At 67.3% G+C, this 91856-nt stretch carries 83 protein-coding genes and 2 tRNA genes (1 of these 85 only partly in view); 48 read left to right on the forward strand and 37 right to left on the reverse strand.

Features of this window, described 5'->3' with window-relative positions; genetic code table 11:
- A protein-coding gene (locus tag AU198_RS03380) for an MFS transporter (protein WP_064346087.1) crosses the window boundary here: on the forward strand, nt 1–162 show its 3' portion. The gene continues 1092 nt to the left of window position 1, outside the view; 162 of the gene's 1254 nt are visible here — the last part of the coding sequence; the start codon falls outside the window, past its left edge; it ends in the stop codon at nt 160–162.
- Here AU198_RS03380 and AU198_RS03385 read toward each other — a convergent pair.
- From AU198_RS03385 to AU198_RS03395, 3 genes are read right to left on the reverse strand one after another with little or no spacing between them, the layout of a single operon-like run.
- The gene (locus AU198_RS03385) at nt 131–619 is read right to left on the reverse strand and encodes an SRPBCC family protein (RefSeq protein WP_064346088.1); all 489 of its coding nucleotides are present in this window, start codon (nt 617–619) and stop codon (nt 131–133) included. The two genes, AU198_RS03380 and AU198_RS03385, sit on opposite strands and share 32 nt — an antisense overlap.
- 2 nt (nt 620–621) lie before the next feature.
- Nucleotides 622–948 carry an ArsR/SmtB family transcription factor gene (locus AU198_RS03390; RefSeq protein WP_064346161.1) on the reverse strand — a complete coding sequence of 109 codons (327 nt, stop codon included), beginning with the start codon at nt 946–948 and terminating at the stop codon, nt 622–624.
- 52 nt (nt 949–1000) lie between these two features.
- A complete protein-coding gene (locus AU198_RS03395) occupies nt 1001–2389 on the reverse strand; it encodes an oxygenase MpaB family protein (protein ID WP_064346089.1) in 1389 nt (462 codons plus the stop codon).
- A 368-nt stretch (nt 2390–2757) separates the two neighbouring features.
- Here AU198_RS03395 and AU198_RS03400 point away from each other — a divergent pair, with 368 nt between their 5' ends.
- Together AU198_RS03400 and AU198_RS03405 are read left to right on the forward strand one after the other, a co-directional pair.
- Entirely contained in the window at nt 2758–4791 is a 2034-nt protein-coding gene (locus tag AU198_RS03400) for a toprim domain-containing protein (RefSeq protein WP_064346090.1), read from the forward strand.
- A 9-nt stretch (nt 4792–4800) separates the two neighbouring features.
- Nucleotides 4801–6939, forward strand: coding sequence for a DNA gyrase subunit A (locus tag AU198_RS03405; protein ID WP_064346091.1), 2139 nt, complete (start codon nt 4801–4803; stop codon nt 6937–6939).
- A 35-nt stretch (nt 6940–6974) separates the two neighbouring features.
- On the opposite strand, the gene AU198_RS03410 is transcribed toward AU198_RS03405, so the two are convergent.
- Nucleotides 6975–7508, reverse strand: coding sequence for a TetR/AcrR family transcriptional regulator (locus tag AU198_RS03410; RefSeq protein ID WP_064346092.1), 534 nt, complete (start codon nt 7506–7508; stop codon nt 6975–6977).
- Between the two features lie 346 nt (nt 7509–7854).
- On the opposite strand from AU198_RS03410, the gene AU198_RS03415 reads away from it, so the two are divergent.
- Together AU198_RS03415 and AU198_RS03420 are read left to right on the forward strand one after the other, a co-directional pair.
- Complete coding sequence (locus tag AU198_RS03415; RefSeq protein WP_156431474.1) at nt 7855–8775, forward strand: LLM class flavin-dependent oxidoreductase; 921 nt, start codon at nt 7855–7857, stop codon at nt 8773–8775.
- 130 nt (nt 8776–8905) lie between these two features.
- Nucleotides 8906–9676, forward strand: a complete 771-nt coding sequence (locus AU198_RS03420) for a DUF1906 domain-containing protein (RefSeq protein WP_064346094.1) — start codon at nt 8906–8908, stop codon at nt 9674–9676.
- Between the two features lie 12 nt (nt 9677–9688).
- On the opposite strand, the gene AU198_RS03425 is transcribed toward AU198_RS03420, so the two are convergent.
- The gene (locus AU198_RS03425; protein WP_064346095.1) at nt 9689–10816 is read right to left on the reverse strand and encodes a coiled-coil domain-containing protein; all 1128 of its coding nucleotides are present in this window, start codon (nt 10814–10816) and stop codon (nt 9689–9691) included.
- A gap of 296 nt (nt 10817–11112) precedes the next feature.
- Between AU198_RS03425 and AU198_RS03430 the strand changes: the two genes are divergently transcribed.
- Nucleotides 11113–11580: a DUF4262 domain-containing protein gene (locus AU198_RS03430; protein WP_064346096.1), complete on the forward strand. Its 468-nt coding sequence runs from the start codon at nt 11113–11115 to the stop codon at nt 11578–11580.
- Nucleotides 11581–11717: 137 nt separating this feature from the next.
- Here AU198_RS03430 and arr read toward each other — a convergent pair whose 3' ends face one another.
- On the reverse strand, nt 11718–12179 hold the full coding sequence (gene arr / locus AU198_RS03435; RefSeq protein WP_502689263.1) for an NAD(+)--rifampin ADP-ribosyltransferase: 462 nt from the start codon (nt 12177–12179) through the stop codon (nt 11718–11720).
- A 287-nt stretch (nt 12180–12466) separates the two neighbouring features.
- Between arr and AU198_RS03440 the strand changes: the two genes are divergently transcribed.
- Complete coding sequence (locus AU198_RS03440) at nt 12467–13555, forward strand: methyltransferase (protein WP_082690846.1); 1089 nt, start codon at nt 12467–12469, stop codon at nt 13553–13555.
- A 79-nt stretch (nt 13556–13634) separates the two neighbouring features.
- Nucleotides 13635–14462 carry an SDR family NAD(P)-dependent oxidoreductase gene (locus AU198_RS03445; protein WP_064346098.1) on the forward strand — a complete coding sequence of 276 codons (828 nt, stop codon included), beginning with the start codon at nt 13635–13637 and terminating at the stop codon, nt 14460–14462.
- Nucleotides 14463–14795: 333 nt separating this feature from the next.
- Here the strand turns inward: AU198_RS03445 and AU198_RS03450 are convergent, their stop codons facing one another.
- From AU198_RS03450 to rpsF, 6 genes are all read right to left on the reverse strand, one after another.
- Complete coding sequence (locus AU198_RS03450; RefSeq protein WP_064346099.1) at nt 14796–15053, reverse strand: DUF3297 family protein; 258 nt, start codon at nt 15051–15053, stop codon at nt 14796–14798.
- Nucleotides 15054–15277: 224 nt separating this feature from the next.
- Nucleotides 15278–17935 carry a replicative DNA helicase gene (locus AU198_RS03455; RefSeq protein WP_082690856.1) on the reverse strand — a complete coding sequence of 886 codons (2658 nt, stop codon included), beginning with the start codon at nt 17933–17935 and terminating at the stop codon, nt 15278–15280.
- A gap of 480 nt (nt 17936–18415) precedes the next feature.
- Nucleotides 18416–18874: a 50S ribosomal protein L9 gene (gene rplI, locus AU198_RS03460; RefSeq protein ID WP_064346100.1), complete on the reverse strand. Its 459-nt coding sequence runs from the start codon at nt 18872–18874 to the stop codon at nt 18416–18418.
- Between the two features lie 13 nt (nt 18875–18887).
- On the reverse strand, nt 18888–19142 hold the full coding sequence (rpsR, locus tag AU198_RS03465) for a 30S ribosomal protein S18 (RefSeq protein ID WP_064346101.1): 255 nt from the start codon (nt 19140–19142) through the stop codon (nt 18888–18890).
- Nucleotides 19143–19182: 40 nt separating this feature from the next.
- Nucleotides 19183–19686 (reverse strand): single-stranded DNA-binding protein, encoded by a 504-nt coding sequence (locus AU198_RS03470; RefSeq protein WP_064346102.1) that lies wholly within the window; start codon nt 19684–19686, stop codon nt 19183–19185.
- 91 nt (nt 19687–19777) lie between these two features.
- The gene (rpsF, locus tag AU198_RS03475; protein WP_014818429.1) at nt 19778–20068 is read right to left on the reverse strand and encodes a 30S ribosomal protein S6; all 291 of its coding nucleotides are present in this window, start codon (nt 20066–20068) and stop codon (nt 19778–19780) included.
- Nucleotides 20069–20209: 141 nt separating this feature from the next.
- On the opposite strand from rpsF, the gene AU198_RS03480 reads away from it, so the two are divergent.
- Nucleotides 20210–21526 carry an adenylate/guanylate cyclase domain-containing protein gene (locus AU198_RS03480; RefSeq protein WP_064346103.1) on the forward strand — a complete coding sequence of 439 codons (1317 nt, stop codon included), beginning with the start codon at nt 20210–20212 and terminating at the stop codon, nt 21524–21526.
- A 93-nt stretch (nt 21527–21619) separates the two neighbouring features.
- Here the strand turns inward: AU198_RS03480 and AU198_RS03485 are convergent, their stop codons facing one another.
- The 3 genes from AU198_RS03485 to AU198_RS03495 all read right to left on the reverse strand — a co-directional run bounded on the left by AU198_RS03485 (nt 21620) and on the right by AU198_RS03495 (nt 26371).
- On the reverse strand, nt 21620–23239 hold the full coding sequence (locus AU198_RS03485; RefSeq protein WP_064346164.1) for a glycosyltransferase family 87 protein: 1620 nt from the start codon (nt 23237–23239) through the stop codon (nt 21620–21622).
- Between the two features lie 77 nt (nt 23240–23316).
- On the reverse strand, nt 23317–25734 hold the full coding sequence (locus AU198_RS03490; protein WP_064346104.1) for a transglycosylase domain-containing protein: 2418 nt from the start codon (nt 25732–25734) through the stop codon (nt 23317–23319).
- 211 nt (nt 25735–25945) lie between these two features.
- Nucleotides 25946–26371 carry a DUF5318 domain-containing protein gene (locus AU198_RS03495; RefSeq protein ID WP_064346105.1) on the reverse strand — a complete coding sequence of 142 codons (426 nt, stop codon included), beginning with the start codon at nt 26369–26371 and terminating at the stop codon, nt 25946–25948.
- Between the two features lie 128 nt (nt 26372–26499).
- Between AU198_RS03495 and AU198_RS03500 the strand changes: the two genes are divergently transcribed.
- The 10 genes from AU198_RS03500 to AU198_RS03545 all read left to right on the forward strand — a co-directional run bounded on the left by AU198_RS03500 (nt 26500) and on the right by AU198_RS03545 (nt 35752).
- Nucleotides 26500–27333, forward strand: coding sequence for a thioesterase family protein (locus AU198_RS03500; RefSeq protein ID WP_064346106.1), 834 nt, complete (start codon nt 26500–26502; stop codon nt 27331–27333).
- 20 nt (nt 27334–27353) lie between these two features.
- Nucleotides 27354–28208: a DUF1707 SHOCT-like domain-containing protein gene (locus AU198_RS03505; protein WP_082690847.1), complete on the forward strand. Its 855-nt coding sequence runs from the start codon at nt 27354–27356 to the stop codon at nt 28206–28208.
- Between the two features lie 123 nt (nt 28209–28331).
- Nucleotides 28332–28886 carry a PadR family transcriptional regulator gene (locus AU198_RS03510; protein WP_064346166.1) on the forward strand — a complete coding sequence of 185 codons (555 nt, stop codon included), beginning with the start codon at nt 28332–28334 and terminating at the stop codon, nt 28884–28886.
- A gap of 47 nt (nt 28887–28933) precedes the next feature.
- On the forward strand, nt 28934–30010 hold the full coding sequence (locus tag AU198_RS03515; RefSeq protein ID WP_064346107.1) for an inositol-3-phosphate synthase: 1077 nt from the start codon (nt 28934–28936) through the stop codon (nt 30008–30010).
- A gap of 92 nt (nt 30011–30102) precedes the next feature.
- Complete coding sequence (locus AU198_RS03520) at nt 30103–31002, forward strand: Rv0045c family esterase (RefSeq protein ID WP_064346108.1); 900 nt, start codon at nt 30103–30105, stop codon at nt 31000–31002.
- 122 nt (nt 31003–31124) lie between these two features.
- Nucleotides 31125–31925, forward strand: coding sequence for an LLM class F420-dependent oxidoreductase (locus AU198_RS03525; RefSeq protein ID WP_064346109.1), 801 nt, complete (start codon nt 31125–31127; stop codon nt 31923–31925).
- A gap of 52 nt (nt 31926–31977) precedes the next feature.
- Nucleotides 31978–32655 carry a GntR family transcriptional regulator gene (locus tag AU198_RS03530; protein WP_064346110.1) on the forward strand — a complete coding sequence of 226 codons (678 nt, stop codon included), beginning with the start codon at nt 31978–31980 and terminating at the stop codon, nt 32653–32655.
- A 48-nt stretch (nt 32656–32703) separates the two neighbouring features.
- Nucleotides 32704–34485, forward strand: coding sequence for an ABC transporter substrate-binding protein/permease (locus tag AU198_RS03535; RefSeq protein ID WP_064346111.1), 1782 nt, complete (start codon nt 32704–32706; stop codon nt 34483–34485).
- A complete protein-coding gene (locus tag AU198_RS03540; RefSeq protein ID WP_064346112.1) occupies nt 34485–35228 on the forward strand; it encodes an amino acid ABC transporter ATP-binding protein in 744 nt (247 codons plus the stop codon). Before AU198_RS03535 ends, AU198_RS03540 begins: the two co-directional genes overlap by 1 nt.
- Before the next feature lie 77 nt (nt 35229–35305).
- Nucleotides 35306–35752 carry a MarR family winged helix-turn-helix transcriptional regulator gene (locus AU198_RS03545; protein WP_064346113.1) on the forward strand — a complete coding sequence of 149 codons (447 nt, stop codon included), beginning with the start codon at nt 35306–35308 and terminating at the stop codon, nt 35750–35752.
- Nucleotides 35753–35756: 4 nt separating this feature from the next.
- Here AU198_RS03545 and ggh read toward each other — a convergent pair whose 3' ends face one another.
- A complete protein-coding gene (gene ggh / locus AU198_RS03550) occupies nt 35757–37097 on the reverse strand; it encodes a glucosylglycerate hydrolase (protein ID WP_064346167.1) in 1341 nt (446 codons plus the stop codon).
- 53 nt (nt 37098–37150) lie between these two features.
- Between ggh and AU198_RS03555 the strand changes: the two genes are divergently transcribed.
- Nucleotides 37151–37819: an SDR family oxidoreductase gene (locus tag AU198_RS03555; protein ID WP_064346114.1), complete on the forward strand. Its 669-nt coding sequence runs from the start codon at nt 37151–37153 to the stop codon at nt 37817–37819.
- Between the two features lie 79 nt (nt 37820–37898).
- Here AU198_RS03555 and leuS read toward each other — a convergent pair whose 3' ends face one another.
- On the reverse strand, nt 37899–40742 hold the full coding sequence (gene leuS, locus AU198_RS03560) for a leucine--tRNA ligase (protein ID WP_064346115.1): 2844 nt from the start codon (nt 40740–40742) through the stop codon (nt 37899–37901).
- A 177-nt stretch (nt 40743–40919) separates the two neighbouring features.
- Here leuS and AU198_RS03565 point away from each other — a divergent pair, with 177 nt between their 5' ends.
- A complete protein-coding gene (locus tag AU198_RS03565; RefSeq protein WP_064346116.1) occupies nt 40920–41963 on the forward strand; it encodes an LpqN/LpqT family lipoprotein in 1044 nt (347 codons plus the stop codon).
- Nucleotides 41964–42043: 80 nt separating this feature from the next.
- Nucleotides 42044–42397 (forward strand): hypothetical protein, encoded by a 354-nt coding sequence (locus AU198_RS03570; RefSeq protein WP_064346117.1) that lies wholly within the window; start codon nt 42044–42046, stop codon nt 42395–42397.
- Here AU198_RS03570 and AU198_RS03575 read toward each other — a convergent pair whose 3' ends face one another.
- Entirely contained in the window at nt 42398–43003 is a 606-nt protein-coding gene (locus tag AU198_RS03575) for a YqgE/AlgH family protein (protein ID WP_064346118.1), read from the reverse strand.
- A gap of 111 nt (nt 43004–43114) precedes the next feature.
- Between AU198_RS03575 and AU198_RS03580 the strand changes: the two genes are divergently transcribed.
- Together AU198_RS03580 and AU198_RS03585 are read left to right on the forward strand one after the other, a co-directional pair.
- Nucleotides 43115–44398, forward strand: a complete 1284-nt coding sequence (locus tag AU198_RS03580; protein WP_064346168.1) for an MFS transporter — start codon at nt 43115–43117, stop codon at nt 44396–44398.
- 10 nt (nt 44399–44408) lie between these two features.
- Nucleotides 44409–45185: a TIGR03084 family metal-binding protein gene (locus tag AU198_RS03585; protein ID WP_064346169.1), complete on the forward strand. Its 777-nt coding sequence runs from the start codon at nt 44409–44411 to the stop codon at nt 45183–45185.
- Here the strand turns inward: AU198_RS03585 and AU198_RS03590 are convergent.
- Both AU198_RS03590 and AU198_RS03595 read right to left on the reverse strand, forming a co-directional pair.
- Nucleotides 45182–45664, reverse strand: a complete 483-nt coding sequence (locus AU198_RS03590; RefSeq protein ID WP_064346119.1) for a hypothetical protein — start codon at nt 45662–45664, stop codon at nt 45182–45184. The two genes, AU198_RS03585 and AU198_RS03590, sit on opposite strands and share 4 nt — an antisense overlap.
- A gap of 141 nt (nt 45665–45805) precedes the next feature.
- Complete coding sequence (locus AU198_RS03595; protein ID WP_064346120.1) at nt 45806–47248, reverse strand: CCA tRNA nucleotidyltransferase; 1443 nt, start codon at nt 47246–47248, stop codon at nt 45806–45808.
- A gap of 129 nt (nt 47249–47377) precedes the next feature.
- Here AU198_RS03595 and AU198_RS03600 point away from each other — a divergent pair, with 129 nt between their 5' ends.
- From AU198_RS03600 to AU198_RS03635, 8 genes are all read left to right on the forward strand, one after another.
- Nucleotides 47378–48274, forward strand: coding sequence for an NUDIX hydrolase (locus AU198_RS03600; protein WP_082690848.1), 897 nt, complete (start codon nt 47378–47380; stop codon nt 48272–48274).
- Nucleotides 48271–50679 carry a hypothetical protein gene (locus AU198_RS03605; RefSeq protein WP_197416013.1) on the forward strand — a complete coding sequence of 803 codons (2409 nt, stop codon included), beginning with the start codon at nt 48271–48273 and terminating at the stop codon, nt 50677–50679. Before AU198_RS03600 ends, AU198_RS03605 begins: the two co-directional genes overlap by 4 nt.
- Nucleotides 50680–50855: 176 nt before the next feature.
- On the forward strand, nt 50856–54374 hold the full coding sequence (murJ, locus tag AU198_RS03610) for a murein biosynthesis integral membrane protein MurJ (protein WP_502689264.1): 3519 nt from the start codon (nt 50856–50858) through the stop codon (nt 54372–54374).
- A gap of 67 nt (nt 54375–54441) precedes the next feature.
- Nucleotides 54442–55014, forward strand: coding sequence for an RNA polymerase sigma factor SigM (gene sigM / locus AU198_RS03615; protein ID WP_064346122.1), 573 nt, complete (start codon nt 54442–54444; stop codon nt 55012–55014).
- Nucleotides 55015–55071: 57 nt separating this feature from the next.
- Nucleotides 55072–55689 carry an RsmA family anti-sigma factor gene (locus AU198_RS03620; protein ID WP_064346123.1) on the forward strand — a complete coding sequence of 206 codons (618 nt, stop codon included), beginning with the start codon at nt 55072–55074 and terminating at the stop codon, nt 55687–55689.
- 93 nt (nt 55690–55782) lie between these two features.
- Nucleotides 55783–56754, forward strand: coding sequence for a thioredoxin-disulfide reductase (gene trxB, locus AU198_RS03625; RefSeq protein ID WP_064346171.1), 972 nt, complete (start codon nt 55783–55785; stop codon nt 56752–56754).
- A gap of 13 nt (nt 56755–56767) precedes the next feature.
- Nucleotides 56768–57103 carry a thioredoxin gene (gene trxA / locus AU198_RS03630; RefSeq protein WP_064346124.1) on the forward strand — a complete coding sequence of 112 codons (336 nt, stop codon included), beginning with the start codon at nt 56768–56770 and terminating at the stop codon, nt 57101–57103.
- Between the two features lie 154 nt (nt 57104–57257).
- Nucleotides 57258–58454 (forward strand): N-acetylmuramoyl-L-alanine amidase, encoded by a 1197-nt coding sequence (locus AU198_RS03635; RefSeq protein WP_064346125.1) that lies wholly within the window; start codon nt 57258–57260, stop codon nt 58452–58454.
- Here the strand turns inward: AU198_RS03635 and AU198_RS03640 are convergent.
- From AU198_RS03640 to rpmH, 9 genes are all read right to left on the reverse strand, one after another.
- Entirely contained in the window at nt 58441–59247 is an 807-nt protein-coding gene (locus AU198_RS03640) for a hypothetical protein (protein ID WP_064346126.1), read from the reverse strand. The two genes, AU198_RS03635 and AU198_RS03640, sit on opposite strands and share 14 nt — an antisense overlap.
- 207 nt (nt 59248–59454) lie before the next feature.
- Nucleotides 59455–60441, reverse strand: a complete 987-nt coding sequence (locus tag AU198_RS03645) for a ParB/RepB/Spo0J family partition protein (protein ID WP_064346172.1) — start codon at nt 60439–60441, stop codon at nt 59455–59457.
- Nucleotides 60442–60547: 106 nt separating this feature from the next.
- Complete coding sequence (locus AU198_RS03650) at nt 60548–61600, reverse strand: ParA family protein (protein WP_082690850.1); 1053 nt, start codon at nt 61598–61600, stop codon at nt 60548–60550.
- Nucleotides 61597–62286: a 16S rRNA (guanine(527)-N(7))-methyltransferase RsmG gene (rsmG, locus tag AU198_RS03655; RefSeq protein WP_064346127.1), complete on the reverse strand. Its 690-nt coding sequence runs from the start codon at nt 62284–62286 to the stop codon at nt 61597–61599. Before rsmG ends, AU198_RS03650 begins: the two co-directional genes overlap by 4 nt.
- Before the next feature lie 58 nt (nt 62287–62344).
- Nucleotides 62345–62890, reverse strand: a complete 546-nt coding sequence (locus AU198_RS03660) for a Jag family protein (RefSeq protein WP_064346128.1) — start codon at nt 62888–62890, stop codon at nt 62345–62347.
- A 33-nt stretch (nt 62891–62923) separates the two neighbouring features.
- A complete protein-coding gene (gene yidC, locus AU198_RS03665; RefSeq protein WP_231744562.1) occupies nt 62924–63994 on the reverse strand; it encodes a membrane protein insertase YidC in 1071 nt (356 codons plus the stop codon).
- A 43-nt stretch (nt 63995–64037) separates the two neighbouring features.
- Complete coding sequence (yidD, locus tag AU198_RS25660) at nt 64038–64406, reverse strand: membrane protein insertion efficiency factor YidD (protein ID WP_156431475.1); 369 nt, start codon at nt 64404–64406, stop codon at nt 64038–64040.
- Nucleotides 64403–64762 carry a ribonuclease P protein component gene (rnpA, locus tag AU198_RS03670; protein WP_064346174.1) on the reverse strand — a complete coding sequence of 120 codons (360 nt, stop codon included), beginning with the start codon at nt 64760–64762 and terminating at the stop codon, nt 64403–64405. Before rnpA ends, yidD begins: the two co-directional genes overlap by 4 nt.
- Before the next feature lie 33 nt (nt 64763–64795).
- Nucleotides 64796–64939, reverse strand: coding sequence for a 50S ribosomal protein L34 (rpmH, locus tag AU198_RS03675; RefSeq protein WP_064346175.1), 144 nt, complete (start codon nt 64937–64939; stop codon nt 64796–64798).
- Nucleotides 64940–65484: 545 nt separating this feature from the next.
- Between rpmH and dnaA the strand changes: the two genes are divergently transcribed.
- From dnaA to AU198_RS03725, 11 genes are all read left to right on the forward strand, one after another.
- Nucleotides 65485–66969: a chromosomal replication initiator protein DnaA gene (dnaA, locus tag AU198_RS03680; RefSeq protein WP_064346130.1), complete on the forward strand. Its 1485-nt coding sequence runs from the start codon at nt 65485–65487 to the stop codon at nt 66967–66969.
- Nucleotides 66970–67519: 550 nt separating this feature from the next.
- Nucleotides 67520–68719, forward strand: coding sequence for a DNA polymerase III subunit beta (gene dnaN, locus AU198_RS03685; RefSeq protein ID WP_064346131.1), 1200 nt, complete (start codon nt 67520–67522; stop codon nt 68717–68719).
- 29 nt (nt 68720–68748) lie between these two features.
- Nucleotides 68749–69642: a phosphogluconate dehydrogenase (NAD(+)-dependent, decarboxylating) gene (gnd, locus tag AU198_RS03690; RefSeq protein ID WP_064346132.1), complete on the forward strand. Its 894-nt coding sequence runs from the start codon at nt 68749–68751 to the stop codon at nt 69640–69642.
- An 11-nt stretch (nt 69643–69653) separates the two neighbouring features.
- Entirely contained in the window at nt 69654–70814 is a 1161-nt protein-coding gene (gene recF, locus AU198_RS03695; protein WP_064346133.1) for a DNA replication/repair protein RecF, read from the forward strand.
- Complete coding sequence (locus AU198_RS03700; RefSeq protein ID WP_064346134.1) at nt 70811–71362, forward strand: DUF721 family protein; 552 nt, start codon at nt 70811–70813, stop codon at nt 71360–71362. Before recF ends, AU198_RS03700 begins: the two co-directional genes overlap by 4 nt.
- Before the next feature lie 233 nt (nt 71363–71595).
- Entirely contained in the window at nt 71596–73632 is a 2037-nt protein-coding gene (gene gyrB / locus AU198_RS03705; protein WP_064346135.1) for a DNA topoisomerase (ATP-hydrolyzing) subunit B, read from the forward strand.
- A gap of 46 nt (nt 73633–73678) precedes the next feature.
- Nucleotides 73679–76681, forward strand: coding sequence for an intein-containing DNA gyrase subunit A (gene gyrA, locus AU198_RS03710; RefSeq protein WP_064346136.1), 3003 nt, complete (start codon nt 73679–73681; stop codon nt 76679–76681).
- 30 nt (nt 76682–76711) lie between these two features.
- Nucleotides 76712–77611, forward strand: a complete 900-nt coding sequence (locus AU198_RS03715; RefSeq protein WP_064346137.1) for a DUF3566 domain-containing protein — start codon at nt 76712–76714, stop codon at nt 77609–77611.
- Between the two features lie 117 nt (nt 77612–77728).
- Nucleotides 77729–77802, forward strand: a tRNA-Ile gene (locus AU198_RS03720).
- Nucleotides 77803–77818: 16 nt separating this feature from the next.
- Nucleotides 77819–77947: a hypothetical protein gene (locus tag AU198_RS26780; protein WP_286141429.1), complete on the forward strand. Its 129-nt coding sequence runs from the start codon at nt 77819–77821 to the stop codon at nt 77945–77947.
- Nucleotides 77938–78010: transfer RNA gene (locus tag AU198_RS03725), tRNA-Ala, on the forward strand. The genes AU198_RS26780 and AU198_RS03725 overlap by 10 nt, the downstream gene beginning before the upstream one ends.
- 78 nt (nt 78011–78088) lie before the next feature.
- Here AU198_RS03725 and AU198_RS03730 read toward each other — a convergent pair.
- Nucleotides 78089–79324 (reverse strand): PucR family transcriptional regulator, encoded by a 1236-nt coding sequence (locus tag AU198_RS03730; RefSeq protein ID WP_064346138.1) that lies wholly within the window; start codon nt 79322–79324, stop codon nt 78089–78091.
- Nucleotides 79325–79447: 123 nt separating this feature from the next.
- On the opposite strand from AU198_RS03730, the gene AU198_RS03735 reads away from it, so the two are divergent.
- Together AU198_RS03735 and AU198_RS03740 are read left to right on the forward strand one after the other, a co-directional pair.
- Nucleotides 79448–81001, forward strand: a complete 1554-nt coding sequence (locus tag AU198_RS03735) for a flavin-containing monooxygenase (protein WP_197416014.1) — start codon at nt 79448–79450, stop codon at nt 80999–81001.
- On the forward strand, nt 80998–81945 hold the full coding sequence (locus tag AU198_RS03740) for an alpha/beta hydrolase (protein ID WP_064346140.1): 948 nt from the start codon (nt 80998–81000) through the stop codon (nt 81943–81945). Before AU198_RS03735 ends, AU198_RS03740 begins: the two co-directional genes overlap by 4 nt.
- Nucleotides 81946–81951: 6 nt before the next feature.
- Here the strand turns inward: AU198_RS03740 and cwsA are convergent, their stop codons facing one another.
- Nucleotides 81952–82392: a cell wall synthesis protein CwsA gene (gene cwsA / locus AU198_RS03745; protein WP_064346141.1), complete on the reverse strand. Its 441-nt coding sequence runs from the start codon at nt 82390–82392 to the stop codon at nt 81952–81954.
- A gap of 108 nt (nt 82393–82500) precedes the next feature.
- Between cwsA and AU198_RS03750 the strand changes: the two genes are divergently transcribed.
- A complete protein-coding gene (locus AU198_RS03750; protein WP_064346142.1) occupies nt 82501–83028 on the forward strand; it encodes a peptidylprolyl isomerase in 528 nt (175 codons plus the stop codon).
- A gap of 106 nt (nt 83029–83134) precedes the next feature.
- Here AU198_RS03750 and AU198_RS03755 read toward each other — a convergent pair whose 3' ends face one another.
- Entirely contained in the window at nt 83135–83560 is a 426-nt protein-coding gene (locus tag AU198_RS03755) for a PH domain-containing protein (protein WP_064346143.1), read from the reverse strand.
- A gap of 155 nt (nt 83561–83715) precedes the next feature.
- Nucleotides 83716–83979: a cell division protein CrgA gene (gene crgA, locus AU198_RS03760; protein WP_064346144.1), complete on the reverse strand. Its 264-nt coding sequence runs from the start codon at nt 83977–83979 to the stop codon at nt 83716–83718.
- An 81-nt stretch (nt 83980–84060) separates the two neighbouring features.
- Between crgA and AU198_RS03765 the strand changes: the two genes are divergently transcribed.
- Both AU198_RS03765 and AU198_RS03770 read left to right on the forward strand, forming a co-directional pair.
- Nucleotides 84061–84846, forward strand: a complete 786-nt coding sequence (locus AU198_RS03765; RefSeq protein ID WP_502689265.1) for a DUF881 domain-containing protein — start codon at nt 84061–84063, stop codon at nt 84844–84846.
- 78 nt (nt 84847–84924) lie between these two features.
- Entirely contained in the window at nt 84925–85611 is a 687-nt protein-coding gene (locus AU198_RS03770; protein ID WP_064346146.1) for an aminodeoxychorismate/anthranilate synthase component II, read from the forward strand.
- Here AU198_RS03770 and pknB read toward each other — a convergent pair.
- Genes pknB through AU198_RS03790 form a run of 4 tightly spaced genes read right to left on the reverse strand, consistent with a single transcriptional unit; the run spans nt 85589 to nt 91737 of the window.
- Nucleotides 85589–87466 (reverse strand): Stk1 family PASTA domain-containing Ser/Thr kinase, encoded by a 1878-nt coding sequence (pknB, locus tag AU198_RS03775; protein WP_064346147.1) that lies wholly within the window; start codon nt 87464–87466, stop codon nt 85589–85591. The two genes, AU198_RS03770 and pknB, sit on opposite strands and share 23 nt — an antisense overlap.
- A complete protein-coding gene (locus AU198_RS03780) occupies nt 87463–88806 on the reverse strand; it encodes a protein kinase domain-containing protein (protein ID WP_064346148.1) in 1344 nt (447 codons plus the stop codon). Before AU198_RS03780 ends, pknB begins: the two co-directional genes overlap by 4 nt.
- 46 nt (nt 88807–88852) lie before the next feature.
- Nucleotides 88853–90328: a D,D-transpeptidase PbpA gene (pbpA, locus tag AU198_RS03785; protein ID WP_064346149.1), complete on the reverse strand. Its 1476-nt coding sequence runs from the start codon at nt 90326–90328 to the stop codon at nt 88853–88855.
- Nucleotides 90325–91737 (reverse strand): FtsW/RodA/SpoVE family cell cycle protein, encoded by a 1413-nt coding sequence (locus AU198_RS03790; protein WP_064346150.1) that lies wholly within the window; start codon nt 91735–91737, stop codon nt 90325–90327. The genes pbpA and AU198_RS03790 overlap by 4 nt, the downstream gene beginning before the upstream one ends.
- Nucleotides 91738–91856 lie beyond the last annotated feature (119 nt).

Here is a 91856-nt window from a genome sequence, read left to right on the forward strand (position 1 = left end):
CATGTCGGATGGGCCGGCGGGTGGGCCGTTGTGGTCGGCGGACTCACCGCCGCTGCCGGCACATTCGCGACACTCCAGCCGAAGATCGGCGGGACGACAGAGGGTTCCGACACCGTGACCGTGCCCGACGTCAGCTCGCGAGCAACTCGTCGATCTGATTGATCGCCTGCGCCGTGCCCTCTTCGACGCCCATCTCGAGCACCTTCTGCAGGCCCTCGGCCGACTCGTACGTGCTGACGTAGGTGGCCCTGGTGGCAGCGTCGCCGATCGCCTCGAAGGTGTAGACGCTGTGCGCGACCGGCATATCGGTTGCGGGTTTGAGATTTTCGTCGGCGAAGCCGTCTTCGAAACTGAAGCTGTGCGGCTCGTCGACGGCCGTGACCTTCCAGTAGCCTCCGTACTTCTCGCCGTCGGGGCCGGTCATGTAGTAGGTGACGGTGCCACCCGGGGTGAGCGCATGCTCGACCACGGTGGCCGGGTAACCCGGTGGGCCCCAGATCTTTTCGAGCTGCCGCGGGTCGGCGTAGATCTGCCAAATGCGCTCGACGGGTGCCGCGAATTCTGCGGTGATCGTCAGGGTGCGCTCGTCGATGTTCTTGCTGATGTTGGTGACAGGCATGGTCATTCCTCGCTGAGTAGGTCGTCAATGCGAGCGATGCGAGCGCGCCAGACGTCCTCGAGCTCGGCGAGCATCGAGGCGACTGACCGCACCGCCTCCACCTCGCCACTCGCCAGCTGCTCTCGCCCCTGACGACGCTTGGAGATCAGGCGCGCCTTCTCCAGCACGGCGACGTGCTTTTGCACCGCGGCGAAGCTCATGTCGTACTGCGCCGCGAGCGCCGTGACCGAGTGCTCGCCGGCCAGCACCCGACGAAGGATGTCTCGCCGAGTCCGGTCGGCCAGGGCGTGGAAGAACGCGTCCGCTCTGTCCTCGTCCTGGTCGGGCACCACCACAATATACAACCAATCGGTTGTATGTTGTCAAGCGTTGGAACTGGGCCTAGCCGGTGAAGCCCTCTCCCTTGGTCGATCGGTCGTGGTGGGTGTACGTCAGCGGAATCTGCCGGCCCTTGGCGATTTTGTTCAGCATCGCGATCCGATCACGCGCGGCTGCACCGGTCTTTTTTCTCTGCTCGCGGAGGGGGTTGGACCACGGCAGCTTGTCGGCCACGATCGCGATGCCGACGTTGAGCCTGGCGACCTTCTTGAAGATCCGGACCCGGCGTTCGTAGTTGTAGCCAAGCGGCTCGAAGAAGCTGCCGGCCACCATCGCCTCGATCTGCTGGTATCCGAACACCGCGCCCGCCGGGACGAGCGCGAGGGTTGCGGTGAGCTGGTTGGCGTGCCGTGCCACCAACTTCTTGACGACGCCGGGAAGCGTTTCGGTCAGCGTCGTCAGGTGCGCGGGACCCGCGATCGCATCGACGAGTTCGGCTCGCCACGGCGACGGGTTGCCGCCCCTGGCCAGGACATAGTTCAGCGACTTGATCAGCTCCAGGCCGGTCGGGGAATAGAGCCGCTCCGGCGCACCCCACAGCCGCCCGGAGTACGACGAGTACTCGGCGAGGTCCTCGAGCTGTTGGCTGGTCAGCTTGCGCCCGAACGCGTGGTCGACGAGCCGTCCGAGCAGCATCCCGCTGCCGAACCCGAGCAGGGACGTCACCGGAATGGGCTCGCCGAACTTGAGGTAGACGTCGTCCCCCCATTTGCGGCGCAAACCACGACTGGCCAGCCCGTGCATCAACCGCACCCGCACCACATCCTGAAAGGCCTCCGAGTGCCGGTCGAAGATGTCGGGCAGCGTGAACTCCGCGAACACCCGTGCGGTCTCGATGAAGCGCCGCGGGCCGTCATCGGCGAAACGACCGGTGGCGCCGGTGGAGGCGGAGATGTCTCCGGTCATCGCGGTCTCGTAGAACGCCCACCCCTGGATGATCATGGTGGCGGTCCTGGTGGCCGACATCGCCAGCATGCGGCCGCGTTCGGCGGCCTCGAGGTCGAACTGGCTCGGAAGCTGATCCAGGTGCTCGAAGAATTCGACGAACTCCCGGGGCGGGTCCTCGAGCGTGTCGATGCCCTGGGTCAGCGCCTGTTCATACAGTGCGCGGCCCTTCTCGTAGCCGAGGCGCTCGAACGCGTCGACCACGCCGACGATGTATTCGTCGCCCTGCCAGAAGTAGTCGTCGCGTAGCCGCGTGAGTTCGTTGGGTTGGACCTCTTTGTCGATGTCGATCCACTCGCCGAACATGAACTCGCGCATCTGCCGCCACTGGTCCGCGAAGTGGTCGCGGCCGGGCGGGATGGGCCGCAGCGGCCGATCGGGATGATCCCGCCGGTTGAACTCGACGTCTTCGAGCAGGATCTCTTGCTGTTCGCCGGTCACGGTCATCGGGCAGATCCAATCTGATAAATACAGGACACTGATTTCGACGTTATCGCACGGCCCCGCTTATGTGAATGCCGGTTCCGCCCTTGCTACCCCGCTATCGACTCGTGGGTGTCGAGCATTGCCATGTCGGCCGCGGCACGTCCGGCGCCCCAGCCGGCACCGTTGGACCCTGAGACCGCGCGAGGCACCGTCGACGGAAACAGGAGGTCCGACACACTGCGGCAGGCGCGTCGAATCGTTCGAGGCAGTCTTCACCTCGCTGTGTCGACACCGTGATCACGGCAGGCCCTCAGGTTCCGCGGAGATGTCGATCCCCGCGTCTACGATTCCTGCGGCCCCCAATTCGGCATCGACACAAAGGACCCGCAGTGAGTTACACCGCCGCCGACATCACCGAACTCGATGATGTCCAGCACACGCGCCTGCGGCCGGCGGTGAACCTCGGGCTCGACGTGCTCAACACCGCGTTGCGTGAGTTGATCGACAACGCGATCGAGGAGGTCGCCGACTCCGGCAACGGTGGATCGACCGTGACGATCACCCTGCACGCCGACGGCTCGGTCAGCGTCGCCGACGACGGCCGCGGCCTGCCCGTCGACACCGATCCGGCGACAGGAAAGAACGGCATCGTCAAGACGCTCGGCACCGCGCGGGCCGGCGGGAAGTTCGACGCCCATATCGATGCGACGAGCACCGGCGCCGGTCTCAACGGAATCGGCGCGGCCGCAGCGGTGTTCATCTCCGCGCGCACCGACGTGACCGTGCACCGGGCCGGTAAGACCTATGTGCAGAGCTTCGGGCGCGGCTATCCGGGAACCTTCGAGGGCAAGGAGTTCGATCCCGACGCCCCGTTCACTCGATCCGACGCGCAGAAATTGCGGGGCACCGGCAATCGCAAGCCCGCCATGCATGGCACCACCGTCCGTATCCTGTTCGACCCGGCGGTGGTCCCGGACACCAGCATCGACATCGGCGAAGTGCTGCTGCGGGCGCATGCCGCGGCCCGGATGTCTCCCGGTGTTCACCTGGTCGTGGTCGACGAGGGCTGGCCCGGCGAGCAGGTGCCGCCGGCGTTGCTTGAACCATTCGGCGGCCCGTGGGGCACCAACACGCTGCTGGACCTCATGTGCACCGCCGCGGGCACCCCGGCGCCCGACATCCGCGCCGTGGTCGAGGGTCGCGGCGAGTACACCACCGGGCGCGGCCCTACACCGTTCCGCTGGTCCCTGACCGCGGGCCCGGCCGAACCGGCGACGGTGGCCGCGTTCTGCAACACGGTGCGAACCCCCGGCGGTGGATCGCATCTGACCGCCGCGATGAAGGGGCTGTCCGAAGCCCTGGCCGATCGTGCGTCGCGGATGCGGGATCTCGGCCTGGCCAAGGGCGAAGAAGGCCCCGAGCCACAGGATTTCGCCGCCGTCACCGCACTCGCCGTCGACACCCGTGCCCCCGATGTCTCCTGGGACTCACAAGCCAAGACCGCGGTGTCGTCGCGGTCGCTGAACGTGGCGATGGCCCCGGATGTGGCGCGCAGCGTCACGGTGTGGGCGGCCAATCCGGCCAACGGCGACGCGGTGACCCTGTGGACCAAGCTGGCGCTGGAGTCCGCGCGGGCACGGCGCAGCGCGGAAGGGGCAAAGGCACGGTCGCGTGCGGCTTCGAAGGCCAAGGGCTTGGGCACCAACCTGTCTCTGCCGCCCAAGCTGCTGCCCAGCCGCGAGACCGGTCGCGGGTCGGGCGCCGAGTTGTTCCTCTGCGAGGGCGATTCGGCGCTGGGCACCATCAAGGCCGCCCGCGACGCCACCTTCCAGGCGGCATTCCCACTGAAAGGCAAGCCGCCCAACGTATATGGGTTTGCCTTGAGCAAGGCGCGGTCCAAAGACGAGTTCGACTCCATCGAGCGCATCCTGGGCTGCGGTGTGCGGGACAACTGCGACCCCGAGTTGTGCCGATACGACCGGATCCTGTTCGCCTCCGACGCCGATCCCGACGGCGGCAACATCAACTCCAGCCTGATCTCGATGTTTCTCGACTTCTACCGTCCGCTCGTCGAGGCCGGGATGGTCTATGTGACCCTGCCGCCGCTGTTCGTCGTCAAGACCGCCAGCGAGCGGATCTACTGTCAGGACGAGTCCGAGCGCGACGCGGCGGTCGCCAAGATGAAGGCCACCTCGAAGGGCAGGGTCGAGGTGCAGCGCAACAAGGGCCTCGGCGAGATGGACGCCGACGACTTCTGGAACACCGTGCTCGATCCCCAGCGGCGCACCGTGATTCGTGTCCTGCCCGATGACGGGGAGAAGAAGTTGCACCACACGTTGTTCGGCGGACCGCCCGAGGGTCGTCGCACGTGGATGGCCGAGATCGCCGCCCGCGTCGACACCAATTCCCTCGATCTCGACTAGGAGAGCCACGTGACCGCCACCCTGGACGTTCCAGAGCAGAATCCGGACCTGGTCCTCGACCAGAGCGCCGACGATTACTGGAACCGCTACCAACTCACCTTCGCGCTCTACAGCGTCAGCGACCGCGCGATCCCCTCGGCCTACGACGGACTCAAGCCGGGTCAGCGTCGCCTCCTGTACCAGATGCACGATTCGAAGCTGACGCCCGGCAACAAGCCGCAGAAGTCCTCCAAGGTCTGCTCGGCCGTCACCGGCAACCTGCACCCGCACGGCGGTACGTCGATGTACGGTGCGGCCGCGCTGATGGCCGCCGAGTTCCAGCGCGTGAAAGTCATTGACGGGCAAGGCGCGTTCCCGCGTATCCAGGGCGACATCCCCGCCGCCGACCGCTACACCGAGATGCGGTTGTCGGCTCCCGGCGCCGCGCTGACCGCCGAGCTGGACAGTCACGCCGTGCCGATGGTCTCGACCTTCGACGGCGAATGGGTCGAGCCGACGGTGCTGCCTGCCCAGTGGCCGGTGTTGCTGTGCAACGGTGCCGTCGGCATCGCCGAGGGGTGGGCCACCAAGGTGCCCGCCCACAATCCGCGCGAGATCATGGCCGCCTGCCGGGCGCTGTTGAAGACGCCGAACATGACCGACGACCGCCTGGTCAAGTTGATCCCCGGCCCGGACTGGGGTTGCGGTGCCACGGTGGTCGGTACCGCCGGCCTGCGGGAGTACATCACCACCGGTCGGGGCCAGTTCACCGTGCGCGGCACGCTGTCGGTGGACGGGAAGAATGTCGTCATCACCGAGTTGCCGCCGGGCGTCGCGAGTAACACGGTGCAGGAACGGATTCGGGCCCTGGTGGAGTCCGGTGAGCTGCCCGGTGTGGCGGACATGTCCGATCTGACCGACCGCCGCAACGGGCTGCGGATCGTCGTCACCGCCAAACGTGGCCACAGCGCCGAGCAGATCCGCGATCAGCTGCTGGCTCTGACGCCTTTGGAAGGGACCTTCGCCGCCAGCCTCGTCGCGCTCGACGAGAACCGGGTGCCGCGGTGGTGGTCGGTGCGCGAGTTTATCAAAGCATTTCTCTCCCTGCGTGATTCGGTGGTGCTGCACCGCAGTGAGTACCGGCTGGAGAAGGTCGCCGCCCGCCGTCATCTGGTGGCCGGCCTGATGACCATCCACCTCGACATCGACGCCGCGGTGGCGGTGATCCGCGGCTCCGACACCGTCGACGAAGCCCGACAGGGTCTGCAGGACCGGTTCAAGATCGGCGCCGTTCAGGCCGACTACGTGTTGGCGTTACAACTGCGCCGCCTGACCAAACTCGACGTCATCGAACTGCAGGCCGAGGCCGAACGACTGGACGCCGAATTCGCCCAACTCACCGAGCTGGTGTCGGATCCGGAGGCGCGGAAGTCGGTGATCGACAAGGAATTGGTGGAGACCGCAAAACTGTTCAAGGGCCCCGAATTCGACCGCCGCACCGTGCTCGACTTCGACGCCACGCCGGTCACGTCCGGGGGCGCAGACGACGGACCTCGGGAGCGCAAGGTGAACGCGTCCTGGCGGCTCGACGACCGCGGCGTCTTCTCCGACCGCCACGGCGAGCTGCTCACCTCCGGGCTGGGGTGGGCGGTGTGGACCGACGGCCGGGTGAAGTTCACCTCCGGTGGAGGGCTGCCGTACAAGGTCCGCGAGATTCCCGTCGCGCCGGACATCACCGGCCTCGTGTGCTCGGGTGTGCTGGCCGAGGGGTACCACCTGGCGTTGGTGACCCGGCGCGGCAAGGTTCTACGGATCGACCCGGTGGCGGTGAATCCGCAGGGCGTCGCCGGCAACGGCGTGGCCGGGGTGAAGTTGGCGGGCGGCGACGACGAGGTCATCGCCGCGCTGCCCGTCTCGTGCGCCAACGGCGAGGCCATTCTGTCGCTGGCGGAAAAGAGCTGGAAGGTCACCGAAGTCGCCGACATCCCGGTGAAGGGCCGCGGAGGCGCCGGCGTCGGGTTTCATCCGTTCGTCAAGGGTGAGAGCGCGCTGCTTGCGGCGTCGATCTCGGCGACGGGCTTCGTGCGCGGGAAGAGGTTGGTCCGGGCCGAGAACCGTGCCAAGGCGTCGATCAAGGGCTCTGGCCTGGATGTGACGCCGGCCGGCTAGCCGAAGTTCACTTCGCTTTACGGTTGACCGGATCCCTACCGCGCTGCCGTAGCTCGACACACCAACGTCACCAGGGAATCGATCTCGTCGGGTGTCATCGCTCGTCCTTCGAAGAGGGAGACCGACACCGCGGGTGCCAGCATCATGCGCAACACGACCGCCGAATCCACGTCAGCGCTCACCTCGCCGCGATCAATACCTCGCTCGACCATCCCGAACCATTGCGAGAGGTCGTTTCGAAACCAGCCCATCATGGAGTCGTTCAACGACGGGTACCGCCCCGAGATCATCGTGGCCATGATTGCCCGCTCCACGGGATCGGCTGCGAGCGAGGCCAACTCGGTGATCAGGGTCCGGACATCGCTCTCCCACGCGCCGGTGTCCGGGGTGTCGGTGCGATGACGCGCGTGAAATACGAGAGCTTCGTCCAGCAGTGCCGCCGAGGTGGGCCACCACCGATAGATCGTGCCCCTGTTCACCCCCGACCGTACCGCCACCTCCGCGATCGGAAGCTCCACCTTGCCTTCGGTCAACAACTCCAGACATACGCGCATCACCGATTCACGCACACGCTCGCTGCGTCCGCCAGGGCGAACGCGTTGTCTGACTGCATGATTCGCCGCACTGCGGTGCGTTGACGAGCTCACGGTCCTTGGTCCCTTGCAGTTGGACCGACGCTGGCGTTGCGCGCTGTCGCTTTCATCGGGCCTCCTCGTCGTCGGTGTCCCATTAGACCGCGCCAGCGCGGGGCGGCCTTTCGATCCCCGAGATACGCGAGCTTAATTGAACAGACTGTTGCTATTATGCCTGCTGTCGATCGCCGGTTCAGTAAAGGAATGCTGCATATGTCACGGATAGCGCTGCGCCGCTTAGTAGTCGGATTCCGCTCTGCCCCACGCCTCCCGGGGAGCCACGTTGAGCTCTGATCTCGGGTTGAAGATCTCCATGGGTCTTCCGACACTGTTCCCGCACGGACGCGAGACGGAGCTTGCGTGGTATCGGAAGATAGACGAGGGCCCGTGGGACGGGCTCGTCACCTACGAACGAATCGTTTACCCCTACAGCTGGTCGGTCGTCCCGCAGCTTGCCGCCGCGGCTGCGATGACGGAGCGCGTCCGACTCTGGACCGACGTCGTCGCACTCCCCATGCGAAACCCCGTCCTGTTCGCCAAGGACTTGGCGACGATCGACGTCCTATCGGACGGGCGCTTGACGCTCGGGATCGGCATCGGCGCCTGGGACGAGGATTACCTCGCAGCCGACTGCCCGCTCGACCGAAAGCGGCAACGAATGGACGAGGCCGTCGCGGCGATGCGCCGCGTGTGGGCCCAGGAGCCGCCCATCGACGGACGCTTTCCCGTAGGGCCCGTGCCCGTGCAGAGCGACGGCATTCCGCTTGTCGCCGGCGTGATCGGCCCGAAGGCACTTGCTCGAGCGGCACGATGGGCTGCTGGAGTGAGCGACCCGGCCCATTCGCTGCACTTCGACCCTGAGGCGCTGGCGGCTCAGCGCGAGCGTGTCATCGAGGCGTGGCGGGCTGCAGGCAGGACGGATCGGCCACACTTCTCCGCGCCGGTTTGGTTCGCGCTCGGGCCTGAGCCGGAACGTCAACTTCGGGAGCACGTGAAGGACTTCTGGGAAGAAGAAGTCGGCACCGTCGGAGAAGACGTCTCCTACTTGACCACTCCGGGCACGGGGACGATGAACTGCGGAGCGGCCGGCCTTCTTGCCGCCGTCAACGGTGCACGAGAGGCGGGCCTCGACGAACTCCGGCTCATCCCGTCGACCACCGACCCCGACGAAATCGACCGCGCACGCGAGGTGCTTGGTATCTGATCCGGCGTTCGGTATCGGTGACGGAGGCGCATCCTGGCGCCGCACCGGCCCGTACCGGTGCGGCATCAAAAATTGATATCGACCCCGCGTGGCTCCCTAATCACAGGCGTCTCATAGATAACATCGCGCGGTGCAGTTATCCCGGCGTGACGCACTGCGCTACGCCGCCACGGTGTCGGCACTGGCCGGACTCGGTGCGGCATCGGCGGTTACGCACGCGCCGAGCGCCGATGCCGCGCGCCCCACGCTGATCGACTATGCGATGCGCCAGATTCCGGCGCGGGACATCCGGGCCGCCGGCCACTCGGGCGTCATCAACTACGTGTCGACCTCACGGCCCGGCTCGAACTTCGGCGCCAAACCGATCACCTTGCCCTACGCCAAGTCCCTGGCCGCCGCCGGTCTGGTGATCGTCAGCAACTACCAGTACGGCAAGCCGGGCGGTACGGCACCGTCGGACTTCACCCGCGGATACCCCGGTGGCGTCGCAGATGCTCGCACCGGCTGGCACCTCCACACCGCCGCGGGTGGCGGTCGCAGCGCACCGATCTTCTTCAGCGTCGACGACGACATCGACCGCCAGACATGGATCAACACGGTGCTGCCGTGGTTCCGCGGAATCAACTCGGTGATCGGTGTACAGCGAACCGGGATCTACGGCGGCATCAGGCCGTGCCAGTGGGCCGCCGCCGACGGTGTCATCGGCAAGTCGGGCACCCCCGGCCACGTGTGGGCCTGGCAGACGCGGTCCTGGTCCAACGGGCAGATCTACCCGGCCGCGGTGCTCTACCAGCGCATCATCGACACCGCGTCGAACCCGGGCCCGGTGGTCGGTGGCATCCGCGTCGACGTCAACGACGTGCTGGCGCAGGACTGCGGCCAGTGGAATCTGCATCCGTGACCGTTGTCGCGGTCAGCGGCGCGGTGTCGTGGTGACGTGCACGTGGTCGTAGTGGCCGTAACCTGAGCCCGCCGGACCGCTCGGCGTGTAGTAGGTGCCGCGCCAGATCACGTCTTGGAGCCCGAATCGGCTCGCGTTGCTCAGCATGAAGTCACGGATCGCGTCACCGAGGGCGATGCCCTCGGCGCTCTCGGGATTGGGGATCATCACGTCGATCGCCAGGCCGCTCGGATGCCACGGCTTCGAGTCGGGTCGGACGCCGTCGATGTCGGCGATCTGAGGATATTTCGCGCTGATCGCCCGGGCGGCAAGGACGGTGTTGACCTGTAGCCCGGCCTCGTTCGCGACACCGACGGGCAGTGCCTCCGGGACATCGACACGGGCGGCCGCCAGGGCTTGAGCGGGGTCGACGGGCGGCTGGCCGGGCATCGCGAGAATCGCCGGGTCCGGCGGTGCGGGCGCAGCGGGGGGCGGGGGCGGCGCTGCTGGTGGCGGGACCGCGTTGTCGATGACCGCCTGCTGCTGCGGTGTCAACGCCGCGTACTGCGCCTCGGCGGCGGCGATCTTGCGCAGCAGGTCATTCCATTTAGCCTGCAGGTCCGCGCGGACCGCGGCGGCCTGCTCGGTCGCGGCGCGGGCGTCCGCTGCCGACTTCTCGGAAGCCTGCGCGGCGGTCTGGGCGCGCTCGCGTGCGGCGTGGAACGCCTTCATCTGCTCAGCCGTCGTGGCGCCGACCACGCGCTGCAGCGTCAGCTTGTCGAGCAATTGCTGCGGCGAGGATGCGGTCAGTAGTGCCGCTGCCTGGCCGTTGCGGCCACTCATGTAGTCCATCGCCGCGATGCGGTCGACTGCCGCCTGGTACGGCGCTAGCTGGGAGTTCGCGGCTGCGAGGGCATCAAGGTCGGTGCGGTGGCGGTCTTCGGCCGCCTTCTGGGCAGCCATTCGTGAGTCGACATCGTGTTGGGCGGCGGTGACGGCCTCGCGGGTCTCCAGCGCCTGAGCCGACAACTCGTTGAGTTTGGCCAGTGCGTCATCCGCCGGGTCTGCCACCACGTGGCCTGCCAGTGACAGAGCCAGCGCCAGGACCGTGGCTGCGACGCCGCCCGCCATCCGCGGGAGTAAACGGCGCACCCGACCCATTCGGATTGTCACGATCCTTCGTTGCAGGGACCCGTCCCGGTCCGGCCACGTTTTGTCTCGGACAGGTTATGGAGTCACACCGGCGATGTCTACTCGTCGGTCAATCTGACCGGGCTTCCTTCCCAAGGCCCGCCACTTCACGAGCACCGGCATCGTCAGCGCGATGGCTGCGCGGCTCGTGGACGCCGCCGACGGCGATGACCGCCTTGCGGGTCCGGCGGTTACAGCAAGTCGACACGCAGGCAGGTTGTCGGACCTCGAGAGGAAGGTGAGGGCAGCGACGGAAAGGAGCCAAGATGTGCTGGCAATGCGATCACCCGGAGGCCACTCGTGCCGACTACCACGACGTGCTCCGACGAAAGATTTCTGAGCACGGCTGGGCCGTGCAGTACGTCGAGGACGAGCCGACCCCGTTCGCCTACACCATCGGGCTGCACGGAGCCGGGCTGCCGGAGCTGTTGGTGACCGCGTTGCCACCCCGGCAAGCGGCGAGGGTGCTCAACACGGTGGCCGACTACATGATCCGCTCCCGGGTGCCGGCACCCGGCGACACGATGGAGTTGCCCGACGGTTGGCGCGCCGAGTTCGTCGCGGTCGCGCAACCAGACGTGCATATGTGTCTGGCGGTGGAACTGTACGGGCCCGACGTGCGGGCCCTGCAGATCGCGTGGCTCGATGAGCGCGGCCACTCCCCCTGGTGCCCGGAGTTCAACGCCGGCGGCCGCCGCCAGCCGGTGCTGGGCGTGCGCGCTCGCCAGACGTAAGTTGGCCGGGCTACCCGCTTCGAATCGAAGTAGCGGCGTACGAGCAGGTACCGCGCAGCGCAGCGCCGGCGTGCAGGACGTCGGTGAGCGGCCGAGGGCTTGGTGCGGCGACGTAGAGAGTGGTGACGGCGGTCTTCTCAGTTCAGGATCTCCGCATCGTCGTTTGAGAGCAGCGCAGACAGTCGGTGGCGCCACGTCTGCAACTGTTCAGGGGTCAGTCGCGTCCACTCAGTGATCTCGCCGACGATCCGCAGTGGGGCCGTGCTGCGGTACGACCGAGTGGGGTTGCCGGGGAACTTCTTATCGGTCACGTTCGGGTCATTCTCGAATTCCCCGGTCGGCTCTACTTCGTACACCCTGGGAAGTGCTTGCCCCTCGGCGAGTTCCGCGGCGACCTCCGCGGCAAGGCCGGCTCCGTCAACGAGAGCCGTGAAGTAGATGTGGTTCATCACGATCTCGGGACGGTAGTTCGATCGATGGCCCGCAGTGAGGAGCTCACCCACACTCAGCTTCGCGATCGTGCCGTGGAAGAACGGGCCGTCATCAATCTGTTTGGACACCTGAAGTCCCTCGGACGTACTGCTGAGACGTCCCAGCATGCAGCACCACCCGGGCCTTGCCACAAGCCCCCTATCAGGCCTTATCCTGAAGGTGAGAGCGATTCTGCCGATTCCGGATCCCGGCCTCATCTCACCGAAGGCTCTCAGTGGGTCGTGTCGGTCCGAATCTCCCTCTAGTAGAACACCTTTCGCAGCGCCGCCGAGCAGCCGCCCGGCAGTGCATCCGCCGAGCAGCCAGCGGGGAGCACTTGTGTGTTTTCCCTCCCGCGGTGACCAGGCCCAGAAAGCGGGGGTTGAGAATCCGCCTGGATGGCTAACCTGCACGGATGCCGTCGACCCCACTGCCTGTAGTGCTGGCCACGCTCGCTCTGCGGCGCAGACTCAAACAGCTCGCCGACCTTCTGGTGCCGCCTCAGATCGCGATGCTGGATCTCGGCGAGGGCGTCGGAGGCGTCCAGATCGCCGCAACCATTGCCGAACTCGGGATTGCCGATGTGCTCGCCGATGGGCCGAAGAGCGCGCACGAGATCGCCGCCCGAGTCAACTGCAACGAAGACACCATCCATCGCCTGCTGCGCGGCGCGGTCGGATGCGGCCTCTGCACGATGGATCGCCGCACGGGTGCGGTCAAGCTGACCCGCACCGGAGCGGTGCTGCGCAGCGATCACCCTGCTTCGCTGCGGGCGTGGATGCGCTACAAGGGGATGCGGTCGACCGTGGATGCCTGGGGCGGCCTTGCCGCCAGTGTGCGAAGCGGCCGAAGCGCTTTCGAGCTCGTGCACGGGATGTCGGTATGGGAGTGGTTCGCCGCCCATCCCGAGGAGCAACGCATCTTCGCGTCGACGATGCGGCAAGCCACAGAAATCAGCGCCCGTGCCATCGCGCGGGTCTACCCGTGGCCGGACAGTGCTGTGGTGTGCGATGTCGCCGGCGGCATCGGCACGCTGCTGTCGGTGATCGTGGCGGAATCGCGCGCGAACCTGCGCGGGATATTGGTCGACAGTGCAGGGATGATCGTCGAAGCCCAGGGATTCCTCGCCGAGCGCGGTGTGGCTGATCGCATCGACCGTGTCGAGGGCGACATCTTCGGCACCATCTGCGCCACCGCTGACGTCTATCTGCTCAAGGATGTGCTGCACGACTGGGACGACGAACGCTGCGGTGAGATTCTTGCCGCGGTGGCGGCGAGCATGCCCCGGGGTAGCAAGCTCGTGGTGGTCGAATACCTTCAAGAACCCAATCGCCCGAACCCGTTTTCGCCGCTTCTCGATCTGCACACGTTGACCCAACGAGACGGCGGACGCCTGCGTTCGCTCGCCGAATTGTCGGCCCTCCTCACCCGCGCCGGTCTGAGGCCGACCGGCCGGACGTTCTCGGTCGTCCCGCACGACCTCATCGAAGCCGAGAAGGTCTGAAGGGTGCAGCGCTTATCGCTGGACCGACCGCCGAGTTGAATCGTCCTGCGCCCTTCATGGTCGACGTATCGTCGAGGCCGTGGGCAAGACGATCGTCATCACGGGCGCGAGCGACGGCGTCGGGCGTGCTGCGGCCCAGGCGCTGACTTCTCGTGGCCACACGACGGTCATCGTCGGTCGATCCCGGGAGAAGACTGAGGCGGTAGCGGCCGAGGTCGGGGCACCGCCTCACTGCTGCGATTTCGACAGTCTGGACGATGTCCGCGGTCTGGCGGCAGAGCTTTTGAACCGCTACGACAAGCTTGATGTGCTGTGCAACAACGCCGGGCTTCAACTCAGCGGCGCGCGTCAGCTGACGCGTGATGGTTACGAACGCACTCTCCAGGTGAATCACTTGGCGCCCGCTCTGCTCACACGGCTTCTCCTGGACCGATTGATCGAATCCAAAGCGGCTGTGATCGCCACATCGAGCATTGCCGCGCGCATGGTGCAGCTGCATGTCGATGACCTGAACGGGGAGAAGCGGTTTCGCGCATTGCACGCCTACTCGGAAGCCAAGCTCGCGAATGTGTTGTTCACCCGCGAACTTCACCGCAGGTATCGATCGGCCGGGCTCGCGGCGGCGTCCTTCGAGCCGGGGTCGGTGGCGTCCAATTTCGCCAACGATTCGACGGCGGTCATGCGTGCCGTCTTCCACTCACCCTTGCGGAAGCTTTTGCGCACCCCCGAGCAGGGCGCAGACACCCTCGTATGGTTGGCGGACTCAGCCCCCGGTGTTGATTGGCCTTCGGGCGAGCACTTCCGCAAGAGACGTGTCGCGAAGACGCACCGCGCCGCCGACGATGTGGAGCTACGAAAGGTGCTGTGGCAGCGCACTTACGAAATGCTCGACAGGTCTCAGCGGTAGCTCCACGGTCCACACGCAGATTCGCGCGGCGGCAGAGCCGTCCTCCCATGAAGTTAACGAGAGTCCCAACAGCGCCTGCTGATTGTGTGGTGGATGCGGCTGGCGACATCGCGCTGCTGGCTCGCAGAGTCGAGGACAAGATCGACCCGCCAAGCGCCGCCATTTCAGCGGCGAGCCGAACTGCCGCTCGTGCGGCGGCTCGGATACCCGCTCGCCGTGTTTCGAGTCTGGCCATACTCGCGCCCCAGGGCGGTTCGTCATGCTCTGTCGGAGAGTGTCCGTCAGGGCACGGGGGATTGCTCGAGGGGTGGCGTTGCTCGCTCGGGAAGTCCGCTACTCCGTTGAGCGGAAATAAGGTTCAACCGTGCCGTTGAGCTTGACGACCATGGGATTCCCGCGGCGATCCTTCGCGGTCGGGATTTCGGCACGCACCCAACCCTCGGCCACGTTGTATTCGTGAACGTTGGATTTCTCAACGCCATTGAAGCGAATACCCACGTCGCGGCGAAGCACCTCTTCGTTGTAGAAGGCGCTGCGCGGATCGATGGATAGGTGGTTCGGTGGAACGTCTGCTTTTGAATCTTCGGACATGATGGCTCTCGTTTTATGCGGCGTCAGGTGCTTGTGTTTCTCTGTCAAAGAATTTACGCGATCCAGCCGTACTGGGGTCCGCTGGATGAATAGGTGACACTGGCAGGCGAAGCTGTCTCCGGATCTTGCGGCAGACCCCCGCGGGCAGTTAGCCGATAACACCCAAATAAATCTATCCGGACATACAGCTGATCAGCCACGCTGACGGCCTTCGCGCACCTTCGTCACTGCTTCGCCATATTCGCAAAACGACTCAGATGGAGTTGGTGCGCAACGGTAATCGTCTTCGTCGGGCCGTTCCGGTGCTTGCCCAGGATGAGGTCGGCTTCACCGCCGCGCGGATCGTCGCGTTCGAACGCGTCCGGGCGGTGCAAAAGTATGACCATGTCCGCATCCTGTTCTAGCGAGTTGTGTAGACTAACTAAGTTTGCGACGAAATTGTGTGTGTCGCTTACTGTTCCGTCGTAGACGTCGTGCGTACCGATACTCGTGATCTCCACGATTTCGTCCCAGAACACGTCGTTCAACGCCAGGTCGTGAATCTTGGTGTCCTCCAACAATGCTGCCGCCCGATGCAGCCTCGCCCTGCTGGGCGCATGTTTCCACATTGTCGATCCGCAGAACTTGGTACCCATTGCAGCGGCGAACTGGCGATGCGTCATCGTCCGCTCGGTAAGTGTGGCGCGGACATGGGTCCAAACTTCCTTCGGAACAGTGTCGAGATTCGTGTTGCGTACCTTGCTCTCGAGCATGCCGATCACTTCTCGTACTGCGATCGCCTTTTCACCGTTGACACCGACATGCCTGAGGAAGCGCAGTTGGTTCTCGGCTCCATAGATGTACAGGTGCCATCCATCGCGGTAACCCGCTTTACGGACCCGCTTTATGCGAGCGAAGACACCCAGCCGGGCCAGCAGTAGCGCAACGTCGTCAACGAGTTGTCGGCTGGTCGACGCGTAATAGACACGGCCTTGCCCGGCTTTCGCATCCCACTTGACGCAGCCATCCGTCGCCCACAGATGCCGGAGGAACAAGGCAATCTGATCATTTGGCAGCGCGAAAACCTCAGTGGGAACGAACTTGTCGTAGCTGCGCTTCCCGAACAGCCCCAGTTTGTCCAGCCATGCTGCAATCGGATTCCGTTTGCCATGCGTCAAGTGATACGGCGCCGGCAACCGCAATGTCGTCACCCGTGCCGCCGGGTAATCGTCTCGCACCGCGGTCACTCCGAAGTGCTGCGCCGCGGAGGCGACAGCATGAAGGTTCCACTCGTCGATGCTCGCGTACCGGATCGGTTGGTTCTTCACGCACGATCCGTCGCCGATCATGTGCGCCAGCAGGATGATTTCGGACTCGTCCATCCGCTGCGTGTGAACCGGCTCCGGGACCCGTCGCGGCACCGCCACCCGATCCCCGACCTTCAATTCGCCTAACGGGGTCCACCCGTCGAATGTCATGAACGGGTGGTTGGCCGTCGCCTCGACCTCACGGCCCGACGCCAGCCGCACCTTGAACACTTCCTTGTGCCCGCTGTAGAACACGTTCGTCATCGGCCGCGCGACCATCCGCTTGCGCTCATCCATCGACCACACCAGTGGCCGCTCCCCCGTGCGCATCAGCTCACCGAACGTCACCTCAGCGCCAGTGTCCGCCCGCAGGATTCGCGTATTTGCGGTGAGACAACCCGACTCGCGAAGATCCGACACCATCGGCTTCTTGTCCGTGCGCTGCTCCGGCCCACGGTTCAGCTGGCTGATCGCGACGACGGGCACGTCGAGTTCCTTGGCCATGAGCTTGAGACTTCGCGAAAAGTCCGACACTTCCTGCTGCCGCGATTCGTACTTCTTGCCCGACGTCATCAGCTGCATATAGTCGACGACGATCAATCGCAGGCCGGCCTTCTGGCTCAGCCGACGCGCCTTCGCGCGGATCTCCATCATCGTCAGATTCGGCGAGTCATCGATAAACAAAGGGGCTTCGCTGATCTCACTCATCCGGCGCGCCAACCGCGTCCAGTCGTCGTCACTCATCCGGCCCGACCGCATATCGGCCAACTTGATCTTCGCCTCGGCCGACAAGAGGCGCATCACGATCTCGGATTTGCTCATCTCCAGCGAGAAGATGACGCTGGGCATCTGGTGCTTGATAGAGCAGGACCGCATGAAATCCAGTCCGAGCGTTGACTTCCCGACACCCGGCCGCGCCGCGATGATGATCATCTGCCCCGGATGCAGGCCGTTGGTCACCTCGTCGAGTTCGACGAAGCCCGTCGGCACGCCGCGCGCGATGCCGCCCTGCGATGCGATCGCGTCGATCTCGTCCATCGTCGGCTGCAGCAGTTCCTCGAGGGGCACGAAGTCCTCGGCCGTGCGCCGCTCGGTGACGTCGTAGATCTCCGACTGGGCGCGGTCGACGATCTCGTTGACGTCGGCGCCCTCGGCCCCCGCGTAGCCGTACTGCACGACGCGCGTGCCCGCCTCAACCAGCCGCCGCAGCAGCGCCTTCTCCGCGACGATGCCCGCATAGAACCCGGCATTCGCGGCCGTCGGCACCGTCGAGATCAACGTGTGCAGATACGGCGCCCCGCCGATGCGGCGCAGCAGCCCGCGCCGGTCCAGCTCGGCGGCCACTGTCACTGCATCGGCGGGCTCGCCGCGGCCGTAGAGGTCGAGGATCGCGTCGTAGACGTTCTGGTGCGCAGGACGGTAGAAGTCCCCCGGGCGCAGCTTCTCGAGCACGTCGGCGATGGCGTCCTTGCTCAGCAGCATCCCGCCGAGCACCGCCTGCTCGGCAGCCTGATCCTGAGGGGGCTGACGCCCGAAGTCCTCGCTCGGCGGCGGGGTGTCCATCCCGTGATGACCAAGGTCGTCCACGACGGCCACGAAGCGCGTCACCCCCTTATTCACTATCGAACGCAAGTTCGATACCCGCTAGTCGCGACTGTAAGCCAGACATCCGACAAACCGCTTTCGCGGCTCTGGATCCGCCCCGCCGACGGCTTACGCTAGACGTTGCTGGCGGGGGCGCAACCCGGCCCTGTTCATAGACCTGTGGATGGGGTGTGGATAGGTCTGGACAGCCATGTTGAGTCGTTGGGGAGAACCTGTTAATCAACCACTTCGCTCACTGCATCTGCGCTGATAGCCGCACCATAAACCGTCGGCGATCTTGTGGATGACAAATGCTTCGGCGTGTCGTGTCAGGTTGCCAACTCGGGCGTGTTGTATTGCCGCCTGGGACCGTCCAGGTTAACGGCGGGTTATCTTCGCTACCACTATCCGCCGCGCGAAGTTCGCTCGCGCACACAGCAACGGCCGGGTGAAGATCGATCACGTCTTCACCCGGCCGTACTGACGCTGTGGTTACTGCCCGGCTACAACTTCCAGCGAAACCGTCGCGGCGATCTCCGGATGGAGCCGAACCGCGACCGGATGCGTGCCGGTCGACTTGATGTGTGCCTTGGGCAGCTGGACGGTGCGCTTGTCCAGATTCGGGCCGCCGGCGCTCTTGATCGCCGCGACCACGTCGGCCGTAGTCACCGAGCCGAACAGCTTGCCGCTGTCGGATGCGGCCTTCACCGACAGCTGCACCGGACCGAGGTTCTCGATCGCGGCCTTCAGCTCGACGGCGTGCTCGCGGCCCTGGATGGCCTTCTGCTCGCGGGCCCGACGGATCTCTTCGGCCTGGCGCTCCGCGCCGCGCGATGCCACGACCGCCAGCCGGCGGGGCACCAGGTAGTTACGCGCGTAGCCGTCCTTGACCTCGACGATGTCGCCTTGGACGCCGAGATGTTCGACGTCGGCGGTAAGAATCAGTTTCATCTTTCCGTCCTGCCTATCGCGTCGACGAGGTGAACGGCAGCAACGCAACCTCGCGCGCGTTCTTCACCGCGATCGCGATGTCACGTTGATGCTGAACGCAGTTGCCGGTGACGCGGCGGGCACGGATCTTGCCGCGCTCGCTGATATACGTGCGCAGCAGCGCCGTGTCCTTGTAATCGATGGCCTGCCCCTTCTTGGAGCAGAACACGCACTTGCGGGTCTTGACCGGCTTCTCGGGAGCCGGCCGACGCTTGGTGGCCTTGGCCATGTGTCTTTCTCTCTCTTACTTCTTGTTGATCAGTTGTGGATCAGAAGGGTGGCTCGTCGTCGGCTCCGGAGAACGAGCCCGACGCCGGGGCGCTGCCCCACGGGTCGTCCTTCGGCTGCTCGGCGGGGCGCGAACCTCCGCCGCCGCCACCACCGAAACCGCCGCCACCGCCGCCACTGCGGCTGGCTTTGTTCACCTTGGCGGTCGCGTACCGCAGCGACGGGCCGATCTCATCGACCTCGAGCTCGACCACGGTGCGCTTCTCACCCTCGCGGGTTTCGAACGAACGCTGCTTGAGCCTGCCTTGCACGATCACCCGCGAACCGCGAGTGAGGCTTTCGGCCACGTTCTCGGCGGCCTCCCGCCAGATGTTGCAGCGCAGGAACAGTGCCTCGCCGTCCTTCCACTCCCCGCTCTGGCGGTCGTAGATGCGCGGTGTCGACGCCACGGTGAAGTTGGCGACAGCAGCACCCGACGGCGTGAAGCGCAGTTCGGGATCGGCGGTCAGGTTTCCGACGACGGTGATGATGGTGTCACCAGCCACGATGTCCTCCTGGGATTGGCGGTGTAAGTCTGGGAGCGGTCGCAGGCGAGCCTACGGAAGCACTCCGACGCTTACAGCCCGTTCTTCGGGACTAGTGCTTGTCCGTCCGCATGACCTTGGTCCGCAGCACGGACTCGTTCAGGTTGAGCTGACGGTCCAGCTCGGTCACGGTGGCGGGCTCTGCCTTCACATCGACGACGGCATAGATGCCCTCGGCGTGCTTGGCGATCTCGTATGCCAACCGGCGCCGGCCCCAGATGTCGACCTTGTCGACACTGCCGCCGTCCTTGCGGATGACGTTGAGGAACGTTTCCAGCGACGGAGCTACGGTGCGCTCGTCAAGGGTGGGGTCGAGGATGACCATGATTTCGTATGGACGCATGAAGACCTCATCACCTCCTACGGTCTGATCGGCCACGGACTGTCCGTGACAGGAGGGTCGCCTGCGTCGGCAACCGGCCCAGGCTACAGGAAACCGCGCTGATCTGCGAAATCGTCCTGTTCGCGGCTCTACACTTCGGCCATGTTCTCCGAGACGCGTTACGCGTTGAACGGGGACCTGCGCGTCGCCTACCGGGCGTCGGCGCCCGGCGAGCGCGACATCGTCTTCGTGCCCAACTGGTTCACCTGCTGTGAATTGGCGCCCGAGCTGCCCTCGCTTCAAGGGTGGGTTGCGGCTGTCACGTCACTCGGACGGCTCATCTTCTTCGATCAGCCGGGTGCGGGAGCGTCAGACCCCATCACCCCGGAGGCGCTTCCGACATTGGAGCAGTGGTCCGACAGCATCACCGCCGTCCTCGACGACCTCGGAAGCGAGGAGGCGGTCCTGCTGGCCGCCGACGGCGCATTCGCGTCCGCCGCTCTCTTCGCCGCAACGCATCCGTCCCGGACAGCCGCGCTGGTGGTGCTTCAGGGTTATGCCGATCCACCTGTGGAACGCGCGGAGGGGCCAGACCTCGAGCAAGTCAAAGCGGCCTGGGTCGCGATGTGGGGAACCGGAGAGTTCCAGCACATCATCAATCCGGACATGCCATGGAACGAGGAGATCCGCGCGTCGTGGGCACGGCACGAACGGCTGGCGGCCAGCCCGGCGACGGTGTCGTTGCTCTTGCCGCTCGTGACCGAATTGAATGTGCGAGCGATCCTTTCGAGCATCCGCACTCCCACGCTGGTCGTCCAACATGTCGGCGACCAATTCAATTTGCCTCAGTGGGGGAAGGCCGTCGCGGACCATGTACCCGAAGCGAAATACGTTGAGCTGCCGGGCCGCAACATGTACCAGTTCGTCGAGCCCTGGCGTGAGTCCTTCCAGGCGATCTGCGAGTTCCTCACCGGACACCAACCCGACGTGGCCGACGACCGCGTGCTGGCCACCGTGCTCTTCACCGACATCGTCGGCTCCACCCGTCGCGCCGCCGAGATCGGCGACCGCGACTGGCACGCGTTGCTCGACGCTCACGACGCCGTCGTCCGCGCACAGTTGGCCCGCTTCCGCGGCCGCGAGGTGAACACCTCCGGAGACGGCTTCCTCGCCATGTTCGACGGCCCGCAACGAGCGATCCGCTGCGCCATGGCCATTCGCGACTCCGTCCAGGCGCTCGGCATCGAGGTACGCGCCGGACTGCACACCGGCGAATGCGAGATCCGCGGCGACGACATCGGCGGCATCGCCGTGCACATCGGTGCTCGGGTCAGCGCCCTCGCCGGTGCCAACGAGGTACTCGTGTCGAGCACGCTGCGCGACTTGGTCATCGGCTCCGGCCTGACGTTCGACGACCGCGGCACCCACCAACTCAAAGGCGTGCCCGGCGAATGGCGCCTGTTCGCCGTCGCCTCCTAGCCACCGAATGTGAATCTGGCTGCGCTTTCAGGCGGCAGTTTCGCGCAGGTGGATTCACAATTGAGGCGGGGCGGGTATTGAGCGGCGGGCCGCCTACCCCGACACTGCGGTCAGATCGCGGTCTTTCGTAGCTTCGCGATCTGTGCGCAGTCTCGATCCGTCGGGTCGCAGCCAGTCCGGCAACCACCGCGGCGGCGCGTCTGGTGCACGGTCGAACACCCCACCCGCCGGGTCGTCGACCACTCCGCGAGCCCGGACCAGGTCGAGTTCAGGCCGATAGATTTGACGAACCACCAACGCGCACAACGCAACTACCGCGATATCGCGCAGCAGCACGGTGATGGTGAACGGCTGTTCCGGCAATCCCATGTTCGCCTCACCGTAGAGGTACAACATCCGCGGCACCCACACCAGCGCGTCGATCGTCATCCACGCCAACAGGATGCGACGGTGCGGCAGGGCCAGCACCGCCAGCGGCACCAGCCACAGCGAGAACTGCGGGCTCCACACCTTGTTGGTCAACAGGAACGCCGCGACGACCAGGAACGCCAACTGTGCCACGCGCGGCCGGCGCTTCGCGGTCAGCGCGATGTAACCGATTGCGATGCAACAGGACACGAACAGGATCGCCGAGACCGTGTTCGTCACCGTCGGTGGCTGCCAGAAGCCCAGATCCGGATCGAACCCGCGCCACCCTGTGAACGACTTGATTACGTTGTAGATCGAGTCCATGTCGTCGCCGCGGCGGGTGTTGAGCCGGAAGAACTCCGACCACCCCCGCGGGAACAGCACCATGATCGGCAGGTTCACCAGCCACGCCACCACCGCCGCCGCGGCCGTCTTGCCGACCTCCCGCAGCCTGCCGGTGCGCACCGCCAGCACCGCCAGCGGCGCCAACAACAGCAGCGGATACAGCTTGGCCGCCACACCCAGACCGATCAGCGCGCCGGCCAGCATCGGCTTTCGTCGCGCCCACGCGAGCAGCGCGCCCGTCGCGAAAGCCGTTGCCAGCGCATCGAAATTCGTGAAGATCTGGAAGATCACCAGCGGCGAGGCCGCCACCAACGCGGCATCCCATACCCGTCGCGGCCCGGCCAATCGCGACGTCGCCCACACCGTGACCAGCCACGCCAACGCCAGCCCCAACGCGGCGATGTTGAAGAACATCACCACCTCGGCGATCACCGGCACCGACACCAGTTTCGTCAGCGCGGTATAGGTCTTGGCCAACGACATCGCCACGTACTGGTAGATGCCGGTCAACACCGGATACTCCATGTAGCGCACCGCGACGTTGCCGTCGTACTGAATGTGCGGCTGGCCGGTGGCGTCCTTCTCGATCCAGCTCGACTTGTACGGGAACTTGCCGAGGTTGAGCAGTTCGGCGGTGTAGAGCGGGACCGTGTCGGAGTAGCACAGTTGGAAGTACGCCCGCTGGTTGCTCCAATCGGCCACCCGCTGATCGGCGGTGCCCGTGCCCGTGGTCTGAAGGCACGCGGCCTTCGTCGAATAACCGAGCGCCAAGAACACCAACGCGATGATCAGCATGACGCGTAGCGGGGTCAGGAACCGCTGCCTGCCGATCAGCGCGTGCCTTCCGACGGGTCCGCCGATGACATCGGAGAGCGCGGCTCCGATGACGTCGGTGCGGCTGGGGAGATCACGCTCGTCGAAGCTTCTGGTGTCAGCCGCCGGCGAAGCGGGCGATACCACCTCTGCGGGCCGCGCAGGCGATACGCTCTGCGGCGAGCTTGTCGACGGCTCCCCGGTTTCCTCGCCCCCCACCTCGGTCACGGAGGCGGTAGCGGCGCACCGGGCGCCGGAGGTGCTCCAACGGGTGCTGGTGGTGGCGCTCCGACGGGTGCCGGTGCGGGCGCCGGCCCAGGCACGGGACCACCCGGCACGGGACCGCCGGGGACGGTGCCACCGGGCGGCGGGGCGACCGGGACCGTCGTCGGCGGACCCCACGGAATCGTGATGCCCGGCGCCACTTCGATCGTCGGCTGGATGACGGACTGCGACGGCGGTGTGACCTCCGTCGGGGGAGCCGTCGTCGACGGTGGCGGCGGCGCCTGCGGCACACCGGCGTAGCCGCCTATCTCCTCTGGCTTGGGGAACGATTCGTTGTCGGTGTCCTCGAGTGCGCCGTCCATCGTCGCCTTCCAGATGTCCGACGGCAGACCCGACCCGTAGATCGGTGAACCCCACTGGTTCTCGAGCGGCTTGGTGCCCTCGGTGGTGCCGACCCACACCGCGGTGGACAGCGACGGCGTGTAGCCGACCATCCAGGCGTCGCGGTTGCTGTCGGTGTCGCCGAGCTGGTTGGTGCCCGTCTTGGCCGCCGACGGCCGACCACCGGCCAGCGCATGACCGTTGGAGTAGGCCGCGATCGGCTGCATCGCCGAGGTCACGTTGTCGGCGACCTTCTTCTCGATCCGCTGCTCACCCGAGTTGTCCTGCTGCGACGCGTCGAACAGCACCTCACCCTCGGAGTTGACGACCTTCTGCACGAAGTGCGGTTTGTGGTACACCCCCGATGCCGCCAGCGTGGCGTACGCCGACGCCATGTCGATCACCCGGGACTGGTACTGGCCCAACACGATCCCGTTGTTCGGCGGACCGCCCTGCCCGTCCTCGGACAACGTGTGCTCGACGCCGGGGAAGCTTTCGGCGATACCGGCCTGATGCGCGGCTTCGGCGACGTCCTGGGGGCCGTTCTTCAGCTTGAGCATCAGCCGGTAGTAGCTGGTGTTCAGCGAACGCTTCAGCGCCTCGGCGATGTTGCACGTGCCGCAGCCGCCACCCTCGACATTGGTGATCTTGATGCCGTTGACTTCCAGCGGCGAACTGTCGACCTGGGTGCCCAGGCCCATGCCTTGCTGCAGCGCCGCGACCAACGCGAACACCTTGAACGACGACCCCGTCGGCAGGCCCGCCTGCGCGAAGTCAAAACCGTTGGCGTCGGTGCCGCCGTAGTAGGCCTTCACCCCGCCGGTACGCGGGTCGATCGACACGATCGCGGTGCGCATGTCCGGGTCCTGGCCCTCGAGGTACTCCGAGGCGGCCTCCTCCGCGGCCTGCTGCGCCTTCGGGTCGATCGTGGTGGTGATCTGCAGACCTTCGGTGTTCAGCGTCTGCTCGTTGATGTCGAACAGCTCGAGCAGTTCCTGTTGCACCTGCCGTTCGATCAGGCCGTTCGGACCCGTGGTCTGGTTCTGCGAGCGCGCCAGATCGGGCGGCACCGTCGCCGGGAACTCCTGCGCGGCCCGCTCCTCGGGGGTCAGCGCGCCGATCTCGACCATCCCGTCGAGCACCCAGTTCCAGCGCGCCGTGGCGCCCTCGAGGTTGACCGCGGGGTCAAGCGCCGACGGTCGCTGGATCAGCGCGGCCAGCAGCGCGCCCTCTGCGACGTTGAGTTGTTCGACCGGCTTGTTGAAGTACGCCTTCGAGGCCGCGGCGATGCCGTAGGACCCTCGACCGAAGTAGATGATGTTCAGATACGACTGCATCACTTGGTCTTTGGACCATTCGCCGGACATCTTCGTCGAGATGACCAGCTCCTTGGCTTTTCGGATCAGGCCCCCGACGCCGGAGCGCTCGGAACCGACCAGCGCGTTCTTGACGTACTGCTGAGTGATGGTCGAGCCGCCCTGCAGGTCGCCGCCGAACAGGTTGTTCTTGATGGCCCGCGCGAATCCGGTGAACGAGAAGCCCGGATTCGAGTAGAAGTCTCGGTCCTCGGCGGCCATCACCGCGTTGCGCGCCTGCACCGGGATCTGGTCGATGTTGACGTCGACGCGGTTGCCTTCGGGGGGAACGATTTTCGCGAGCTCACTGCCGTCGCTGGCCAGAATCGTGGACACCTGGTTGGTGCGGATGTCCCCGGGTTTGGGGACGTCGACGATCATGTAGGCCATTCCGAACGTGATGAGCGGCAACACAATGAACACCGCCGCCGCGATGAGCCCACCGCGACGCACCCAAGTCCAGTTGATCTGGCTGGGCAGACCTCGCCGCGGACCCGACGGGCCGCTAGGAGGACCACCCCCGCGCGGCGGCCGGGGGGGCGGCGGCGGTGGCGTCGGCGGTTTGCGTGTCGGAGTGCCGTCGAGCGCCGCCTTGACGACGTCAACAGGGTCGCGCAGATGGGGCGGTCGAGCCTCGCGCACCGGCGGCAACACCGAGGTGTGCCGGTCGTCGGGCGGCATCGGCCGGGTGCGGGAATCCGCCGACGGGCGGTGTTGGGATTGGCCGGCAGGCGGGCGCTGTTGCGGCGCGTCGGGTGCCGATCGGTGTTGCGGTGCCTCGGGAGCCGGGCGGTGGCGGCTGGCGTCGCCGGCGTTGGATTTTGGCGCGCTCACGCCATCAGCCCCGTGTCCTGAACGGACTTCGTTGACTGACCGGTCGTGGCGCCCTTCGCTATTCACTGGCCGTGCGCGCCCGTGAGCGCGCGGTTCGAGTGCCGGGTTTTCCCTTCGGTGGCGGGACCGCGCCGAGCACGTACGACTTGACCAGGTGATTCCAGCTGCAGGTGCGGCATACCTCCACCACGTGTACGGAGAATTCGTCGTATCGGGACGCCAGCAAGACCAACTCCTCGGCCGTTCGTGCGGAACCCGATACCGGGCCAAGATGGTCACCGAATACCCACGACACGAGCGTGAGCTGTTCTTTCCGACAAATCGGACACGTCACCGAACTGGGCTTGCCGTGGAATTTGGCGGCGCGCAGCAGATAGGGATTGGCGTCGCAGACCTCGGAGACGCCGGTGCGTCCCGAATAGACCTCGGCCAGCAGGGACCGTCGCCGAAGTGCGTAGTCCACCACCTGTCGCTGCAATCGCACGAGGACCAGAGTACGTCGGCGATGGACCTACCGGAGCGTGACGGCACGGTCACGCCCCTCTCTAAGGTGTTTGATCTGGACCGACGGCATCAGCAATCGGCCGTGTGCGGCGACCTTGAGGAGTCTCGATGTTGGACGGGCGCGACTTCGCCCTCGACGGCGGGCCCGCGGGTGAAGGCTCGAGCCGATTCACCCGCGACCTTCCCGAACAGTGGTGCTTCGACGGTCGTGCCTTCGGCGGCTACACCTCCGCACTGGCGTTGGCCGCGATGTTCGCGCACAGCGGTCGGCCGGCGGCGGCGTCGCTGTCGGTGACCTTCGTCGAGGCCGGGGCGCCCGGACCGCTGCAGATCGACGTTCGCAGCATCCGGGGCGGACGCACCGCCGCGGCCGTCGAGGCCACCATCCGCCAGCGGGAACGCACCATCCTCATCGCGAACAGCTGGTTCGCCGACGGTTGGCTCGGCCCGCCGTCGGTCGACGCACCCGTCCCCTTCGAGCGCTACGCCGTCCCGCTGCCGGCACCGGAGTCGGCACCCGCGCTGGACTGGATCGGCCAGGAGTATCGGTCGCTGCGGTTCGCCCATCGCCGCGGCCTGGACTACCCGCCGAGCCTCACCCGCTTCGCGGACCGTCGCCCGGAGGTGGCGCTGTGGGTGAGCGCCGACAGCGATTCCCCTGCTGACCCGCTCACCCATCCGCAGATCGGCGACGTCCTGCACGCCGACGCCCACCTCTTCGATGCGCCGGGCAAGGTCAGCGGATTCGTCGACGCATGGCTGCTGAGCCTGGACCTCAGCCTGGTGTGGCAGCCCGGGTCACACCTGGTCCCGTCCACGGCGTGGCGGCTGCTCGAGGCGCGGGGCTCGGTCGCCAGCGGCGGCGTCTCGGCCTACGGCTCGCTGCGCGGTGCGGACGGATCGCTGCTGGCCGTGATGACTTCCCAGGGCCTCATCCGCTGAGTACTTCTACGATCATCGGCGTGGCAACCCGGCAGACATCGGCAACGCGGGCCAAAGACAGCGACCGCAACGACACGTGCCAGATCCTCGACAGCGCCTTGGCCGAGGGCCAGCTGTCGATGACCGAGCACGGCGAGCGGGTCAAGGCGGCGACGACCGCGACCACGCTCGGCGAGTTGCAGGCGCTGGTGTCCGATCTGCAGACCAACAACGCCCCCGTGCAGCTGCCGACGTTGCGCAAGCCGCGAACGCTGCCGATGGCGGGGAACGGCTGGGGTCTGCGTCTCGCGGTGGCCGGCGTGCTGGTGGTGCTCGGCATCGCGATCGGCTGGGGGTTGTACGGCAACACCCCGTCGCCGCTGAATTTCACGTCGGATCCCGGGGCGAAGTCCGACGGCATCACCCCGGTGGTGCTGACCCCGCCCAAGCAGCTGCACTCGCTCGGCGGGCTGACGGGACTGCTGGAACAGATGAAGCAGCGGTTCGGCGACACCAACGGATACCGCCTGGTCGTGTATCCGGACTACGCGTCGCTGACCCGGCCGGACCCCGCCGAGGAGCGCCGCGAGCTGAACTACACCTACCGCGGCGGCTGGGACGATCCCTCGTCGACCTCGAAGAGCAGCAGTGCCGTCGAGGTCGACCTGAGCAAGTTCGACGCCAAGGCGGTCGTCGGCGTCCTGCGCGGCGCCCCGGAGACGCTCGGCATGAAACCCGAGGACGTCACCAGCACCTATCTGTCCATCGACCCGGCCACCGATCCGACCACCCCCGGCGCGCTGTCGGTCGACGTCTACGTGTCCAGCGACTACGGCAGCGGGTACATCGAGCTGGCCGGTGACGGCACGGTCAAGCAGATCAACTACCCCGGCTGAGGCCCGGTCGTTCGCGTGACGGTAACCCAACATTCGCGCCGAATATATCGGCGCGATACTATGGTGCGAGGTGTCGAAACGCCGTAACGGACGAGCTGCGATTTTCTGGAGGGGGTGTCCTCGGTGCTGGAATTGGCCATCCTGGGACTCCTGCTGGAATCGCCGATGCACGGTTACGAACTTCGCAAGAGATTGACGGGCTTGCTCGGCGCCTTCCGCGCATTTTCGTACGGATCGTTGTATCCGGCCTTGCGGCGCATGCAGAACGACGGGCTGATCGTCGAGGACGCTGCGCCGGACGGCACCCCGAAGATGCGCCGGGCGCGACGCGTCTACCAGCTCACCGAGAAGGGCAAGCAGCGCTTCTCCGAACTGGTGGCCGACACGGGCCCACAGAACTTCTCCGACGACGGATTCGGTGTCCATCTCGCCTTCTTCAACCGCACCCCGGCCGAGGCCCGGATGCGGATCCTGGAGGGGCGTCGTCGTCAGGTGGAGGAACGCCGCGAGGGTCTGCGTGAAGCCGTTGCGCGGGCCAGCAGCTCGATCGACAGGTACACCCGCCAGCTTCATCAGCTGGGGTTGGAGTCGAGCGAGCGCGAGGTGAAGTGGCTCAACGAGTTGATTGCGGCGGAACGTCTGAGCCAGGGGCGCTCAGACAACACAGTGCAGCCCTAGGCAGAACCGAACCAGCTACGACCGGGATTACGAAGGGAAGAGTCGTCATGTCATCCAACGGAGAGGTGCGGGTCGCGATTGTCGGCGTGGGCAACTGCGCGTCGTCGCTCGTACAGGGCGTGCAGTACTACCACGATGCCGACGAGACGGCCACCGTGCCCGGCCTGATGCATGTGCGCCTCGGCCCCTACCACGTGCGCGACGTCAAGTTCGTCGCCGCCTTCGACGTCGACGCCAAGAAGGTCGGCTTCGACCTGTCCGAGGCGATCTTCGCGTCGGAGAACAACACCATCAAGATCGCCGACGTGCCGCCGCTCAACGTCACCGTGCAGCGCGGCCCGACCCTCGACGGCATCGGCAAGTACTACGCCGACACCATCGAGGTGTCCGACTCCGACCCGGTCGACGTCGTCAAGGCGCTCAAGGACGCCGAGGTCGACGTCCTGGTGTCCTACCTTCCGGTGGGTTCGGACGAGGCCGACAAGTTCTACGCCCAGTGCGCGATCGACGCCGGTGTGGCGTTCGTCAACGCGCTTCCGGTGTTCATCGCGTCGGACCCGGAGTGGGCGAAGAAGTTCACCGACGCCGGTGTCCCGATCGTCGGCGACGACATCAAGAGCCAAATCGGCGCGACGATCACCCACCGCGTGATGGCCAAGCTGTTCGAGGACCGCGGCGTGCAACTCGACCGCACCATGCAGCTCAACGTCGGCGGCAACATGGACTTCCTCAACATGCTCGAGCGTGAGCGGTTGGAGTCGAAGAAGATCTCCAAGACCCAGGCCGTGACCTCCAACCTGCAGCGCGAGTTCAAGACCAAAGACGTGCACATCGGCCCGTCCGACCACGTCGGCTGGCTCGACGACCGCAAGTGGGCCTACGTCCGGCTCGAGGGCCGCGCGTTCGGTGACGTGCCGCTGAACCTGGAGTACAAGCTCGAGGTGTGGGATTCGCCGAACTCGGCGGGTGTCATCATCGACGCGGTGCGGGCGGCCAAGATCGCGCTCGATCGCGGCATCGGCGGCCCCGTCGAGGCGGCCTCGGCCTACCTCATGAAGAGCCCGCCCAAGCAGCTGCCCGACGATGTGGCCCGGGCGCAGCTCGAAACCTTCATCGAGGGCTGACTCTCACTGCTCGCCGAAACCGACGTTTTGGTCGATTCGTCGCAGTACGGACCGCCATTACGTCGGTCCCGGCGACACGGTTAGATGACTTCGTGACCGATATCTCTGCTGACGACGAACTGGCCACGCTCGACGAGTTCATCTTCCTCACGGAGAACGCGCGGCAGGCCGGTGTCGACGTGGTGCCCCACGCCGAGCGCATCGATTCCGGACCCATCAGCGCGCTGAAATTCGGCGAGGGGTCGCCGCGGGTGGTGTTCCTTCACGGCGGCGGACAGAACGCCCACACCTGGGACACCGTGATCGTCGGGCTCGGCGTGCCGGCGCTCGCCATCGACCTGCCCGGGCACGGCCGTTCGGCGTGGCGCGAGGACGGCGACTACGGGCCGAAGAGCAATGCGGTCGCGGTCGAACCTGTGATCCGCTCACTGGCTTCGGAGGCCTCGCTGGTGGTGGGCATGTCGCTGGGCGGCCTGACGTCGTTGCGCCTGGCCGTCGAGGCCCCGGATCTCGTGCGCAGGCTGGTGCTCGTCGACGTGACGCCCTCGGCGCCCGAGCGGCACACCCAGATGACCGAGGCGCAGAAGGGCACCGTCGCTCTGGTGCAGGGTGACCGCATCTTCCCCTCGTTCGAGGCGATGCTGGAGAAGACGGTCGCCGCGGCGCCACACCGTGATCGGGAGTCGTTGCGTCGCGGCGTGTTTCACAATGCCAAGCGGCTCGACGACGGCACCTGGACCTGGCGCTACGACGAGATGCGCAAGGGTGAGGGCTTCGAGGGGCTGTGGGACGACGTTCCGCGGCTGCAGGTGACGACGACGTTGGTGCGCGGCGCCAACTCGTTCTTCGTCAACGACGACGACGCCGCCGAGTTCGCCCGTCGCGCACCGGGATTCAAAGACGTCCACATCGTCGAGGATTCCGGGCACTCGGTGCAGAGCGATCAGCCGCGCAAGTTGATCGACATCCTGCGGGCGGTGCTCGCCGAGTAGCTCGGTTTCGCCGCGGCCGCGAGCGACCGCATTTGTCCGCGGTTTCGCGGTGTGTCGGCGGGCAGACACGGTCGCTCGCGGGGGTTGGTGGTCGGGAGACTGACGCTGCGTACGGTTGAAGTGTGAGCTATCCGATTCGTGTCGGCCTGCAATTGCAGCCGCAGCACTCCCCGAAGTACAGCCATATCCGCGATGCCGTCCGCCGGTGCGAGGACATCGGCGTCGACATCGCCTTCAACTGGGACCACTTCTTCCCGCTCTACGGCGATCCCGACGGGGCCCACTACGAATGCTGGACGATGCTGGGCGCCTGGGCCGAGCAAACGTCGCGCATCGAGATCGGCGCGCTGGTGACCTGCAACTCGTACCGCAATCCCGAGCTGCTGGCAGACATGGCGCGCACCGTCGACCACATCAGCGACGGGCGCCTGATCCTGGGCATCGGTTCGGGTTGGAAGCAGAAGGATTACGACGAGTACGGCTACGAGTTCGGCACCGCGGGCAGCCGGCTCGACGACCTCGCCGCGGCGATGCCGCGCATCACGTCGCGCCTGTCCAAGCTCAACCCACAGCCCACCCGCGACATCCCCGTCCTCATCGGCGGCGGTGGCGAGAAGAAGACGCTGCGACTGGTCGCCGAGTACGGCGACATCTGGCACAGCTTCTCCGACAGCGCCGAATACCCGCGCAAGGCCGAGGTTTTGGCGCGACACTGCGCCGATGTGGGTCGTGACCCCCAGGCCATCGAGCGGTCGGCAGGCGTGTCGGGAAAAACCGTGGAGGCTTTGATCGGGGAGGCCGATGCGCTCGCCGACCTCGGCGTCACGATGCTGACCGTCGGGGTGAACGGACCCGACTACGACCTGTCCGAAGCCGAAGCGTTGGTCCGCTGGCGCGACCGTCGTCAAAACGCGGGCGGCTGAACCGGCGTAACCGCTCCCGGCGAGGCGTGGTGCGTGAGAGACTGTCGCCGCCATGCCCAAGAAGTATGGGGTCAAGGAAAAAGACCTTGTGGTCGCGCACGTCGTGAACCTCGTCCTGACCGGCAAGCTCCGGTCCGGTGATCGGATCGACCGCAACGAGATCGCACAGGACCTCGGATTGTCGCGCGTGCCGATTCAAGAGGCCGTCGTGCAGATGGAACACGACGGCATCTTGTCCACCCGGTATCACCGCGGGGCGTTCGTCGAACGTTTCGACGAGGCGTTCGTTCGTGAGCACCATGAGCTGCACGGGTTTTTGACCGGCATGGCTTCCGCGCGCGCCGCCGCCGACCCCGATCCCCGCGTCGTCGAACGGTTGGGCGCGCTGACCGACACGCTGCGCGGCACCCGCGACTCGCGCGCCTTCTACGACGCCGCGTGGCAGTACCGCACCGTGATCACCGACGCCTACGCCGGCCCGCGACTGACGGCGCTGATCCGCTCCGTCCAGGCCTTCACACCTCGAGCGTTCTGGGTGGCATACCTGAGCGACCACGACGAGATGCTGCCGTTCTACGAGGACGAGACCGCCGCGATCCGCGGCGGCGACGAGGAGGCCGCACGCGCCGCCTGTATCGCCCGCAGCGAGGCGATGGGCCACACCATGGTCACCGAACTGGTTCGACGAGGCGTGCTGCGCGGGGCGGGCGCCTCGTCGGTGACGTTCTGATCGAGCCCAACCCGGCGACCGCGCGGCCCTGACCGCTACGTTGCACAGATGACCCCGTTCGCGCCACTCGGCAAGATCCTCGTGGTGGCGCTCGTCGCAGTGCTGGTGTCCGGTGTCGGTCTGGCCGGACCCGCGCACGCCAACGTGGACCAGTGCACACCTCCCGGCGTCGAGAGTGCCAGCGCCCTTCCAACCAACCTGGCCGCGGCGGCGACCGGGCCCGACGAGGACCGGTACACCACCCCCTCCGTGGCGCCGCTCGCGTCGGTCAACGTCGACGCGTTGAGCCTGATCCAACCCGGCACGCTGACCGTCGGCACCCTGTCGGACGCGCCGCCGAGCATCTGCATCAACTCGGCCGGTCAGTTCACCGGCTTCGACAACGAGGTGCTGCGCGCGATCGCCGACAAGCTGGGCCTGCGGATCAACTTCGTCGGCACCGAGTTCTCCGGGCTGCTGGCACAGGTGGCGGCGCGGCGCTTCGACGTCGGGTCCTCATCGATCACCACGACCGAAGAGCGCCGCCGCACAGTCGGTTTCACCAACGGCTACGACTTCGGCTACTTCTCGCTGGTCGTGCCCACCGGCTCGCCGATCACCGGTTTCGACAAGCTGGCTCCGGGACAGCGCATCGGCGTGGTGCAAGGCACCGTGCAGGAGTCCTACGTCATCGACACCCTGGGCCTGCAGCCGGTCAAGTACCCGGACTACAACACCGTCTACGCGAGCCTGAAGACCCGGCAGATCGACGCCTGGGTCGCCCCGTCCCAGCAGGCGTCGGGAACCGTGCAACCCGGCGATCCGGCCGAGATCATCGAAAACACCTTCAGCTTGGACAATTTCATCGCGTGGGCGGTGGCCACCGAGAACCGCCCGCTCATCGACGCGCTGAACTCCGGGCTCGACGCCGTGATCGCCGACGGCACCTGGGCGCGGCTGTATTCGGAATGGGTGCCGCGGGCGCTGCCGCCCGGGTGGAAGCCGGGCTCCAAGGCGGCTGCGCCCCCGCAACTGCCCGACTTCAACGCGATCGCCGCCGAGAACCAGCAGGCCCCGACCGGACCCGCGGCGCCGAAATCGACGCTGGCGCAACTGAAGGACTCGTTCCTGAACTGGGACCTGTACCGGCAGGCGGTTCCGGATCTGTTGAAGACCGGCCTGCCGAACACGTTGATCCTGACCGTCAGCGCGGCCGTCATCGGGCTGGTGCTGGGGATGGCGTTGGCGGTCGCCGGGATCTCGCGGCATCGCTGGCTGCGGTGGCCGGCGCGGGTGTACACCGACATCTTCCGCGGCCTGCCCGAGGTGGTCATCATCTTGTTGATCGGCCTGGGGGTCGGTCCGGTCGTGGGCGGGTTGACCGGCAACAACCCGTTCCCTTTGGGCATCGCGGCGCTGGGCTTGATGGCGGCCGCCTACGTCGGAGAGATCTTCCGGTCCGGCATCCAAAGCGTCGAACCCGGGCAGATGGAAGCGTCACGCGCACTGGGCTTTTCGTACACCTCGTCGATGCGGTTGGTCGTGATACCCCAGGGTGTGCGGCGGGTGCTGCCGGCGCTGATGAACCAGTTCATCTCGCTGCTGAAGGCCTCCTCGCTGGTCTACTTCCTCGGGCTGGTGGCCGACCAACGCGAGCTGTTCCAGGTCGGGCGCGACCTCAACGCGCAGACCGGCAACCTCTCACCGCTGGTGGCCGCGGGCTTCTTCTACCTCCTGCTGACGGTGCCGCTGACACATCTGGTCAACTACATCGACAACAGGCTGCGACGCGGGCGAAAGCCCTCCGAGGAGGACCCGCTTCCGATGGCGACGTCGCAGGAGATGGTGTGATGAGCACGTCGGGGTTCGACCCGGTATCGTTGAGCGCCAACGACATCCATCTTTCGTTTGGTCCCAACCCGGTGCTGCGCGGGGTAGACATCGATGTGCCCGCGGGCAGCACCACGGCGGTGATCGGGCCGTCGGGTTCGGGCAAGTCCACGCTGTTGCGGACGCTGAACCGGCTGTACGAGCCCGACCGCGGCGACATCCTGCTCGACGGTCGTTCGGTGCTCGCCGACAATCCCGACCAGTTGCGCCAGCGCATCGGGATGGTCTTCCAGAACTTCAACCTGTTTCCGCACCGCAGCGTGTTGGACAACGTGACGCTCGCCCCGCGCAAGCTCAAACGACTCAGCGCCGACGAGGCCCGCGAACTCGGGCTGGCACACCTGGATCGCGTCGGCCTGCGCAACAAAGCCGACGTGCGGCCGACAACGCTGTCCGGTGGCCAGCAGCAGCGCGTGGCGATCGCGCGGGCACTCGCGATGGCGCCGCAGGTGATGTTCTTCGACGAGGCCACCTCGGCGCTCGACCCGGAATTGGTCAAGGGCATCCTCGCGCTGATCGCCGACCTCGGCGCCGACGGCATGACCATGGTGGTGGTCACGCACGAGATGGGCTTCGCCCGGTCGACGTCTGATGCCGTGGTGTTCATGGATCACGGCAAAGTGGTCGAGGCCGGACCGCCCGAGCAGATCTTCGACGCGGCCGAGACCGAACGCCTGCAGCGGTTCCTCTCGCAGGTGCTGTGACCGGGCCTTCGACGACTTTGAAATAACGCGTCCGTCACGCATCCTGGCAGCGGCTGACAGGTTAGACTGCCGAAATTATGGCGGAAGTCGTCGAACCGCAGGTCGCGGAGCTGTCAGGAGAGCTGCAGCGGGTTCTGTCCCGGGTGTTCTCCGTGCTGCGTCGCAGCGACACCAACCGCACCGACGCGGGGGACCTCACGTTGGCGCAGCTGTCGATCCTGCTGACGCTGCTGGAGCAGGGCCCGATGCGGATGACGGATCTGGCCGCCCACGAGCGTGTTCGCACGCCCACGACGACGGTCGCGATCCGCCGATTGGAGAAGCTGGGCCTGGTCAAACGCTCCCGCGACCCGTCGGACCTGCGCGCGGTGCTCGTCGACATCACCCCGGAGGGCCGCGCTCAGCACCAGGAGGCGCTCGAGGTTCGGCGCGCCCATCTGGCCAGCCTGTTGTCGCGGTTGAGCCCGGAGGACATCGAGACGCTGACCAAGGCCATCGACCCGCTCGAGCGGCTGGCCGAATAGCCGGCTAACCCAGCCAGTCCAGGACGGCGGCCGCCGTCCACGATTGCTGCATGCTGCCCAGCGGCTCGCCGGTGAAGGGTTCGTAGTACTCGGCGAAGGTTCCGTCGCTGGCCTGGCGCAGTCCCTCCTGGCGCAGCAGACGCGCGCGTTCTGCCCAGCCGCGGCGCGCGAAGCACCATGAGAACAGCCACGTCATCACCGGCCAGACCGGCCCGCGCCAGTATTCGCGCGGGCGGAAGTCCCGCGACACCGGCGAGGTGGACGGGATGCAGGCGTACTTGAGGTCGGGGTGAGCGCAGAACCGCGGGCCCTCCAGCAGTTTCACCAGCGCGCGTTCCTTGTCGTGCGGAAGGCCGCCGCACAACAGCGGGGCGAACTGCGCGACCGTCTCGGTGGCCACCCACTTTCCCGCCTTTAGGTCGAAATCCCTTGCCGCGCCGGTTCTTTCATCGGTGGTGTCGATGACTCCGGCCCGGAACCGCCGGCCCCACGCGTAGAGGTCACGCACGTCGGCGCGTGGGCGGCCGTAGTCCTCGCCGATCTCGGCGAGCACGTCGCAGGCGACCGCGAGGATGGCCGAGACGAACACGTCCTCGACCGCGAAACTCATGACCTTGGGCAGCAATTCGTCGTCGTAGCGCGCCGACTTCATCTCCTCGAGCAGCCAGAGGTAGCGGTCGTACTCGAGGTCGGAGGGGCGCTGGGTGACGTCGGTGACGATGGTGTTGTCCTCGCGCTCGTACTCCGGCACGTTGCCCGGAATCACGTTGGCGTACGCGCTGTCCCAGCGTGGGGAGTTGTCCATACCGGACTCCCAGCCGTGGTACAGCGTGACGCGACCGTGCTCCTTCGGGTCGCGGGCCTCGGCGAGCCAGCGATGCCAGTGGACGAGGTCGGACCAACGGCGGTCCAGGAACGCCTCGGCGACGGCGCGGGTGGACCGGCCGCGGGTGCGGGCGTGATCGAGGATGCGCTGCACGGCGATCGCGTGCACCGGCGGCTGGGTGATGCCGGACGTGTGCCGGTTGCGGGGCGCGTGCGCGGCCAGCGCGGACGTGGCCCAGCGCGCCGGGCCGGGGAAGTAACCGTCGACGCCGTTGGCGAACACGATGTGCGGGATCATCCCGTTGGTCCACTGCGCGCTGAGCAGGGTGTCGAGTTCGACGACGGCGCGCTCGACGCTCAGCGGGGCCAGCCCGATCGCCACGAACGCCGCGTCCCAGCTCCACATGTGCGGGTACAACAGCGGCGCGGCCGTGGTCATGGTGCCCAGGTCGTTACCCCGCAGCAGGTACGCAGCGCGGGCCGCGAGCTGGGTGGGAGCAAAGCTGTGGTCGGGTGGCATCCGTTCCATGATGCGACGCTTCGCGGCGAATCGCAGATCGGTAGGGTTTCGACATGCCGACCGCGATGATCACGGGTGCCTCACGGGGACTCGGGACGGCGATCGCCACGGCGCTCGCCGACAGCCACACCCTGTTTCTGGCCGGGCGGCCGTCGGCGGCGCTCGACGAGGTCGCCGCGCAGTTCGGCGCGACCACATGGCCGATCGACCTGGCTGACGTTTCCGGAATCGAGGCCGCGGTCGAGCCGATCGTCGAGCTCGACGTGCTGATCCACAACGCGGGTGTGGCGTTTCCGGGGCGGGTCGCCGAATCGACCGTCGACGAGTGGCGCACCTCCATGGAGGTCAATGTCATTGGTGCGGTTGCCCTTACACTCGAACTGTTGCCTGCACTGCGCACCGCGCGCGGACACGTACTGTTCGTGAACTCGGGATCGGGAATCAACGCGTCGCCGGGATTGGCGTCGTATTCGGCGAGCAAGTTCGCGTTGCGGTCGTTCGCCGACTCGCTGCGGGCAGACGAGCCGACGCTGCGCGTGACATCGGTGCATCCGGGCCGCATCGCCACCGAGATGCAGGAGGGGCTGGTCGCCTACGAGGGCGGCGAGTACGACCCGTCGCGGTTCCTGAGCCCGCAGAGTGTGGCGAAGGTGATCGCCGATGCGGTGCACACCCCGCCGGACGCCCACCTGCACGAGGTCATCGTCCGCCCCCGCAAGTAGCCCCGCCGTTTGTGAATCCGACGACGCTCAGAGCGCCCAAACCGTCGCCCAGAATCACAATCGAGCGGCGGGGCGGGGGTCAGACGACGATGTTGACGAGGCGGCCCGCCACGACGATGACCTTCTTCGGAGTCGCGCCATTGATGAACGCCTGAACCTTCTCGTCGGCCAACGCGGCGGCCTCCAGCGCGTCGGCATCCGCGTCCGCGGCGACCGTCACGCGACCGCGCACCTTCCCGTTGACCTGCACTGGGTACTCGACGGTGTCCTCGACAAGGTACCGCGGGTCGGCCAGCGGGAACGGTCCGTGTGCCAGCGACGAGTCGTGGCCCAGCCGACGCCACAGTTCCTCGGCCAGATGCGGGGCCAGCGGCGCGACCATCAGCACCAGCGGCTCCAACGCCGCGCGCGCCGTCACCTCCTCCTTGGTCAGGTGGTTCGTGTACTCGATCAGTTTGGCGGCCGCGGTGTTGTTCCGCAGGTTCGTGTAGTCGTCGGTCACTCCGGCGATGGTGCGGTGCAACAACTTCAGCGTCGGCTCGTCGATGGCCTCGTGGTCGGCGACGCGGTTGGCACCCGTCTCCTCGTCGACCACCAGTCGCCACACCCGCTGCAGGAACCGGTATGCGCCGACGACGTCCTTGGTGGCCCACGGCCGCGACGCCTCCAGCGGGCCCATCGACATCTCGTACACCCGAAGCGTGTCCGCACCGTAGTTGTCGCAGATCTCGTCGGGTGACACCGAGTTCTTCAGGCTCTTGCCGATCTTCCCGAATTCCTGGAAGACCTCGACCTCGCCGTCGGGACCCGACCAGTAGAACTTCTGGTCCCGCTCAACGACTTCCGCGGCAGGAACGTAGGCACCGCGGGAGTCGGTGTAGGCGAATGCTTGGATGTATCCCTGGTTCACCAGGCGGCGGAACGGCTCGGAAGAGCTGACGTGACCGAGGTCGTAGAGCACCTTGTGCCAGAACCGGGCGTACAGCAGGTGCAGCACCGCATGCTCGACGCCGCCGACGTACAGGTCCACACCGCCCGGATCGTCGGCGCCGTGTTCGATGGGCCGCGGCCCCATCCAGTACGCCTCGTTCTCCTTGGCGCACAACTCCTCTGAGTTGTACGGGTCGGTGTATCGCAGCTCGTACCACGAGCTGGCCGCCCACTGCGGCATCACGTTGGTGTCGCGGGTGTAGGGCTTGAGTCCGTCGCCGAGATCCAACTCGACGTTCACCCAGTCCGTGGCCTTGCCCAGCGGCGGTGACGGTTCGCTGTCGGCGTCGTCGGGGTCGAACAGCACCGGCGAATAGTCCGGTACGTCCGGCAACTCCACCGGCAGCGCCGATTCCGGCAGCGGGTGCGCGCGGCCGTCCTCGTCGTACACGATCGGGAACGGCTCACCCCAGTACCGCTGCCGCGCGAAAAGCCAGTCTCTCAGCTTGTATTCGACGCGCGGACGGGCGCGGCCCTGCGCCGCCAGCCGGGTGGTGATCGCCTCCTTGGCCGACGCGACACTCAGCCCGTTGAGGTAGTCGGAGTTCACGATCGGGCCTTCTCCGACGTAGGGGGCCTGCGTGACATCACCTCCGGCAACGACTTCCACGATCGGCAAGCCGAACTCGGTCGCGAATTCCCAGTCGCGATGGTCGTGTCCGGGCACGGCCATGATGGCCCCGGTGCCGTAACCGAGCAGCACGTAGTCGGCGATGAAGATCGGAACTTGTTGACCGTTGGCGGGATTCGTCGCGTACGCACCGACGAACACACCGGTTTTGATCTTGTTCTCTTGACGCTCCAGATCCGATTTCGCCGCGATCGCGGACCGGTACGCGGCGACCGCTTCGGCCGGTGTCGCAGCGCCGTACGTCCACCGCTCGTCGACACCTGCGGGCCACTGGTCGGCCACCAACCTGTCGACCAGTTCGTGTTCGGGCGCCAACACCATGTACGTCGCGCCGAACAATGTGTCGGGCCGGGTGGTGAAGACCTCGACGTCCCCGGCGTCGGTGGCGAACAGGACCGCGGCTCCCGTCGACCGGCCGATCCAATTGCGCTGCATGGTCTTGACCTTCTCCGGCCAGTCCAGCCGTTCGAGGTCGTCGAGCAGGCGATCGGAGTAGGCGGTGATGCGCATCATCCACTGCCGCAAGCGCTTACGGAACACCGGGAAATTACCGCGCTCGCTGCGGCCGTCGGAGGTGACCTCCTCGTTGGCCAGTACCGTGCCCAATCCCGGACACCAGTTCACCAGCGAGTCGGCTCGATACACCAGCCGGTACGAGTCGATGACGTCGGCGCGTTCCGTCTTCGAGAGGTCTGACCACGACCGGCCGTCGTCGAGGTCGCGCGCCCCTGACTCGAACTCCTCGGCGAGCTCCACGATCGGCCTGGCCTTCTGCACGGCGGGGTCGAACCACGCGTTGTAGATCTGCAGGAAGATCCACTGCGTCCACTTGTAGTAGTCGACGTCGGTGGTGGCGAAGCTGCGCCGCGAGTCGTGACCGAACCCCAGCCGGCCCAGCTGCCGCTTGAAGTTGACGATGTTGGCCTCGGTCCGGATCCGCGGATGCGTCCCGGTCTGGATCGCGTACTGCTCGGCGGGCAGGCCGAAAGCGTCAAATCCCAAGGCGTGCAACACATTGTGCCCGGTCATCCGGAAGTACCTGGCGTAGACGTCGGTCGCGATGTAACCCAGCGGGTGCCCGACGTGCAGACCCTCACCCGACGGATACGGGAACATGTCCAGCACGAACATCTTGTCTTCGGGCACCGGCGAACCGTCGGCGGGCGCCAGCGACCCGACGGGGTTCGGCACGTGGAAGGTCCCCGCGTCGGCCCACCGCTGCTGCCAGGTGCGCTCGATCTGCCCGGCCAGCTCCGCGGTGTAGCGGTGCTGCGGGGTGTCTGTGGTCGGCGCGTCTGTCACGTGAACAGGGTATAAGCACGCCTGTCCGCGATGCTTCGGCCACGGGTCGGTCTCGGTTGCATTGCGGGGATGTCAGAACACGGTTGCAGGTCGATTCCGACGCTGGTCGCCCTGCTTGGCCGGTCGATACAGTCAGCGCCTGACCTCTTCCCGTGCAGTTCGGAAGGACCGACGCAGATGATCGAGATCGCCCCTCGCTGGCGGATTCTGGCCGCAGGTGTGGCCGCCGCCACCGCCGGCGTCCTCGGCTTCGCGGGCACGACCGCATCGGCCGAACCCCTCGTTCCGCAACCACCTGCGCCCGCGCCGGCCACCGTCACGCAGACCGTCACCGTCACACCGAACGCTGCGGCCCTCACTCAGCAGGGTGTAACCACACCGGGTGTGACTTCTGCCACCGCGGGAACCCCCGCCGGCGCGGCCGCCCCAGCCGGCGCAGCGTCTCCGGCAGGGGCAGCGACTCCGGCGGCCCCAGGCCTGGCCGCCCAGCCCGTGCCCCCGGCACCGGTCGCGACGATCACGCCCGCGACCTCTGGCACGCTCTCGGAGTTCTTCGCCGACAAGGGAGTCAAGCTCGAGCCGCAGAACAGCCGCGAGTTCAAGGCGCTCACCATCGTGCTGCCGATGCCGCGCGGCTGGTCGCACGTCCCCGACCCGAACGTGCCCGATGCCTTCGCCGTGATCGCGGACCGCGTCGGCGGCAACGGGTTGTACACGTCGAACGCGCAGGTCGTCGTGTACAAGCTGCTCGGCGACTTCGACCCGAAAGAGGCGATCAGCCACGGCTTCATCGACAGCCAGAAGCTGCCCGCCTGGCGCACCACCGATGCGTCACTGGCCGAGTTCGGCGGCATGCCGTCTGCGGTGATCGAGGGGACCTACCGCGAGAACAACATGACGCTGAACACCTCGCGGCGTCACGTCATCGCCACTGCCGGGCCGGAGAAGTACCTGGTGTCGCTATCCGTCACCACGAGTGTCGACCAGGTTGTCCCGGCCGCGGAGGCCACGGACGCGATCGTCAATGGTTTCCGGGTCACGGTTCCCGGGGCGCCCGCCGCAGCACCACCCGCTGCGCCTGCAGCCCCCGGCGCCCCTGCCCCGGCCGCTCCCGGCGCGGCATCGCCGGTGTCGAATCCGCCGTCAGCTGCGACGGCGCCGGCCGCCCCGCGGATCCCGAGCGCGACTGCGCTGGGAACCCAGCCGGGCCTGCCGGGTTAGGCCCGTCCCCCGGGCGAAGCCTGGCGCCCGGGGGACGTCCCAACTCGTCGATCGCGCCGGGTCTCGATATCCTGTCGCCCATGCTCATCGCCGCGGTGCTCTGCCTGTGCGCTGCCGGCGCGATCGCCGCGGTCGGCGGGTGGCTGCTGCGCCGACCACATCCCGAAGACCCCGCGCGCACGGTGTTGCGCTCGATGGCACCGGTCCAACTGGCGGCCGCCGCGATGCTGGCCGCCGGCGGTGCCGTCGCACTGGCGGCCGATCCCGGCACGGCCATCGTTGTGTTGATCGTCTGCGTGGTCGGAGCGCTCGGTACCGTCGGGGCCGGATGCTGGCAGAGCGCGAAGATGGCCGCCCGTCTTTCCAGCGCCGAACGCAGCACCGCCGATGGTTGCGGCGGCGCGTGCGCCACCTGCACGCTGTCCTGCAGTTGACTAGTTGCGGCTGACGTCGATCGGATGCGTCGCGAGCAACGACAGCGGGAGCGGCTGTCTGCGCAGCACCCGCGACCACAGATCGACCCGCGGTTCGACCAGAACGTCGGATGGCAGCGCGGACAACACAATCCAGTCGTCGCGCTCGATCTCGCCTTCGAGTTGGCCGATCGTCCAGCCCGAGTAGCCGGCGAAAATTCTGATGCCCTCGACCACCGGGGCGATCGAGTCGGGATCGGCGTCGAGATCGACCATCACCATCCGCCCCTGCACATGGCGCAGACCGGGACAGTCGGTGGCCTCCATCCCCGCGCGCAGAGTCGCCAGGCACAGCGCCGCATCGCGTTTGACCGGTCCGCCGATGAACATGGTCTTCGGTTTGGCGGCCAGCTTGGCCCACTGGGGCAATACGTTGTAGACCGCCGTCTCGCTCGCCCGGTTCAGGACGACGCCGAGGGTGCCGCCGTCGTTGTGTTCCACGACGTAGATGACGCTGCGGCGAAACGTCGGTTCCAGCAGGTCGGTGTTGGCAAGGAGCAGTGTCCCCGCCCGCACTCGCGGCGCGGCAGGCGCGATGAAATCCTCCGGGTCCTCTGACTGCGCCACCCGTCCATCATGGCACCGGCAACCCCCGTCGTGGCGGACAAGCGCGACGCCGCCGCGATATTTGTACTGTGGGTGCGGTCCGATCCGCCGCTTATCAGGAACGGGATCCCCTTGGCCGATTTCCGCGCGCCCGTCGCCGTGTGGCGGTCGGTGCGCGGCCTGCCCGAGTTTCGGCGTCTGCTGGAGCTGCGGCTGGTGAGTCAGTTCGGCGACGGGCTGTTCTCGGCGGGGTTGGCAGGGGCGATTTTGTTCAATCCGCAGCGCGCCGCCGAACCGTGGGCGATCGCCGGCGCGTTCGCGGTGCTGTTCCTGCCCTACTCGCTGCTGGGCCCGTTCGCCGGAGCGCTGCTCGACCGCTGGGATCGTCGGCTGGTGCTGGTCGCGGCGAACGCCGGCCGCCTGGTGCTGGTGCTTGCCGTCGCGCAGCTGCTCGAATCCGGAGCGGGAGATCTGGCGATCCTGTGCTGTGCGCTGATCGTCAACGGCTTCACCCGCTTCGTGTCGTCCGGGCTGTCCGCGGCGCTGCCGCATGTCGTGCCCAGAGATCAAGTGGCGGCGATGAACTCCGTTGCGATCGCGGCCGGGGCGGCCGCCGCGTTCCTCGGCGCCAACTTCATGTTGCTGCCGCGCTGGCTGTTCGGCGCCGACGACGCCGGTTCGGCGGTCATCATCCTGATCGTGGCCGCTCCGGTGGCCCTGGCCCTGTGGTTGGCGTGGCGTTTTCCGCCGCGGCTGCTGGGACCCGACGACAGCGCGCGGGCGGTGCACGGCTCGGTGCTCTACGCGGTCGCCACCGGCTGGGTGCACGGGGTCAAAACCGTGATGGCGGTGCCCGCCGTGGCCGCGACGTTGACGGGGCTGGCCGCGCATCGGATGGTGTTCGGGATCAACAGCCTGCTGGTGCTGGTGATGGTGCGGCACACCGACACTGCGCAGGTCGCCGGGTTGGGCACCGCGGTGCTGTTCGTCGCGGCAACCGGCGCGGGAGCCTTCATCGCCGCCGCCGTCATGCCGGTGGCGGTGCGGCGCTGGGGCCGGTACGCCACGGCCAACGGTGCGTTGGCAATCGCCGCGCTGGTCCAGCTGGCCGGGTCCGGCCTGCAGCTTGCGATGATGGTGGCCTGCGGGTTCCTGCTCGGCATGGCGGGCCAGGTGGTCAAGCTGTGCGCGGACAACGCCATGCAGCTTGACGTCGACGACGGCCTGCGCGGGCATGTGTTCACCGTGCAGGACTCGCTGTTCTGGATGTCGTTCATCGGGGCGATCGCGTTGACCGCGAGCGTGATTCCGCCGGACGGACGCCAACCGGCGCTCGCGTTGGCCGGCGTTGGCGTGTATCTCGCCGGTCTGGCCGCACACGCGACAATCGCGAGACGGTCGCCGACCCCGGGTTAAGGTGGCCGGCATGGCTGGTGCCGCGCCGATGGTGGCCGACCTACGCGCCGAGAGCGACGAACTCGACGCCATCGTGTCCGACCTTCCGGTCGAGCGGTGGGCAGAACCCACTCCCGCCGAGGGTTGGACCATCGCGCATCAGATCGCACATCTGCTGTGGACCGACCGCGTCGCGCTGACCGCCGTCACCGACGAGGCCGCCTTCGCCGACCTGCTCGAAGAGGCGGGCAAGAACCCGACCGGCTTCGTCGATGCGGGCGCCGAGGAGTTGGCCGCCATGTCGCCGCCGGACCTGCTTGCCGAGTGGCGCGCGACCCGGTCCCGGCTGCACGACGAGCTGCTGACCGTCGCCGAGGGCCGCAAGCTGCCCTGGTTCGGCCCGCCGATGAGCGCCGCGTCGATGGCAACGGCCCGGTTGATGGAGACGTGGGCGCACGGCCTCGACGTCGCCGACGCTCTCGGTGTGCGCAGAGAGCCCACCGCGCGGCTGCGGTCGATCGCTCACATCGGTGTGCGCACACGCGATTTCGCGTTCGTGATCAACGGCATGGCGCCGCCGGCCGAACCGTTCCGCGTCGAGTTGCGCGCGCCGGATGGGTCGGCGTGGTCGTGGGGGCCACAGGACGCGGGCCAGCGGGTGACCGGTTCGGCGGAAGACTTCTGCATGCTGGTGACCCAGCGGCGCCCGCACTCGGAACTCGATGTGCGCGCGGTCGGCGAGGACGCCGAACAGTGGCTGGGCATCGCGCAGGCGTTTGCCGGCCCACCGGGGTCTGGCCGCGGCTAACTGAGTTCGGCGGCCGAATCGGCGCGGCCGTCGCCGTCGCTGTCGGTGAGCTTGATGTCCCACGTGCCGTCGGCGTCGGCGTCGACGTAGGCGGTCTCGCCGGCCAGCGCGCGATCGGCCAACCCGTCGCCATCGTTGTCGACGAGCCTGTCGTCTTGGCCGTCGGCGTCGAGGTCGACCAGCGGACCGCCGAATCGCTCGACCCCGTCGAGGCCGAACCAGCGCAGCCCCCGCTCGACGCTGACCGTCCAAGTTCCGCTGCCGTCGTCGGTGAAATGCGTTGCAGCACCGGCATGGTCACGCACGAGGTGGTCGGCTATGCCATCGTCGTCGAAGTCGGCAATCGCGTCGTCGAGCAGACCGTCACCGTCGAAGTCGAGCCCGACCGCCTCGAATGCGCCGTCGCCGTCGACATCCAGGTCGGGCGTCGCGGACCAGATCGTCGCCGAGCCGTCGCCGTCACCGAGGCAGTAGTCCATGCCTGATCGGACGCGCCAACCCGGCCGCGGGTTCCACCGGTCGTTGAACCCGCGCGAGCGACCGCTTTTGTACCCGCAATCGCGGCGTGTCGGCGTGCAGACGCGGTCGCTCGCGGTCTTCGCGGGGTTCGGTGGGCGGGGTTACTGTCCGCCCCGGGCGTTCCACCACGACAGCAGTTCCTCGACGGCCTCGTCGCGCGTCAGCGGTCCGCGGTCGAGGCGCAACTCCTTGAGGTGCTGCCACGCCTGACCGATCTGGGGGCCTGCGGGGATGCCGAGGATTTCCATGATCTCGTTGCCATTGAGGTCGGGGCGCACCCGCGCGAGGTCCTCCTTCTCGGCGAGTTCGGCGATCCGCTGTTCGAGGTCGTCGTAGTTGGCCTGAAGCCGGGCAGCGCGACGCTTGTTGCGCGTCGTGCAGTCCGCGCGCACCAACTTGTGCAGTCGCGGAAGCAGTGGCCCGGCGTCGGTCACGTACCGGCGCACCGCCGAGTCCGTCCACTTGCCGCCGCCGTAGCCGTGGAACCGCAGGTGCAAATACACCAACTGCGATACGTCGTCGACCATCTGCTTGGAGTACTTCAGCGCGCGCAGCCGTTTGCGCGCCATCTTCGCGCCGACCACCTCGTGGTGGTGAAAGCTGACTCCGCCGTCGGGTTCATGCTTGCGGGTCGCGGGCTTGCCGATGTCGTGCAGCAGCGCCGCCCAACGCAACACCAGATCGGGTCCGGAGTCCTCGAGCGCGATCGCCTGCCGCAGCACGGTCAGCGAATGCCAGTAGACGTCCTTGTGCTGGTGGTGCTCGTCGATCGCCATGCGCATCGCCCCCACTTCGGGCAGCACCACATCGCCCAGCCCGGTCTGCACCATCAGATCCACGCCGGCGACCGGGTCGGAGCCCAGCAGCAGCTTGTCCAGTTCGGCGGCCACCCGCTCGGCGGTGATGCGTCCCAGCTGCGGCGCCATGGCCACCAGCGCCGACACCACGCGCGGTGCGACGGTGAACTCCAGCTGCGAGACGAAACGCGCGGCGCGCAGCATCCGCAGCGGGTCGTCGCCGAACGACACCTCGGGTGCGGCGGGGGTGTCGAGCACCTTTGCGCGCAGCGCCGCCAGCCCGTTGAGCGGGTCGTGGAACTCGGCGGGGCCGTCGGCGGTGATATGCACGGCCATCGCGTTGGCGGTGAAGTCGCGTCGCAGCAGGTCGTCGTCGAGGTTGTCACCGAACCGCACCTCCGGATTGCGGGACACCTGGTCGTAGGTGTCGGCGCGATACGTGGTGATCTCGAGACGCTTGTCGCCCTTCCCGACGCCGAGGGTGCCGAATTCGATGCCGGTGTCCCACAGCGAGTCGGCCCACGGCCGCAGCAACTTCTGCATCTGCTCGGGACGGGCGTCGGTGGTGAAGTCCAGATCGGTCAGCGCGCGACCCAGCAGCGCGTCACGGACGCTGCCGCCGACGAGATACAACTCGTGTCCGGCGTCGGCGAAGAGCCTGCCGAGTTCGCCCAGCACCTCGCCGTGGCGGTTGAGCTCCACTTGCGCGGTGGCAAGGAGTTCGGGGTCGGTGGAGGAGGCGGACACGTTCGGACAGCCTAGTCAGGCGACGATCAAGCGGCCCCCGGGCCGCGGAGTCACACAAATGTGCAACGGCTCTATCACGACCGGTGAGTGCGGCGGGGGCCAAAATGCGTGGCAGCTACTATCGCTTGGGTGTCGGACGGCGAACAGGCCAAACCACGACGGCGCCGGGGGCGACGTCGCGGCCGACGCGCGGCAGGTCCGCCCGAGGCCGCACCCGACCCGTCCGCGCAGCCCCGCCACCGCCCCGTTCCGCAACCGCCTCCCGGCCACACCAACGCCGCACCCCAGAACGGCGCCACCGTCGACGGGCACAAGGAGGGCAAGGGCGGGCAGTCCAAGAAGTCGCGGCCGCGGCGGCCACCCGATCGGCTTCGCACCGTCCACGAAACCTCGGCCGGGGGGCTGGTCATCGACGGCATCGACGGCCCAAAGGAAAGTCAGGTCGCCGCACTGATCGGGCGCATCGACCGGCGGGGCCGCATGCTGTGGTCGCTGCCCAAGGGACACATCGAAATGGGTGAGACCGCCGAGCAGACCGCGGTCCGCGAGGTAGCCGAGGAGACCGGTGTCCAGGGCAGCGTGCTCGCCGCGCTGGGCAGCATCGACTACTGGTTCGTCACCGAGGGCCGCCGCGTCCACAAGACCGTGCACCACTACCTCATGCGCTTCCTCGGCGGTGAGCTCTCCGACGAGGACGTCGAAGTCACCGAGGTGGCATGGGTGCCGCTCAAGGAACTGCCCAAGCGACTGGCCTACGCCGACGAACGCCGTCTTGCCGAGGTCGCCGGCGAGCTGATCGACACGCTGCACGCCCACGGCCCGTCGGCGCTGCCGCCGCTGCCTCGCTCGTCGCCGCGGCGACGCCCCCAGACGCACTCGCACACCCGCAACCGTCGTCCCGACGAACGCGCCCAAACGTCCCCGGGGGGCGAGCGGTGGGGGCATCAGCCGCCCGAAGGGCAGGGGGACGAGTCGGGGAAGACCCCGCCCGGCCGCCGGACGAACGGTTGCGGACAGGGCTCGTGACCGCCGCAGCGCTGCCGCGCGCGCTGGCCGCGCTGATCGTGCTCGCGCTGAGCGCTCTGCCGCTCGTGCTACCGCGGGCCGCCGCCGAGCCCGATTCGACCACTTTTCTTCAGGTCCGCGTCGACCGCGTCACTCCCGACGTGGTCACCACCACCAGCGAACCGGTGGTCACCGTCGCGGGCGCCGTCCTCAACGTCGGCGACCGGCCGGTGCGCGATGTGGTCGTGCGGCTGGAGGACGCCGCGGCGGTGCGGACGTCGACCGGCCTGCGCACCAACCTCACCGGCGACGTCGACCAGTTCGAGCCGATCGGCGATTTCGTCCCACTCTCGCCGGAACTCGCTCGGGGACAGGAAGTTCCGTTCACTCTGTCATACCCCCTGAGGTCGGCCGACCGGCCGTCGCTGAGCATCGACGAACCGGGTGTGTACCCGGTGATGGTCAACGTCAACGGCACGCCCGACTACGGCGCGCCCGCCCGCCTCGACGACGCCCGCTTCCTGCTGCCGGTGCTCGGCGTCCCACCCGACCCGGGCGCCGAATCAGGTGACCCGGTCACGGCGATCGCAACCCCCGACACGTCCAAGCCGGTCCAGATGACGTTGCTGTGGCCGATCGCCGACCGCCCCCGTCTGGCCGCGGGCGCGCCGGGCGGCGCCACCCCGGTACGGCTCGTCGACGACGACCTGGCGACCTCGCTGGCGCCCGGCGGACGCCTAGACACGCTGCTGTCGGCCGCCGAGTTCGCCACCAGCCCCCAGGTCGATCCCGACGGGCGGGTGCGCGCCGCGACATGTCTGGCGGTCGACCCTGATCTGCTCGTCACCGTCAACGCGATGACCGGCGGCTACGTCGTCAACAACGGACCCGACGCGGGCCCCGGCACCCCCACCCGCCCCGGCACCGGGCAGGACGCGGCGGTGACGTGGCTGAACCGGCTCAAGAACCTGGCCAACGGCATGTGCGTCGCCTCCACCGTCTACGCGCAGGCCGACCTCGACGCACTGCGTCGTGTCCGCGATCCCGGGCTCAGCCGGATAGCGACCACGTCGGCGGGCGACATCGTCGACCAGATCCTGGGCGTGCCCTCGGTGCGCGGCGCCAGCCTGGTCGGCGACGGTCCGCTGACCGGACCCGCGGTGCGGCTGCTGTCGGACCAGGGCGGCCAGACGGTGGCCGTCGCGGCCGCCGAATCGGGGTCGGACGACGGGACCGACGTCGCGGACTCCGGCGTCGCCGACATCGCGCCGGTTCGCTACACACCGCAGGTCGTCGCGGCGCCCTTCGATCCGGCCGTCGGGGCGGCGCTGGCCGCCGCCGGCACCGATCCCGTGGCGCCGGGATACCTCGACCCGTCCCTCGACATCCCGCTGCAACACGATTCGGCGGTGGCGCGGCGCCAGGACGCCCTCGGGGCCATGCTGTGGCGCTCCCTCAATCCGGACATCGGCCCACGCACCCAGATCCTGATGCCGCCGATGGCGTGGAGCCTCGGACCCGACGACGCCCGGGCATTGTTCCGAGCGGTCACCACCGCGATCAACGCCGGACTCGCCGAGCCGCGACCGCTGACCGCGGTGATCGGCGAAGGCAGCGCTATTCCGCCCGACGACATGGCCCCGCTGCCCAGCAACGAGCTGGGCGACCCCAACGCCCGGTTCGACGACGCCGTCGTATCGGGTATCGCGGCGGTCACCGGGCGGCTGTGGGGACTGACCGCGGCGCTGACCACCGACGAACGCACCGGGCTGACCGGATACGGCTACACCGCCCCGCTGCGCGAGGACATGCTGCGCGCGCTGAGCCAGTCGGTGCCCCCCGACACCCGCAACGGCCTTGCACAGCAACGACTCACGACGGTCGGGCACACCGTCGACGACATCTTCGGGGCGGTCACGATCGTCAATCCGGGCGGGGCCTACACGCTGGCGACCGAACGCAGCCCGCTGCCGCTCGCGCTGCGCAACGACCTGCCGGTACCGATACGGGTCCGCCTCGACGTCGACGCGCCACCGGGGATGACGGTCACCGACATGGGCGAGATCGTGCTGCCGCCGGGCTACCTTCCGTTGCGGGTTCCCATCGAGGTGCACTTCACCCAGCGGTTCGCCGTCGACGTCGCGCTACGCACGGTCGACGGCCTGCCGCTCGGGGAACCGGTGCGGTTGTCAGTGCACTCGAACGCCTACGGCAAGGTGCTGTTCTTCATCACGCTCTCGGCGGGCGCCGTCCTCGTGCTGCTGGCCGGCCGTCGGCTCTGGCACCGGTTCCGCGGCCAGCCCGATCCCGCCGACCTCGACCGGCCCGACCCGCTCGAAGTGGCGCTGCACTACGACGACGACACCCACGCACCGCTGAGCCGAGCCGGACGCCGGGGCTCGGGCACCCGCGGCGGTGCAGGGTGAGCGCCCCCGGGCCGCCGCCTCGGTCCCATCCGCCGGCACCGCCCCGAACATGGCCCGGCCACACGCCTGCCCCTCCCCCACCGCCGAGCATTCCCCGGCGCGAGCCTCCGCCCCGGCTCAGCCGCGGCCCGGCCCCCCGCCGCCGCGCCGGCCGCGAAGAACTGTCCGACGCGGCGGTGGTCTCGCGTTCGTGGGGTATGGCGGTCGCGACGCTGGTCAGCCGGCTCACCGGATTCGCGCGCATCGTCTTACTCGCGACCATCCTCGGCGCCGCGCTCACCAGCGCGTTCTCGGTGGCCTACCAGCTGCCGAACCTGATCGCGGCGCTCGTCCTCGAGGCCACGTTCACCGCGATCTTCGTGCCCGTGCTGGCGCGCGCCGAGCGCGACGATCCCGACAACGGCACCGCGTTCATCCGCCGCCTCGTCACGCTGACGACGACACTGCTGCTGATCATCACCGCGCTGTCGGTGGCGTCGGCGCCGATGCTCGTCGACCTCATGCTCGGCGGCGATCCCGAGGTCAACCGCGACCTGACCACCGCGTTCGCCTACCTGTTACTGCCGCAGGTGCTGTTCTACGGGTTGTCGTCGGTGTTCATGGCAATCCTGAACACGCGCAACGTATTCGGGCCGCCCGCCTGGGCGCCGGTGTGCAACAACATCGTCGCCATAGTGACGCTCGGCGTGTATCTCATTGTCCCCGGCGAACTCTCGGTCGACCCGGTGAAGATGGGCAACGCGAAACTCCTCGTGCTGGGTATCGGCATGACCCTCGGAACGGTCACCCAGGTCATGGTGCTTCTGGTCGCGATCCGCCGCGAACGCATCAGCCTTCGCCCGCTGTGGGGCATCGACGAACGGATGAAGCAGTTCGGTGCGATGGCCTCGGCGATGGTGCTGTACGTGTTGATCAGCCAGATCGGGCTGATCGTCGGCAACCGAATCGCCAGTGGCGCCGCGGCTTCCGGGCCGGCGATCTACAACTACACGTGGCTGGTGCTGCAGTTGCCGTTCGGCATGATCGGGGTGACGGTGCTGACCGTCGTGATGCCGCGGTTGAGCCGCAACGCGGCCTCCAACGACCAACGCGCGGTGCTCGCCGACCTCTCGCTGGCCACCCGGCTGACGATGGTGACGCTCATCCCGATCGTCGCGCTGATGACGGTCGGCGGCCCGGCCATCGGCAGCGCGCTGTTCGCCTACGGCAATTTCGGTGAGGTCGACGCCAACTACCTCGGTATGGCGATCACGCTGTCGGCGTTCACCCTGATCCCCTACGCGCTTGTGCTGCTGCAACTTCGGGTGTTCTACGCGCGCCAACAACCGTGGACGCCGATCCTGCTGATCGTCGTGATCACGACGGTCAAGATCATTGCCTCGCTGATCGCGCCCCACCTCACGGACGACCCCGACCTGGTGGCCGGCTACCTCGGGACGGCCAACGGACTGGGCTTCGTCGCGGGTGCGGTGGTCGGCTACTTCCTGTTGCGGGCCAATCTCGACCCGCCGGGCGGCCGGCTCATCAACCTGCAAGTGGTGCGCACGGTGCTGGTCACGATCGCCGCCTCACTGCTGGCCGCGATGGCGGGCCAGGTCGCCGACAAACTGTTCAGCCTGGAGTCGCTGACCCGCAACTGGGGCGGCGCCGGTTCCCTGCTGCGTCTGGTCGTGCTGGGCGTGGTCATGGTGCCGATCATCGTCGGCGTCCTCCTCGGAGCGCGTGTCCCGGAGGCCCAGGTGGCCCTCGATGCGGTCCGGCGCCGACTCGGCGCTCGCACCGGGCGCGACGGGGTAGCTGTCGCGGTCGCCGACCGGCCACGGACGCGCACCCCTCTCCCGTACCCTGAACAGAGGAATTCGTCCGCACCAGGGCGTCGGCACAGCCCGCCGGCCGTCCGGCGCGGACCACCTGCCCCCGTTGCCGGGGACTGGATGCGGAAAGGACCAGCGGTGAGCGACGAACCCGCAGGCGGCTCCGCGCCCACACCCGAGACCGCGACCAAGAAGCTCCCGACCGGGCAGTCCGACGTCGTCGCCGACGACCTGCGGCCCGACGTGCCCGACCCCGGTCAGACCACGGAGTTCGCCGCCGAGAGCGGCACGACTCGGTTGCCGGTGTCGGGTCGGCCGCCCGCGGATTACGGCGGCGACCCCACCCGTGAGCCCCTCGCGTTCGACCCGCCGCGCGAACCGGCCATCGAGGCCGCGACCTCCGACGAGGACGTCCACCTCATCCCGGGGGCGATGGTCGGTGGCGGCCGTTATCGCCTTTTGGTGTTCCACGGCGGCCCGCCGACGTTGCAGTTCTGGCAGGCACTCGACACCGCCCTAGATCGCCAGGTGGCGCTCACCTTTGTCGACCCGGACAACACCCTGTCCGATGCGACGCTGCGCGAGATCCTCACCCGCACACGCAAACTGAGCAGCATCGACATGCCCGGTATCGCGAGGGTGCTCGATGTGGTCAACACCGGATCGGGCGGGCTGGTGGTCTCGGAGTGGATCCGGGGCGGCTCGTTGACCGAGGTTGCCGACACCTCGCCGTCTCCGATCGGCGGCGCCAGGGCGATGCAGTCGCTGGCGGCGGCCGCCGAGGCCGCGCACCGAGCCGGAGTCGCCCTCTCGCTCGACCACCCGGGTCGTGTCCGGGTCAGCATCGAAGGTGACGTCGCGCTGGCCTTCCCGGCGACGCTGCCCGACGCGACACCCGAGGACGACATCCGCGGAATCGGGGCGGCGCTGTACGCGCTGCTGATCAACCGGTGGCCGCTGCCCGAGCACGGGGTTCGCAGCGGCCTGGCACCCGCCGACCTCGACTCCGCCGGACAACCGATCGAACCCCGCGCCGTCGACCGCCAGATCCCCTTCCAGATCTCGGCCGCCGCGGCGCGCGCCGTGCAGGAAGGCGGCGGCATCCGCAGCGCGCCGACCCTGTTGAACCTGCTCCAACAGGCCACCGCCATCGCCGACCGCACCGAGCTGATCTCTCCGGTCGATGAAGCCGACCGCTCCGCGACACCGGGAGTCGCCGGCGGTACCGACCCGGAGACCGAGGCGCGCCGACGCAAGGCGCTCATGATCGGGCTCGGCGTCGGCGGCGCCATCGTCGTGATCGCGCTCGTGGTGCTGGCGACGGTGCTGAGCTCGATCTTCGGTGACGTCGGCGACGGTCTCGGCGGCGACCGGCTCGGGCTGAACGACCCGACCACCAGCGAGTCGGCCGAAGGCAGCACCGACAGCGGCAATGTCGTCAAACCGACTGCGGTGACGGTCTTCTCACCCGAAGGCGAGGCCGATGCCCCGGCCGATGCACCCAAGGCGATCGACGGCGACAAGTCCACGGTGTGGCCGATCGACACCTACACCGACTCCGTGCCCTTCCCGAACTTCAAGAACGGCGTCGGGCTGATGCTGCAACTGCCGCAGTCCACCACGGTCGGCGAGGTCGACATCGACCTCAACAGCACCGGTACGGCCGTCGAGATCCGCTCCGCGCAGACACCGACGCCGTCCTCGCTGGCCGACACCACCGTGCTGACACCGGCCACCCAGCTCAAGCCGGGCTCCAACACCATCAAGGTCGAGAACGCCTCGCCCACCTCCAACCTGCTGGTCTGGGTGTCGACCCTCGGCCAGGTCAACGGCCAGAGCCGGTCCGACATCGCCGAGGTCACGGTCCGGTCGGCGTCCTGACCTGATTCATCCCCAGCCCGGCAAAGATGTGTCGGGAGGCACCCGCGTAGCCGTTTAGTGTTCGGCTGTGGGGACCTTTGGGGGGCAGGCCCGGGAACGCAGCGACGCGGAGTTGCTCGCCGCGCATGTGGCCGGTGACCGCTATGCGTTCGAGGAGTTGTTCTACCGCCACCACCGTCAGCTGTACCGGCTCGCGCGCATCACCAGCCGCAACCCCGACGACGCCGCCGACGCGCTGCAGGACGCGATGCTCAAGGCGCACCGACGCGCGCCCGCCTTCCGCTACGACGCGGCCGTGAGCAGTTGGCTGTACCGGATCGTGGTGAACTCGTGCCTGGATCGGTTGCGGCGCAACAAAACCCGCACCGCCGAGATGTTGTCCAAGGACCAGGGGCACATCGGTGACCCGGCCTCGCGGGTGGACACCGCGATCGTCGTCGAGCGGGCACTGATGCGGTTACCCGTCGAACAACGCGCCGCGGTGGTGGCCGTCGACATGCAGGGGTACTCGGTGGCCGAGGCCGCCCGCATGCTCGGCGTGCCCGAAGGCACCGTCAAGAGCCGGTGTTCGCGTGCCAGAACCAAACTGGCCGAGGCGCTCGAGTACTTCGACACCGAAACCACCGCCCGCACCGACTGAGGGGAACCGCGGACATATCCGCCGCGTCTTACGTGTCGTGGTGGAGACTGGCTAGCGATGCAGACCGGAACGGACGACGATTCGGATCCGGCGGTCGAGCGGGTGCGCCGCGGGCTGGCCGAATTGGCGCACGACGAGGACTCAGCGCCGGAGGTGCCGGCGGGCGTGACCGCACGCATCGGTGCCGCGTTACGCGCGGCCGGTGAACCTCGTCACACGGTCGAACGGCCCCGGCTCCGCCGACCGCAGGTTCTCGGGCTGGTCACCGGCCTTGCCGCCGTAACCGCCGGGGTGGTCATCGGCACCTCGATGCTGGGCCGCGAGCCCACCCCGCGGTTCTCCCAGCCCGGGCCGACCGCCGAGCGCATCACCCTGTCGCGGCGCCCGCCCGCCTTCCCGCTGACCGATCCGCAGCTCACCGGCCTCCTGTCGGCGCCACCCGAGTACGGGCCGCTGTCCGATCCGCGCCGCCGCGCCGCCTGCCTCGAGGGATTGGGCCACGCGGCGACCACGCCCATCCTCGGAGCGCGGGCCGTCGAGATGGCCGGCCGTCCGGCCGTCGTGCTGCTCCTGCCGGCACGCGCGACAACCGAGGTCCTCGCGGTGGCCGTCGACGCGGCATGCCATGCGGCGCACAGTGGGTTGCTCGCCGAGACCGTGGTCAAACGACCGTAGTCTGTCCCCCGAGGTTGTTCGGAAACTCCGGGAACACCAGCGCCTACGCTGATGTTCTTACCGGTGTCGCGGAAACGCGGCAGAAAGGCGCTCATGACCACCACATCCACGGTTCACGATCTGATCATCATCGGATCCGGCCCGGCCGGCTACACCGCAGCGATTTACGCGGCGCGTGCGCAGCTCAAGCCCCTGGTGTTCGAAGGCGTCCAGTTCGGCGGCGCGCTGATGACCACCACCGAGGTGGAGAACTATCCCGGCTTCCGCAACGGCATCACCGGTCCGGAGCTGATGGACGAGATGCGCGAGCAGGCGTTGCGCTTCGGCGCCGACCTGCGCATGGACGACGTCGACGCCGTCTCACTGGACGGCGCGATCAAGAGCGTCACGGTCGGCGACGACACCTACCGGGCGCGCGCGGTCATCCTCGCGATGGGGGCTGCGGCGCGGCACCTGGGCGTGCCGGGCGAGGAGGCCCTGATGGGCATGGGCGTGAGCACATGCGCGACGTGTGACGGCTTCTTCTTCCGCGACGAGGACATCATCGTCGTCGGCGGTGGCGATTCGGCGATGGAAGAGGCGATCTTCTTGACCAAGTTCGCCCGCAGCGTCACGCTGGTGCACCGTCGCGACGAGTTCCGCGCCTCGCGGATCATGCTGGACCGCGCGCGTGCGAACGAGAAGATCACGTTCCTGACCAACACCGACGTCCTCGAGATCGAGGGCAGCCCGAAGGTCAGCGGAGTCCGGTTGCGCAACAAGGTGACCGGCGAGGAGTCGAAGCTGGCCGTCACCGGTGTGTTCGTCGCGATCGGCCACGACCCGCGTTCGGATCTGGTTCGCGGCCAGGTCGACCTCGACGAGGACGGTTACGTCCTCACGCAGCAGGGTTCGACCAGCACCTCGATCGAAGGCGTCTTTGCCGCAGGCGATCTCGTCGACCGCACCTACCGCCAGGCCATCACCGCCGCGGGCACCGGCTGCTCGGCGTCCATCGACGCCGAACGCTGGCTTGCCGAAATCGGTTCTGGCCCAAGCGATGAAACCATCGAAACACCAGTTTGATAGGAGCATCCCAATGACCGAGAGCACCGGATCCACGGTAGCGGTGACCGACGACTCGTTCTCCTCCGACGTGTTGTCCAGCAGCACACCGGTGCTGGTGGACTTCTGGGCGACCTGGTGCGGTCCGTGCAAGATGATCGCCCCGGTGCTCGAGGAGATCGCCACCGAGAAGGCGGGCACATTGACGGTCGCCAAGCTCGACGTCGACGCCAACCCCGTCACGGCCCGCGATTTCCAGGTGGTGTCGATCCCGACGCTGATCGTGTTCAAAGACGGCTCCCCGGTGAAGCGGATCGTCGGCGCAAAAGGCAAGGCTGCGCTGCTGCGCGAGCTCAGCGACGTGCTCTAACCATGCTCTAGCGGGCGTTCGGCGCCGCAATCCGGGGCGCGGACACCGGCCTGGGGTTTTCTTGAATCGGCGAAGTGTCTGCGACAATCGTGCCTAGCCCGTCAACTTGGTCGGCGCCCTCGCGCAGCTGACAACCGTGACTGAAAGGCCGCATATGTCCAGTCTGCGTCGCGGTGACCGCGGGTCCGCGGTCACCGAGATCAGGGCTGCTTTGACGGCACTGGGCATGCTCGAGAACTCCGATGAGGAGATCACCACCGGCAGGCATATCGCGCTGGACCTGTTCGACGCCGAACTCGACCACGCCGTGCGGGCCTTTCAGCAGCATCGCGGTCTGCTGGTCGACGGGATCGTCGGCGAAGCGACTTACCGTGCGCTCAAAGAGGCGTCGTATCGGCTCGGTGCCCGCACGCTCAGCCACCAGTTCGGCGCCCCGATGTTCGGCGACGACGTCGCGACGCTGCAGGCCCGCCTCCAGGACCTCGGCTTCTACACCGGTCTTGTCGACGGGCATTTCGGTCTGAGTACGCACAACGCGTTGATGTCATACCAGCGCGAATACGGTCTGTACCCCGACGGGATCTGCGGCCCGGAGACGTTGCGCTCCTTGTACTTTTTGGGATCGCGCGTCACCGGCGGTTCTCCGCATGCGATTCGCGAGGAGGAGCTGGTGCGCCGCTCCGGTCCCCGGCTCTCGGGTAAGCGCATCATCATCGACCCGGGCCGCGGCGGTGACGACCACGGTCAGATCATGCAGGGTCCGGGCGGGCCGATCAGTGAGTCAGACATCCTGTGGGACTTGGCGAGTCGGCTCGAGGGCCGGATGACCGCGATCGGTATGGAGACGTTTCTGTCGCGGCCGGCCAACCGTGCACCCTCGGATGCGGAACGTGCCGCGACCGCGAACGCCGTCGGCGCCGACCTGATGATCAGCCTGCGCTGTGCCACCCAGCCCAGTCCCGCCGCCAACGGTGTCGCGTCGTTCCACTTCGGGAACTCACACGGCTCGGTGTCCACCATCGGACGCAATCTCGCCGACTTCATTCAACGAGAAGTGGTCGCCCGCACCGGGTTACGTGACTGCCGCACGCATGGGCGGACGTGGGACCTGTTGCGTCTGACCCGGATGCCGACGGTGCAGGTCGACGTCGGCTACATCACCAACCCGCAAGACCGGGCCATGCTGGTGTCCTCCCAGGCGCGCGACGCGATCGCCGAGGGCATGCTCGCGGCCGTGAAACGGCTCTACCTGCTCGGCAAGAACGACCGTCCCACAGGCACTTTCACGTTCGCCGAACTGCTCGCCCACGAGCTCTCGGTCGAGCAGGCCGGGCGCGTCAGCCCCTCTTGACCCCACGCGCGGTCACGCCCACCGAACCCGCGCCCGCCCCGACCGGCTGACGTATCTGCGCGAATTCGAACAACCGCTCCAACGCCGCTTCGACATCGGCCTTCCACCCCAGCCCCTGCTCCAACTCGAGGCGTAGCCGCGGGAAGTAGCGGTGCTGGGCGACCACGACGAAGCCCGCATCCAGAAGTAGGTCGGCGTCGAGCACGCACTGTTCGACCGAGCAGTCGCCGAGGACCTCGACGACCGGGCGCAACGCCGGCGTCACCGCACCCGGTTCGGCAAGCTCGCTGACTTCGGCGGTGTGGGCGAACGCTTCGAGCGCGCGGGCTCCGCGCCGAACCAGGTCCCCCACCACCGCCGCGATCAGCGCGCGCGACAATCCCTCGGAGTCCTCACCGGATTCGATGCCCAGCGATGTGAGCAGTACCGCGTCGGCGCTGACCGGAGCGGTCGGGAAGCGGTGTGCGCGCGGGACGGCGCCGGGCGGCGCGTAGAACGCGTAGCCCAGGCACGCCTCGTCGCCGCGTAGCGGAGCGGGCCCGTCGTCGGACTCGCCGTCGGCACACTGCACCGCGACCTGACCGCACGATCCCCACTCGAGCATGACCATCGACAGCCATGCCTCTTTCTCGAATTCGGGATCCGAGAGGTGGTCGTCGACGCCCGGGACCGCGGCGCCGGTCGCGTCCCGCCCGAGGGTCAGGGGATCGACCTCCCAATACACGCAGCGGCGGGCATGCTTGGGCAACTGCTCGAACGCTTCGAGCCGTAGAGGCGTGATGCGTGCCGACACTAGACTCCCCGAGTCCTACGCGGTGCAGAGGTGCACCGCTGCCCCTTCAGGATAGAAGGGTGCGCACACCTCGACGCTCCGTTTTTCCGGCCTCTCGCGTCGAGCGACGAAACATGTTGTGTCACAGGTGGTTTCCTTCGAAGGGCGGCGGTCATGCCGGTGAGACCCGGGTTGTGTCACAGTGACGTAATTACCCGGTGTGGTAGGTCACCGTTCGGATGCGCTCATCAGTTCGACTATGCGCTGGAGATCGTCCACCGACCCGAATTCGACCACGATCTTGCCCTTGCGTTTGCCGAGGCTGACGGTGACCCGCGTATCGAAGGCCGTGGACAGCCGCTCGGCAACATCCTGGAGGCCGGGCATGTTGATCGGCTTGCGCTTGGGCGCCGCCGGCGCCGACGGGCCCGCGCTGTTGGCGAGCGTGACCGCTTCCTCGGTCGCTCGTACCGACAGTCCCTCGGCGACGATGCGCGCGGCCAGCTCCTCCTGCTTCTCCGGCCCCCCTTCGAGCGACAGGAGCGCACGCGCATGTCCGGCTGAGAGCACCCCGGCGGCTACCCGGCGCTGCACGGCGATGGGCAGGCGCAGCAATCGGATCATGTTCGTGATCACCGGCCGCGAGCGCCCGATTCGCGAGGCCAGTTCATCGTGGGTGACCTCGAATTCGTCGAGCAGCTGTTGGTAGGCGGCCGCCTCCTCGAGCGGGTTCAGCTGCGCGCGGTGGATGTTCTCCAACAACGCGTCGCGCAGCATGCTGTCGTCGGTGGTCTCGCGGACGATCGCCGGAATGGTGGCGAGGCCGGCCTGCTGGGCTGCGCGCCAGCGCCGCTCCCCCATCACGAGTTGGTAGCGGGGCGCCCCCGGTTCGGGCTGCGCAAGCGTACGCACGACGATCGGCTGCATGAGACCGAACTCGCGGATCGAGTGGACGAGCTCGGCGAGCGCCTCCTCGTCGAAGACCTGACGCGGCTGGCGCGGATTCGGTTCGATCGACGCGGGGTCGATCTCGCGGTACACCGCGCCCACCTCGTTGGTCGCGCCACCGTTCGACGGTCCGCCGATCACGACATCGGCCGCCGCGTCGCCCAACCGCGGACCGAGTCCGGACTGGTCACCGTCGGCGGGTCCGGTGGGAATGAGCGATGCCAGGCCGCGGCCGAGTCCGCTGCGCTTGCGGGTGGGTTGGCTCATCATTTTCTCCTCTTCGCGCAAGCGCTCATCGGTACGTTCTGCCTTTCTACGCAAACGCTCATCGGTTGTTCCGGTTTTGGACCGGTCTGTGCTCTGGCGCAGGCGCTCATCGGTGCTCCGCGATCTCACGGCTCGCATCCAGGTAGCTCATCGCTCCGCGCGAACCCGGGTCGTAGCCGAGGATCGTCATTCCGTAACCGGGCGCCTCGGACACTTTGACGCTGCGCGGGATGACGGTGCGCAGCACCTTGTCGCCGAAGTGGGCCCGCACATCGGAGGCGACTTGGTCGGCGAGCTTGGTTCGTCCGTCGTACATCGTGAGGATCACCGTGGTCACGTCGAGTTGTGGATTGAGGTGTGCCTTGACCATCTCGATCGTGCGCATCAGCTGGCCGACGCCTTCCAGTGCGTAGTACTCGCACTGGATCGGGATCAGCACCTCGGGTGCGGCGACGAACGCATTGATGGTCAGTAGGCCGAGCGATGGCGGACAGTCGATGAACACGTAGTCGAAGTTGAACTCCGTGAGCGACGCGAGCGCCGAGCGCAACCGTCCTTCGCGCGCCACCATGCTGACCAACTCGATCTCTGCGCCGGCCAGGTCGATGGTCGCCGGCACGCAGTAGAGCCGCTCGTTGTGAGGGCTCCGCTGCAGGGCGTCACGCAACGGGATCTCCCCGATCAACACCTCGTACGACGACGGTGTCCCCGGCCGGTGCTCGATGCCCAGCGCAGTGCTCGCATTGCCCTGCGGGTCGAGGTCGATGACGAGCGTCTGCAGGCCCTGTAGAGCGAGCGCCGCCGCGATGTTGACGGCCGTGGTGGTCTTGCCCACTCCGCCTTTCTGGTTGGCGATGGTGAACACTCGCTGCCGATCGGGTCGTGGGAGGCTGCCCTTCGACGCGGCGTGAAGCAGTCGCACGGCGCGTTCTGCCTCGGCGCCGATCGGGGTGTCGATGGCGACGGGATCCTCCCACTGGTCCTGGGCCGGCTTCTCCGGCCAGTTCTCTTCGGGGGCGGTGGCGGTGCCGGACGAGGTTTCACGTGAAACATCGGGCACGGCGCCGTTGGTCGCGGCCGCTCTGGTTTCACGTGAAACATTCGCGGGGCGGTCGACGGGTGCCGCGGGCCCATGCGCCCCATTCTGCGGCGCCGTCATCCGCGTCCCCTGCCCGTTGGACGGTACGTTCCCGCCTTCACCCGCCGTGCCACGACGACGGTCGCGGGTGGATCCAAGTAGTTCGCGCCACACCTCATCACCCTTACATCGGCCGCGCCGAGCGACGCCATCACACGCCGATGGTCGCGGATCTCCTCTTCGGCACGCTCGCCTTTCAGGGCGAGCATGTGGCCGTCGACGCGAAGGAGCGGCATGCTCCATCGGGTCAGCTTGTCCAGGGAGGCCACCGCCCGGGACACCACTACGTCGGTCTCCCCCAATTGGTTTCTTACCCCCGGTTCCTCGGCCCGGCCGCGCACGACCGCCACGTCGATCCGCAGTTCGTCGACCACTTCGCGCAGGAACTCGCTGCGTCGCATAAGTGGTTCGATAAGCGTCACCTGGAGGTCGGGTCGGGCCAACGCCAACGGTATCCCGGGAAGGCCGGCGCCACTACCGATGTCGGCGACTCGGTCGTCGGGCCCGACGAGTTCGGACAGCGCCGCGCTGTTGAGGATATGGCGGTCCCAGATCCGGTCGACTTCGCGCGGACCGATCAGGCCGCGTTCGACGCCGGCGCCCGCCAGCGCCGCGGCGTAACGCTCGATCAGGCCGAGACGCTCCTTGAACAAGGAGGCGGCCGCGTCCGGCGGCGCCGACACCTCCCCATGTTTCACGTGAAACATCCTCCGGATCGTCGCGTCGGACCGACACGCCAACGAACTACACAGCTGTAACTCTGGGTCAGTCGGCGAGGACGACCACACGTCGCGACGGTTCGACGCCCTCGCTCTCGCTGTGGACGCCGTCCACCGCCGCCACCGCGTCGTGGACGATCTTGCGCTCGAACGGCGTCATCGGGGCGAGCTCTTCGCGCTCCCCGGTCTCGAGCACGCGGCGCGCCACCTTGTCGCCCAGCGCGGCCAGCTCGTCACGGCGACGCCGCCGCCACCTTGCGATGTCGAGCATCAACCGGCTGCGCTCCCCCGTCTTCTGGTGCACGGCGAGCCGGGTCAGTTCCTGCAACGCGTCGAGAACTTCGCCCTTGCGCCCCACCAACTTGTTGAGGTCGGCGCCGCCATCGATGCTCACGACCGCCCGGTCCCCCTCGACGTCGAGGTCGATGTCACCGTCGAAGTCCAGTAGGTCCAACAGCTCCTCGAGGTAGTCGCCCGCGATCTCGCCCTCGGCGACCAGCTTCTCTTCCAGATCGTCCTCAGCTACCGGCGCGGCGGCGCTGCTGTCCTCATCGACGAGTTCGTCGCGCTCGGTCGTCTCGGCGTCAGTCATGTCGTTCCCTCTCATCCCACCGGGCTGGTCCGGTCACCGTTTACGTTTCTTGGGCCGCGCCCCGGGGCGCGGGCTCGCGCCGGGCCGCGGCGTGCGGTTCGTCGCTCCGCTGGCCGCCTTGCCCGGACTGCCGCCCGTCGGCTTCTTGCCCGGCGCGCCGTTCTCCGACGCGGGCTCGCTGCTGTCGGCCTCGTCGCTCTGAACCGGCTCCGCCGTCTCCGGAGCCTTCGCCGCCTGAGCTTTGCGATTCCGGTTCGGCTTGACCCCCGGCGGCGGTGCATTCTTCGCCTGCCGCTCTTGGGCCTCGAGCTTCTTCGCCTCTTCTTCCTTCTCGATCTTGCCGAACACGTAGTGCTGCTGACCGAAGGTCCAGATGTTGTTCGCGAGCCAGTACATGATGATGGCCAGCGGCAGGAAGGGCCCGCCCACGACGACACCGAGCGGGAAGACGTAGAGCGCCAACTTGTTCATCATCGCCGTCTGCGGGTTGGCGGCGGCCTCCGGGCTCTGGCGCGAGATCGAGGCGCGGCTGTTGAAGTACGTGGCGATACCGGCGAGGATCATGATCGGCACGCCGACCGCGATGACCGCCGCCCGGTTGAACTCGGTGAAGGCGTCCAGGCCGCTGGTCTGAATCATGGTCGCGCCCAACGGCGCTCCGAACAGGTGCGCGTCGAGGAAGTTCGCGACGTCGGTCGGGCTGAAGACGTAGTTACCGGTCGCCCGGTTCTGCTCCACCGACAACTGGATCTGACCGAACCCACCCTGCGTCCGGTTGAAGGACCGCAGCACGTGGAACAGCCCGAGGAACACCGGCACCTGAGCCAGCATCGGCAGGCACCCGAGGATGGGGTTGAAGCCGTGCTCGCGCTGCAGCTTCTGCATCTCCAGCGCCATGCGCTGACGGTCCTTGCCGTACTTCTTCTGCAGCGCCTTGATCTGGGGCTGCAACTCCTGCATCTGGCGCGTCGTCCGGATCTGCTTCACGAACGGCTTGTAGAGGATCGCACGCAGGGTGAACACCAGGAACATCACCGAGAGCGCCCAAGCGAAGAAGTTCGACGGCCCCAGCAGGAAGGCGAACAGTTTGTACCAGACCCACATGATCGCCGACACCGGGTAGTAGATGATGTCGAGGCTGAACCAGTTAAACACGCGTCTCGCTTCCTGCTCGCAATGCTGGATGGCCGCCAGTGACGTCGGCAGCGGTGTCCCGATCCTGTGAAGACTCGTCCGCGGGAGCGCCCGCCACGTCTGCGTCGCCGTGTCCGCCGGCTGCCGGGCGGTCCGGGATCGGATCCCATCCTCCCCTATGCCATGGCCCGCATTTCAACAGCCGTACCGTCGCGAGCCAACCGCCGCGCACCAGCCCGTACTCGGTCAGTGCGTCAACCGCGTACTGGCTACAGGTCGGGGTGAATCGACAAGTCGGCAGCCGTAGCGGCGAGATGGTGTGCCGGTACAGCTGGATCACGTAGATGACCGCGCGGGCCGTCCGCGCGCCGACCGACCTCACCGGGATGCCTCGGTCTTGGGTGTGGCTCGGCGAAGCGCTGTGCGCAGTTCTTGTTCGAGTCGCGCCGATATCGCATGCCGGCTGCTGGGGAGCGCGCGGATCACCACGCGATCGGCGGGGTCCAGCTCATCGATGAGGGTTCGCGCGACATGACGCAGTCGCCGGGCCACGCGATGGCGTTGCACCGCGGTGCCGACCGCTTTGGAGACCACCAGACCGATCCGGGGCCCGGGGTCGGAGGCTTCGTCGGACCGTAGGGCGTGCACGACGAGATCGGGCTGCACTGCGCGCACCCCTCGACTGACCGTGTTCCCGAACTCCGTCGAACGCGTCATGCGGTACCGCGCCGGAAGCACCAGCGTCAACTCCCGCTCGAAGTCACGTGGGAGTCACGCGGTCAGCTTGCGCCGACCCTTGCTCCGCCGGTTCGTGACGATCGCACGACCTGCCCGCGTGCGCATCCGCAGCCGGAAGCCATGCACGCGCGCCCGGCGCCGGTTGTTCGGCTGGAAGGTCCGCTTGCCCTTGGCCACGGCTGTCTCCTTGTTGCGTCTGGCACCCGCATCCCCCACCGACGACGTACGAAATCGGTTTGGACGCAGTTGCCGTTGGTAAGCTCGTCCATCTTGCTAGCCGGCGCGGTCCCCGATCGATGCCCGGGTCGCAGCCGTATCGCCTCGTACGGGCGACTGTTCGAGGGTACTGAGGAGATTTCGCTGGGTCAAACCTGGCCGAATGACCGTGTGGACAGCCACATTTGCAACACGCGTCACCGCCGACCAACAGCGGAAAATATCCGTCCATGCAATGTTGCAGAACGGTTGGCACCCGCGAAGAAAACTGTTAGCTTCTGCCAATGCCGCTTCGATAACGAAACGGCGACGGACAACGAAGCGAGGATGCCCGACCAGTCGTGAGCCCACACATCTGTGATGTGGCCCGACCCGCGGCCTCCCCGCCGGTGGAAAACAGAACGACGACGACTGTCCAGTCTCCACAGCCTGTGGATAACTTTGTGGACAGATCGTCATCGTTCCTTTTGGTCGTCTCTGGGCCGGCCGCAAGGGGGTAGTCGTCGTTGACAGCTGACCCCGACCCCCCGTTCGTAGCCGTGTGGAACACGGTGGTCGCCGAACTCAACGGCAGCCCCTCGGGAGCGGGTGGCGACATGGCGGGCCCGGGCCTGACTCCTCAGCAAAGAGCCTGGTTGAAGCTGGTCAAACCCCTTGTGATCACCGAGGGCTTTGCCCTGCTGTCGGTGCCCACCCCGTTCGTGCAGAACGAGATCGAACGTCACCTGCGGGAGCCGATCATCACCGCGTTGAGCCGCCAGCTCGGCCAGCGCGTTGAACTGGGCGTGCGTATCGCCGACCCGGGGCCCGACGACACCGACGGTCCGTTGAGCGGACTGGCGGCCGTCGGCGAACCCGACGAAGTCGACGAGGACCTCGAAGCCAGGGCCAGCGCCGAGGAAAGTTGGCCCACCTACTTCACCAGCCGGCCGCCCAGCACGCTGACCGACGACGCCACCGCGGTCAATCTCAACCGGCGCTACACCTTCGACACGTTCGTGATCGGCGCCTCGAATCGATTTGCTCACGCGGCGACACTCGCGATCGCCGAGGCGCCGGCGCGCGCGTACAACCCGCTGTTCATCTGGGGCGAGTCCGGGCTGGGCAAGACGCACCTGCTGCACGCGGCGGGCAACTACGCCCAGCGGCTGTTTCCCGGCATGCGCGTGAAGTACGTGTCGACCGAGGAGTTCACCAACGACTTCATCAACTCCCTGCGCGACGATCGCAAGGCGTCGTTCAAACGCAGCTACCGCGACATCGACGTGTTGTTGGTCGACGACATCCAGTTCATCGAGGGCAAGGAAGGTATCCAGGAGGAGTTCTTCCACACCTTCAACACTCTGCACAACGCGAACAAGCAGATCGTCATCTCCTCGGATCGGCCGCCCAAGCAGTTGGCCACCCTCGAAGACCGGTTGCGCACGCGTTTCGAGTGGGGACTGATCACCGACGTCCAGCCGCCGGAGCTGGAGACGCGGATCGCCATCCTGCGCAAGAAGGCCCAGATGGACCGCCTCGATGTTCCGGACGACGTCCTCGAGCTCATCGCCAGCAGCATCGAGCGCAACATTCGCGAACTCGAAGGTGCCCTCATCCGCGTCACCGCGTTCGCGTCGTTGAACAAGACGGCGATCGACAAGTCGCTGGCCGAGATCGTGCTGCGCGATCTGATCTCCGACGCGAGCACCATGCAGATCAGCACCGCGGCGATCATGGCCGCCACCGCCGAGTACTTCGAGACCACCGTCGAGGAGTTGCGCGGCCCCGGTAAGACCCGAGCGCTCGCGCAATCCCGACAGATCGCCATGTACCTGTGCCGCGAGCTGACCGATCTGTCCCTGCCGAAGATCGGCCAGGCGTTCGGCCGTGACCACACCACCGTGATGTACGCGGAGAAGAAGATTCGCGGTGAGATGGCCGAGCGGCGTGAGGTATTCGATCACGTGAAAGAACTCACCACGCGTATCCGTCAGCGCTCCAAGCGCTGACTCCCCCGGCGCCCACTCCCCTCCCGTCGCGCTCGATCGCGCCCGGATGCGGCCGTCCCGACAAATTTCTCCAAAAATCTTCTGCACCGCCGGCATCACCAGTCACAACGAGGCGTTGTGCACACCGGTGTGGAGAACCTGGGACCAACCCGCGAACAACCAGCCGATTGCTACACAACCCCCGGCGTCTCCACAGTTCATTCCGCCCGGCGCCGCCTCCATCCACAGTTGGCTCACAACCCCCTAGGCCCCTAAGCAGCGCCGACATGGATTCATCCCCAGCATCCACAGGCCCTAATACTGTTGCTTGTATATCTCTCAAGAATCTCCTTCGAAGAAGGCGCTTGGGGAAGCACCGAACCGTCGGTGGTCACACCGGCCGAATGCCGTCGATGTCACCGCGATCGATTAGCTTTCAAGTTGGGGCGGAAAGCTCTACGGTGATTCAGCACAGCCGTTACGGTCGTCGGGGACGCATCGTTGAGACGCGTGGTGAGACACCGGGAAACCGCTGCTCGAGGCTTGTCGTGATTGTGATCGAAGGGACCCTATGGACGTGGCGACGACAACGGTTGGTGTCACCGATCTGAAGTTCCGCCTGGTACGTGAAGACTTCGCCGAAGCCGTGGCATGGGTGGCCCGCAATCTGCCCACCAGGCCTACGGTCCCGGTGCTCGCCGGCGTCTTGCTCACCGGCTCCGAGGACGGGTTGACGATTTCGGGATTCGACTACGAGGTTTCCGCCGAGGTGCGGGTGCCTGCCGAGATCGCCTCACCCGGCAGCGTTTTGGTTTCCGGTCGGTTGTTGTCTGACATCACCCGGGCGCTGCCCGCCAAACCGATCGACGTCAGCGTCGACGGCACGCGCGTGTCGCTGACGTGTGGTAGTTCACGCTTCTCGTTGCCGACGATGGCCGTCGAGGACTACCCCACGTTGCCCGCACTGCCCGACGAGACCGGCGTCATATCCGCCGAGCTGTTCTCCGAGGCGATCGGCCAGGTGGCCGTCGCAGCCGGCCGTGATGACACGCTGCCGATGTTGACCGGAATCCGCGTCGAAATCGCCGGGGAGAAAGTGGTTTTGGCCGCAACCGACCGGTTCCGCCTGGCGGTTCGCGAGCTGACATGGTCGACGGCCGGTCCCGACCTGGAGGCGGCGGTGCTGGTGCCGGCCAAGACACTTTCGGAAGCGGCCAAAGCCGGCTCCGACGGCGGCGACGTGCATCTGGCGCTCGGCGCGGGATCGGCGGTCGGTAAAGAGGGGCTGCTCGGTATCAGCAGCGGGGGCAAGCGCAGCACCACCCGTCTGCTCGATGCGGAGTTCCCGAAATTCCGGCAGCTGCTACCCACCGAGCACACGGCGATGGCGACGATCGGCGTCGGTGAACTCACCGAGGCCATCAAGCGTGTGGCGCTGGTGGCCGATCGCGGTGCCCAGGTGCGGATGGAATTCTCTGAGGACTCGTTGCACCTGTCGGCGGGCGCCGACGATGTGGGCCGCGCGGAGGAGGACCTTCCGGTCAGTTTCGCCGGTGATCCGCTGACCATCGCGTTCAACCCCACGTATCTCACGGACGGTCTGAGCTCGTTGCATTCGGAGCGGGTCACCTTCGGTTTCACCACACCCAGCCGTCCCGCGGTGTTGCGTCCGGCCAATGACGACGACACGGATGTCGGTGCGGCGGGACCGTTCCCCGCGCAACAGACCGACTACGTCTACCTGCTGATGCCGGTGCGCCTACCCGGCTGACCGGCCCGGACCCTACGGAAGGGGCGCTCATGCAACTCGGCCTGGTCGGTCTCGGCAAGATGGGCTTCAACATGCGCGAGCGCCTGCGCGAAGGAGGCCATGAAGTCGTCGGTTACGACCCGAGACCGGAAGTGACCGACGTGCCCACGCTCGCCGCCCTGGCCGAAGCCCTTGATGCTCCCCGGGTGGTGTGGGTGATGGTGCCCTCGGGACCGATCACCCGCGACACCATCACCGCCCTGGCCGATGAGCTCGACGCGGGTGATCTGGTCATCGACGGTGGAAATTCCCGTTACACCGAGGACGCCCCGCACGCGAAACTGTTGGGCGAGAAGGGAATTGCGTTCATCGACGCCGGTGTTTCCGGCGGGGTGTGGGGATTGACCGAAGGCTACGGCCTGATGGTCGGCGGCAGCGACGCCGACGTCGAACGCGTGATGCCGATCTTCGACACGTTGCGGCCGCCGGGGCCGCGAGAAGATGGGTTCGTGCACGCCGGGCCGGTCGGCGCGGGCCACTACGCGAAGATGGTGCACAACGGCATCGAGTACGGCCTGATGATGGCCTACGCCGAGGGCTACGAACTGTTGGCCGCCGAAGACCTGATCACCGACACCCAAGCCGTCATCCAGGCGTGGAGCAACGGCACCGTGGTGCGGTCCTGGTTGCAGCAGTTGCTCGCCAAGGCGTTGAAGGAGGACCCGGAATTCGGTGAGATCAGCGGATACACCGAGGATTCCGGCGAGGGTCGGTGGACCGTCGAGGAGGCCATCCATCACCGAGTGCCGATGCCGGTGATCGCGGCGTCGCTGTTCGCGCGGTTCGCCTCCCGCCAGGAGGAGTCCCCCGCGATGAAGGCGGTTTCTGCTCTGCGCAACCAGTTCGGTGGGCACGCGGTCAAACGGGTCAGCGAGTCGGGGTAGGCGGTCGCACCGTGTACGTCCGCCGCCTGGCGTTGACCGACTTCCGATCGTGGCCGCGCGTCGAATTGGATCTCGAACCCGGCAGGACCGTGTTTGTCGGGCCGAACGGCTTCGGTAAGACGAATCTCGTTGAGGCTCTTTGGTATTCGTCGACCCTCGCATCGCATCGGGTCGCCACGGATGCGCCGCTGATACGGACCGGCGCCGAACGTGCGGTGGTGTCGACCATCGTCGTCAACGAAGGCCGGGAACTGGCGGTGGACCTGGAGGTCACGGCCGGGCGGGCCAACAAGGCCCGCATCAACCGCTCCCCCGTTCGCTCCGCCCGCGAGATTCTCGGCGTGCTGCGGGCCGTGCTGTTCGCCCCGGAGGACCTGGCCCTGGTGCGGGGCGATCCGGGTGAGCGACGCCGCTATCTCGACGAACTCGCCACCACTCGACGCCCGCAGGTGGCCGCGATCCGCGCGGATTACGACAAGGTGCTGCGCCAGCGAACCGCGCTGCTCAAGACGGCGTCCAGTGCTCGATTCCGCGGTGACCGAAGCGTTTTCGACACCCTCGACGTGTGGGACAGCCACCTCGCCGAGAACGGGTCGAAGCTCATCGCCGCACGGGTTGACCTGGTCAACCAACTGGCACCGGAGGTGGAGAAGGCATACCAGCTGCTGGCACCGTCGTCGCGGCCTGCGGCGATCCGCTACCGCAGCGGTGTGGAGGTGGTGGAGGCAGAAGCGGCGGCGGGCACCGCCGATGCCGAGATGTTCGAGGCGGCCCTGCTGGACGCCTTGGCGCGGAGAAGGGACGCCGAACTGGAACGCGGAGTGTGCCTGGTGGGGCCCCACCGCGACGACCTCGAACTGCGGTTGGGTGACCAGGTCGCGAAAGGCTTTGCCAGCCATGGGGAATCATGGTCGATGGCGTTGTCGCTGCGGCTGGCCGCCTACGAACTACTGCGTACGGAAGGGGGCGATCCGGTGTTGTTGCTCGACGATGTGTTCGCCGAGCTGGACAAGGCGCGCAGGCAGGCCCTGGCCTCGGTCGCGGCCTCGGCCGAGCAGGTCTTGGTCACGGCGGCCGTGCCAGAGGACGTCCCAGCCGACTGGGACGCGCGCAGGATTGGAGTGACGATGCGCGACGAGCATCTCGGACGGATCTCGGTGGTGGAGCCATGACGTCGCCCGACGAAGCGGGGCCGCCCGAACACCTGGCGCACCTGCGCGGGATGGATCTGGTTCGGCGCACCCTCGAGGAGGCGCGCGGTGCGGCGCGCAGCCAGGGTAAGGAGGTCGGTCGCGGCCGCGGTGCGGCGCCTCGAAAGATCGCCGGTAATACGCGTCGGCGGTGGTCTGGTCCAGGCCCGGACTCCCGCGATCCGCAGCCGTTCGGGCCCGCCGCAAGCGAACTGGCCCGTAGCCGCGGATGGTCCGGACGCGTCGCCGAGGGCGCGGTGTTCGGCCGCTGGCCCGGCGTCGTCGGTGAGGGTATCGCCGCACACGCGACGCCGACCTCCCTCAACGAGGGTGTGTTGACCATCTCGGCGGAGTCCACGGCATGGGCCACGCAGTTGCGGATGGTGCAGGCACAGGTGTTGGCCAAGATCGCGGACGCGGTGGGAGACGGCGTCGTCAAATCGCTGAAGATCGTCGGACCGGTCGCGCCGTCGTGGCGCAAGGGCCGCTACCACATCGCGGGCCGAGGCCCCCGCGACACATACGGATAGCGCTCGGGACCGCACTTGCCTGAAAGGCGCGAGAACGCCGCAATCCTAGTTCTCAAGCGTCTTCAGGCACCCGAGATCGAGAAATTCCACAGGCGGCCCAAATAGGTGTGCAGAAACGCCGCCTCAGAGTCGGTGCTGTCAAGCTCTGCCGGTAGGATGGAAGCAGATCCGCAGGCGGTGCGTTAACCGCCTCGCCAGCCGTCCCGGCAAGAGACCAAGGAGACCCGTCCAACGTGGCTGCCCAGAAGAAGAGTGCTCCCAAGGAGTACGGCGCCGATGCAATCACCATTCTCGAGGGTCTCGAAGCGGTCCGCAAACGCCCGGGCATGTATATCGGCTCCACCGGCGAGCGTGGTCTGCATCACTTGATCTGGGAGGTCGTCGACAACGCGATCGACGAGGCGATGGCCGGCTACGCCACCCGGGTGGACGTGAAGATCCTCGGCGACGGCAGCGTCAGCGTGACCGACGACGGGCGCGGCATCCCCGTCGAGAAACACAAGCAGGCGGGGATCCCGACCGTCGACGTGGTCATGACCCAGCTACACGCCGGCGGCAAATTCGGCGGCGAGAACAGCGGATATGCGGTCTCGGGCGGTCTGCACGGCGTCGGTGTCTCGGTGGTCAACGCGCTGTCGTCGCGGGTCGAGGTGACGATCCTGCGCGACGGCTACGAGTGGTTTCAATACTACGACCGCTCGGTGCCCGGTGAGCTCAAGCAGGGCGGCAAGACCAAGGAGACCGGCACGACGGTGCGGTTCTGGGCCGATCCGGACATCTTCGAGACCACCGAATACGACTTCGAGACCGTCGCCCGGCGCTTGCAGGAGCAGGCGTTCCTCAACAAGGGCCTGACCATCGAGCTCACCGACGAGCGGGTGACCGCCGAAGAGGTCGTCGACGAGGTGGTCAGCGACACCGCCGAGGCACCGAAGAGCGCCGACGAGAAGGCGGCCGAGGACAAGGGTGCGCACAAGGTGAAGCACCGCGTGTTCCACTACCCCGGCGGTCTGGTGGACTTCGTCAAGCACATCAACCGCACGAAGACGGCGATCCAGCAGAGCATCATCGACTTCGACGGAAAGGGTCCCGGTCACGAGGTCGAGATCGCGATGCAGTGGAACGCGGGCTACTCCGAGTCGGTGCACACCTTCGCCAACACCATCAACACCCACGAGGGCGGTACCCACGAGGAAGGCTTCCGCGCCGCGCTGACGTCGGTGGTCAACAAGTACGCCAAGGACAAGAAGCTTCTCAAGGACAAGGACCCGAACCTCACCGGCGACGACATCCGAGAGGGGCTGGCCGCCGTCATCTCGGTGAAGGTCGCCGAACCGCAGTTCGAAGGCCAGACCAAGACGAAACTCGGCAACACCGAGGTCAAGTCGTTCGTGCAGAAGATCTGCAACGAGGAGCTGACGCACTGGTTCGACGCCAACCCCGCCGAGGCTAAGACCGTTGTCAACAAAGCGGTTTCGTCGGCACAGGCCCGCATCGCCGCCCGTAAGGCGCGGGAGTTGGTGCGTCGCAAGAGCGCCACCGACATTGGCGGTCTGCCGGGCAAGCTTGCCGACTGCCGCTCCACAGACCCGCGCAAATCCGAACTGTATGTGGTCGAGGGTGATTCGGCCGGCGGCTCGGCAAAAAGCGGGCGTGACTCGATGTTTCAGGCGATCCTGCCGCTGCGCGGCAAGATCATCAACGTCGAGAAGGCCCGCATCGACCGCGTGCTCAAGAACACCGAAGTCCAGGCCATCATCACCGCGCTCGGCACCGGCATCCACGACGAGTTCGACATCTCCAAACTGCGCTACCACAAGATCGTGCTGATGGCCGACGCCGACGTCGACGGCCAGCACATCTCCACGCTGCTGCTCACGCTGCTGTTCCGATTCATGAAGCCGCTCATCGAAAACGGCCACGTGTTCTTGGCCCAACCCCCGCTGTACAAGCTGAAGTGGCAGCGCAGCGAACCGGAGTTCGCCTACTCCGACCGCGAGCGCGACGGGCTGCTCGAAGCGGGCCGCAAGGCCGGCAAGAAGATCAACACCGACGACGGCATCCAGCGCTACAAAGGTCTGGGCGAGATGGATGCCAAGGAACTATGGGAGACCACCATGGACCCCTCGGTGCGGGTACTGCGCCAGGTCACCCTCGATGACGCCGCGGCCGCCGACGAACTGTTCTCCATCCTGATGGGTGAAGACGTCGAAGCCCGCCGCAGCTTCATCACCAGAAACGCCAAAGACGTTCGCTTCCTTGATGTTTAGCGGCAAGCCCACCGGCGAACACTCAACCCGATACTAAGGCTGATTGATGACTGATACGACGTTGCCGCCCGGCGACGAAGCAGGTGACCGCATCGAGCCGGTCGACATCCAGCAGGAGATGCAGCGCAGTTACATCGACTACGCGATGAGCGTGATCGTCGGGCGCGCGCTGCCCGAGGTGCGCGACGGCCTCAAGCCGGTGCACCGGCGGGTGCTCTACGCGATGTTCGACTCCGGTTTCCGTCCGGACCGCAGCCACGCGAAATCCGCACGCTCCGTTGCCGAGACGATGGGTAACTACCACCCGCACGGTGACGCCTCGATCTACGACACCCTCGTGCGCATGGCCCAACCGTGGTCGCTGCGCTACCCGCTGGTCGACGGGCAGGGCAACTTCGGTTCGCCGGGCAACGACCCGCCGGCCGCCATGAGGTACTGCGTCACGGGAGACGCGCTCGTGTTGTTGCCGAATGGCACGTCGGTCGCGATTCGCGACGTGTTCCCGGGCGCCCAGCCGAATTCCGACAACGTCATCGACTTGAAAGTGGTTGGGCGTCACGGTGAACCGGTAGTCGCCGACCGATTGTTCCACTCGGGCGACCACGCCACCTACACCGTCCGCACCGTGGAGGGCCACGAGCTAACCGGCACTGCTAACCACCCGCTACTGTGCCTCGATCAGGTCGGTGGCGTCCAAACGCTCGAGTGGAAGCTGGTCGAGGACCTCCGCCCGGGTGATCGCGTGGCGATGCTCCCCGATTGTGCATCTCACGACACAAGTGGGCGAGATTCCGTCGGAGAGTTCACAATCGACAAGTATCACTACGCTCGCGTGGCTTCAGTCACTGATGCCGGCGTGCAGCCGGTGTACAGCCTCCGCATCGATACCGACGACCACGCGTTCATCACAAACGGCTTCGTCAGCCACAACACGGAAGCGCGGCTCACTCCGCTGGCGATGGAGATGCTGCGCGAAATCGACGAGGAGACAGTCGATTTCATCCCGAACTACGACGGGCGGGTGCAGGAACCCACCGTCCTGCCGAGCCGGTTCCCCAACCTGTTGGCCAACGGTTCGGGCGGTATCGCCGTCGGTATGGCCACCAACATTCCGCCGCACAACCTGCGTGAGCTGGCCGACGCGGTGTACTGGTGCCTGGAGAATTTCGAGGCCGACGAGGAGGCCACGCTGGCCGCCGTCACCGAACGCGTCAAAGGCCCGGACTTTCCCACCTCCGGCCTGATCGTCGGATCCCAGGGCATTTCCGACATGTACACCACCGGCCGCGGGTCGGTGCGCATGCGCGGTGTGGTGGAGATCGAAGAGGACAGCCGCGGCCGCACCGGCATCGTCATCACCGAGCTGCCGTATCAGGTCAACCACGACAACTTCATCACCTCGGTCGCCGAGCAGGTCCGCGACGGCAAGCTGGCCGGCATCTCCAACATCGAGGACCAGTCCAGCGACCGGGTCGGCCTACGCATCGTCATTGAGATCAAGCGCGATGCGGTGGCCAAGGTGGTGCTCAACAACCTCTACAAGCACACCCAGTTGCAGACCAGCTTCGGGGCCAACATGCTGGCCATCGTCGACGGTGTTCCGCGCACGCTGCGCCTCGACCAGCTGATCCGCCATTACGTAAACCACCAACTCGACGTGATCGTGCGGCGCACCCGATACCGGTTGCGCAAGGCCAACGAGCGGGCCCACATCCTGCGCGGTCTGGTCAAAGCGCTCGACGCGCTCGACGAGGTGATCGCGTTGATCCGCGCGTCGGAGACCGTCGACGTGGCGCGCCAGGGCCTGATCGAGCTGCTCGACATCGACGACATCCAGGCCCAGGCAATCCTGGACATGCAGCTGCGCCGCCTGGCCGCCCTGGAACGGCAGCGCATCGTCGACGATCTGGCCAAGATCGAGGCCGAGATCGCCGACCTCGAAGACATCCTGGCCAAGCCCGAACGGCAGCGCGGGATCGTGCGCGATGAGCTCAAAGAGATCGTCGACAAGTACGGCGACGACCGGCGCACCAGGATCGTCGCCGCCGACGGTGAGGTCGCCGACGAGGATCTGATCGCCCGCGAGGACGTCGTCGTCACCATCACCGAGACCGGCTACGCCAAGCGCACCAAGACCGACCTGTACCGCAGCCAGAAGCGCGGCGGCAAGGGCGTGCAGGGCGCCGGGCTCAAACAGGACGACATCGTCAACCACTTCTTCGTCTGCTCGACGCACGACTGGATCCTGTTCTTCACCACCCAGGGCCGGGTCTATCGCGCCAAGGCATACGAACTGCCCGAGGCATCGCGCACCGCGCGGGGCCAACATGTGGCGAACCTGCTGGCGTTCCAGCCGGAAGAACGGATCGCGCAGGTCATCCAGCTCAAGACCTACGAGGATGCGCCGTACCTGGTGTTGGCCACCCGCAACGGGCTGGTGAAGAAGTCGCGGCTGGTCGACTTCGACTCCAACCGCTCCGGCGGCATCGTCGCGGTCAACCTGCGCGACGGCGACGAGCTGGTCGGCGCGGTCTTGTGTTCGGCCGACGACGACCTACTGCTGGTGTCGGCCAAGGGTCAGTCGATCCGGTTCTCGGCAACCGATGAGGCACTGCGGCCGATGGGTCGTGCAACCTCCGGCGTACAGGGCATGCGGTTCAACACCGACGACGAGCTGCTGTCGCTCAACGTCGTGCGACCGGATACGTATCTGCTGGTCGCCACGTCCGGCGGGTACGCCAAGCGCACCGCCATCGACGAGTACCCGGTGCAGGGACGCGGCGGTAAAGGGGTCCTGACGATCCAATTCGACAAGCGCCGTGGCAATCTTGTGGGAGCGTTGATCGTCGATGACGACACAGAGTTGTACGCCATCACCTCCGGTGGGGGCGTCATCCGGACGGCGGCTCGCCAGGTTCGCAAGGCCGGGCGGCAAACCAAGGGCGTTCGGTTGATGAACCTGGGTGAGGGCACGACACTGATAGCCATCGCGCGCAACGCCGAGGAAGGCGACAGCACCGACGAGGTCAACACCGACCCCGGTGCCTGATCCGGGGACGGGACCAGTGAGGAGCCGTAGGTGAGTTCACCGAACGAGCCGGGACACCCCCGCGGGGGCGACGGTCCAGGCGGCGCCAACGGCTCCGCGACCAACCAGGACGCCCCCGGCGCCCGGTCCGAGGTTCCCGACCGCGCCGAGGTGCCGCCATGGCAGCGCGGCCCGGCGGCCCGGACCGCGCACCCGGGCCAGCGGCCCCCGGAGCCGCCGAGGCGGGCTCCAGCACCTGGGCCGCGCGGGGAGGGCCCCGGCGACGACGGCCATCCCCCCGAGCGGACGGGTGAGGACCAGCGCGGTAATCCGAACAACTCGCCCACAGCCGGAGCCCGGCCGAATCGGTACCTCGTGGGTGCGGGGACGCCCACCGAGGAGGTCCCGCCACGGAGCGAGCGGCCCGAGCAACCGCGCCCCGAGGCGTACGCGAGCGAGTTACCGGACCTGTCCGGGCCGATGCCGCGCCCGGCCCAGCAGCGCAAGCCCGCCGACCGTCCGCACCCGGAGCCCGGAAGCCGCCCCGCGTCCGGGGCGCGCGTCCAGGTCGGAACCCGGCACAAGGGCCCGGTGCGCGCCAGCATGCAGATCCGCCGGATCGACCCCTGGAGCACGCTCAAGGTGTCGGCGGTGCTGTCGGTCGCGCTGTTCTTCGTGTGGATGATCGCCGTCGCGTTCCTGTACCTCGTGCTCGGCGGCATGGGCGTGTGGAGCAAGCTCAACACCAACGTCGGCGACCTGCTCACCAGCGCCGGCGGCGGTTCCGGCGGTGAATTGGTGTCCAGCGGAACCATCTTCGGGGGTGCGACGCTGATCGGGTTGGTCAACATCGTGCTGCTGACTGCGATGGCGACCATCGGCGCCTTCATCTACAACCTGACCACAGACTTGGTCGGCGGGGTGGAAGTGACGCTCGCCGACCGGGATTGATTGTCGGCCCGCCGACGGATTGATTGTCGCTCGCCGACGGAGCGCAGGCGTGCACTGCGGTTTGGGCGCAAGCCCACGATTGCGGTAATCTCGTCGCTCGGCCATCCCGGCGGTAACGGGGCTATAGCTCAGGCGGTTAGAGCGCTTCGCTGATAACGAAGAGGTCGGAGGTTCGAGTCCTCCTAGCCCCACGGAAAGGTTCACACCATGAGGCGGGTGCTGCTGATCGTCACGGCGATCGCCGCGGCAGTCACCGTCGCGGTCTGGCGTTCGCGCCACGGCATCGAGGTGTGGCACGCGGCGCCCGATGCGCCGCCTGCAAACCAGGGGCCTTAGCTCAGTTGGTAGAGCGCTACCTTTGCAAGGTAGATGTCAGGAGTTCGATTCTCCTAGGCTCCACAGGATGAATCGCGGGGCGGCACGCGCGTTTTGCGGCATTCGGTTGGTCGGAGTCATTCGCGTGGCCGCCCCGAGACTTCACCTTCGTGGCCCAAGCCAATGGTCGATTTCAAGGGCTACGCCGACCTCCAGCCAGCGCGTGGGCCAACGCTGGGGAAGCAACTGTTCCGCGCGCTGCAGTCGATTGAGCACCGTGTTGCGGTGTGTGAACAACACCTGTGCGGCACCGGCAGCGCTCAGGCCCTCGCGTACGTAGACCCGCACGGTTTTGCGCAGGTCCGCGTCTGCGGTGGCCAGCCGCCCCAGCACCCGGATGACGTAGGCGTTCGCCGCCTGTTCATCGCGCGTCGCAAGGTGAACCAGCGCGATGTCATCGAAGGCTGCCGCGCGCACCTGGTGTGCCCGGAGCAGGAGTACTTGTGCGCTCACCGCCTCGAAATGGCTGCGGCGGAAGCCCTCGACGTCGATGCCTGAGCCGCCGACCGCCAGTCGCACCGCGCCCTCGTCGAGATCAGCCGGGTCGGCCTCGAGAGCCTCGGTGAGGACACCCGGGTCCAGTGGCTGGTGCGAACCCAGCCAGAGCCACACCGAGGAGGAGCTGGCCGGTACAGCCAGCATCTGCGGGGCCCCGGCGCGACGTCGCAACTCGGTCGCTGTTCGCATCAACGCGGCCTGGTCGGGCATCGTGGCCACGGTCCACAGCACGGCGGCGAGATGGGCGCCGCGAAGGCGGTAGCCGAGGCGGTGCTCGGCGAGGTCGACGTCGGCCGGGTCCTCGTCCAGCAGCTGGGTGACCGTCGCGAGTCGCTGGGTGTGCGACTGCCACACGTAGTCTTCGCGCTCCCGGTCGATGAGTGTGGTCAGCTCGTCGAGCGTGGTGTCCACCCATGAGGTGAGCGAAGCGAAGACCAGCTCCAATGATGCTGCCAGGACCGCCGGATCCGTCTCCAACTCGAAGCTGCGCAGCATCCACAACCGCCAGACCTCGTCTTTCGCGACGTGGTACGCCATCCACAAGGCGTGGTCGGCTCCCCGCCGGATCACTTCGCGAGCAATGCCGACGACCGGCCTGGCGAGCGTCGGCTGCACCGGCTCGTGGGGTGCGGTCGTGATCGTGCTGAGCCAGTGCCGGATGTTGAGGCGGGTCGACTCGCGGGCTTCTTCCACCATCACCGGATCGGCGTTGAACGGCTCCCCGAGGCCCGTCAGCGCGGCGTCCTCCGCGCGTGGCAGTGCGCCGCTCTGCGGGTCGACGAACCAGGCCGCGACGGTGTGCACGAGCCTCTCGACGCTGCGATCTTCGTCCGTGGCCATGCCCGAAGCGTACGCCGAATGTGCATTTGCACAATACACGTACGAACACAGTGCGCAATGCACCTGGCGGCGTGCCGCGGATCACGCGAGGATGGCCACAGTGACCTAACTCAAGGAGTTGACGTGCAGGAGAACTCACGCACTGTTCCCACCCTCGATGGGGACACAGCGGGGCACGCCGCGGATTCACCCGATGTGGACGTGCTCGTCATCGGTGCCGGCATCACCGGACTCGGCTTCGCGTCTCGGCTGAAGATCGAGACGCCCGAGAAGTCGGTGTTGATCGTCGATGCCCACAAAGAGGTCGGCGGCACCTGGCATCTGTTCCGCTATCCCGGCATCCGGTCGGATTCCGACCTGATCACCTACGGCTACCAGTACAAGCCGTGGACCAAGGAGAAGGCGATCGCACCGGGCGCCGAGATCAAGAACTACCTCATCGAGACGGTCGACGAGTTCGACCTCGCCGACCGGCTGCGCCTTGGCGCTCGGGTCGAGTCACTGGATTGGTCCTCGGCTGAGTCGCTGTGGACGGCGACCCTGCGCGACGTTGCCACCGGCGAGGTGGACACCGTGCGCGCCCGGTGGGTGGTCTCCGGCACGGGCTACTTCGACCATGCGGCCGGTTACCGCCCCACCTGGGAGGGCGAGGAATCGTTCGCCGGAACTCTGGTGCATGCGCAGGATTGGCCCGAGGACCTCGACTACGCAGGCAAGCGGATCGTGGTCATCGGCAGCGGCGCCACGGCCGTGACGCTGCTGCCCGCCCTGGCCGAGAAGGCCGGACTGGTCACCATGCTGCAGCGCTCACCCAGCTACATCATTCCGCTGCCGGGCAAGGACGTGGTCCTCGATGTGCTGCGCCGCTTCCTGCCCCTCAACACGGCGTTCGAGGTGACGCGAAAGGTGAACATCCAGCGCCTGCGCACGCTGGTCAGCCTCAGTCGGCGCTATCCGCGATTCGTGCGCGCAGTGATCCGACAGATCAACAAGGCGTTCCTGCCAAAGGGTTTCGACGTCGACACCCACCTGAACCCGGCGTACAACCCGTGGGAGCAGCGGATGTGCATCGTTCCCGACGGCGACCTGTACGGCGCCATCCGGCGCGGCCGCGCCACCATCGCCACCGACACGATCAAGCGGTTCGTGCCGGACGGCATCGAGTTGACATCCGGCCAATTCCTGCCCGCCGACATCGTGGTCGCCGCCACCGGCTTGAAGCTGATCCCCTTCGGGGGTGTCAAGGTTTTCGTGGACGGGGAGCCCATTGACTGGCCCGACACCGTGCTCCACAAGGCGGTGATGGTCAGCGGCCTCCCGAACTTCTTGATGGGATTCGGCTACACCAACAACTCGTGGACGTTGCGGATCGATCTGGCCAGCGCCTACCTGGCACGGCTGTTCAAGCACATGGACAGTCGCGGCTACGACACCGTCGTACCGCGGCTCGCCGACGCCGATGCCGAACGGGAGTTGATCCTCGAGGATCTGACGTCCAACTACGTACGCCGCAGCGTCGGCGCGTTCCCCCGCCAGGTCAAGGACCCGACGTGGAGCTTCCCGAGCCACTACCGCTTCGACCTCGAACGCCTCGCCGGCCCGATCGACGACGGCACCCTGGAATTCGGGCGCAGCGCCGACCGCGCGCAGCTGACGGTGATCGGTGGTGTCGCATGAACCGCGACGAGGTGACCTTCCCCAGCGCCGGAACAGCTTGTGCCGGCTGGTATTACCGGGGGCAGAGCGAGGCGTTCGAGACGGCGGCGGGACGTCCCTGCGTGGTGATGGCCCACGGTTTCAGTGGCACGCGCGATGCCGGGCTGGAGGGCTATGCCGAAGGGTTCGCCGCGGCGGGTCTGGACGTCTTGCTCTTCGACTACCGCGGATTCGGCGGATCCGCGGGGCAGATGCGCCAACACATCGACTACCGGGGGCAGCGCGCGGACTATCATGCGGCGATCGCGGCGGCCCGCCGGCTGCGCGGGGTCGACCCGGACCGCATCGTGCTGTGGGGTACGTCGTACTCGGGAGGGCACGTTTTGAACGTGGCGGCCAACGACCGCCGGGTCGCCGCGGTGGTGTCACTCACGCCGGCCGTCGACGGTATCCCTGTGCTCGGGATGATGATCAAGTCGGCCGGCGTCGGCAAGGTCGTCGCCCTGACCGTGGCGGGGTTGCGAGACCGGTTCGGCCGGCGCCCGCACATGCTGCCGGCGGTGGGTCCGGAGGGCTCGCCGGCTGTGATCGCCAAGGACGGTGCCCTGGAAGACTTCCTCGCGGTGTCGGGACCGTTGTGGCGCAACGAGGTTCGTGCGCGGTGCACCCTCGACGTCGCCCGCAACCGGCCGGTGCGCAGCATCGGGAAAGTCGCCGCGCCGCTACTGGTCCAGGTCGGCGATTTCGACACCGTCGTCTCGTCCTCCGCCGCTGAGCGCGCTGCCGGCAAGGCCACCGCGCCGACCGAACTGCGGAACTACCCGGTGGACCACTTCGACGTCTACGGCGATCCGTGGCTGTCGACCATCCTGCGCGACCAGATCGAGTTCCTATCTCGTCGGGTTGGCCGGTCCGGTGACGGCACGCACATGACTCGGGAGGGGCTCGTCAAGCTGCAGCGGTGACAGCGCTCAGGGTTTCGGCGTCACTTCCACACTCGGCGGCAGCGGGGACGGCTCCGGCTGCGTCGAGCGGCGCACAATCGAGAACGCCACCGCTCCCCCGGCCACCACGACGACACCTGCCGCCGCCCACACCAGTCGGCGTCTGCGCTGCCTGGCCTTCGCCGCGCGCGTCGGGGCCGCTCCCTGCAGAACCCGGTTCACGACCTCCTGCGCGGCGGCGAGCTCCTGCGCGATGGCCTCCTGCGCGGCGGCCAGATCCTCGCTCAGCTGAGCTCTGATCCTGCCCCGGCGATACCGCTCCCCCACCCACGCTGCCGACGACTGCGCACCGTTGACTCCGAGGCCAAATGCGCCGCGCGTGACATCGACCGGCCCGACCGCCGTGTACTTCAGGCCGCGGCTCAACCGCTGGCCGGGGGTCAACCGGATCTCGGTCCTGGTGCTCATGGGTGTGTGCCTTTCTCGCGGCCGGGGTGCGACCACAACAGCCTGCCATTCACCCGAACCCAACGGTGCCGGAAGGGCGCCGAACGCGGCGTGGCACACTGACATCCCGTGACGAGCCCCATTCAGACAGCGACCGCAACACTGCACACCAACCGCGGCGACATCAAGATCGCACTCTTCGGCAACCACGCGCCCAAGACCGTGGCCAACTTCGTCGGCCTGGCGCAGGGAACCAAGGACTACAGCGGTGAGAACGCATCGGGCGGCACGTCCGGACCTTTCTACGACGGTGTGGTCTTTCACCGCATCATCGACGGCTTCATGATCCAGGGCGGCGACCCGACCGGTACAGGTCGCGGCGGACCGGGCTACAAATTCGAGGACGAATTCCACCCCGAGTTGCAGTTCGACCGGCCCTACCTGCTGGCGATGGCCAACGCCGGCCCGGGCACCAACGGGTCGCAGTTCTTCATCACGGTCACCAAGACCCCGCACCTGAATCGCAAGCACACGATCTTCGGCGAGGTCGTCGATCCGGAGTCGCAGAAGGTCGTCGACGCCATCGCGACCACCGCGACCGACCGCAGCGACCGACCGACCGATCCGGTGGTCGTCGACTCGATCACGATCGCCTGACGCGCGACTGCCGAAGGGTTGCCGAGACCACCGAGACGACGGTTTATGACGAAGTTCGCGCCGTACGCATCAGTAACCGCAGCCTCGGCACCGGTAACGTAACCGCTCAGGAGGAACCCCAGCCGGCGTAGCCGGCCTGGGTCAGCGCGTCCAGCACGTGCAACGGGTCGGTGCCCAGATCCCAACGGGTGAACACGAGCAGGTCCCCGCTGTTGGTGTCGATCTCAAGAAGCCGGACTTTGCGGGCCAGCCGGCGGAACTCGGTGATCCGGACCAGTTTGATCTCGGTGCGTGGCAAAACCTTGGTACCGAACCACCCCCTGCTGACGAGGGCGCCGTCTTTGATTGCCAGCTTCGGTCGCGCGCGCCACGAGAAGATTGCGAACACGAGCAAACCCACGCCGGCAACGCCACCGAGGAGGCGCCCCGGCGGGTCTGTGATCAGGCTCACAGCGACTGTAGCCAAGATAATTCCGCCTACGGCGCACGCGGCGATGCCGCCGGCGGGCGGGCTCCATTGAGTTTGCTGCACGAGTTCTCCACACCCTTCCACCGGGATGTATGCGGTTATCCACAAGTGCTATCCCCAATGGGGATGAATCACATCCGTGTGATCCGATTACCGGGCGGTTGCTGGCACGGTAACGGGAAGCGACAAGGTTGAATTCAATTCAGGGCGGGGCGATCTCAGCGCCACCGCATGGTGAGCAACAGCCCGGTGATCATGAAGGCAAAGGCGATCGCGTAGTTCCACGGGCCGAGCTCCGCGAGGAACGGGATGGCCGATGACGCCAGCTGGAAGACCAGCAGCCAGACCAAGCCGATCAGCATCAAGCTGACGAACAGCACGACGAACCAGGTGCTCGACGGCCCGGCTTTGACCTTGACGGGCGTCCGGCTCACCGGGTTGGCGGTGAAGTCGTTCTTCTTGCGGACCTTGGACTTGGGCATGGGTACCTTCGGGACAACTGAATGCGACGATGTACGTACGAGCCTAACGTAGGCCCGGCACTTCAGAGTCAGGGAAGCCAGTTGCAGCGGTCGCATCATCGAAAGCCGACGCCGCAAACGGTCGGCCGGTGGTCGACGGCGTGGCGGTACGGGGTGCCGGTGGTCTGTCTGCTCGCCGGCTTGTTGCTTGCCGCCACCCACGGTGTCTCCGGTGGTGACGAGATCCGCCGCAGCGACGCCCCGCGTCTTGTCGACCTGGTCCGGGAGACCCAACAGTCCGTGGACCGGCTCAGCGCAGAACGGGACGCGTTGGTGTCGTCCGTCGACAGCCATCACGGGGGCAGTCCGGGGACCGATGCGGCCCTGACCGCGATCACCGCCCGCTCGGCGCGGTTGGCTTCCGAGGCGGGCCTGGAGCCACTGCGCGGGCCCGGCCTGGTCGTCACGCTCACCGACGCGCAACGCGACGCCGAGGGCCGCTTTCCCCGCGACGCCACCCCCGACGACCTCGTGGTGCACCAGCAGGACATCGACGCCGTCCTCAACGCGTTGTGGAGCGCCGGGGCGGAAGGCATCCAGATGCAGGACCAGCGCATCATCGGGACCTCGGCGCCCAAGTGTGTCGGCAACACCCTGCTGCTCAACGGGCGCACGTACAGCCCGCCCTACGTCATCACCGCGATCGGTGACGCGCCCGCGATGCAGGCGGCGTTGGCGGCCGCTCCCCTGGTCACTCTCTATCGCCAGTACGTGGTGCGGTTCGGCCTGGGCTATTCGGAAGAGCCCCGGGCATCGGTCGAACTGGTCGGCCACAAGGAGCCGTTGCGCATGCAGTTCGCCAAGCCCGCGGGCCCGATCGGATACTGACCCCGGCCTCGCCCGGTGTGGCAGGTCGCACCCCGGCGCGACCCGCTACGCCCACACAGCAACCAGTAACCTGGGCTGATGCAGGTCTTGGTCGTCGACAACTACGACAGCTTCGTGTTCAACCTGGTGCAGTACCTCGGTCAGCTCGGGGTGCAGGCGCAGGTATGGCGCAACGACGACGACCGGCTTGCCACCGACGCCGATATCGCGAAGGCCGCCGCTGATCACGACGGTGTGCTGCTGTCCCCCGGCCCGGGTACGCCCGAGCGGGCGGGCGCCTCGATCCCGCTCGTCAAGGCGTGCGCGGCGGCCGGAACCCCGCTGCTGGGCGTCTGCCTCGGGCACCAGGCGATCGGGGTCGCGTTCGGCGGCACCGTGGACCGCGCACCCGAACTGCTGCACGGTAAGACCAGCGTCGTGCACCACACCGATTCCGGTGTGATGCAAGGACTTCCGAATCCCTTCACCGCCACCAGATACCACTCGCTGACCATTCTGCCCGAAACGGTGCCCGACGAACTCGAGGTGATCGCGCGCACCGAGGGGGGCGTCATCATGGCGGTGCGCCACGTCGGGCTGCCGATCCACGGCGTGCAATTCCATCCCGAGTCGATCCTGACCGAGGGTGGACACCGGATGCTGGCGAACTGGCTCGGCTACTGCGGCGCCGCGCCCGCCGAGTCCCTGGTGCAACAACTGGAGGACGAGGTCACCAGCGCCCTCGCCGCCGGCCGACAAGCAGCTACGACGCGAAGTTCAGCGTGACCGTGTCGCCGAAGTTGACCCCGCTGCCGGGCGCCGGGTTCTGAGTCACCACCGCATTGGTGCGCTGACCGCTGTTCTGCACGTCGGCGCCCTTGTCCAGGAAACCCGTCCAGCCCAGCGCGCGCAGCCGCGGCTCCGCGTCCACCCAGAACATGCCTCGCAGGTCGGGCATCACGAACTGGTTGCACGCCGACAGCCGCAGCTGGATGGGGGAGTCGACCGCGGAGTCCTGTCCGGCCGTCGGCAGCGTGCCGATGACCTGGCCGCAGGGTTCGGTGCTGTCGACCTGGACCGACACCACATTGGTGAACCCGGCGGCGGTCAGGATCTCGCGCGCCGGTGCCTCCGGCTGGTTCTCGACGTTCGGCACGGGACGGCTCTGGGGACCGGAGCCGACGATGACGGTGATCTCGTTGGTGATCGCGGACGTCTGATTGGCCGGGGGATTGGTGCCGAGCACCCTGTCCTTCAGCTCCGGTGTCGACGGCGACGACGACGATTTGAACCGCACGAAGCCGGCCTCTTTCAACCGTTCCGTCGCCTGCGTGTAGGTCAGGTTCTTGACGTCGGGGATCTCGCGCTGCTCCGGGCCGGTAGAGACGTTGAGGGTGATCTCCTCGCCCGCCTCGACCGATGTGTCGGCGCTGGGGTCGGTGCTGATGACGTGGTCGGGGGGAACCGTCGAGTCCGGCCGCTGCTGGGTCCTGGTCCTGAATCCGCGGTTCTGCAGCTCGGCGATCGCGTCCGCCGACGGCTGACCGCTGACGTCGGGCACTTCGACGTTGCGGGTGGTTCCGCCGAACATGTTGATCGCGACGGTGACCACGACCGTGAGGACGGCCAGGACCGCGACCGCTGCCAGCCACCGGGCGACCGAGCCGCGGCGGTCGCGGTCGGAGTCGTCGGGGGCGGGCACCGGCGGCATCGGGTCGATCGGCTCGGTGCGCTCGTGGCCCGTCGGCGCCGACAGCAGCGAGCTGCGTTCGGCGTCGGTGAACACCTTGGGCGCCTCCGGTTGTTCCCCGCTGTGCACCCGGACCAGATCGGCGCGCATCTCGGCGGCGGTCTGATACCGGTTGTCGGGGTTCTTGGCCAACGATTTGAGCACCACCGCGTCCAGCTCGGGGCCGATCGCGGGATTGCGCTGCGACGGCGGTACCGGATCCTCGCGGACGTGCTGGTAGGCCACCGCCACCGGTGAGTCACCGATGAAAGGTGGCTCACCGGTGAGGATTTCGTAGAGCACGCAGCCCAGCGAATAGACGTCGGAACGGGCGTCGACCTTCTCGCCGCGGGCCTGTTCGGGCGAGAGGTACTGCGCGGTCCCGATCACCGCCGCTGTTTGGGTGACGCTGTTGGCGTCGGCCAGTGCGCGGGCGATGCCGAAGTCCATCACCTTCACCGCACCGGTCTTGCTGATCATGATGTTGGCCGGTTTGACGTCGCGATGGATGATGCCGTGCTGATGGCTGAAGTTCAGCGCCTGGCAGGCGTCGGCGATCACCTCGATCGCCCGCCGCGCCTCCATCGGGCCGTCGTTGTGGACGATGTCGCGCAGCGTCACGCCGTCGACGTATTCCATGACGATGTAGGGCAGCGGGCCTTGAGGGGTCTCGGCCTCGCCGGTGTCGTAGACCGCCACGATCGCCGGGTGGTTGAGCGCCGCGGCGTTCTGGGCCTCGCGGCGGAACCTCAGATAGAAGCTCGGGTCGCGGGCGAGGTCGGCGCGTAGCACCTTGATCGCGACGTCGCGGTGCAGCCGCACGTCGCGCGCGAGGTGGACCTCGGACATGCCCCCGAAGCCGAGGATCTCGCCGAGTTCATAGCGGTCGGACAGGTGTTGCGGGGTCGTCATTGCAATGTCTGTTCTGGAGCCGAACGCCACTGGTTGGGCTCCTGTGCCGGGGCTGACGGCAATACCGGCGGCATTGCCGGTGACGCCATCGCCTGCGGTGTGGTTACCCGTGATTGTCCCTCACCACCGCCACCGCTTTCTTCGACGGTCCGGTTGGGAAGCGCCGCGGGTGATTCGAACGGGGTGGTCTCGGTGATCGTGTTGGTGATCGTGGGCGGTGGGGTCTGGCGGTCCTGGCGGTCCTGGGCGTTGAGCACGATCAGGATCGCGATGATGATCGCCAGCGCTCCCAGCACGCCGGCGGCCCACAACAGCGCGCGCTGACCCGAGGAGAACGTCCGCCGTGGTGGGGGAGGCCGATGGCTGCCGGTCGCCGAGCGGGGACGGGCCGCGGTGGCCGGTGCGCGGCCGGTCATATCGGCGGCGGCGCGGGCTTGAGTGGCCGACGGCACGGCGGTGGGCGCGGCCCGACCGATCGAGGGTGCGGCGTTCGGCCGCGGCGGGCGCCGACCGGAGCGCACCGCGGCCACGGCGTCGGCGAATGCCCCGCCGGAGCGGTATCGCATGCCGGGGTTCTTGACCAACGTGATCTCGATCAGCTCGCGCACATTGGGTGGCAGGTCGGCGGGTAGCGGTGGCGGCGTCTCCTTGATGTGCTTCATCGCCACCGTCAGCGCACCGTCACCGGTGAACGGCCGCTTACCCGAAACCGATTCGTAGCCAACGACTCCCAGCGCGTAAACGTCGCTGGCGGCGGTGGCGTCGTGGCCGAGGGCCTGCTCGGGGGCGATGTACTGCGCGGTGCCCATCACCATGCCGGTTTGCGTCACCGGCGCGGCGTCGACGGCCTTGGCGATGCCGAAGTCGGTGAGCTTGACCTGGCCCGTCGGCGTGATGAGGATGTTGCCCGGCTTCACGTCGCGGTGCACGAGCCCCGCACTGTGGGCGACCTGCAGAGCGCGGCCGGTCTGCTCGAGCATGTCGAGCGCATGGCGCAGCGACAGCCTGCCGGTCCGTTTCAGCACCGAGTTCAGTGGTTCACCGTTGACGAGCTCCATCACCAGGTAGGCGGTGCGCCCCTCGCCGTCCATGTCGGTCTCGCCGTAGTCGTACACGCTGGCGATGCCGGGATGGTTGAGCATGGCGACGGTGCGCGCCTCGGCGCGGAACCGCTCGACGAACTCGGGGTCGGTGGAGTACTCCGCCTTGAGCACCTTGACCGCGACCCGGCGGCCCAGCCGGGAGTCCACGGCCTCCCAGACCTGTCCCATGCCGCCGGTGGCGATCAGCCGCTGCAACCGGTAGCGCCCCGACAGCGTCACTCCCACGCGAGCCGTCATACGGCCCCCTGGTCACATGCTGTGCGGACCGCCTGCTGCCGGGCTGTCATGAGCCCTCCCGCAGGGCCGCGGCGATGGTGGCCCGCCCGATCGGAGCGGCCAACGCGCCGCCGGTTGCCGACAGCCGGTTACCGCCGTTCTCGACCAGGACCGCGACCGCCACCTTGGGGGCCTGGGCCGGGGCGAAGGCGATGTACCAGGCATGCGGAGGGGTGTTGCGTGGATCGGTACCGTGCTCCGCTGTGCCGGTCTTGGATGCGATCTGCACGCCGGCGATGGCTCCCTTCTGCTGAGTCACCTGCTCGGCGGCGACCATCAAGTCCGTAAGTGTATCGGCGACCTGCTCCGACACCGCCCGGCGCTCTTCCTGCGGGGCCGTCGTGGCGATGTTCGAGAGGTCCGGTCCCTTCAGGTTATCGACCAGGTACGGCTTCATCGCCACCCCATTGTTGGCGATGGCCGCGGCGATCTGGGCGTTCTGCAACGGGGTCAGCGCGACGTCCTTCTGCCCGATGCTCGACATGCCCAGCGCGGCGGCGTCGGGGATGGGACCGACGCGGGACTCGACCACCTGCAGTGGGATCGCCGGGGCCGATGCGTCGAGCCCGAACCCGCGCGCGGCCGAACGCAACGCGTCGGCGCCGGTGTCGATCCCCAACTCGACGAACGCGGTGTTGCAGGACCGGGCGAACGCCTCCTGCAGCGACGTGGTGGGGCCGCCGCCGCAGGCCGAGCCGCCGAAGTTCTCCAGCGTTGCGGTGCTGTCCGGCAACGGAATTCGCGGTGCCGCGGTGAGCTGCGTGTTCACCGTCGCGCCGCGCTGCAGTGCCGCCGCGGTGGTGATCACCTTGAACGTCGACCCCGGCGGGTAGGTCTCGGAGATCGCCCGGTTCAGCAGTGGCGATTCGGGGTCGTCGCGCAGCCGCTGCCAAGCCTCGGTCTGGGCGGCCATGTCATGGGTGGCCAACAGGTTGGGGTCGTAGGACGGCGACGACACCATTGCCAGGATCTTGCCGGTCGACGGCTCGATGGCCACCACCGAACCCTTGCACGGACCGTCGCAACCCTCTTCCATCGCGTCCCAGGCCGCCTGCTGGACCTGCGGCCTGATCGTGGTGTCGACGTTGCCGCCGCGCGGGTCGCGGCCGGTGAAGAAGTCGGCGAGCCTGCGGCCGAACAGCCGCTCGTCGGAGCCGTTGAGGATGGAGTCCTCGGCGCGTTCCAGACCGCTGCTCGAATACTGCAGCGAGTAGAAGCCGGTGACCGGGGCGTAGGCCAGCGGATTGGGATACACCCGCAGGAAGCGGAAACGGCCGTTGGTGGACACCGAATAGGCGAGCAGTTGGCCGCCCGCGGAGATCTGCCCACGCTGGCGGGAGTACTCGTCGAGCAGCACCCGCTGGTTGCGGGGATCCGAGCGCAGCCCGTCGGCCGTCAACACCTGTGTCAGCGTGGCATTGCCCAACAACAGCACGATCAGGGCCATGACCGTGACGGCGATGCGGCGCAGTGAGGTGTTCATACTTTCTCGATCACCTCGGTGCTGGCCGCCGCGATCGGCGTGGGGGTCTGGGGTCCGGCGATGATCGGGCGCCGCGCGGCGTGCGAGATCCGCACCAGGATTGCCAGCAGGGCGTAGTTCGCCAACAGCGACGAGCCGCCGTAGGACATCCACGGCGTGGTCAGCCCGGTCAGCGGAATGAGCTTGGTGACCCCGCCGACCACGATGAACAGCTGCAGCGCGAGCGTCGAGGCCAGGCCCGCGGCGAGGAGCTTTCCAAAGCTGTCCCGCACGGCGATCGCGGTGCGCAGGCCGCGGATGATCACGATCGTGTAGAGCATCAGTACCGCCGCCAGCCCCACCAGACCGAGTTCCTCACCGATGGCCGCGATGATGAAGTCCGTCGACGCGGCGGGCACCGTACCGGGCTGACCGTTGCCCAGGCCGGTGCCGAAGATCCCTCCGGTGGCGAAGCTGAACAACGACTGCACCATCTGGTAGCCCGCGCCGTCGGGGTCGGCGAACGGGTCGAGCCACGTCTGCACCCGCACCTGCACGTGGTCGAAAATGTGATACGCCGCAACGCTTCCCGCGGCGAACAGGGCCAGCCCGATGACAACCCAGCTGAGCCGGTCGGTGGCCGCGTAGACCAGAACCAGAAATGACGCGTACAGCAGCAGCGAGGTGCCGAGGTCCTTCTCGAAGATCATCACGCCGACCGAGGCGATCCATGCGGCCAGCAGCGGTGCGAGGTCACGGGGGCGGGGCAGGTCCATGCCCAGGACGTGTTTGCCGGCACTGGTGAAGACGCTGCGCTTGGACACCAGGACCGCGGCGAAGAAGATCAGCAGCAGGATCTTGGAGAATTCGGCGGGCTGAATCGAAAAGCCCGGCAAGCGAATCCAGATCTTGGCGCCGTTCTGTTCGGACAATGCGCGTGGCAGCACGGCGGGAATGGCGAGCAGTACCAGGCCGGTGAGCCCGCAGACGTAGCCGTAGCGGGCGAGCAGCCGGTGGTCGCGAAGAAAGATCACGATGAGCGAGAACCCGACGACGCCGAGCAGGGTCCACAGCATCTGCTGGTTCGCCGTGCCGCCGAGGCCGTCCTGGGACAGTTCGCCGGCGGCGAGGTCGAGGCGGTGAATCATCACCAGCCCCAAGCCGTTCAGCAGCGCGACGACCGGCAGCAGCAGGGGGTCGGCGTACGGGGCGAAGCGTCGTATCGCGAGGTGCGCACCGCTGAAGAGCGCCATGTACGCCACGGTGTAGCGCGCGAGGTCCCAGTGCAGACCCTGTTCCTGGTTCGCCTCGACGAGCAGGAGCGCAAGTGTGGTGATGACGGTGGCGAAACCCAGCAGGAGCAGTTCGGCGTTGCGCCGGTTGGGAAGTGGTGGCGCGACGGAAACGGCGGACTGCGGCTGGGTCGTCATGACACTTCCCGGCAGTTGACTCCCGGCTCGGGTGGCGGGGGCGGCAGCGCGGTGACGGTCGCGCGTCGGCGTTCAACCCGCGACGCAATGAAGCCAAGCGCGCGCTACCGGAACCGGAG

Source organism: Mycobacterium sp. GA-1199 (genome assembly GCF_001500045.1).
Lineage (GTDB): Bacteria > Actinomycetota > Actinomycetes > Mycobacteriales > Mycobacteriaceae > Mycobacterium.

What these genes read in the sequence shown, in the direction of transcription:
- cwsA (WP_064346141.1), bottom strand. Translation starts at nt 82,392, where the DNA reads ATGAGCACCAGGACCGAGATCCGGTTGACCCCCGGCCAGCGGTTGAGC.
- AU198_RS03500 (WP_064346106.1), top strand. Translation starts at nt 26,500, where the DNA reads ATGTTGGACGGGCGCGACTTCGCCCTCGACGGCGGGCCCGCGGGTGAA.
- AU198_RS03515 (WP_064346107.1), top strand. Translation starts at nt 28,934, where the DNA reads ATGTCATCCAACGGAGAGGTGCGGGTCGCGATTGTCGGCGTGGGCAAC.
- AU198_RS03660 (WP_064346128.1), bottom strand. Translation starts at nt 62,890, where the DNA reads ATGACTGACGCCGAGACGACCGAGCGCGACGAACTCGTCGATGAGGAC.
- AU198_RS03545 (WP_064346113.1), top strand. Translation starts at nt 35,306, where the DNA reads ATGGCGGAAGTCGTCGAACCGCAGGTCGCGGAGCTGTCAGGAGAGCTG.
- AU198_RS03700 (WP_064346134.1), top strand. Translation starts at nt 70,811, where the DNA reads ATGACGTCGCCCGACGAAGCGGGGCCGCCCGAACACCTGGCGCACCTG.
- AU198_RS03650 (WP_082690850.1), bottom strand. Translation starts at nt 61,600, where the DNA reads ATGACGGCGCCGCAGAATGGGGCGCATGGGCCCGCGGCACCCGTCGAC.
- AU198_RS26780 (WP_286141429.1), top strand. Translation starts at nt 77,819, where the DNA reads ATGAGGCGGGTGCTGCTGATCGTCACGGCGATCGCCGCGGCAGTCACC.
- AU198_RS03425 (WP_064346095.1), bottom strand. Translation starts at nt 10,816, where the DNA reads ATGGGTCGGGTGCGCCGTTTACTCCCGCGGATGGCGGGCGGCGTCGCA.
- AU198_RS03535 (WP_064346111.1), top strand. Translation starts at nt 32,704, where the DNA reads ATGACCCCGTTCGCGCCACTCGGCAAGATCCTCGTGGTGGCGCTCGTC.
- AU198_RS03395 (WP_064346089.1), bottom strand. Translation starts at nt 2,389, where the DNA reads ATGACCGTGACCGGCGAACAGCAAGAGATCCTGCTCGAAGACGTCGAG.
- AU198_RS03635 (WP_064346125.1), top strand. Translation starts at nt 57,258, where the DNA reads ATGTCCAGTCTGCGTCGCGGTGACCGCGGGTCCGCGGTCACCGAGATC.
- AU198_RS03480 (WP_064346103.1), top strand. Translation starts at nt 20,210, where the DNA reads ATGTTCTCCGAGACGCGTTACGCGTTGAACGGGGACCTGCGCGTCGCC.
- AU198_RS03590 (WP_064346119.1), bottom strand. Translation starts at nt 45,664, where the DNA reads ATGGACTACTGCCTCGGTGACGGCGACGGCTCGGCGACGATCTGGTCC.
- AU198_RS03570 (WP_064346117.1), top strand. Translation starts at nt 42,044, where the DNA reads ATGCTCATCGCCGCGGTGCTCTGCCTGTGCGCTGCCGGCGCGATCGCC.
- AU198_RS03790 (WP_064346150.1), bottom strand. Translation starts at nt 91,737, where the DNA reads ATGACGACCCAGCCGCAGTCCGCCGTTTCCGTCGCGCCACCACTTCCC.
- AU198_RS03450 (WP_064346099.1), bottom strand. Translation starts at nt 15,053, where the DNA reads ATGTCCGAAGATTCAAAAGCAGACGTTCCACCGAACCACCTATCCATC.
- gyrA (WP_064346136.1), top strand. Translation starts at nt 73,679, where the DNA reads ATGACTGATACGACGTTGCCGCCCGGCGACGAAGCAGGTGACCGCATC.
- AU198_RS03530 (WP_064346110.1), top strand. Translation starts at nt 31,978, where the DNA reads ATGCCCAAGAAGTATGGGGTCAAGGAAAAAGACCTTGTGGTCGCGCAC.
- AU198_RS03385 (WP_064346088.1), bottom strand. Translation starts at nt 619, where the DNA reads ATGCCTGTCACCAACATCAGCAAGAACATCGACGAGCGCACCCTGACG.
- AU198_RS03770 (WP_064346146.1), top strand. Translation starts at nt 84,925, where the DNA reads ATGCAGGTCTTGGTCGTCGACAACTACGACAGCTTCGTGTTCAACCTG.
- arr (WP_502689263.1), bottom strand. Translation starts at nt 12,179, where the DNA reads ATGCTGGGACGTCTCAGCAGTACGTCCGAGGGACTTCAGGTGTCCAAA.
- AU198_RS03565 (WP_064346116.1), top strand. Translation starts at nt 40,920, where the DNA reads ATGATCGAGATCGCCCCTCGCTGGCGGATTCTGGCCGCAGGTGTGGCC.
- trxA (WP_064346124.1), top strand. Translation starts at nt 56,768, where the DNA reads ATGACCGAGAGCACCGGATCCACGGTAGCGGTGACCGACGACTCGTTC.
- trxB (WP_064346171.1), top strand. Translation starts at nt 55,783, where the DNA reads ATGACCACCACATCCACGGTTCACGATCTGATCATCATCGGATCCGGC.
- pknB (WP_064346147.1), bottom strand. Translation starts at nt 87,466, where the DNA reads ATGACGACCCCGCAACACCTGTCCGACCGCTATGAACTCGGCGAGATC.
- rpsR (WP_064346101.1), bottom strand. Translation starts at nt 19,142, where the DNA reads ATGGCCAAGGCCACCAAGCGTCGGCCGGCTCCCGAGAAGCCGGTCAAG.
- rpsF (WP_014818429.1), bottom strand. Translation starts at nt 20,068, where the DNA reads ATGCGTCCATACGAAATCATGGTCATCCTCGACCCCACCCTTGACGAG.
- AU198_RS03620 (WP_064346123.1), top strand. Translation starts at nt 55,072, where the DNA reads ATGCAGACCGGAACGGACGACGATTCGGATCCGGCGGTCGAGCGGGTG.
- AU198_RS03740 (WP_064346140.1), top strand. Translation starts at nt 80,998, where the DNA reads ATGAACCGCGACGAGGTGACCTTCCCCAGCGCCGGAACAGCTTGTGCC.
- AU198_RS03540 (WP_064346112.1), top strand. Translation starts at nt 34,485, where the DNA reads ATGAGCACGTCGGGGTTCGACCCGGTATCGTTGAGCGCCAACGACATC.
- pbpA (WP_064346149.1), bottom strand. Translation starts at nt 90,328, where the DNA reads ATGAACACCTCACTGCGCCGCATCGCCGTCACGGTCATGGCCCTGATC.
- gnd (WP_064346132.1), top strand. Translation starts at nt 68,749, where the DNA reads ATGCAACTCGGCCTGGTCGGTCTCGGCAAGATGGGCTTCAACATGCGC.
- yidC (WP_231744562.1), bottom strand. Translation starts at nt 63,994, where the DNA reads ATGTGGGTCTGGTACAAACTGTTCGCCTTCCTGCTGGGGCCGTCGAAC.
- AU198_RS03585 (WP_064346169.1), top strand. Translation starts at nt 44,409, where the DNA reads ATGGCTGGTGCCGCGCCGATGGTGGCCGACCTACGCGCCGAGAGCGAC.
- AU198_RS03645 (WP_064346172.1), bottom strand. Translation starts at nt 60,441, where the DNA reads ATGAGCCAACCCACCCGCAAGCGCAGCGGACTCGGCCGCGGCCTGGCA.
- AU198_RS03555 (WP_064346114.1), top strand. Translation starts at nt 37,151, where the DNA reads ATGCCGACCGCGATGATCACGGGTGCCTCACGGGGACTCGGGACGGCG.
- AU198_RS03730 (WP_064346138.1), bottom strand. Translation starts at nt 79,324, where the DNA reads ATGGCCACGGACGAAGATCGCAGCGTCGAGAGGCTCGTGCACACCGTC.
- AU198_RS03430 (WP_064346096.1), top strand. Translation starts at nt 11,113, where the DNA reads ATGTGCTGGCAATGCGATCACCCGGAGGCCACTCGTGCCGACTACCAC.
- dnaN (WP_064346131.1), top strand. Translation starts at nt 67,520, where the DNA reads ATGGACGTGGCGACGACAACGGTTGGTGTCACCGATCTGAAGTTCCGC.
- rsmG (WP_064346127.1), bottom strand. Translation starts at nt 62,286, where the DNA reads ATGTTTCACGTGAAACATGGGGAGGTGTCGGCGCCGCCGGACGCGGCC.
- AU198_RS03440 (WP_082690846.1), top strand. Translation starts at nt 12,467, where the DNA reads ATGCCGTCGACCCCACTGCCTGTAGTGCTGGCCACGCTCGCTCTGCGG.
- rplI (WP_064346100.1), bottom strand. Translation starts at nt 18,874, where the DNA reads ATGAAACTGATTCTTACCGCCGACGTCGAACATCTCGGCGTCCAAGGC.
- AU198_RS03490 (WP_064346104.1), bottom strand. Translation starts at nt 25,734, where the DNA reads ATGCCGCCCGACGACCGGCACACCTCGGTGTTGCCGCCGGTGCGCGAG.
- ggh (WP_064346167.1), bottom strand. Translation starts at nt 37,097, where the DNA reads ATGCCACCCGACCACAGCTTTGCTCCCACCCAGCTCGCGGCCCGCGCT.
- AU198_RS03780 (WP_064346148.1), bottom strand. Translation starts at nt 88,806, where the DNA reads ATGACGGCTCGCGTGGGAGTGACGCTGTCGGGGCGCTACCGGTTGCAG.
- crgA (WP_064346144.1), bottom strand. Translation starts at nt 83,979, where the DNA reads ATGCCCAAGTCCAAGGTCCGCAAGAAGAACGACTTCACCGCCAACCCG.